We start from the raw sequence: 115,343 nt of genomic DNA on the forward strand, positions 1-115,343 counted from the left end.
ACCAGGATCAGCCGGTCACAGGCGGGTTCGGCCGCAAGTCGGCGTTCCACGGCAGGCAGCAGGCCGTCGGTGGCGACACCAGACAGGCCAGCCCGCTCCAGCGAAGCTGGGAGGTTGTGGCCTGGGCGGGTAGTCAGCGACAGCCAGCGGTCGCTGCCGGGGACAGCCGCACGGGCCAAGGCGGGCAGAACGCCGGCCTGGACCAGCGAAGATTTGCCCGCACCGGACGGTCCCAGCAGGAGCAGCAGCCGCCGCTGTCTGCTCAGTTCGTTCAGCACGCTCTGCACAGCCTCGTCGCGGCCGTGGAACCACCGAGTGTCTTCAGCAGTGAACGGCTCCAGGCCACGGTAGGGCCGCAGGCGGTGCACGGTGAGCTGGGACCGCACCTGTCGCAGAACCTCGGTGGGGGTGGCGTAGGCGATCTCCAAGCCTTTGAGGTGAGGATCCGGGGAAGTGATCGCGGTGACCATGCCGATGACCAGACCGGTCACCTCATCCCTGACCGGTCCGCCGCTGAAACCGGTCGTCAGGTCGTTGGCCCCGGACAACTGAAGCAGCACCCCCGCCTCGCTGTCGCCCGGCAGTAGGTCACCAGCAGTGCCGTAGCCGAAGTGCCCACCGAGCGGGCCCTGGGTGGGGAATCCGAACGACGACACCCGGTGCCCCCGGCACCCCGCCGCCGAGCCTACTGGCAGCGCTCTCGCCCCATGCGGCGTCCGCTCCAGTTGCAGGACAGCAACGTCTTCCGCCTCCGGTGCCCGCCACTGTCCGAGCATGATGTGAGCCCGTACCGATGGCGCGCCGGGCAGATGCGGGAAAACGATGTTCACCCAACCACCGGGAGCCTGACCTGCGGTGCGGACGACGTGCGCACACGTGACAGCGAATGCCGCCTCGATCAGGAAGCCGGCACCGGCCACAGTGCCATCAGGCGCGACAATCTGAACGACTGCGCCGGGCAGAGCAGACTGGCTCATACCACCAGAAGGGATGCCGCTCGCTGCCGGTTGCTCCGGGCCGGGGAAGCCATCCGCCACCATGGTGCGCTGCCCTCACCCGGTGCCATTCAGCGCAGGTGCGCTGTGCGCGCTGCTCTGCCACTGGAGTCGGACCACCAGATGCGTCTCCGCACCGCTCTTGGTGATCACGGCGCCTGCCTGCGCCGACAGTTTCACCCCGAACTCCACCTCCACCCCGTCCGGTCCCGCCCTCTGGACCGCCTCCAGCACCGCCCGCGCTGTCCTGCTCACCGGCTCGAGGTATTCCTGCAACGTGCTTGGCAGCTCACGGACCGCATCACCGATCCGTCCTGCCTTCACCGGCCCACTGGCCTCCGGCCCCGCCTCGAACCGCACAACTCCACCGCCTTCCAGCGGTAGCTCCACCAAACCCTCCATGTCCCGCACCCCCAAGTGCCAGCCTGCACCCCACTTGGCCTCGCACCCAGCCTCGCGGCATCCCGGATCTCCTCCGCCCCATGCGCCTGACATGCTGAGCAGATCGGACCATCCCAACTCAGTCGACCGATGGCCCCAGCCCTGCCGAGTGCCGTAGCCGGTCTACTGCGATGACACCTAGTTTCGCCACGTACGAGCTGGCATCGAGACGGAAGCCCGAGCACGTCCAGCGCGTCCGTCGGGCTGTCCGCAGCGCACGCGTTGCCACCTATAGCAGCGGATCCCCGGTTAGCGAAACCGGGGATCGACCGGATCATTGTCTTTCCACCGCCGCTCGTTCAGTCCATGAAAGGGCCGCCTCGCGCCCAAGTCGCCCGCCATACGCTCCCGCCCCCTCGCGCCCGACGGCGGAGGGCCGAAGACAATAGGCGTTACGCAGAGTGACTATCTATGGCAACCTGCTGGGACGTTCTGCTCATGATCCTCGCCCACGAGCAGCGCTCATCGCGTGCGGAATGCCCCATCCCCACAGGATCCAGTGCTCACGGGACTGTGCTCCCTACAGCCCGGCTGTCATACCCCCAGTCCACCATGGGCGTCATGACGGACTAGAACATTGCCCGAGCCTCCCGCCAGGTCCCCGCCTGGGCCCGCAGCGTCGGGCCGGGCTGGGCGGCTCTGCTCGACCGCAGCAAAGCAGCCGAGATCCTCAAGGCTGCCGACAAGTCCCAGGACCCCCCGGCGGCTGAACGCCTCACTCAACGTAATCACATTCAGCGCTTCCAAACCCACGATTGCTCACCAACCGCTGACAACTACACCAGCAAGCACTGCTCACGCCTCTCAATGCCGCTGGCCAACGACCCGGGAGTGCTCGCAGAATCGTGGGCCCTAGATGATGTCTAGGTTCCGCGGTTTCGCGAGCATATCCACGTGTTCATGAGCACCGGTCGAGCACTTCCGTGTGATCACGGGCAGCGGCTAGGTTCAGTGATTGGCTCCAGGCAAGAATCTGGAGCCACAGGAGTCCGCTGAGGAAATGATCATCGATCGGCGAGCAAAGCCCGCCGCCCTGTCCTCCGAAGCCCCCGCAGCCAGTCAATTGCACGGTGTACCGATGGCTTTGGTGTCATACAGCAGGTGTTCTTGCGCGATCAATGGTGTGCCGGTCCGCTGGCAAAGCCTCATTGCGGTGGCCTTGACGTCGGTGCTCCAGCGACGGAGCGCGAAGTCGCCGGTAGCGACCAAGAATCCGCGCATGTCCTTGGTAAAAGCGCCGACGCCGGTTGTCCCTTCGACGCTCGCGATCTGGCGCGGGGCACGCGGGTTGCGGAGGTCCCACACTCGGGTCGGCCCGGGGGAGACTCCGTTGGTCGACAGCAGGCGTTCCCCATCAGGGCTGAGGTCGACCTGCCAGACAGTGCCCTTGTGACCGTCGAGAGCGGGCAGGCGCTTGGGGGCAGCAGGATCCGCGACATCCCATAGGTAGATTCGCTGGTCGGCGGAGCCTGCGGCAAGGATGTGCCCGTTGCTGTCGACGGCCAGGCTTGCCGCGCCCGGAGCGCCCTTGAGCCCTTTGACGAAGCGGCATCTGCGTGAGGCGCTGACATCCCACAGTTGCACTCCTGTGTCTGCGGTGCCGACGGCAAGAGTGCCGCTCTTGCTGAGAAATACAGTCGAAGACACACCCGAGACGCGGCAGGCTGTGCGTGGCCTTGGGGCGTAGGGGTTGGAGATGTCCCACACGACGACCGCGCTGTTGCCGCTGGCTCCGGTGACCAGGGTCCGGCTGTCGGGGCTGAACCCTACGTCGTTGATGTGGTTCCCGCGGTGCCCGTGGCCCCTGCCGAGCGGCTTCGGGTGCTTGGGGTCAGAGACGTTCCACAAGCACACGGTGGCCCAGGTCGACTCATCGTGCGGGTCGAAAAGGTCAGGTGCGTCCGTGGTGAGGGCGACCGTGCGTCCGTCCGGGCTGAAGGCAGCGCGGTTGAGGGGCTGTCCTTCGCAGCCGAGGGGCTTGGCCAGTGGACGCGGCACCCTGGCGGCAGGCAGACGCCACAGTCGCGCGGTGCCGTCATCGCTACTGGTGAGTGCCAGGGTGCGGTCCGGGCTGGTCTCGAGTGCGGTGATGCTCCCACGGTGTCCGTCCAATGGGGGGAGCGGGTGCCAGCGGCGGCTGCCCCCGGTGTGTATGCCGACCGCGAGCGACCTGGCGCCGGGGCCGAATCCTACTCCGACAATCTGGTCGGGCTGGTCCAGTGTCAGATGCCAGGCTGTGTCCCAGCCGCCATCGCGCCACAGGCCGCGGACGTGCCAGACCCGGACCTGAGCGTCAACGTCGCCCACCGCCAGCGCGGTCCCATCCGCACTGAAGGCGAGATCAGTCACGGTGCTGGCGGAGTCGTAGAGGCGTCGCGGCTTTCCCGGCTTGCCGTCCGGTGTGACGCGGGCGAGCAGGACGGGGTGGATTGTGGCCATGGTGTTCACGAGGGCCAGAGTGCGGCCGTCGGGGCTGAGTGCCACGGTCTTGAACTCATGTCGTTCGGCTGGCTTCGGGATCAGATGAGGCTGAGGGTCTTTGGGGTCGGTGACGTTCCACACCGTGGCCTCGTGGTCGCCTTCCACCGTGGCCAGGCGTCTGCCGTCACGGCTCAGATCCAAGTCAAGGATATGGTCGCTGCCCCGCCGCCACCGCTTGATTGATCGCGGGTGCGTAGGATCCGAGGTGTTCCACAAGGCCAGCCGCCCCGAGGATTCGCCAACGGCGAGTCGGCTGCCGTCTGCGTTGAAGTCCAGCCCACAGTAATCCTTCTGATTCCCGGTCAGATCACGGATGTGCAGCGGCAGGTGTCCGTCGCGCAATTGCCACAGCTGCACCGGTCCACCGTTCGCAGCGACGGCGAGTACACCGTGGGCACTCACCGTGACCCGGAGGATCGCGGTGCCGCTCACCCTTTTCACCGTCACCGGCCGGTGCGAGCTCTTCCCTTTCGTGTCCCACACCCGGATGGCGCCTTCCGCGGTTCCCTCGACGAGAATCCGTGCGTCCGGGCTGCTGCCCCATGCGGTCACCTTGGTCAGACCGGGGGTGATGTAGCGGGTGGCGTACGGCGGGGCGGACAAGCCCGTCAGCGCGCCTTGCGCCTGCGGGCTGCGCGCCGTCCCGTACGCGGCTAGGGCCAGGTGCGCCGCGAGTGCGGGGTCCCTCGGTTGTACGGCGTTGGCTTCCGTGCTCAGCCGGGCGGCGACCGCGCCCCGCTGAGCGAGGTCCGCGTGGTCAGCCTGCCGGTCGGCCTCGCGCTTGCCGTCCACAGCGAATGCGGCCGCGGCCACAGCGGTCGCCGCGAGCGCCGCCATGGCGGCGATGAATCGCCGCACGCGCCGGACGCCGCGCTGCAGGTGGCGATGGCTTGCCGCGAGGAAGGCACGCTCCAGCGCTCCGGCCCGGCCGGGCTGGCCAGCATGCCACTCATCCGCTGCGGCGAGTCGGGCCCCGCGGTAGAGATGGCTGGCGTCTCGTCCCGCAGCCTTCCATGCTGTGGCGTCGTCCGTAAGCCGCTGGCTCACCAGCAGTCCGACGCGGTCGGCGTCGATCCATTCCCGCAGCCGGGGCCAAGCGCGCAGCAGTGCCTCATGACTGATCTCGACGTGCTCGGTGTCGGCAGTCAGCAGTCGGGAGCGGGTGAACTCTTCGATCACGGTCTCGGCGCAGGCGTCGGCTGCCAGCTCGCCGCGCTGGGTTCGGCGTCGGGTGTCGTCGGTACCCTCTCCGATGCGCACCAGATCCAGCAGCACCGCGCGTGCGGTCTGCTGTTCCTGGGGAGCCAGCCGGGCGTAAGCACGCTCGGCAGTGGCGGCGACGGCACCGTGCACCCCGCCGGTGCGCTCGTACCCCACGACAGTCAGCACTCCGTCCTGGCGGTGTTGCCAGGTCGCGCGCAGAGCGTGAGAGAGCAGCGGTAGGGCACCAGCCTCGCAGGTAGGGCTGCCCAGGTCCCGCAGCAGCACCTCCGCCAGGCCAGGTTCCATAGTCAGCCCAGCCGTTGCGACCGGCTTGGTGATCGCCTGCCGCAGCTCGTCGCGGTTCATCGGCCCCAGCGGCAGAGAGCGGACCCGCAGCGCCTTGCGCAGCCCGGAGTGGGTCAGACAGTGCCCGTAGAAGTCGGCGCGCATTCCGATGACCACCGGCAGGCCGTCCGCCGCGAGACGGCACAGCTCGTCAGCGAAGGCATCGCGCTCTTCATCCGGAGCGAGCGTGAACAACTCCTCAAACTGGTCCACGACGAGCAGCGCATGGCTGTCCAGCGGTCGGTCGGATTCATGAGCGCGCAATTGCCGCGACGGCGCGGCAGTGGGAGTCAGGCACAGGACAGATGGTTCACCGGGTACACGACCGGGTAGCACGCCCTGAGCCACGGTGGGGGCGAGTCCGGCTTGCAGAAGGGATGACTTGCCTACCCCGGACGGACCGATCACCATCACCGGGTGCCCCTCAGAGCCCACGTCCCCCAACAGACACACCAGGTCCGCCAGTGCCCGCTCCCGGCCGAAAAACCACCGCGCGTCCTCGGCCCGGAACGGGGCGAGTCCTGGGTAGGGACAGGGCTCAGGGGCACGGGCGACCAGTGCCAGCAGCGCGCCGTTTGCCTTCAGTACCGCGTCACAGCGGCGAGCGAAGTCCTCATCCGGGCGCCGCAGCCCGTTCTCCAAGCGGCTGATAGTCCCCTTGTCTGTGTATAGCATTTTCGCCAGGCTCGCCTGCGACAGGCCCCTTGTCCGGCGCAGGCAGCGCAGTTCCGAGCCGAAGGACACCGCCCCCTTGGGTGCTCCGGAGTCCTCCGCTCCAGATGGTGAGGCACTGTTCTCCGTCATGACAGCTTCCCCCTTTGTCCCTGCTGCCTTCGTGGCCGACCGCCGTATCCAACGAGCGGCCATCAGCACGGGTGACGGCCACCGACTCACGAGGAGTCGATGACCGTCTTGTCCTACGGTGAACACCGGCTGGGATGTCGGGGGCCTACCGTTCGTCGCTGCTCAGCAGAAGAAGCCGAGCGACGCAGACCCGAGTGAGTAGAAGGAGATGGTGGTGACGCCCTTGACACCGCGATCAACCTTGGCGTCGTCACCGCCGCCGTTGGTTCCGCTGTAGATGCACCAGGTGCTCTGGGTGCGGTTCCAGGCCCAGACAGCCGGGCCCTCCAGTCCCTGGCCGCGGACGTCGTCGGATCCCTTGCGGTAGTACGCATAGCGGCCGGCCGTGTCGCGCACGCAGAAGGTGTTGGAGGGGCAGGGCTCGGCAGATGCCGTAACCCGGATCGGTGCCTCAGCGGCAGCGGTGGGAGCCACGGCAGGGACGACTGTCAGAAACACCGTGGCAGCGAGGCCGGTGAGGAGGGGGCGGACGGACATGGGAATCTCCTTGCGGGAAGTGGTGAGCGGCTTGCTCGGGCTGGTCGACGGACTGGTCAGTTGCTGTCCCCGGCCTTCCAGCCGAGGTAGTTGCTGAAGCGCGACAGCGACGTGAAGTGGTCGATGGCACCGTTGACGCCGGTCGACCAGTAGCCGCCCCGGCCGTCGGCCAGGCCCACGTGGCCGTGCCTGCTGCGGGTCTTCCAGAAGACGAAGGCGCCCTTGGGAGGATTGGTGTCTCCTGCGTGCTGAGCACCGTCGCTGCTGTACCAGTGGTCCAGCGCGTCCGGGTGGCGCGTGGACCGGTCCCAGGCCAGTCGCACCGCGCGCTCGCACAGCCCTTCGTACGCCGTGCTGCCGCGACGGTCCATAAACCAGCGCAGGGCGTCGTCGGCCGTCCGGTCTGCGGCCAACCGCACCTGCGAGACAACAGTCGCAGTAGCGGGGCCGGCCTGGACGATGCCCACAGACGCGGTCGACGCCAGCAGCGCGCAGCAGACCGCGGCACGCAGGCGGTTCCTTCTGATCACAGTGGTCACCTTTCGGCGAAGTGCTGAACCCGGCGTGATCTCGCCGGTGACAACACCATCGCCCTCCACCCACCGCCGCTGAGCCGGTTGCCCGTTGGCCCCTGAGACCGCAACCCGCAACCGCCAGTGACCAGCAATAACGCCAACTTCGAGAACTGGCCGACTGCCCGTGCCAACAGCAATGAAGAGGGGTGGGCCAAGACGCCGTCGTCGACCGTGCCGTCCGGGCCGCTCTCCCACCCCTCCGCGCCTTCCGACCCGACTGGCGCGAGACCCGGACAGCGAGTGGAACGCGGCGCCCCACGAGCTGTCCACAGCACACGCGCTGCCACCTATAGCAGCGGGTCCCCGGTTAGCGAAACCGGGGATCGCCGGATTGTTGTCCTTCCACCGCCCTCCCTTCAGTCCGTGGAAGGACCCTCTCGTGCCCCAAGCCGCCCGCCACACGATCCTGCTGCCGACACCCTCACGCCCGACCGGAGGTGAGTACAGAACCATCGCTACGCAGAGCGACCCCGATGGCTCCCCACTCAGGCGTTCTGCTCATGATCCGCTCCCTCGCGCAGTGCTCATCTCATGCGGAAACCGCCATCGCTGCAGGACCCAGTGCTCACGAAGCTGCGGTCCCTAGGCCCTGCTGTCCGAGCAGCGCGCGACCCGCGGATCGGCCCGCGGGCGGCCTGCGCCGCTGCCGCGCGGGTCCTAGACTCCGCCCGCCTGCGGCGCGACGCCATCCCACCCTGGACACCTCACCCCCGAGCCGCCCCGCAGGACAATGACCGGCCCACACCCCAGGACCCGAACACACCCCCGCCGCCGCGCACCGGGCCCGGACTTCACTGACCGGCCGGGGCCGATGGCCTTGACTCCCTGCCTGTCCCGGCCACGCGAGATGCCCGGTGTGCACCTGGCCCTTCCGCGCTACGCGAGACCGCTGCCCGCCGCAGGTCAGTCCTCCCGCCTCACGCCATGCTCGCTCAGTTCCGCCAGCAGCGACGGGTTGATGATGCGGACGATCACCGCGATGTCGTGCGGGTGCGCCACCGGCCACAGTTGGGCTCGGGCCGCACGGTACTTCATGGCGAGCGAGTCCCGTTTGTTCGGCGGCAGCAGGGCGGCTCGGTGCGGGCAGGAGTTGTGCGCGTTGTCAGCGATCTTCACCAGCACCGCCTGCGGGTCGGTGGTGATGCGTGCGATCTTCTCCTCGTACGGCATGCCGGGCACGTTCGTCACCGCCTCGACGATCTCGACCACCCGGGCCGGGACCCCGGCCTCCCGCAGTCGCTGGGCGGTCCAGTCGGTGTCCTCCACGATGTCGTGGAGCAAGCCCGCCATGACCAGTTCCTGCCCGAGCGGGGCGAGCCCCGCGGCCACGGCCCGCACGTGCGCGATGTAGGGCGCGCCACCCTTGTCGGTCTGCCCGGCATGGGCACGTACGGCCAGGAGGTCGACCTCGCTGACAGACAACATTCCCGCTCCCTTCCCCGCGGCCCGCGGGCCGCCCGTCTTGGTCGCACTGGCTTCTTGCCGGTGCGGAGCCCTTCAAGCATCGGTGTCTGCGCGGGGCATCTGGTCCCGCACCGCTGCCTGGGCGCTCGTGTGCCAGCGGCTGTGGTGTCGATCAGGTGTCCGTGCTCCCAGCCCGCGAGCACGCGTGTGCGGCCGCCGCTCGCCCTGGTGGCCTGGACGACGTCGGGGGCGCTGCCGTAAAGCCCGATCCGGGAGGTGAAGGCATCGCGGGCGGTATGAACCGTGACACGCTAGTTGGAGCCTGGTCGCGAGCGTTGGAACCAGTGCGCCTTGCGCCGACTAGGCGCACCCGCGTGTGCGGGACGTTCCCTGCCGGGCCTCGCCCCAGGGGGCGGCAGCCTGTGGGCCGAGGGCGTCTGTCAGGGGCCCGTGCCCGGATCACGGCGAGCGTTGTCGTGATGGCGTCGGCACAGTGCCTGGGCGCGGGCGTCGATCACCATGAAGCTCCCCAGGACGAGCTGGGTGAGGCTGCGGGTGACGTTCTGCCAGTCGTCACGGATCCGCATGAGGGCCAGCGCGGTGATGGGGCGTCGTGAGGACGGAGTGCGGGGCCTGAGGAGGCACGGGGCCCGGTTGGGCAGGGAACGGGTGTGGCCGGCGGAGGAGTACAGCGTGTAGCGCTCCAGGATCTCGGCTGCGACCGTGCGCAGGAACACCCTCGCCAGGTGACGGGCCGGGCACGGCCGGTTCCCTGGTACGCCGAAAGGGATGAAGGTGGCGTCCTTGGGCGCGAGGGTGAGCCAGCGGTCCGGGTCGAAGCGGTCAGGGTCGGTGAAGCCGGAACGGTGATAGGCCTCGTAGTGGAAGCACAGCACGGATCCGGTGGGCAGCGTGCCGTCCGCGACGTCGATCGGTCCGGTGGTGATCCGTTGCGCGATGCCGAACAAGGAGTACATGCGCAAGGTCTCGTTGATGGCGCGGTCGTAGAGAGCCGTGTCCGTGGGATCGGCGGCCAGGCGGTGCTGGATCTGCGGATGACGGGCGAGGGCGAGCAGGAGATGGCTCAGGGCCTCGGACAGCTGCCCCACCCCCGTGCCGAAGATGTTGCTCTGCAGGTACAGCGCTCGGCCCTGGCCGGTGAGGGACGGGGGCAGGTCGCAGCAGGCGGCTCCTTGCTGGATCTGCTCGTGCAGATAGGCCGTGAGCGCCGCACGCTTGCCCATATGGCGCAGCGCGGTGCACTTGAGGGCGTTGAGGAAATCGTCGGTGTGGCCGGTGACGAGGGGGAGGACACCGGGCGGGCAGGGTGTGTGGAAGGTCAGCTCGTGGAAGAACTCGGCGGCGATGGGCATCACCAGGTCCCTCAGCCGTACGGAACCACGGGGTGCCGGTCCCACCCTGTCCAGGACCCGGCGGGCACAGTGGCGCGCGAGGGCGTCGACGTCGCGTCCGGGGGCCGTGAGAATGCTCCAGGTGCAGCGGGAGATCTCCTCGTACAGCGGGCCCGTTTCGACCTGCTCCTGATGGACATGGGCGCCGGGTGAGACCCAGTACCAGATCAGGTCGGCCAGGCGGGAGCCCTGACCTCGTCCGGCCGCGTGCGGGTGTCCGTACACCGCGCGCAGGTGCGCGGCGTCGACGAGGGGACCGGGAACGGCGATCCCACTACGACCGTTGACGGCCGTGAACACATGCTGCCGCGCCGTGGTGACCAGGCGGGGAAGCCAGGCGGGGAAGCCAGGCGGGAAGCGTGGCCGCGGCGGCCGTGCCCAGCAGGGCGAGGGTGGCTCGTCTCCTCGTCAGCTCGCTGAGAGCGCGAGGCAGCGGATCCCGGCCGCCCGCCGTGCGGGGTGTTCGGGTGGCGGGCGGGAGCAGGGTGTGGCGCCCTCTTTGAGGGCTCGCTCTGGGGCTGGGGGCGGGGGAGGGCATGGGACGGTCGCACCGATTTCAACGAGAGGGCGGGGAACGGGGGCTGCTGCCCGCTCTACCCGCTGCCAGTGATCTTGGTGTGTGATGTCGTGGGCGTACCCGGTGATCACCATCCGCACGGCGGAGCGCACGACCGCCGATCGCGTGAGGCCACAACGGCCGCACTGTGCGCCGTCCGGGAGACCGGCGGGGGCTTTTCGGGCGATCCCACCCGGCAGAAGCGTACGGAGGCGCGCTTCGGGGGACGGTGGGTGCGTCATGTTTCCCTGGACGTGAGGGAGTCCGTGCGTGCAGTCCTTGCTCGACAGCGCCGCACTCGCCCCGGGCGACAGCGCCCGCGAGAGGTTCCGCGCGGAGGGCTATCTGCCGCTGCCAGGTCTGCTCGCGGAAGGCGGCCTGGCCGTGCTGCGGCAGGAAGCGCGACGGCTGGAGGCCAGCGCGCGGCGCCGCGACTTCACCATGGCGTGCATGGACGGCTCACCGCGCCACATGACGACACTCGGCGGACACGTCATCGCCCGCGAGTCCGAGCTGATTCCCCGCCTGTACGCCGACGCAGAGACGACGTCGCTGGTGAGCCGGATCACCAGCGCCGAGACGGTGGCCGTTCCCGACCTTCTGGAACGGCATGTGCTGAACGTCCTGCACTGCGAGGGTGACACCCACGGCGCGCACACGGACGACTACCCCTACGCGCTCGTGCTCTTCCTGGAGGCCCCGGACGACCCGGCCGCCGGCGGCCTGCTGCACTACGCCTCCGGGGCCGCGTCGCTGCGCGCACTGGACGACGACCGTGCCCGCACCGCCCACCACACGGCGGGTGACGGCTACCTCCTGCGCAGCGACACCACCGCACACCGCGTCACTCCGCTCACCCGTCCAGACCTGCGCCGCACCGTGCTGAACTTCGCCTACACGACCCCCGCAGCCCGGCCCCGCGCCACCGCGTCCGCCACCGAACTGTACGGATAGCGCGCCGAACCGCACGCTGACGAGGGCGCGGCGCGCGGGGTGAGCCTCGAGGCGGACACCGCCCGGAGTTGGTGAAGCACCGGCGTGCACGAGCCTGTGCGAGCCCTGGGGTGACGACACAGGGACCGTCGCACCGAGTGTGTTCGTGCCGCAGGGCGTCGCGTCATCCGTCGGCGGGACGCGCACCAAGGCCTTGGCAGACGGGCCCACAGGCGCCCCTCAAGTGGGTGAACCCACGGCGAGTACCTGCGCGGCGGCCGCTGTGCTGCACCAGCCTGGTCGCCATGGCGCAGCAGTATGACCGGATCGGAGTCCGGTTCGAGGAGTCGAAGTCCACGGCGGCGTTCTCAGCGGCCGACACGCACAGCCTGCTGCGCGAGATCGGGGACGTCGCCCAACGGCCGGTACTGGATGTGGCCTGCGGGTACGGCTTCAACACGCGGCTGCTGGCTGAACGTGGGGCTCGCCCGGTGATGGGCGTCGATATCTCACCCGAGATGATCCGCCTCGCCCGCCACCACGAACAGCTGCATCCGATGGATATCGAGTACGAGGTGGCAGACGCAGCCAGCATGCCCGCGTTCGGTGCCTTCGACCTGGTCACCGCGGTCTACCTGTTCAACTACGCGCCGAGCCGCGCTGCGCTGCAGGCCATGTTCGGCCGCATCCGCGCCAATCTGGGCTCCGGTGGGCGTCTGGTGGCCATCGTCCCGAATCCCTCCCCGTTCCCCGACGCCAACTGGGACGCCTTCGACGTCACCGTGCGTGAGCGGGTCCTGGGCGGTGACGCCCCGCTCCTCAAAGCGGCGTTCCTCACCGACCCGCCGACCCTGTTCGAGTTCTACGAGTGGCGGCGCGCCGATCTGGAAGAAGCGGCCGACACCGCCGGGTTCTCCTCGCTGGCCTGGCGCCCCGTGACCTCGCCGCCCGCCGACGACCACCACGACGAGTCGGTGTGGCGTGCCTACCGCGCCACCCCCGTCAGCTCGATCCTAATCTGCACGAGGTGACCGCCCAGGGGTCCCGGACCTGTCGTCACACCCCCGTCCGCATCCCGTTGTCGGCTCCGTCGGGGTGGTGGCCCGGTGTGGAGGGTTGGTGAGCGCCACCCGCTCGACCTCAACAGCCGCATCGGGGCAGAGAAGATGAGCGACGCTCGCGACCCCCGTCCCTGCCGAACGAGCTCGTGCATGGTGGGCAGTGAGACGTCGGCTCTCGGCTGATTGCGGCCAGGAGTCGCTCGTATCGCTACGTGGGCTGGGGCTGGGCCAGGCGTCCCGGTGCGGCGGGGCGGCTACTGCCGGGTGGCGATGCGGGCCATCGCGTGGCGCAGCACGCTCCAGGACAGGTCGGAGTAGGTGGTGAAGCTCTTCGCGGTGTGGTCGTGCTCGTCGATGTATGTGAAGACGTCGCGGGAGAGGACGGCCGGGACGTGTACCTCGGCGGAGGTTTCGTTTTCGTTCAGGTAGACGTGGAAGCTGGCGGCGAAGTCACCGGTGTCGTTCAGCAGCGTGGCGGGCTGCGGGCCGCCGTCGAGGGGGCAGTGGACCTTGTGGACGGCGTAGTGCTCTTTGGACAGCCAGGCGCACATGCCCGGGGTGAGGGTGGCCAGACCGTGTTTGTCCGCCTCCCATGCCAGCCGGTCATAGGACATGACATCGAGGCGGCCGGTCAGGCACAGGATGATCCCGGTGGTGTCGCCGTGGGAGTGGATGGGCGAGTAGTGCTGGGCCGGCCAGATCTCCAGCACCGCGGGAGATCCGAAGTCCGCACTCCAGAAATCGGCGGGGGCATCGCCGCGGTCGATGGCGAGATCGTCGTAGGTGCCGCGGCCGGTGCAGGCCACCCGGATGTAGGGCGGGTGTGTGGAGTCGACGGCGGCCTTCTTGATGAGGATCTCCCGCAGCAGACCCGCGCCTCCCGGGGCAGGCTCCTTGTCCGGCTTCCCGGGCGGCCGGGCGGCAGGCTCAAGAAGGGCGCGGATGGCCTGCACCTCCCAGGCCGCCAGGCGCACATGGGCGGCCTTGCGCACCAGGTCCATCACGGTCGGCGGCACGAGCAGCTGGCGCACGTACTCATCGAAGGACGAGGGCTGTTCCACCGTCAGCGAAGGCACCAGCAGCTCCGCCTTGACCCGCAGTTCCTTCTCCTCGACGGGGGTGATGTAGAAGGGGGGCCTTGCGCGGTCGCCGCCAGCAGGCGGGGGCACGGCGTCGGAGAGCGGCATGTGGGAGTTTTCGGTCATGCCGGGCATGCTGTCCGGCTTGCGTCACCGCTACGTCACCGTCCCTGACCAGCCGCAACCGGTGCGGACCGGGTGTATATCCGTGCAGAAACGACACGACCACGCCGCTAGCCAGACCGACCCATAGTGGGTGGCGGTGTCGGCGTGCGACGGGGGCGGGGGAGTGGGTCGTGGCGATGGCCCGGGCCCGCGTGTCGGCCTGGTACGTGTTGTCGTCGACGGTGACTGTTGCGCTGCCGTACGGGCCGTTGGTTCACCCCCGCCTCCGGCGGGTCGGCGGCGCGGAGAGCGCTGTCGCCGGGCCCGGGCGTGTGGCCGGGCCCGGCACCGCGCGGGTGGGCTGTCAGCGGACGACCTTGACCCCGAAGTGGTTGCCCAGGCCGAGGGCGAGGCCGATGGCGCTGTGCACGGTCAGACGGGTCGACCCGTGTGCGGTGACGAGCTTGGTCCCGGGATCCGGCGCTCAAGCGGGCTGCCGTGGCAGTTGTGGGCCGCCCACGACCGGAGGGGGCGGCCGCCTGGTTCGTATCGCCGCGCGCAACGGCTTCACCAGCTCGGACAGCTCCCCCGTGTTGTGGCGGTGTTGCCGCGGTGTGGAGAAGCGCGATGGGCGTGTTCTCACCACTCTCGGTGTGCTCCGTCCTCGCCACGAAGGGCAGCGGGCGCGTGCGGCGGCGCTCGGCCGGTACGGCGGTGTACGCCATGGCCCTCTCGCGTCACTCGTGCCCAGCGCTTCCGCCGCACCAGAGGAGCCGGAGCCTGCCCAGGTGGATGTCCACACACAGCTGGGCGGATGGATCGTTGATGTGTCGGCCGACAGCGCACAGTGGGTCAAGCTGGACCTCGTGGGTGGGGGTGGCCGCGGTGCCACAGGCGGAGGGGCGTACGCCTCGGCATTCGGGTTGCCCGGTGGCGATGGGGGTACGTCACACGAACGCGGTGTGCCGTGGAGAGGATCGGTCGTGGCGCGGACGCGACGTCGGGCCAGCGGGGGAGCGGTCCTGACGGCAGGGCAGGCGGCGTTGGCGGGCGGCCCACCCGTCGGATCCCGCAGTGCGCCGCGGACGTGGGCCACGGCGGCGGCTCGCCCTGCTGGGAGGACTACGTACGGCACGTCAGCAACGGGCTCCGGTCCACCCTTGGGCCAGGAGATCGGCAGGCATCCGGAGAGTAGGCGCACACCGGCAGGCCACCGCCTCCTCAGGCGGCCCGAATAGGAACCAGCCGGGCGCAGCAGGACCCCGTTCTCGATGAACGCGAGCCGGACGGTACCGAATCTTGTTCCTTACTCCACTGCCTTACTCGACGCCCCCGGGCGGGCTGACCACACGAAGGGCTCACCCGGTCCCGCAGAACAACGCAGGGAAGCTTGATTCGTGACTCCGGCGCCCAGTCACCAATACCTGGACCGGTCGTTAGCCGGTCATGAAGAAGATCCATTCCATTGGCAGGACCGCCTGGGCTCTCGGCGGCGCCATCGCGCTCATCACCACGCTCACCGGCTCCGCAAACGCCGCGGCCAGCCCTGCCACCCTGCTCGCGACCGTCAACATGCACACGCTCACCTGCTACGAAACCGAAGACCAGGACACCGGGGACGAGCTCTACCTCCAGGTCAACGGCCAGACGGTCTGGAGTTCAGCAGACACCATCACCTGTGATCACAACGCCCCGACGACTCGTCCGGTCAACCGGCTCGCCCAGTCCGGCGACACGATCTCCCTGTATGACGAGGACTCCCCGGACACTGACGATCACCTCGGCAGCGACACGATCGAAGGCGACAGGGGAACCCTGACCTTCAACCTGGACGATGCCCTGTACACCCTGGACTACGGCCCCGCGTAGAAGGCCTTGAACAAGGCCCACACTGGGGGCCCAAACGCCTCTCAACCCTCCCGTGGGGGCTGGTGGGCGCTGCCCAGCGCCCACCAGCCCCCACACGGCCGGACCACAGCAGTGATCAAGCTCCGCTGAGCAGAACAGGCCGGTCGTCATTCCCCGCGTTGTTCTGCGGGACCGGGCGGGCCCTTCGTATGGTTCTCGCACCAGGGGCGCCGAGTTCCCGCCGCCACCGGCGGCGACATGACCGTCTTCGGCACCCCAGACCGCCTCGCCACCTCTGGCGACCTGGCACTGAAGGTAAGCGCGCCACACCCAAGCCGTCCTCGCCCTCGCGCGCCGCCGCGTCAACGTTCTCTGGGCCCTCCTCCGTGACAGAGGGTGCTACGAGCTCACGCCACCGACAGCCCTCGCGGCTTGACGGACCGCATGAGGAATCGCTGAGACCAGTCAGCCTCCGACGGGACAGGACAGCGAACGTACGCATCACTCGTGGGTCAGCGCAGTGACGCCGCAGTAAACGCGTACATCCCGCCCTGGAAGACGGAACGGTCCGCCGGAGGCCGCGACTATCACGGCCAGGGCTCCTTCGTAGTAACTCCGTTAGGCGTAGTAACTCCGTTAGGCACTGCGGCAGTTGTGCATACGCCTCCGTGGCAGCGCTGCTGTCCGAATGCGGGTCCCCTGTGAGGGCTTGAGGGGAGGAGACTGTCAGTGCGCGAAGCTCACCAGTCCTGACGTCAGCATGTTCGCCTGGGTCATCACACCAGGTCTTTCGTCACGGGCAGGCACTCGGTGAGCAGGTCGACGATGTCGCGCCAGGCTCGCTGGGCGTGCTGCGGGTGGTAGCCGACGCCGGGGACAGTGGGGTGGTCGACCGGCGGGTGGTGGAAGGCGTGCAAGGCGCCGCCGTAGACCGTGAGGCGCCAGTCGACGCCCGCGGCCCGCATCTCGGCGGTGAACGCGTCGCGTTGCGCGGGCGGCATGATCGGGTCTTCCGATCCGACCCCGGCCCACACCGGGCAGCGGATGCGCGCCGCCTCGCCCGGTCGGCCCGTGGTCGTCGCGTTGACTGTCCCGATCGCGCGCAGGTCGACGCCGTCGCGCCCGAGTTCCAGGCCGATGGCGCCTCCGGTGCCGTAGCCGATGGCGGCGATCCGGCCGGGGTCGGTCCGGGGCTCGGCGCGCAACACGTCGAGCGCCGCGTGGCCGATGTGCCGCATCCGGTCGGGATCAGCGAGCAGTGGCAGGCAACGGGCCAGCATCTCCTCGGGTTCACCCAAGTAGCGCCCGCCGTGAAGGTCGAAGGCCAGCGCCACATACCCCAGCTCAGCGAGAGCGTCGGCCCGGCGGCGCTCGACGTCGCTGAGCCCCATGCCCTCTGGTCCGAGCAGCACCGCGGGCCGGCGGCCGACACCGGCCGGGAGCGCGAGGTGCCCGATCATCGTCAAACCGTCGGCCGGGTACTCGACCGTACGCGTCGTCATCGTCGTCATGAGACGGGACTGTAGTGATCGTCGAGCCCGGTCCGGGCGGTGCTCTGCCCCTGGCAGAACAGCACGGGTGTCCCTCTGACATACGGGACGGGCTCGGCGCTCAGGGCTTCACGATCATCTCCTTGCCCCTCTGGCGCGTATCTCGGTCGCACCCCATGCGTCCTCGCGATCCAGCAAGATCCACTGGCGAAAGCTCTCCTCGTCTCCGAACGATGGCACCCGTGGGTCACGGTCACTTCGCCACTCAAGATTCCTCGTCGCAGGTCAGAGCGACCACGTCAGGGACGACTCGGTGACACAGGACATGTGTTTCGTCGCCTGGGCCGGCCCATCTCGTCGGTAACCCCAGGCTGCTGGCCTCTCACGCCCCTGTTTGCCACACCTCAGTGGCAGAGTGGCGGCACAGCGAAGCTCCGGTGATGAGGATCTGTGAAATCGGCCAGTGTTGCTCTTCGTTCCCCAGCCGGTTGCTGCCGACAACGATGGCCGGGGCCGCCCGTGCTGTGTCCGCTTCCTCGGGAGTCGTGTGGCGGCCGACCTCGTGAACGAAGCCTGCGCTGCCTCGGGTGCGCGTATCGGCCTTCGCTCGGAACCGGCGTCATGAAATCATCAGGCGATGACCGAACCGAGCAGCGAAGATGGCCGCACCTTCCGGCGCGAGACCGAGCTGGTCGTCAACGAGATCGCCCAGGGGCTGCGCCCGTTGGACGCTGGTGTGAGCTGGTTCTCCCGCCTCGCCCCGCCACGCCAGCAGATGGTTCTGCGGGAAGTCGCTGGCTACGCGATGCAGACGCACATAACAGCTGCGGACGGCCGTGTGGGGGTGGCGCGGTCCGGTGTGAAGCCCACCGCTAACCCCTCGGTGATGATCTGCATGGACCCGCCCCGCTACGGGTTCGCGAACCTGCCCTCCGCCGAACACGTCAACGCGTTCCGCGTCCTCGTTTCGGTGTTCGCCGTTGCTGACAGTCGCCGCCGCGAGACGTACTGCAAAGGCGCCTGCGGACATGCATGGCACAACCTGCCGGCGGCAACCGAGCAGCCGTAGCATCGGCCATTCCGGCTCTGGCTGGGCTGGCGATCGGGCGGCACTCCCCGGGTGACACCCGTCCGCGGGTTAGCGTGCTGCGGGCGGGGAGAAACGTGAGCCGGTCTGGAGAACCCCTGAGCACCGGGTGGGGAAATTCAACGAGCCTCATCACCAAGGCCAGGGCGGTACGGCGGGGTCTCCCGCCGAGCGCCACTGCTCGGGGGCGGCTGGTGGTTCCCAGCAGGGAATGACCCATCCGGACCTGATGTCGCGCGCGGTCGCGGCACGCAGACATGCTGCCGGGATGGAGTACGCGGTTCTGCTGTCCGCGAAGGAGCGACCGCTGGCACTGGTCGAATACTGGCCTCACGACCGTCTCGGCCGACGGGCAGGTCGAGGTGAGGTCCGAGTTCGCCGGGCCGAGGGGAGCGACGACGGAGCCATTGCGCCACGGCCCAGATAGACGTGTCGCCGCACGCCTGGCCAGCACGCCCAGCCTGCAAGGAGCGCGTCATGCCACACCGTGTCATCGCGGCTGTTCCCCTCGCCTGCCTGCTCACTCTGGTTCCCGCCACAGCACACGCGCGAACCGCCCCCGAACCCCCCGGCATCGGCCTGCCTTATCGGCAAGTACGTACCGCAGCTCCCTTCCCTGCTGCTGCAGCTTGACGGTGTGTGCAAGCGCCTCTCCGATTCGCTTGCCTTCGACAAGTACGGCGTGGGAGTTACGGGAGGACCTGCTGAAGGCGGGTTCTGAGTCATGCGCCCAACTCGCTGCCGGACTGGGCCGCGGCAAGGTGCGGCACGGACTGTCACGGTGCCCGCTGTCTGGTCTCGCACGCTGCCCGCCCGTTCGGCGGCGGCTGTGGTCAGCGGCTCCACTGGCTGAGGGGCTGCACATGCCGATCGTCGCCGTGTCCAAGCTGAACCGCGGTCCCGAGCAGCGAACGACAAGAAGCCTCAGATCAGCGACCTGAGAGACTCCGACGCCCTGGAGGACAATGCCGACCTCGTGATCCTCCTCCACCGGGAAGGCGCCTACGAGACGGAGTCGCCCCGTGCAGGTGAGGCCGACCTGATCGTCGCCAAGAACCGCAATGGCCCCACGGCCACCATCACCCTCGCCTTCCGGGTCCACTACTCCCGGTTCGTCGACATGGCGCAGACCTATGCGGGTACCAGCTCCACCGCGATTGTTGAGAAGGGGAGCACAGATTACCGAGCACGTTTTCGGGGCGTGGCCCAGTGTCGCCGTAGCGGGTGATCCGGACTTCCAGCCGGTGCCAATGTCGGCGAACCATCAGGCTCCAGCGCTTCGCTCCGAGGCGGTTGGCTTCCTTGGCCATGCGACGCATGGCCAAGTTCGAGGTCGCGGCGGGTGCGGCCGGAATTTGGCGACGTCGGCGGATTCGTTCATGCCCGGGCGGAACCCGGTCCGGGAGGCGAGGCGTCCGGCGGTGCGAGAACCCCTGATCTTGAGGATCTTGAGGTCGTGCTCACCCTTGTGGGGGATGGCGGTCAAGGGGTGGCAGTGGGACGCTCGGGAGGACGTTGAAACCACCACACGTGTCACTGGAGAGCGTCACTGGAGAGCCCGGTTCGCGTAGCGCGGCCGGGCTTGCGCCGTGAGGCGGCGTCGATACTTCGAAGGCAACTGCACAGCCTTGGTCCATATTTCGCAGGTTCTTGCGCGGGAGTGCTGAAGAGGCTCAAGGCACCGCGGGTGGCGTCGGCAGCGGGTCCGGTGCGGGAACGCTGGCCGACGTAGACGGCGGCGGCTTCGGGAGCTCCAGAACTTGTTGAGGGGTTCGGCGTCGGTGCAGTCTGGGAGGGGCAACGCTCCTCGACGGGGAGTTCTCGCATGTCGATGCAGTCCGATGATCTCGCCATGGCTGGCCTGGGCATAGTCGATGACCAGCCTCAGACGCCGCTTGCAGCCAAGCTCGGCGACGGCGTTCATTTGCGCTGGGCGTTCCGGTTTGAGCGCGGCTTCCCCTGGCATGGCTACTACCTTTTCCGGCGCGAGCACCGGCGCGGTGAGCCCGTGTGCCTGTTCGAGCGGGACTTCGAAGATCTGCTTACGGTGCCGGCCAAGGCCGTGGCGACGCCGCTCGGTGCGCTGCGCAGCGATGCGGAGCTGCGAGTCGAGAGCGCGGCGGGGCACGCCGGGGCCGACCTCAGCCAGGGGTCGTACGTGCGGCTGCGTCTCGCGCCCGCCGCCCGAGCGTACGCGGTGGAGGTCAGCGTCGGGTGCCGGGAACGGGCGACGGTGCGGTGCCGGGCGCTGGCACCGGAAGGCGTCGTGGTCGCCGAGGCGGAGCTCGAGGGCCCGCCGGGCGACACCGGCACGATCGAGTTGCGCGCCGACCGCATCGCCGTGATCGAGATCGGGCCCGCGCCCGCGGTGCTGTTCCAGCTGTGCGTGTATCCGGTCGGCAGTGCCGTGCAGGGCGGCTGGAAGGACCTGCCCAAGTTCTCGTACCCGATGTGCCTGCCCGTGGCGCACCCCGACTACCCCTGCCCGTCGAAGCCCACCGACCCCAATGCCGCCCTGGCGCTCGGGCTCGGGCGCGTCTCCTACGGTGAACCGGAGGTGTGGAAAGACGAGTTCCCTTCGGTGCACCGGACGCTCGAGGCTCTCGTCGCCGGCGGTCCGAGCCAGCCCATGCACCTGCGGCAGGAGCAGGTGCCGGTCGTCGATCCACCGGACGGCGCGCCGGAACACCAGGTGCAGCAGCCGCTGGCGATGGCGCTTCTGCCGACCGTCCACCCGGCGTTCGCCCAGCTGATCGGGCTGTACTTTCTGGACACGACGGCCGAGGACCTGGTCGCGTACGACTACTTGATCCTGGCCGATCACACCGGCGTGCTGGGCGGCAGCGCCGGCAGGGCGCTGGAATGGCTGGCCAGCACGCCGGATTTCACCGCGGTCGACGGGTGGATCTGCTTCGGCCTGGTCCGGAAGAAGTCGGATCCGCTGGCGCCGCCGGCCGATCCGCGTGCGTACTCGCTGCCGGACGCGTCGGGCGCGGCCGACGTGCGTACGGTCGCCGGGCTGACCTGGGATGTGGGCCGGGGCGCCGACGGGGCGCTGATGGCGGGCAGCCCCGTCATGTACCACCTTTGGCGGGTGCGTTTCGGGGCGGACGAACCGGGGCAGCCCGCGCCGGAAACCCAGTACGTTCCGCTCACCGAGAAGGCGCCGGTGCTGGTGACGATGCCCGGCGGGTCGCCGGGAGCGGAGCCGTCGCGCTCGTCGCCGTGGCCGCCGTTCCGCATCCATACCGTGGACCGGCGGCTCGAGGAGGGCTGGTACAACCACCGCGTCAGCGGCATCGACCTCTTCGGCCGGCACAGCGTGCCCAGCGAGCCGGCCCGGTGGTACCAGTGGGAGCCGGAACCGCAGCCGGTGCCCTGGTACTACCAGCAGCCGCCCGGCACCCGGGCCGTGCACGACTTCGCGATCCGCATCCTCGACAAGACGCCACCGCCCCCGCCGGCGGGCGTGGCGGCCACCCCGCTCGACCCGCTCGACCCCATGGTGGTCAGCGACGACGTGTACGACGCATGGCGGGCCGGCCTCAGCGACGCCGAACGCGAGACGCTGGTCGGCATCCGCGTGCGGTGGCGGTGGCCGCTCGCGCACCAGGCGCAGGCGCCGCGCACCCGCGAGTTCCGCATCTACCTCGACCTCGGCGCCGACCTGCCGACCGGATACCCGGCGCCGCGTGCCTGGCAGGTTCGCCGGTACGTCGTCGGCCGCGACGAGTTCGTCCGCGCCACCGCCGACGCGCTGGAGTACGAACTCGTCCTTCCGCGGGCCACGGACCCCGACCGTACCGGCTTCGAGGCCGTGCCCAGCCTCGCCGATCCGGTGCGCTACGGCCACCTCGCGGTCACCGCCGCCGACGACCGCGACCACACCGTGGACGATCCGAAGTGGTCCGGCACGCCGTTCGGCGACCGGCACGGCAACGAGAGCGTCATCGCGGCCCCGGCCACGCTGTTCCGCGTGCTGCGTACACCTCCTCCACCGCCGGAGCCCGTGCCCGCGCCGGCCCCGAAGGTCTTCGCCTCGCGGGCGGACTACCACGGCATCTCGTACTACACCTTCCGATTCCGCCCGACGGCGAACCTGACCGAACACGTCTACCGGGCCGTGGCCCAATCCGTCTTCGACGTGGACTGGGCGTCGCGCCCGCGGCCGCCCCTCGACACCCACGACACCGGCCTGTTTCCCGACGCGGCGGAGGACCCGCGCTGGGGCCAGCCGCTGCGCGACGCCGTGGCGGCCGAACTCGACGCGCTCAACGAGGCCGCCGACCGGACGGAGGCCGCGGAGATCTACCGCGGCCTGTCCGACGACGCGCTGCGCATCCTGGCCGGCCTGCCCGGCAACCACGCCGCCTTCACCCAGCGCACGCAGGAGCCGCTCGACCCGGCCGATCCGCGTCACCGCGACCGGCGCGGTCCGGACACGCCCGACGACTACGTGCCGAGCGTCGACCGCCGCGCGTATGTCGACGCCCTGGACGGCGTGAGCACGAGCCGGTACCTGTACCGCTCGGCGGCCGTCGACGGCGCGTACAACCGCAGCGCCCTGGCCATCGCAGGCCCGCCGGTCTACCTGCCCGATGTCATGCCGCCCGCGCCCCCGCGCGAACTGGTCGCCCAAGGGGGTGACCGGGCGATCGGGCTGCGCTGGCGGTCGAGCCTCGAAGACGACCTGGCCGAATACCGGGTCTACCGGCAGGCGCCCGGCGCTGCCGAGCCCGAGCTCGTGGCGACTCTCGGCGAGAGTCGGCCGCCCGCCGACCGGCCCGCCCGGGTCGACTGGACCGACGCCGACGTGGAGCCGCTGACCACCTTCTCCTACCGGGTCGTCGCCGTCGACGCGAGCGGCAACCGGTCGGCGGCGACCCGCCCGATCGCGTCGCGTGCCTTCGACGACGCGCGACCCGACCCACCGGTCTGGGGGCCCGCCGCCATCGACCCGAGCACCAACACCGCGACCCTGACCTGGAGCGGCCCGGACCCCGCGCTGCGCTCGCTGGTGCAGCGCTACGCCGACGCGATCGGCTGGGAGGCGCTGAGCCCCTGGCTGCCGCGCGGGGACACCGGCTTCGTCGACGACCGGCGCGAGCCCGGCCTGACGTACCGCTATCGCCTGCGCGTCCTGGACGCGCAGGGGCGAACCAACCGCGCCCACAACGAGTTGCTGGCCTGAGAGGCTCCTATGCCGACGACCGTGTACCTGCCCGTCAGCCGGCCTTCGGATCCGGCGGCGCTGACCGAGCGGTATCCGTTCGGCAACTCGGCGCTAGGGTTCCACACCGACCTGGGCATCGGCGTCGCCGCGTCGGCCGCCGACAGCCTGCCGCTGCTGGCCGTGGTCGACGGTCAAGTGCGGGTCCACCGCGAGACACCGACCGCCACCACCGTGACCGTGACGCTGATCGGCATGGCCAAGGTGCAGCGGGACCTGAGCGTGGTCGTCGGCGAGAACGTGGTGCTGTTCGTCTACCGCAATGTCGACGCGCAATCGGTGGCGCAGGCGCTCCAGCCGGACATCGCCAAGTGGCTGCAGAAGCAGACGGCGCGCGGTGTGCCGATGCCGCCGCTGGCGCAGGTGCTGGACGACTTCCTCTCCGGCCTCTTCTACGGGTTCGCGGCGGCGGGCGAACCGATCGGCAAGGTGGCGGCGGCCACGCCGACGTTCGGCTTCGAGGTGGTCTACCTGCCCAACGGCCTGATCAGCGACGAGGGCTTCCAGCGGGCAGTCCAGCTGATCGATCCGGCGCGGACGAGCACCCGTCGGCTCGACCCGACGATGCTGCTCAAGCGGGTGGCTGCCGGCCAGCACCCGGAGCTGGTGCTGGCGGCCCAGCACGCGGGTCATCCGTTGCTGGCCAAGCTCAGCGAGCACGTCCTGGTGGAGCTGCGCGACGAATACAACGAGCCGTTCAGCGGAGTCGTCGACGTGACCGTGAACGGCTTCCAGACCAGCATCAACATCCCGGCCGGCGACCGCGGCATGATGCGCTTCGCCGCCGGTGCGTCCATGCAAGTCACGCTGGCCAACCGCGTCTTCACGGATCTGCCCAACGGCCGCGCGGCACGGGCGCGGCCGAGCCGCGTCTTCGTCCGGCCGGAGCACTGGCAGCTGCAGTCGATCTACATGCGGGACCGGGACGACGCCGACAGCTGGTTCGTCGCCACACCCAGCGCCTTGCCCCGATACACCGAGGGGAACAAGGTCACGCCGCTGCTCGACGGACTGCCCACCTTCCGTGAAATCGTGCCGGTGATCCGGCAGGCGACCAACGGCACGCACGCGATCCGGATGGCCAACTGGCGCATGGACTCCGAGCTGCCGCTCATACCGGGCGACGCGAGCACGACCCTGCGCGCGCTGCTCACGGCGGCCGCGGCCAAGGGAGTGCAGAGCACGGCGCTGCTGTGGCAGGGCACCCTCCACGGCCACCTCACCAACGGCAAGGCGAGCTGGTTCATCAACCACAGCCTCGACGACCCCACCGGCAAACGCGTCGGGTTCTCCATCATGGACGATCAGTATCCGGCCCGCGGCTCGCACCACCAGAAGTTCCTGGTGGTCCACGGCGAGAAGGGCATGGTGGCGTTCTGCGGCGGCATCGACTACGGCGAGAACCGCCTCGACGACGACCGGCACCTGGCCCTCGAGGGCTACCACGACACGCACAGCAAGGTGGAGGGCCCGGCGGCGCGCGATCTCGACCGTACGTTCACCGAGCGCTGGAACAACCACCCCAAGGTGACCAAGCCCGGCTCCGCCTACCCGGTCCTGGCCAACCCGCCCACGCAGACACCCGCCGTCGGCAGCCAGTTCGTGCAGGTCACCCACACGTACGCGCCGCGCTTCAGGTACCCGTTCAGGCCGGCCGGTGAACTGGGCACGCTGAACGCGCTGCGCCGGGCGATCCAGAAGGCCAAACGGTTCATCTACTTCGAGGACCAGTACGTCACGCCGTACGCGAACGACAAGCTCGATGGCTCGGGCGACCCCCTGGGCATCCTGACCGACCTGCTGGCCGCGCTCGACCGCATCGAGTTCCTGATGATCGTGCTGCCCAACCACGCCGACGCGCCGTTCAACCGGCGCTACCGCTACCAGTTCATCCGGGCGCTGCGTCACAAGGGCGGCGACAAGGTCCGCATCTTCTACCTGGCCCGCGACGACTTCACGCCGGTCGGCCCGGAACCGCCCGACCCCGATCCGAACGAGACCGACTTCGCGGTGGTGACGCAGGGCACCAATCTCCAGCCCCTGGGCGGGTCGGGCGGCAAGAAGTACCGCAAGGAGATCTTCGTACACAGCAAGCTCTGGATCGTCGACGACGTCTACGCGAAGATCGGCACCGCGAACGTGAACCGCCGCAGCACCACGTTCGACACCGAAGTGGACCTGCACATCATCGACGGCGCGCTGGACCGCGGCGCACGGTCGGCCGCACTGGGTCTGCGGGTGCGGTGCTGGGCCGAGCACCTGTGCCTCAGCGGCCCCGACCTCAGCCAGCTCGACGACCCGGTGTTCGCCCTCTCGCTCTGGGACAACCTCTTCGGCGGGCGCATCAAGCGGTACGACGAGGAGTCCGACGGCGGCAAGGGCGGCCTGTTCGGCAAACGCGGCACCTTCGACAACGTCGTCGACCCGGACGGGCGGTAGCCATGACCACGCCAGCCCCGGTCCGCTACGCCACCCCGATCCGCGTCCTGCTCGCCGAGGCGCCGTTCCCGACCGACTTCGTCACCGGCGCGGGCGGCCTGCTCGACCCGCTGCTCGACAACCTCTACTACACCGCGTTCTGGCCCAGCCTGGACGGCGACACCCTCAGCATGCTGATCGACCTGGTCGTGCTCGACGAGGTGGCCCTCGAACTGCCGGGCCTGGACGGCTTCCAGATCGTGCTCGGCGGCGACTCGTCCGGGTTCACCCGGGTGCGCCTGGGCGTCCAGGCCGGGCCGAAGGGGATCGTCGCGTCGCTGACCGACGTGCGCGCGGCGCTGCGCTTCCCCCGCGAGATCCTCAAGCCGGTCGACGACAACGGGACGGCCGCCGCCGGGTACGCCCAGATCGAGGTGCACGGGTCGTTCGTGCTCGACGAGAGCTTCGACCTGCACGTGACCGGATTCGACGCGCTGACGCTGAAGCCCAGCATGATCGGCGACTCCGGCATCGTCATCGACGCCGAGAACGTCAAGCTCGATCTGTCCCGCACCGGCACGCTGCCCGAGATCGTCGAGGCCGGCTTCGACGAGAGCTTCCTCGGCGTGTTCATCGGCGCGGCCAAGGTCACGCTCCCGCCGGGCCTGCCCGAACTCGCCCCGGAAGACCTGGTCTTGAAGGCGTGCGCGATCGGCTCCGGCGGGGTGAGCGGCACGCTGACCGCCCAGTACGCCGACCCCGCCTTCGACCCGGTGAGCCGCACCTATCAAGGGGGCGGGGCGGGCGACCTGTTCGGCGTCCCGTTCGCGGTCAAGCGGGCCTCGATCGAGGTGAAGCAGAACGCGCTCGTCGAGTCGAGGATCGAGGGGCAGATGCTGCTGCCGTTCTTCGACAAGCGCGTCAACGTGAACGTCGGGCTCGACCTCGGCGGCGGCCTCTCGGTCGAGCTGGCCGGTGCCCCCGAGCCCGGCGACGCCTACGACGAGACCAGCGGCCTGCTCACCCTGGAACGCCCCGGCGTCCTGCGGATCGACGTGCACTCGCTGCGCTTCGAAGTGGCCGACGGCGACTTCCGCACCAAGCTGGGCGGAGTGATCACACCGCTGATGGGCGACGTCGAATGGCCCACCCTGCAGGTGACCGAGCTCGTCATCGACTCACACGGCAACGTCGCGATGGACGGCGGCTGGCTGAACCTGCCGGAGCACCCCAGCTTCAGCTTCCACGGCTTCCGGATGGAGGTCACCAAGGTGGGCTTCGGCAACAGCGCCGACGGCGGCCGCTGGCTGGGCCTCTCCGGCGGCATCAAGCTGGTCGACGAGATCACCGCCGGCGCGTCCGTGGACGGGCTGCGGCTGACCTGGTACCCGGACGGCCACACCAGCGTGAGCTTCGACGGCGTGGGCGTCGAGCTCACCATCCCCAAGGTGCTGCACTTCGCGGGCAAGGTCGCCTACAAGGAGGGACGAGGCTTCGAGGGCGCCCTGCAGGTTCAGCTGATCGCGCTCGACCTGGAGATCTCGGGATCGCTGCGCTTCGGCCGCCACCCCGACGGCACGTACCTGGCCCTCTATCTGAGCACCGACCTGCCCGAGGGAATCCCGCTCTGGGCGACCGGGCTCGGCCTCTACGGCTTCGCCGCGCTCTTCGGCAAGGACATGGAGCCCGACCGGCAGCCCGACGAGCAGTGGTACGACGGCTGGTACAAGCGGCCCGTCGAGGGCGTCACCGATCTGGCGACGAAGTGGCGCCCCGCGGCGGGCAGCGTGGCGCTGGGCGCGGGCGCGAGCATCGGCACGCTGGCCGACAACGGCTACGCCTTCTGCACCCGGGCGCTGTTCGCGATCATCTTCCCCGGGCCGATCATCATGGTCGAGGGCCGGGCGAACCTGTTCACCGAGCGGGCCAAGCTCTCCGACAGCGAGCCGGTCTTCCGGGCCCTCGGGGTCATCGATCTGCGCGCCGACACCGTCACGCTCGCCCTCGACGCACGCTACACATACGACTCCGACGGCAAGCTCATCGACCTGTCCGGCTCGGCCGAGGCGTACTTCGACCGCGGCGACGCCACGGCCTGGCACGTCTACCTCGGTGTCGACGAGCCGCGCACCAAGCGGATTCGGGCGCAGCTGTTCAAGCTGTTCACCGGCGAGTCCTACTTCATGGCCGACGACCATTCCTTCCGTACGGGCATCTGGGCGGGCATCGACGAGCAGTGGAAGTTCCCGCCGTTCACCCTGAAAGTGGAGGCCTGGATCGAGGCCGCCGCGGCCATCAGCGCCAAGCCCACGCAGTTCAGCGGCACACTGTGGACGCATGGCGCGATCGGGGTCTCGATCTGGCGCTTCGGCATCGACCTCGAGGTCGACACGCACCTCGAAGCGGAAGTCTTCACGCCGTACCACATCCTCGGCCAGCTGAAGGTCCATATCGGCCTGCCGTGGCCGCTGCCGGACATCGACAAGACCGTCGGTCTGGAATGGGGACCCGACCCCGTCCTGCCGCCGCTGCCGCTTCCACTGCAGGCCGTCACCGTCGAACACCTCAAGGTCACCACCGCCTGGCCGCTGGAACGCGGGCGGCTGCTGCGGCCGGACTACGGGCCCGACGGGTTCCGCACCGACCCCGACGTGCCACCGGCCCAGGTCGCGGCCGCGCCGCCGCCGAACGACGCGCCGGTGGTGCCGCTCGACTGCCGGCCACGGCTCGCCTTCGGCCGGCCGGTCAACGACGACGCGCTCGTGGCGATCAATCCGCTGCCGCTGCCGGCCGAGTACGAGCGCGTCGGCGACCCGGAGCAGGGCGAGGGGCCGCTGCGGGTGCGCTACGGGCTGCGGGAGCTCGCGCTGGACGCCTTCGACGGCGCGGCCTGGCGGCCGGTGGCCCGCAAGGTCGGTCCCAGCCACCCCACGCAGAACCCGCCGGGCCTGCCCAAGCTCTACGGGTCGTGGGCGCCGGAAGCCGGCCACACAAAGCTGTGGCTGTGGTCGAAGACGCCGTTCGACTTCATCGCGCACGGCGGCGGCCAGTACGCGGACTGGTTCACCGGCGACCAGCCGGACTACCCCTGCCCGTCGCTGCCCCCGGACCGCGAGTTCTGCGTGGACTTCGAGAAGATCCCGCTCGCCGCCTCCTTCACCACTCCCTGGGTACGGCCGATGCCGCCGCACCTCGTCATGGGCTGGATCGACCCGTCCCCGCAACACCTCGTGGAGCTCGACGACGTCATCGACGGCCGCGGCAAGGCGCTGGAGATCCTGCCGTCGGCCCTCGGCGACCACGTCACCCAGATCCGCGTCACGCTGCCCGGGCCCGCCAAGAAGATCACGCTCACCGCGTTCGCCGAGTCCGGCCTCAGCGCGCAAGCCCGGCAGGAGAACGGCGCGATCGTGGGCCCGGTCTCCGGCGGCACGCCCGACGCACCCCGCATCACGCTGGAGGGCGAGCGCCTGGTCGAGGCCGCGCTCATGGCGCGCACCGCGATCCGCGTCGTCGCCGTCTGCTACGTCGTCGGCCCCGGCCAGCAGGAACAGGCCGATCTCCAGGTGATCCTCAACCACCTCCACCAGCAGATGGCCCGTTGGTCCGAGGCCGGCGACATCCTCACGCCGCACACGCGGTACCGGCTCAAGAGCGTCACCACCATCGACGCCGTGCCCGAGGGAGATCTGTCCGGCGAACCGCCGATCACCTTGGAGCAGACCGAGTACGCGTACTTCCGCACCGAAGGGCCGCCGGGCCTGAGCGCACTGTCGGTGCCCGACGGCGACCCGCAGCCAGCCACCTTCGCCAGCGGCCTCGACACCCTGGTCCCGTACGTGCGGCAGACGCTGCCCGAGGCCGTTCCGGGCGAGGGACAGAGCCCCAACGTGCCCGTCCGGCCCGTCTACCGCGGCTACGACATCGGGGTCTTCTTCAACGAGAACTACGTCGACCTCATGTACCGGGCCGAGGGCCGCGACCTCGGCATCTACCTCTTCGATCACAACGACCAGCGGGTCGAGCACTTCGCCGGCCGGCTGCTGTCCGCAGCGCACTCCTGGCGGCGCACCACCCACGCGGTGCTGACCGCGGCCGAGACGGTGTGGGCGCAGGCCGTCGCCGACAGCCCCTGCGTGACCCTGGACCCGGACACCAAACCGGGCGACTCCACGCTGCGGGACACGACCGCCAGCCGCCTGCTCGACCCCGACAGCGTGTACGAAGTCCGGCTGATCCCGCTGCTCGTGCGCGACGAGTTCGCCGGGCTGCCCGAGGGCACCGAGGCCACCGGCCCGGCCGGAACCCTGGGCCAGTGGCGCGTCGTCGACACCGGCACGGAACAGGCGCCCTCCCGCTGGCGCGTCGAGCAGCAGACCACGGGCCGGTACGTGAACCAGGTGAGCAACGTCTGGGGCGGCACCCTCGACGGCACCGACCCGGTCAAGCCCGGCACGGTGTTGCTGCGCGGCGACGCGACCTGGTCCGACTACCGCTTCGAGGCGCATGTGCAGAGCTTCGACGACGATGCCGTCGGCGTGGTGTTCCGCTACCTCGACGCGGGCACCCACTACCGCTTCAGCATGGACCGTGAGCGCCGCTACCGGCGGCTGGTGCGCGTCGTCTCGGGCGTGCACACGATCCTGGCCGAGGACGATTTCGTGTACGAGACCGGCCGCGACTACGCGCTGTCGGTGGAGGCCGTCGGCCCGGCGCTGCGGATCCGCCAGGACGGCCGCACGGTCTTCGAGGCCGCCGACGCCACCATCGACCGCGGCGCGATCGGCCTGTACTGCTGGGCCAATCAGGGCACCCGGTTCCACAGCGTGCGGGTGACCGACCTGCGCCCGGACGCGCCTGTACCGTACCGGTTCCCGTTCACCACCTCGCGGTACGCGAACTTCGCCGACCAAGTGCACAGCTTCGCCGACCGGGCCGCGCTGGTTTCCGCGCCCATGGGCATGCCCGCCGGGGTGGATCCCGCGACGCCGCCCACCGAGGAGGAGGCCAGGGAGTACGAACGGCTGGCGACTGGCCTCGGTGGAGACGGCCCGCCGCCGGTCGCGCTCGAGGTACGCGTCGTGGACAGGGCATTGTGGATACGCCAGCCGGAGCCGCTGCGCTGGGACCGGCTCGCGCTCGCCCTTGCCACCACCACCCGCTGGAGCCCGACGCCCGCGCCGCCCGGCACGCTCAAGCTCGTCGGATGCGAGCCTGGCGGGCTGACACCCGCCGGTGAACACGTGGACATCCTCTGCCGCGACACCGTCGACCCCACGGGGTATGCCGTCGAAGCGTGGCACTGGCCGGGCCCGCTCCGGCCCCAGCCCGCCGCGGAGGCGCTGCTGGCCGACGAGTTCGACCGCGACGACACCGGGGTGGTCTTCGCCGAGTCCGGCGGCCCGAACGCGCTCGACAAGTACTCGATCGTCGACGAGGGCGATCAGCTCGGGCCCTCGCGCTGGACGGCCGTCGGCGAGCGGATCACCCAGACCAGCCCGATCTTCGGCGGCACGGTCACCGCGGGCGACGCGGCGAAGCCGGGCACCCTCGCGATGCTGGGCGGCGGCTTCGGCAACGTCCGGGCGACGTGCTCGCTGGTCCTGGACAGGCCGGGCGCGATGGGCGTGGTGTTCCGGCGCGCGGCGCCCGATCGCTGGTACCGCCTCTCGTTCGACGCCGATCTCGGCTACCGGCGCCTGGTCAAGCGGGGCGCCGCCGGGGTGTCGGTGCTGTGGGAGGAGCGGCAGGCGGTGCCAGCCGGGCAGGTCCTGTCGGTGCGCGTGGACGCTTTCGGCGACCTGCTGCTCGGCTACCTCGACGGGAGCCTGCTCTTCGCCGTACGCGATGACGAGATCGCCGTCGGCGGCATCGGGTTGTACGCGTGGCGCTGTCCGACCGCGGAGTTCAGCGCGCTGCGCGTCGAGACGCTGGCGGCGAGCCCGATCGCGTGGCGGAAGGGCTTCGGGGCGCTCGGCGAGGTACGCGTCGTCGACGCGCCCGACGCGGTGGACGACCCCTCCGACTGGGAAGTGATGGCGGGCGGCGCGCTGGAGCAGCACGCGAACCTGCACGACGACGCGGACGGTGTGCACCGGGGAACGATCGCGCTCGTCACGGGCGAGAGCGTCGGCGACGGCGACCTCGGGGTGCTGCTGCGCAGCGACAGCGACGGCGCGATCGGTGTGGTCTTCCGCTATCGAGGCGAGGACGACTACTACCGCTTCTCGATGCGGCGGGACGTGCCCGGACGCGCGCTCGTTCGGATCGTCGACGGCACAGCCACAGCGCTGTGGCAGGACGGCGTGGGCTACGAGCCCGGTCGCGCCTACCGCATCACGCTGCGCCTGGCCGGGCCGGTGTTGAGCGGATACGTCGACGGCGTCCAGGTGTTCAGCGTCGCCGACGCGACCTTCGCCGAGGGGCAGGTCGGCCTCTACTGCTGGGCGAACCCGACCGCGCGCTTCGACTGGGTGCTCGCGACGGCGGCCGACCGGGCCAGCGGCGGCTGGGCCATCGTGGACGGCGGCGACCTCGGCGGGCCGTCGCGGTGGCGAGCCTCCGACGGCGTGCTCCGGCAGACCTCGGCGATCCTCGGCGGCAGCCCGCCGCTGCTGCTCGGCACCCATGCGATCGCGGGCGACGACGGCTGGACGGATTACCGCTGCGCGGTCGGCCTGCGCGCGGACGCGCCTGGGGCGATCGGCGTGCTGTTCCGCTACCGCGACGAGCGGAACTACTACCGCTTCTCGGTGGACGGCGCCCAGTCGTACCGCCGCCTGATCAAGCGGGTCGGCGGCGTCACCACCGTTCTGTGGCAGGACAGTGTGGCCGCGCCGCTGGGCCGGTCGATGCGGTTCGTGGCCGACGCCATCGGCGACCGGATCGCCGTGTACGTGGACGGCGAACGGCTTGTGGAGCTGACCGACGATTCCCATCCCGAAGGCCGGATCGGCCTGTACGCGGCGCAGAACCCGGGCGCACGCTTCGAGTCGGTTCTGGTGACCCCGCCGCCCCGGTCAGCGCGCGCGCTGTTCGCCGACCGGTTCGGCGCGGGGTCGCTGGCTGGCTTCACGGTGGTCGACTCGGGCGACCAGACGGCGCCCTCGGCCTGGCAGGCGGCCGACGGTGCCGTGCGGCAGACGTCCGAGATCTTCGACCAGCCCATCGACCGTGACACGCTCGCCAAGCGTGGCACCGAACTGATGGTCGCGGGCCGTGATTGGGCCGACGTCGTACTCAGCGTCCGGCTGCAGTCCTTCGACGACGACGCCATCGGGGTGAGCTTCCGCTACCTGGACGCCGGTAACTGCTATCGCTTCTCGATGGACAGCGAACGGTCGTACCGGCGCTTGGTCAAGTTCGTCAACGGCACCGCCTCGCTGCTGTGGGAGAGCACGGACGGGTACGTCGTCGGCCGCGCGTACCAGCTCGTGATCGTCGCCGTCAGCGATCAGCTCCGGGTGTACCTGGACGACATCGCGGTGTGCGCGGTCACCGACCCGGACCTGCGGCACGGCAGCGTGGCGCTGTACTGCTGGGGAAACCGCGACGCCCGGTTCGCCGGTCTGCGCGTGCTCGATTCCGGCAGCCTGTTCACGGCCTGGACCCTTAACGAGACGTTCACGCAGGCGATCCCGGGCCGCTGGGACCTCAGCTCACGCTGGCAGCTCAGCGCTGGCGTGCTCGACCACACCGCCGGGGGCAGCGGGACCGACTTCGCGCTGCTCACCGCGCCGATGGCCGGAGACCATCGGGTAACAGCGCGGGTGCGCCCGAGTGGCCCCGGGACGGTGGGTGTCGTGGCGCGGTTCCGGGACCCGGAAAACTACATCGCTTTGCTCGTCGGGCCGGCCGATGTGCGATTGGTCCGGCGCCGCGCTGGCGAGGAGACCGACCTGGCCCACGTCACGACCGTACGGCCGGACCGCGAGCTGATCCTCACCCTCACCTGCGACGGCCGAAGGCTACGGGGCCACGTCGACGGCCGGCTCGTGGCGGACGTCGACGAGCCGGAGACACCGGCGGGGCGGTCCGGCCTGCTCTGCGATGCGACCACCTCAGCCACGGCGTACGCCGTCACGCTGGCCGAGCCCGACTGGGTGCCCCACTACCGTTTCGGCCCAGACCGCCCCCAACCGAGCGGCACGCTGATCGAGCTCCGCTCCGGCGCCGTGGCCGCGCCGCCCGACCCGGGCGAGGTACGGCTGCCAGACCACCCCCGCCTGCGGATGGTGAGTCCCTTCGGCGAGCCGGAGCACGACCGGGAGTTCCCGCCGAACGAGACGTACGAGGCCACACCGGCCACGGTCGTCCGCAACCGCGACGGCACGTCATGCTTCGTCATCCCCGCTGGCGCCCCGGCGCCACCCAAGCTGTACCGGCTGCGGCTCACGTTCCGCCGGGACAACCGAGCCCACGACGAGGCTTCCCCGGTCCTGAGCCAGGGCGGCGACACCACCGACGAGCAGGCGACGCTCACGGTAGTGCGGCCCGACAGTTAGCGCCTGGTCTGGCCGGGCTGTGAAGGGACCCTGACGGACTTTGGCTGGTCAGTGGACCAGCCGCTGGACGGTTGGCCCCGGCCTGAGTCACCGTCATGTCCGCATCGTTCACGCACGCCTCGTGTGAAAGGGCAGACGCATGCGCGGTCGGCCGTAAGGGTCGCGGCTCTCTCCCTCTCCTCGTCCCGGGCGGCGACGACTCCGGGGCCGGGCTCAGGCCGCGCGGGTGTAGCGGTCGGCCTGGCGGGCGGTGGCTTCGGTGCGGCCCGCGGCCAGGCGGGCTTCGGCCGCTTCCCGGCCGAGCAGTGTCCAGCGCGTCGTGGTGGTCTTGCGCGCTTCTCGTACGAGGCGGTGGTGGGCGGCCTGGGCGGCGAGCTCGGTGGTGCGGAACTGGTGGAGTTCGTAGTCGAACATGTCTCTGTCCCCCTGGGTTTCGGTGTGTGGCTGTCTGCGATGACTCCACTTTCGTTTCCCAGGGGGGTCCGGCACATCGGGCAGGTTCCGCATCTTCCAGCGGGCGGGGGCCTTAGGAGTGCGGAAGGGGCCTTAAGCACCGGCAGCAGCCGCACCAGCTCAGGTCGGGGCGCTGGTTCCGTGGTCGGGTGGGGACTCGCCGGGCCGTTCGGGGAGGCCGACGACACCGTCGTGCTGGGAGGCGACGAGCCGGGCATAGACGCCACCCAGGGCGAGCAGGTGGTGATGGGTTCCCGATTCGGCGACCCGGCCGCGCGCGAGGACCACGATCCGGTCGGCGGAGCGGATCGTCGACAGGCGATGGGCGACCAGCAGCGTCGTACGCTCGCGCTGGAGGCGTGTCATCGCGGCCTGCAGCAGCGCCGTGTTCTCGGCGTCGAGGTTGGAGACCGCCTCGTCCATCACCAGAACGGGCGCGTCCCGCAGGAACGCCCGGGCGATGGCGATGCGCTGGCGCTGGCCGCCGGAGAGCTGGGCCCCCCGCTCACCGATGACCGTGTCGTAGCCGTGCGGGAGTTCGCGCACGAAGTCATCGGCGATGGCCCGCCGGGCCGCCGCCACGACCTGGGCACGGGTGGCGCCGGGGCGGCCGATGCGGATGTTCTCGGCCACGGACGTGTTGAACAGGTACACCTCCTGGGGCACCAGCGTGACGAGCTCGCGCAGGGCGGCCTGAGGAAACGCGCGGACGTCGTGGCCGCCGACGGAGACCGAGCCGAGCCGGGTGTCCCAGAACCGCATCAGCAAGTGAGCGCAGGTGGACTTGCCCGCGCCCGAGTGGCCGACCAAGGCCACGGTCTCGCCCGGTGCCACGGCGAAGCTCACGTCGTGCAGGACGTCGGGGCCGCCCGTGCCGTAGCCGAAGGACACATGGCGGAACCGCACGTGGGGTTCGATGGGCGCGGGGGGCGGCCGCGAGGCCAGGTCGGTGACGGTCGGCGGGGCGTCGAGGACGGTGAAGACGCGCTCCGCAGCGGCCCGTACCGCCCCGAAGTTGCGGGCCGTGGAGAGGATGTCGTTGAGCGGGGCGAAGCAGTAGACGGCGAGGATCACCGCGACCGGCAGGGTCGTCGCGGGCAGCCGGTGGTCGGTGACCAGCAGCGAGCCGGTGACCAGGACGGTAGCCATACCCAGGGTGACCAGGGCGTCCGCGGCGGAGTGCTCGGCGCCGGACCTGCGGCCGTGAGCGAGCTGGGCGCGGTAGAGGGCGGCCCCGCCCCGGCCGATGCGCTCCAGCCAGGCCGCCTGGCGTCCGAACGCCACCAGTTCCCGCAGCCCCTGCACGCCGTCCACGACATCGGCGTTGACCTCACCGAGCCGCGCGCGCAGCTCTCTGCCCTGGGCACCGGCCCTGGCGGCCAGCCAGACCGGGACGGTGGCGACTGCCGCCAGGAACGGAAGAACGGCCACCAAGAACAGGGGATGCAGAGTGGCGAGCACGGCGAGCGCGCCGAACGGGACGACGACGGCGACCAGGAAGCTGATCACGGTGTGGGCGAAGAACTCCTCCGTCAGCTCGACATCGGCCATCACCGTCGAGGCGAGATCCCCGGTGCGCCGGCCAAGGAGATAGGCCGGCGTGAGCCGCTCCAGCGCCTCGAAGACCCGCACCCGCAGATCGGCCAGGATGAGGTACGCGATGTCGTGGACCATCCACATCTCGGCCCATGCCGCGGCGGCCCGCGCGACCACGAGAGCGCCGAGCAGGACGACGCCGAGGCCGACGGCTCGCGCCGAGTGGCCGGTGGCGGCAAGGCCGACGAGCCACACCGCGGTGACCGCCGCGGCGATCCCGAACGCCTGGTCGGCGATCCCGACGAGCAGCGCGAACACCAGCCTGCGCCGGAACCCCTTCGTGAAGGGCAGCAGCCCGGCCAGCCCCCGGCCGTGCGGAGCGCACCGCGCGGCGGGGATCACGGCGCCGCCTGCGCGGCGACCATGCGGGCGTAGTCGCCGCGGCACAGCAGCAGACTGCGGTGGTCGCCGACTTCGGTGACCCGCCCGTGCGTCAGGACGGCGATGCGGTCGGCGTCGCGGACCGTGCACAGGCGGTGGGCGACCACCAGGGTCGTGCGCCCGCGGCTCAGCCTCCCCAGAGCCCGCTGGATGTCGGCCTCCACCGCGGCGTCGACGCTGGAGGTGGCCTCGTCCAGGACCAGTACGGGCGCGTCCTTGAGCAGGGCCCGGGCGATCGCGATGCGCTGCCGCTCGCCGCCGGAGAGTGTCAGCCCCCGTTCGCCGACCGGCGTGTCGTATCCGGCCGGGAGGGCCTCGACGAAGGCGTGGGCGCCCGCCGCGCGGGCCGCCTCGCGCATCTGCGCCCCGGTGGCGCCGGGCCGGGCGAGCCGGAGATTGTCCGCGATGGTGCCGTGGAAGAGATACGTGTCCTGACAGACCACGGCGACCAGCTCCCGGAGCGCGGCCAGGGGCAGCCCGCGGATGTCCGAACCGTCGACCAGGACCCGCCCGCCGACAGGGTCGAAGAAGCGCAGCAGCAGCGAGACCAGCGTGGACTTCCCCGCCCCCGAAGGCCCCACGACGGCGAGCGTCTGACCTGCCTCGAGCCGCAGGCTCACCCGGTCCAGGGCCGGGGCCAGACGGCCGGCGTAGGTGAAGGTGACGCGCTCGAACTCCACGACGGGAGGCCGCCCGGTCCGCCCGCGCCGCACCGGAGCGGACGGCTCGGGAGTCTGCGGAACCGCGTCGAGCAGGGCATGGATGCCCGCGGCGGCCGAGACGGCGGTATGACCGGCATGCCAGAACCGGGACAGCTCGATGAACGGGCGGAAGCACTCGAACACCAGGAACACCACGACGTAGAGGCCAGCGAGGTCCAGCGCCCCCTGGGCCAGGCGCAGCGCGCCCACGCCCACGCTGAGCGAGGTGCCCGCCGCGACGCCGAAGGCGGTGAGACCGGTGTCGACCAGGGAGACGCGCATCTGGGCCATCGTGGAGCGGTACAACACCTCGGCCCGGTCGCCGAGTTCGCGGCGGCGGCGCTCGCCCGCGTTGAACGCCTTGAGCGTCGCGAGGCCCTGCATGGTGTCGAGGTAGGCGGCGTCCAGCGCGGCGTAGGCGTCCCAGTGGGCCTGTCCGCGCTCTCCGAGCAGCCGGTCCCACCAGCGCGGCGCCAGCGGCACGAACACCACGAGGGCCGCCACCAGCACCCCCACGACCCAGTCGATCGACGTCAGATAGGCGACGAGACCGGCTGGCGCGAGCAGGCACACGGCCAGCTGCGGCAGATAGCGCGCGTAGTAGCTCTCCACCGCCTCCACGCCGTCGACCAGCACCGACTGCACCGTGCCCGTCCGGGTCCTGGTGAGATGGCCAGGCCCCAGGGCCAGCAGATGCGCGTACAGGCGGCGGCGCAGGCGCAGTTTGGTCGCGGCCGCCGTCCGGCTGACACACAGCTCGCGCAGCTGCAGCAGAGCGGCCCGTACGGCGACGAGCGCGAGCACCCCGGCGACCGGGCCGAGGCTGGCGCTCCACGGCTGGTGGCCGCTCACCTGGTGCAGAACGGCGGCGACCAGCAGCCCCTGGCCGACGTACGTGGCGGTCACGCCGAGCCCCACAGCCACCGCCGCGGCGATATGCCAGCGCACAGCGGTGGCCAGTTCCAGGAGTCGGCGGTGCAGCAGCATCAGGCGTGCGGCAGGGGGAAGTAGTTGAGTTCCTCCTCCGTCAGCGGCCGCTGACGCCAGCCGAGGGTGACGGCCATGTCCTGGATGCGCCTCCTGCCGACGAAGGGGAACGCCGCCGGGAAGTTGGGGACAAGGCCGGGGATGAGCACCCGCACCACACGAAAACCCGTCTTGGCGACGTCGTGGGTGGTCACGTCCACATAGATGATCTCGTAACCGCGCTTCTCGACCACGTCCCGGTACGTCGCCAGGGCGCGGTCGGGCAGCCGCGGCAGGCCGTCGACCGGGCGGCTCGTGGGGGTGTCCACCCAGGGCCGCACCACCTCGGTGGCGCGCGGGTCCAAGAACAGCTGCTGCTGGCACAGCAGGTCGTTGACGTCGTGGAAGTCCTTCGCGTAGTCGTCGAGGTAGGCGCGGTCCTTGCGCCAGGGCTTGACCATGGCGTTGGTCCAGCCAGCTGCGACCGCCTGCCGGAACAGCCCGTCGGGGTCGTCGAAGTCCCGGGTGCCGTCCTGCAGGGTCAACGCCTCGCCCCAGGCCTTGCGGGCGGCGTCCACCGGGTCGGGACGGGCGCCGAAGCCGATGGTGAACAGCTTCTCGACGCGGTTCTCGACCACTCCCGCCAGGACCGGCACGTCGAACTCGTTGTCCAGGTGGATGAGCCAGGCGCGCTGGCCGAGTTCGGCGGGCCGCCCGGCCCACAGCGCGGCGAGTTCGGCGGGCAGATCCACCTTGGGCAGCGGCTGCCGGTTCAGCCACCAGATCATGGTCGCGTCCCGCTCGATGACCTCCTCGATCCCCGAGACCAGCGCGGCATCCAGCGTGTGCCCCGCGGCGAGCCCCGGATAGTAGAGGAAGTTGGTCGGCGGGACGTCCGCGTACTGGTCCATGTACCAGTTGACGTACACCAGACTGGCCGGGACCCACATCGGCCGGTCGGTGGTGAGCGAGCGGCCCCGCACCCAGTGGGTGGTCCGGTCATGGGTGAACCGGACGAACGGGAAGCCGGGGCTGTCGTACAGCCGGTCCGAGTACAGCACGAGACGGTTCGGGTCGAGCGCGGATTCGCCCGCCCGCTCCAGCTCCTGGTACGAGGCCTCGCGGACATCGACGGTCTCGGTGACGCAGTTGCCGCAGTAGCGCTCGACGGCTTCGCCGATCGCGGCGCTGCGGGCCGCCCGGAAGTCGCGGAACGCGGTCCCGCCGCAGACCACGTTGTTGGCCCAGGTGTACAGGCGGCGCATGTCGGCGACGTTGGTCTGCACTGTGACCAGCCGGTCGGGGACGGACGCGTCGTGCTGGAAGATCTGGTGGGAGGCGATCAGGCCGGTACGGTCGTCAAGGAGCAGCCGCTCGTTGAAGGGCGGCGTGTCGTCGTCCAGCGGCCTGTCGGGCAGCGGAAGCACCGGGTGGCGCGCGATCGTCAGCTCCACCGGGTCGAGCTCGATCTCGGCCCACAGCGACCACGCGGTGACCCCGGCGACCCAGCGCTCGACGTCGATCAGCAGGTAGGACAGCATCCACAGCAGTTCGGACGGCGTCGGCCCGCACCCCGCGCCGAAGACGGCGTCGCCGGTCAGCGCGGCGTGCACATCGGGTCGTTCGGCCGCTGTCAGGCGTCGGCCCAGCAGGTCCCGGTAGTCGGGGGTGCGGCCCGGCGCGACCGTAGGCCCGGCCCAGCCGCGGCCCGCACTGAGGTGGAACGACGACCACAGCACCCGGTGCTCGGCACAGAAGTCGTTCAGGGACTCCAGATAGCCCAGGTCGAAGCGGTCACGCAGAGCCAGCACCACGGGCCTTCCGGCCGGGTGCGCCGCCAGGGCAGCCGCCAGGCCCGCCCTCGAAGCCACCTCCACCGAAGCGAAGTTGGCGGTCGCCGGGCAGACGCGGGCGACGTCGGTCAGCTCCGCGTCGCCCGTGAGGATCAGGGGAGTGGCGCTCACCCGCCCTGGATCGGCCTCCGCCCCCTGCTCGAACCGGAGCCAGTGGGCCGCGCCCGCCGAAGGCTCCTCCGTGCTGAGCCCACCGAGCTCCGTGAGCTTGCCGAGGACTTCGCGGTAGCCCGCAGGGTCGTCGGTGCCGCGGACGATCTCCTCGAGGGGGGTCGCACCGTCGCAACGGGCCAGGACCGCCGCGACGTCCTCAGGCGCCGCCTTGATCTCGAAAAGACCGCCCCTCGGGGCGATGGCGAGCGTGTGCCGTACCGCGCCCGGGCGGGGCCAGACAAGTGCCCGCAACTCGACGCACACCATCCGGGGACAGCCGGCTCCGAGGGATTCATTGACTGTCAACGATTCCTCCATCCCATGAGGTTCCGGGAACCGCAGACCGGCGATTCCCGGAATCTGGCACTTATCCCTTATCCCTCAGTCGTTCCAGGTGAACACCGGGGCGATACTCGAGTGGTTGTGACTCGGGGCCAGCATCCTCCGAGCACGGTGGAAGTCGATGTGCACGATCATTTCGGTCCTCCTCACAGACATGCGGCTCCCCTCACGGATGTCGCCGCATAGTGGAGAGCGTGGTTGGCTGATCAGACGCCGCACATACGCATTTGAGCGTAGGGACCCGGAGGGCGGCCCATTCCCGACGCCTGCACGAAGTTCGCTCCTGCATGTCTTCCGCAACAGCGAAATGAGTGCCGAAATGCGACGTCAATGGACGTGCCAGAATCCATGACCCCCGACATGGGAATACACGGATCGGCCTCACGCGCTCTCATCAGGCTTCGGTCATTCCGGCTGAATCGCGTCGGCGCGGCCCAAGTGCCGCCACGTGAGGGAAAAACGAGTGTGCATCGGCAGGCTGGTGGGTTCACTTCTTCCCCGCGGATAGTTGGCCGATTCACGGCAGCACGGGACGACCGCGTCCGCGCCGACGCCTGGTCGGGGGGCGCCCCGCTGGCCCTACGGGGGTTCCCCAGATCGGCCTGTCCTTCGTGGCCGTCCGGGTCAGAGAGCGATCTCGTCCGCGTACACCAGGCGCTCCTCCCAGACCGGGCGGATCAGGGTGGCCGGGCCGGACATGTCGGCGGGGGCAGGGGGGTCGCCGGGGAGCAGTTCCCACTCCTCGACGACCACGCGCCAGTCGGAGGGTTCCCCGGGGCGTCGCAGCGGGACCGTGGTACCGGCGTCGAGTTCGGCGAGCCAGGCGTACTCGGACGAGTCGACGCCGAAGCCTTGGCCGGTCAGGGTCTTCGTGGTCACCGTGGCCCATCCGAGGTCGGAGTCGATCCCCGCCACCCTGCGCTGGAGCCGGGCGATCAGCGTGCGGTTCGTCCCGATCGCCTCTGCCAGGCTCTCCGGGGTCGCCTCACCGCCGAGCGGTTCTCGGGTGCCCACCGGGCCGCTGACCACCACCCGGACGTGCCGGTCGTCCGTTCGCCCGACCCGCAGGGTGCGCTCGGGAGGCAGTTGGACGAAGTCGCAGAGCACCGGCGGCGACAAGTGGCAGCCGGGGATGCTGTCCGGCTGGTACCGGGCCACAGCCAGGCGCACGAACGCCCAGGAGACGGGGCCGGGATCGAGGGCCACGTCGACGTACCAGAGCTGTCGCTCGGCGTTGTACTGAGGCCGGTAGCCCACGACGATCACGGACTGGGGGCGAGAAGAGGGGTCCGGGAGCGGTAGCTGCTGAGGGGAAGTAACGGGGCGGCCGGGCTGGCCTCGGTCGTCGAAGCGGGCATACCGCACGAGGCTGTCGAGGCGCAGCGGTTCGAGGGCGCGGCGGGCGATCGTGCCACCCGTCCAGGCCGGATCCGTGCCCCACCGCGAGACGAAGGGGAACTCGTCCTCCGGGCTCGCGCTGGACAGGAGCACTCCCAGCAGCTCTCCCTCACCACTGCTCCACCAGGGGCGCTCCAGATAGATGCGTACCCCGGCCCGGCGGCCGTGGCGCCGGGCCATGGGCTGTTCCGTGTCGGTCGCGTCCGACCAGCGGAACAGCGGGATGACCGAGTGCACCATCGGGGCCGCGGGCGGCGCACTGGAGTTCACGGACACCACGACCGGCGGGCCGACGACGCTGAGCCCGTCGTCGTGGGCACGGGAGCTGTCGACCGGCGGGAACTCGGGGTCCGCGGCGAGCAGATCCTGGTGGAAGTACTCACGGAACCGGGTGGTGGCACGGAACCGGTAGGTGACGTTGCGGTGGCGGGTGTCGCCGAACTCGTGGACGGCGCGGTGGGCGCGCAGTAGGGCCGGGGGTAGCTGACTGGGGGGTCCGTCGGCGGGGGCCAGGAGGGCGAGGTCCTCGTCGGGGGCGATGTGGGTCGTGAACGCCACTGCCGTGGCCTGCCGTTCTTCGTCCCGGGGCAGTGACAGGTCGTCGATCCGGTCGGTCCAGCGGGCCTCTGCGGTGAGGCTGTCGGTGCTCGGCCCGTGGACGTCCACGGCGCCGATCAGCGTCACCGACGTCTCTCCCACGTGGCGGTAGGGCAGGACCTTGGTGGGCCGGGGCACTTCGAGGGGCCGCGGTACGGCATGGACGAGGAGGACGTCTTCGAACGGGGTCAGGCCCCAGAGGCAGCCGTCCGCCGCCGCCTCGGCGACGGCCGGGTTGTCGCGGACGTCCTCCGGCAGGCTGCCCCAGGGCCCGAGCAGCTTCAGCTGGTCGGCCGCCACCGAGCTGGACAGCCGGAAGCGCTGTACGTCGCCCGCGGGCAGCCGGAAGTCCAGCACCCGGCCGGTGACCGAGGCGGAGAGCTCGGCTCCGCCACCGAGGACCAGCCGGAAGGGCTGGAGGGCGGGCCACGCACCGCCATAGGCGGCGGTGAATCCCTCGCTCCGGATCGGAGAGCCGATCCCTGTGCCCCCGCCCGCGTCGGGGAAGACGACCGCGATGCCGTGGGCCAGCGGATCGGGCAGGTACGGCAGGACCAGGTCATCGACGTCGTGCACCACGTAGTACCCGGACGGCAGCGGGTCGCCGGGGGCGGCCAAGGGCAGCGTCACGTTCCCGCCGGGGGTGCCCGGCTGGTGCTCAAGGCGGACGGCGGGCTGGGGCAGGCGCCGCGAGGGGTCGTCGAGGTCGGCCACGTGGAGGTCGAGGAAGGAGCCGTTCTCGCGAAGGGCCCAGCCCAGCATCGCGCGGAGGTCGGCGGGGTCGCTGGACCCGATCGCCCGGTCGAACATCCCGTGCAGTTCGGCCTGCGTCTGGCTGGTCTTGGGCGGGGCGAGGTGGCGTTGGGAGGTGTCGTGGTAGCGCAGGTCCAGCGCGGGGTGGGCGGCCTGTACGGACGAGGCGTACGCGGCGGGGCCGGTGACCGTGAGGGCGAGCGTGTCGGGGTCCTGGGTCACGCCGGAGCGCACGACGAGCACGCGCAACGACTCGCCCTCGGTGTAGCGGTCGCGCGGGACGGGAACGGGGGCGGTCACGGGGTCCCACCGCAGGAACGGGTACTGGGCGGTGATCGTCTCGTAGGCTGTCGTCGCCGCCTGCTCGGCCGTCGTGGCCTGGCCCTCGCCGGGCGGCGTAGCCAGCTCGGCGGCCATCATGTCGGCCATCTGGGTGGCGGAGCGGGAGCCAGCGCTGAACAGAAAGGGCCGGCCTCGGTCCCGTAGCGCTGCGGCGATCGCTGCCTCGATCACTGAGTGGCGCACGGTATGGGTCGCGGGGGCGGGCGGGTCGCCGAGGGGACGGCGCTCGCGGAGCCGGGCGAGGACGGCTTCGGTGAGCCCCAGGTCCGCCAGTGCTGTGTGGGCCGGCCCGGCTTCCGGGAAATCGGCCTCTGGAAGGACCACCTGCGCGAGACCCGGCTCGGCCGACCCCGGCTCGGGCGCGGGCTCCCCGGACCTCGGGCCGTCCAGTGCCCGCAGCGTCGCTTCCCGGAGCAACTCGGCCAGGCCCTCGCGCTCCTCGTCCGCGTCGTCGGAGCGGGCGGGTTGGGCGGATCCGGCCAGAAGCCGCTCCAGGACGCGCATCAGTTCCTCCCGCGACGGCCCGTCGCTTGGCCCGTCACGCTGCCCGCTGGCGTGTGCCGCGGACGGCCGTGGAGGCCGGGAGTTCCCGGCGAGGTCCACGGCCCAGGCGCGGAAGGCATACCTCCGGCCGTATCGGAGCCGGGGCAGGGTGCCCGGCGCGACCCTGGTGGTGATCAGTAGCGGGTGGGTGAGTTCCGCGGTCGGAGGGTGGGGGTGCGGGTCCCGGACCACCTCCTGCCCGTTCTCGCGGACCAGTAGCCGTCCGGGTCTGGGGGCGGACAGGCTCCACCCCTCCCAGCCGAACACCGCCTCGTGGACGTGGATCGGTGAATCGGTGACGCCCGGGGTCTCATCGGCGGCGGTCCCCTGGATGAACGCCGTCTCCTCCCAGGCGGTGAGGAGGGCCCCGTGGCCCGGCACCTCGGCGTCGACGACCCTGCGGTGCAGCGAGGCCCACTGACGGGTCGTGGCGTCCCACACCTCGACCCGCACGCCCCGCACCACGTCCTCGGTGTACAGGACGGTGGGGATCGGGGTGCCCAACAGTTCTTCGAGGGTGCGTTGGCGCTTCAGCCGTGCCTGCGTGGTGCGGGCCCGACCGGTCCGCACGACCGTGAAGCCGCCCGCCCTGAGCGCGGGCGCCGCCGCGTTCACCGCGTCCGCCTCGCCCTCGACGCGCAAGAGCCGGGGCAGCGTCCACAGGAAGCGGTCCGTCTTGAGCGCACTGCCGTCGGTGTCGACGTCCAGTACGGAGAACAGGTCCGGGTTCCCCACCCGCAGGCCACCGGCGAGCCAGTCGGATGCGCCGTCCTGAGGGACGGTGAGCAGGGCGCCGTGGTCGCCGAGGGCGCACCTCACGCGGGTCGGATGGCAGCGCCTGGCGTCCCCGGTGGACTCGACCAGAGCCGTCAGGTACGTCGCCTGGCGGAGCCGGGGCAGGTCGGCTTCGGCGACCTTGAGGTCGATGACGAGGCCGAGCGCGCGCAGCAGGGCAGGGTGGTCGCCGACCATGGCGCAGCGTTCGTGGAACTCCGGCTCCGGTGTGTCGATCTTCGGGGTGTGAGCTTTCGGGTCCGGTCGGCGGCGGTACGGGTACTGGCCCTCGGGGCGCTCGTAGTAGCGGCGACAGCGGTGGAGTTCGGCGGTGAGGCGGTGCCATCCGCTCAGCCGTGCGACGTGCTCTTCGAGCTCCTTCAGGTCCCGCTGGTGCTCGGTGTCCTCGTCCAGCGCGGCCGTCACGCGCCGTTCGTCGTACGTCCCGCGGGCGCCGTCCTCACCTGCGTCGACCGCCTCGAACCTCCTGGCCAGGCGCATGACGCCGGCTGTCGCCGGGTGCCCGGTAGGGGTCGGCGGGTCGGTGGGGGACGCGAACATGGCGGCCAAGTGGAGGCCCTTGGCCGCGTCGTGGACGTATCGGGCGTCGAAGGTCCGCCACCGACGCCCGGTCCAGTCGGGCCGCGCGGGCCGCCGTACGGGGGTGTCGGGCGGGAAGAGGGCACGCCAGGCCGCCGGATCGACGGGGTCGCGGAGCGGGGTGCAGGCGAGGGGGCCGCTCTGGTCCATGAGCTGGATGTCCAGGGTGGTCTTGGCCGTCTGCGCCCAGTCGGGAAAGACGGCGAACTCGGACAGGACCGCGTCCTCGTGCCCGGGATCGAGAAGCGGGGTGAGGTAGAGCGAGACGTGGAACGTACTGGTGGCGGCCGCCGAGTACGGCAGGGCGAAGGCGATCCAGCGTTCGGAGGGCATCGCTCATTCCTTCCGGTAGGCGCCGCAGTACTCCGTCCACGCCGGTGAGGCCCCGCTCGTGACGGCCATCATCTCCGCGAACGAGGGGTCCTTGCGATGGCCGGAGAACTCGCGGCGGGCCCGGATCCGGACCCGGCCGGTGTAGAGGGCGACGTCGACCTCGATCGTGACCATGGCCTCGCCCGTCATCGTGCCGGTGGCGAAGTTATAGGTGAGCGACATGTACAGCTCGACCGACGCCGAGACAAGGCCGAGGACGTCCAGCTCGCCGCGCAGGCGGAAGTAGCCAGTCAGCGAACCGGAGTCGCCTTCGAGGCGGAGGTAGATGCCGAGCATGGCGGACACCGACCCGGAGGCCACACCGAGGTCGACCGCGAGCACCGCGCCCGCCTCCAGGCCGAGCTCAAGAACGTCCAGGCCTTCGGGGGACAGGCGCAGCCCGAGCCAGCCACCGCCGCCGATGAAGGCGACGGCGAGCGTGAAGGGGCGCTCCCTGGTGCAGAAGTTGAAGCCGTACGTGACGCTCTTGCCGAAGAACGGGACCTGGAGGTCGGCGCCCAGGGACAGGTTGCTCAGGGTGAAGACGCCGAGGGCGATGTTCGGCAGGGCGAGGGTGTATCCGGCGGACAGCCCTTCGGCCGTCACGTTCAGGGTCGGCGGGTCGGCGAAACCGTCCAGCGGGATCAGGCTCGTGACGTCCTCGACGAAGGAGAGGGCTCCGAGGAACTCGACCTTGCCGAAGACGACGTCGATCTCCGCCTTGCCGCCGCTTCCGGCGGCGAAGCAGGCATGGTCGAATCCGGCCCGGACCAGCGGTTCGCCGGGGGGTAGCTCGAGGCTGAAGTCGCGGAGCTCGGCCAGCGCGCGGATCCCCATGCGGCCCTTGCCGCTGGCCCGGCCCTCGACCGCGAACTGCAGGCTGTCCGGTGCGAGCCGCAGCACGGGGTTGCTGGCAGGCCACTGCGTGTTCAGCAGCGGGGCCCAGGAGTAGCGGAACCGCACCTCCGCGCTGCTCTGCGCGAGGTCATTGGCGAACCGTCCGATGTCCTCGGCGAGGTCCTTGAAGCCACGCAGGTCCGCCAGCAGGTCGGCGAGGGCCTCCAGGATCCTCCGGATGAACGGCGGCAGCTTGGCAGCGAGGGCGCGGAGGCGCGCGATCTCGTTCTCGAGGCCCAGGGTGACCATCTCGGCGGCGATCTCGTCGGGCTTCTTGTCCTTGAGGGAGGTGAGGAGCGCGGGGACCTCCTTCAGTTTCGAGACGACGGTGCTCCGCGCGTCCTTGGCTTCCCGCAGGGTCTTCTGAGCCTCCAGCAGGACCTCGGACTTCCCCTCCGGTACCCGGTCGACGAGCTTGCGCGCCTCGGTCACGGCCTGGTCGACGGCCTCCCTCAGCCGGTCCAGATCGGCCAGGAACGCCTCGACCCGGTCCATCGTGCGCGAGATGAGGGCGGGAGCCCCGGCCGCACCCGGGGCCAGCGCCTTGACCACCTCCGACAGCTTGACGAGGCCGAAGAGCGTGGGGTCCGCCCCGCTCAGGAAGTCCTTGGGCGAGGCCCCGGCCGTCGTCAGCGCATGCGTCTCGCCCACCGCGCCCGTGCGGCGCGAGAGCCCGCGGAGGGGAAGTTCCGGGTTGACGACGCCTCCGGCCCGCGCCGTTCCGGGCGGCCGCCCGGCACCGGAGCTCGGGGGCGCGGAGCCGTCCGGCAGGAAGCGCAGCACCGGAACGGCCGGGGCCACGGGGTCGGTGGAGTGCTCGCCGGGGGCCTCTCCCTGGATCAGCACCCGGGCCCACAGCTCCGCGGTGTCGGCCTCGGTGAACCCGACGGCGCGGTAGCGGTCGTGGTACGCGATGGGCACCGGTCCGCTGAGCGGCGACAGGTGGGTGACGGCGGGCAGGGTCACTTCGGCCGCGCTCATGTGCGGGGTCGAGTCGCACAGCCTGGCCTTGCCGCGCAGCCACACCGCCGTGGTGGGCAGCGCGGTGTCACCGCCAGCCCGTACGGGGCCGTAGGCGATCTGCTGTCCGAGCGCCGCGACCCGGCGTCCGCTGAGGGGGTCGTTGTCGTACGCGTCATCGATGTCCGGGTAGCGGTGGTGGTCTCCCGCCACCCACATCATCGGCATGTGCAGCCTGACCGGCTGGTTGTCCTGGTCCAGCGCATCGACGACGAACCGGAAGCGCGCACCGTCGGTGGAGGGCCAGAAGAGCGTGTCCTGGGATTCGCGGGGTGACCTGCTGGGCTCGTCCAGGGGCGGTGTGACCGAAGGACGGATCTCCACCCGCCAGAAGGGGAAGTCGTGTGTGTCGGCATAGGTGCGTACGCGTTCATCGAGCACCAGGAACGTGCGCTGGTGGAGCTCCGCCACGGAGGTCGGCCCGGGCTTCATGCGCCGTTCGGTCACTTTGACCAGCGCCGCCCGGTGGCCGAACGGGTACAGATAGCCGGGGTAGACCACGCGTACGTACTGATCGCGGCCCAGAGGGGCTTCGTGGTCCCAGCCCAGGACCGCCTCCACACCGGCGCTGTTGTACGGACCGACGTCCCACTCGCCGTGCAGGTCGAGCCACGCTCCGAGCGCCGACAACCACAGGGCGTCCACGGCGATCGGCTGCGGACCGACCACCGCGGACGCCCCGATGGCCGCGTTCCTGAGCAACCAGGTCTCGGCGCTCTGGCGGACCAGCATGTGGCGGTCCGCACGGTCGAGTGACATGGGGAACGGATCGTTCGTAGCGTGCCCCGGCAGGTACGACTGCTGCTTCCACTGGTCGGCCATCCAGTCCCGGTCCCGCGCCCACACGGCACGGACGATCCGGCGCAGGCGGTTGTGCTCGTCGGGCGCGACGGTTCCGTCAGGCCGCGCCGCGCCGACGGCCAGTCTGCTGTGCCAGAGCTCGATGTGGCCCGGCGCGTCGAGGGCTGCGACGGGGCGGACGGCGTGGGCCCATGACGCCTCGTCGCTGGGGGAGAGGACGAGCCGGAACGGGGCCTCGAGGGCCGTTTCGTCGGCTGCCGGGCGGCGGCTCAGGTGCGTCAGCGAGGGCAGGAAGCCGGTGATCTCCTGGCTGACGAGAGGCGGGATCTCCTCGCTCCTGCCCTCGATGGTCACGGACGTCGGCCGGGTCACGGTGTCGGGGAGCGGCAGGTCCTCGGGGTTGGACGGGGTGCGCAGCGCGAACTCGGTCCGTGCTGCGCGCAGTTCACGGGCCCGCGCCGCCACGTCGGCCAGGCTCGCGGCCTCGGGCGCCTGCGTGGGCGCGTCTCCCGAAGCCGCACGCACCACGGCGCCCATCGGGGTGAGGTCGGCGACGACTCCGTCGTGCAGGCGCAGGACCGGGCCGGAGGGCCGCTCGAGCGCCCCGGAACGGGCGCCGCCACCGGCTGGTACGTCTCCGGGGCGGGCGAGGGGCGGGACACGCATGCGCAGTCGGCTCATCGCGGCCAGGATGCCCGCACTCGAGAACTCGACCGACTCACCCTGCGGGATGTCGAACACGAGTCGGCTGGCGCGCGCGGGGCAGACCGCGACCGGCGGGCTGACCCGCGCCTGGGGGCCCTCACCCGGCCCCGCGGGCGGTGTGACGATGTGCTCCCCGAGGTGCTGGAAGGCGAAGCGGACGACCAGCCTTGCCGTGTGGCCGGGGAGGGGTTCCAGTCTCGGCGGGCTGCCCCCGCCCCCGCTCACCAACCGGCATCGGGCCGCGAAGACTGACAGAGCGACCAAGTCGCCGGGCCGGACCAGGTCCACGTGGACGCCCGGTCCGGTGTCGGGCACGCCGGGGTGGCCCCACAGCGTGTGCAGTCCGTTGACGAACGTGAGCGGGTCGGCCGCGAGGGGGCCGCGCTCTGGTTCCGGGGTGCCTTGGGCCGCCATGATGCCCCCTGGATGGAACATCGGTCACGCCCCCTGACCGAACTCCGTCGGCTCCTTCCATGCTGGCACGAGGGCCGACCGGGCGCCTCTCGGCCGCTCGGGCGGGCCCGCCAGGAGCAGCGTCGCCTGCCCGGTCAACTCGCGGGCCCCGGGCACGGACAGCGATCCCTCGTGATCGGCCGCACGCGGACACGGAGTGGACCGTCGAGCGCGCGATGCGCTCTTCGGGCCGGGAGTCAGAAGGCGGGCGCCCTCGGTACACAGGGAGCCGCCGGGGCTGTGGGGTCCAGGGCCCGTTTGACCAGTCCGATCGCACGCGGGCTGTACGACATGCTCAGATGGGCGGAGAAGTCGACGAAGCAGCCCTTCTGCAAGGTGATGTTCCGCACCGTCGCTCCGGGGCCCGCGGTCATGAACGTGTTTTGCCAGGGTGTGCTGATCTCGTCGTACTTCGTGGCGATCACGGTGTAGTCGACCCCGGGAACGGTGTCGCCGTCGGCGTTGAGTTCCTTGATGAAGTCGGATTTCTCGTACTGCTGGATGCTCGCCTTCCCGAAGACCTTCTCCCCGAATCCCAGTATGCGCAGCTTGTCGGCGAGGGTCTCGATGCCGCTGAGGGTGGTGCCGTGGTTGGTCGCGGCGAGCTGGACGACCTTCTTGACCTTGTTCTTCGAGGGGTCGGTCGTGTCCGCGCCTCCGTCGGCCTTGAGGTACCAGCGGGCCAGGATCCCGCCCTGGGAGTGGCCGACAAGGTCCACCTGGCCGGAGCCGCTGGCAGCGAGCACCTTGTCCACGAAGGCGGCCAGTTCCTTGGCGGACTTCTTGATGTCTCCGTAACCCTTGACGGCGGGAGCGACACCCACTGCGGCGTCGTCGGTGTCGCCGTAGTCGAGGGCGTAGACGCAGTAGCCCTGGGCCTTCAACTCGGAGGACATCCGGGCCCAGTTGTTGTAGCGGTTCTCGTAGGTCCCGTGGACCAGGACGACCGGACGCGGGTGGGCGGCGCTGGGACGGCAGTTCCAGTCGTTGGCGCCCGGCGGATCGATGTCGAGGCGGAGGATGGAATAGCCGAGGGCGGGAAGGAAATTGTCCTGCACAGGGCCGGTCTCCGCGGCCGCGGACGTGGAGGTGGCCAAGACCGCCGCCGCGGCGGCGGCACAGACGGCGGTGACGTTCTTGAGTATGGGCAAGTCGGCTCCTGAGAAGTGCGGAACTCGGGCCACAGGGGATGTTTCGCATGCGTGCCGATCGAGGAGGGAACCACGGGTGACCTCCTCCGGCGTCCCCGCCGGATGACGTTCCGTCAGGCTCCGACCCTGGTAACGCCCGAGGAGGAACACGGCCCGTCAGCCGCGTGTCCCCGGGTGTGCTTGCGGGCCCACAGTATGCACGCCGAGGCGGGAGGGTCTGAAGGGAGGGAAACGCAAACTTCGAAGGGGGCAGGTGGGTTGGCTGAAAGGCCCTCTCCGGCGTCGTGTGGCCGCGAGTGGCCTCAACGCCCCTGGTGTGCACCGGAGTTGAGGTTCACGCGGCGAGTTCCCGACTGAAGTGCCTGGCGATGGGGCTGGTGAGCGGGGAGTGGGGGCGCGTCGCCGGTCGAGGCCTGGCCGAGGCTTCGTACCAGCGGCGTCACTGTGCCGCGTGCTCCCGTCGCCGAAGCCCGTGAGCTTCGCGCGCCCTTCTTCGGCGGAACGCTCCAGCAAGGTCAAGGTGTCGGAGACATCTGCTGCGAGCTTCTCGTCCACGGCCACCGGTGGGGCCGCCTTGCGGCAGCCACGTGGGCGCCCACCAGTTGGCTCGGCCCGCCAGGGTGAGGAAGGCGGGTACGAGCATCCCTCGTACCAGCGTGGCATCAAGGAGCACGGCGACCGCGAGCCCGGTGCCGAGGAGTTTCAGGACCGTCAGCCCGGAGGTGGCGAGCACTCCCGTGACCAGGGCCACCGCGAGGGCGGCTGTGGTGACGAGCCGCCCGGTGCGGGCCACGCCCTCCACCACGGCGTCCCGGGTGTTCAGGCCTCGCAGCCACTGCTCGCGGACCCGGGAGAGCAGGAAGATCTCGTAGTCGATCGCGAGTCCGAAGGCGACGGCCGCCATCAGCAGCGGCAGCGTCAGGTCCAGCGCGCCCGTGACGGTGAACTCTCCGAGGACGCCCCGCAGATGGCCGTCCTGGAAGATGTGCACCACCAGGCCGAAGCTCGCCGTCAGGCTCAACGCGCCCACGAGCAGCGCCTTGAAGGGCAGCAGCACGCTGCGGGTCAGCAGGAAGAGCATCGCCCATGTAGTGGCCGCCAGTATTCCGCCAGCCAGGGGCAGCCGCTCGGCCACTGCCGCCTTGGTGTCGGCGAGCATCGCCGCGCGGCCCGCCACCTGGGCGCCCTTGGGGGATACCGAACGGAGGTCGGCCACCAGCCGCTGAGCGGCGGCCGACTGGGGTGGTGCGGTGCCGACGACGGTCAGCACCGGGCCGAGCCCGGGCAAGGTCGCGGACCGGGCCCCGGCCACGTTGTCCAGGGCCGCCACGCGCTGGCGGTACGGCTCGGCGTCCGCGGTGTTGGGCAGTACGACCGTGAGGGTGCGCTCGGCGGGCGCGGCGAAGCGCCCCCGGATCTCCTCGCCCGTCGCATGGGCCTCGGCGCTCGCCGGTAGCATCCGCTCGTCGACGAGCCCGAACCGGACGTGCCCGAACGGCACCGCGCAGAGCGTCAGGGCCACGGCGCAGCCGATCCCGTACCGCGCGGGCCGTCGAGTGACCACCCTGGCGGCCCGCCGCCACAGCGGGCTGTCGGGGCGTCCGGTACGGCCGATGGGCTCGCCGAGCACCAGCAGCAACGCCGGTACGGCGGCCATGGCCGCGGCCGCGGCGAGGAGTGCCACCGCCATGCCCGCGCACGCCATGGAGCGCAGGAACGGCAGCGGCAGCAGGAGCAGCGCCGCCATCGCGAGGGCCACCGTGCAGGCCGAGACCACGACCGTGCGTCCGGCGGTGCGCACCGTGCGCGCCACCGCATCGGGCACCTCTAGACCGTGGCCCCGTTCCTCGCGGAAGCGGGTGACGAGCAGGAGGCCGTAGTCCACGGCGAGGCCGAAGCCGAGCGCCGTCGTGAGGTTCATCGCGAAGACCGACACCGGCATGGCGTACGTCAATGCCCACAGCAGCGCCGTCGTGCCCGCGACGGCGAGCGCGCCGATCACGACGGGTACCAGCGCGGCGAGCAGCGAGCGCAACGCCACGACAAGGAGGAGCAGAGTGAGGGGCGCCGCGATCAACTCGGCGGTGACAAGGTCCCGTTGGCTCGTCTGCGCGGCTTGCACGCTCACCCAGGAGGGGCCGGTCGCGGAGACGTCCAGAGGCCCGCGGTGGCCTGTGAGTGCCGGGACCAGCTCGCGGGCTGTGGCGGCCGCGTCCCGGTCCGCGCCGGCGAGGTCGGCGGTGACCAGGGCGGCCCGTCCGTCCATGGAGCGCAGCAGCGGGTCGGGCGTGACCCAGTACGAGCGTGTCGAGACCACCCCGTCGGCCGCGGCCAGTTCCCGCGTGAGGCCAAGGCCCGCCCGCCGGGCGGCCGCCCGGTCCACCCCGGTGGAGGACTGGGCGAGCAGCACCACATCGGGCGGGGCCGCGCCCGCGCGGGCGAGTATCGCGGCCGCCCGGTCGGCCTCCGTGCCCTTCGCGGTGTAGCCCCCGTTGGCCAGCCGCTCGTGCGTGCCCGCGCCCGCGATCGCGCACAGGGCGGCCACCAGGGCGGCCAGCAGCAGCACGAGCCGGGGACGGGCGGTCACGTGCCTCATGCGGCCCGGAAGAAGAGCACCGCGTTCTGGCCGCCGAACCCGAAGGCATTGCTGAGGGCGCCCGTCATCCGGTGGGCCCGGGGCGTCTTGGTGACGACGTCGATGGCCAGGCCGTCGTCGAGCTGGTTGAGGTTGGCGGTGGGCGGGACGAGTTGCCGTTCCAGGGACAACACCGTCACCGCGGCCTCCACCGCCCCAGCCGCGCCCAGCGTGTGACCGATGGTGCCCTTGACGGAGGTCACCGAGGGTGCGCCCGACCCGAAGAGGCTGCCGAGCAGGTTCGCCTCGATGCGGTCGCCCTGCGGGGTGGAGGTGCCGTGGGCGTTGACGTGGTGGACGTCCGCCGGTTCGGAACCGGCGTCGGCGAGGGCCGCTGCGATGGCCCGTCGCGCGCCGTCGCCGTCAGGCCGGGGGCTGGTGGTGTGGAAGCCGTCGGCGGAGGCCCCGTAACCGGCGAGGTAGCCGCGGATCCGGGCGCCGCGGGCGCGGGCGTGCTCGGGGCGCTCCAGGACGAGGATCCCGGCGCCCTCGCTGAGCACGAAACCGTCCCGGTCCACGTCGAAGGGGCGGGACGCGGCGGCCGGATCGTCGCGGCGCTGGGAGAGGGCGCCGAGCCGGTAGAAGGCGGCCGACCCCATCGGCACCCGGGCGCAGTCGGTGCCGCCCGCGATCGCGATGTCACAGGATCCAGAGCGCAGCAGATCGCGGGCGATACCAAGGGCCGTGGCCCCGGAAGCGCACGCCGTCGATGTGGTGAGGCACGGTCCGGTCGCGTGCAGGTCCATCGAGATCTCGCCAGCGGCCATGTTGGGCAGCGAACGGGTCAGCGCGGTGGGCGAGATGGAGTTGACCCGGCCCTCGGCGAGACTGCCGAAGGCGTCCGGCCAGGTGTCGCCCCCGGCAGTGGCCACGCCAAGGACGACGGCGACCCGCGGCCCGTCCCACGCCTCCGGGTCCAGTGCCGCGTCCGCCACCGCCTGGCGGGCGGCCACCAGGGCGAGCTGAATGAACCGGTCGATGCGCCAGGTGAGCCGGGGGCCGAGCAGCGCGGCGGCGTCGAAGTCCGGCACTCGGCAGGAGAAGTCGACGGGGAGACCGGCAAGGGCCTCATCCCGCGCCGCAAGACCACTGCCAGCGCAGATCCCCGTCCACGACTCCTCGACTCCCACCCCTGCCGGGGTGACGAGGCCGAGCCCCGTGACGGCCATGTCCCGTGCCGTCACCGGACCGCACTCCGCAGGGACTCGGCGGCTCCCGCCGCGCCGACGGCCACGGTCAGGTGCTCGGCCACCTCGGCGAGCGTCATGTCCGCCCGGTCCTCGGGCAGGCTCACGCCGAGGGCGTCCGTGAGCACCATGGCCAGCTCCACCCGGGCGAGCGAGTCGAACTCCAGCGCCTCCAAGGTGGCGTCCGGGCGGATGAGATCCTTCGGCACGCCGAAATGCTCATGGAGCAGGCGAGCCATCACGTCGTAGACGGGCTCCATCGTTGTTCTCCTTCGCGTCAATGGGGGAGAGGGGCTGAGGTGTGAGGTATGCCAGGTCGCTGCCGCCGACGTGCACGGTGTCCCCGCGCGCCCGCCGTACGGGAACAGTGAGAACAAGGCAGGGAATGCCATGCCCGGCCACGGGGGGTGACCTTGCTCGGCGCGACCGCTGCCTTCGAATGCGCGGCGCCTCTTTCCCTCAGGCCCCCGATGACCAGGAGGCCACCTGCGAAAATCGGCTTCGAACCCTCCGCCCTCGTCGCGGTCGTGCGCGCCGGGACAGCGGCCAGCGAAGAGCGGCCGCAGAAAGGCGACCTGGCCGGGCAGCCCCCAAGAGAAGCCAGTCGCCGAACGCCGATGAGGAGGAACCGGGGCTTACAGCCGCGCTACCGGACACCAGATACACCGCATGACCCGTGAGCGGGAACCGGACGGACAGGAAAGCATGTTGAGTTCCCATCATTTCATGCCGAAACTGAATTCCCCGCCCAGTGTGACCATGCCGGGAGCGAAAGTTGCGCTACCGGCACGCCGATTCCTCCAATGGGAGGACGCGCGAAACGCGCAAGCACACGCGAATCCGAAGCCTGGGAACTGTGAGGTCTCGCGATGGCGGTGGATTGGCGGCCGAGGGGCGGGCTCGCTGTGAACAAGTGAGGTTTGCTGCCACGTCGTCCGCGGGGTCGGCCACGACGCCGAGGTCATGGGTGATCAGGATGAACCCGGCGTCGGTCGCCCGGTGCGCGAGGCGCCGAGGATCTGGGCCTGCATGGTGATGTCAAGCGAGGTAGTGGGTTCGTCGGCCACATGGACGCTCGGCCGGTTGCCTGTCCTTGAGCGCGCGACTCCGGTGAGGTGCGGGTGCGCGAGGAGGCGGGTTCAGGGCCCGCCCCGTCCCGATGAGCGGGCCGCCCGTCCTGGAGGCCGTCCAGCGGCCGGAGGCGCTGCCCGGTTACGGCAGCGGTGTCCGACGGACGAAGGACATGCCGTAGCGGCCGCTCTGCCAGATGTTCGTGCCGCTCACGTACATGGGGTTCCAGGAGTGCCAGTACAGGGACTCGATGTACTTCGGTTCGACGCCAGGGGTGATCGGCTTCATCGTGACCCCGGCGAGGGGGTTGCGTTGGCGGTCCATGCTCCAGCCGCCGAAGTCCACGTCCAGGAACGTGGCCGCGTACGCGGTGTCACGGTCGAGATCGGTCAACGTGAACTGGGTCTGGGTCTGGCCGCCGACGAAGTACTTCAGGACTTCCAGTTTGGCCCGTCGGCCGTCGTTGTTGCCCTCGTACACGGAGTGGTTGTTGGGCGGTGAGTACCAGTCCCCGTAGCCCCGGAACGGCCGGCTCGCCACGAAGGGCGGCGCGATGGTGGAACGGGTGAAGGACATGGGGAAGCCGGTGCCGTTCCAGCTGCTGATGCCGGAGAGGTAGTCGGTGTTCCAGGTGTGCTGGAGCAGGTTCGGCCAGCTGAGGGTGCTGGGGCCGGTGAGCGTGATGTTCCGGACCTCGTGTGCGTCCAGGGGAACGTTCTGGACGTGCCCCGAGTAGGTCTCGTTGCGTTCCAGCTCGATGAACTTGAGGAAGAGCGTGTAGTTGGTGCTGGGCGACTGCTGCTGGGTCACGATCTCCAGCCTCGCGCTGCGCCCGTCGTACGACCCCAGCCAGGTGCCGTGGAACGCCCGTGCGTCCCGGGCGCGGCGCGGGCCCGCGGCCGCGGCGGGGGTGACGGCCCCGCCGATGACCGACAGGGCTCCGGCGGTGAGCGCGGTGCCGACGGTTCTCTTGAGCACGCTGCGACGTGATAACGAATGATCTGCTGCCATGGCCACCCTCGCGGTAGGAAGGACAGGACTCGTCGTGGGGGAATCGGGCCGCGTGTGCCGTCCCTCCCCAACGCGGCAAGTGTGAGGTGTGCCTGTGGTGCGGGGGAGGAGATTGATGAAAGTTTTACGACGCTGGCTGTCCCGCTCACCCACGCCTTGGCGGAGCACCGGCATGAACGGCCTCACTCCGCCGCCCCCGCCCAGCCCGGCGCGGCTCCGCTGATCAGGTCGGCGGCGCGCAGTCCCGAGACCAGCGCGCTACCGGCGTGTTCGCAGGTGGGCTGGACGGTGTTGCCGACGTAGTGGAGGTCGCGTCCGGGGTCGTAGCCGTCGGGCCTATGGAGGCCCGGCGGGATCACCACAGGCGTGAGGTCGCTGCTCAGCCGGTGGATCTCTCGGAACTCGCGCGGCGCGACGAAGCGGTGGTAGCGGATCTTCGAGGCGAAGCCGGGCAGCATGGCCTCGATGTGCTCGAGAAGGTAATGCTCCAGCCGCGTGCGCTCGGCGGGATCGACCTGGTCGACACCGCGTGGGTGAGGACGTCGGAGACGAAGACGGTCCGTCGGCTCCTGTGCCCGGTCACCCTCAGCGGCGGATCGATCAGATGCGAGGTGAGGACGGCCGGAGCGCCGTCATGGTCCTCGTTTGTCGCCTCGATGGTCAATCCGTACGGGCGGTACCACTCCGGATCGGTGGCGAAGCCGGGGTTGAGGGCGGCCGCCACGAAGCGGCCGCCGGGTCGCAGGGCCCGCGCCGCGCCCTGGCACATGTCGCCGAGGTCTCGCGGCGACTCGGCGTATGGCAGCACGTACACCACGGTGACCAGGTCGACCGGGCCGAGGCGGCCCGCTGGGGACAGGGAGGCCTTGGCGAAGGTGATGTCGAGTGATGCGCAGCCCCGAGGGAGTGACCGCGCAGATGCCCGTCCCGGCCGGGTCGGCTGCCGCCAGTGCCTCCTCGATCCGTTCGGCGACCGCGGCCACGTGCGGCGGCTCCTCGATGGTGAGGTGGTTGCCCGTCACCGTGCGGACCGTGGCCTCGCCCTGGCACGGTCCGGTCCAGAACGCTTCGGGGTTCGGCCCGAAGACGTCGTCGCGGTCCTGGGCCCGGATGAACAGCAGGTCGTGGCGATGCGCTCCGGTTCGAACTCCCGGATCGCGTGGTTGGTGGCGATCACGACGTCCCGGACCTGCGGGTCGTCGCGGAGGGCGGTGCGCAGTGTCTGCCATGAGGGCGGCGCGCCATCGCCCAGGACGTCGAACAGGGCCAGGACGTCGTCCGTGCCGCGCAGGTCGAGGCGGCGTGAGTCGGTGACCGTCCCGGTCGTACCGAGCACGCCGCGCCTGGGCGCCGCCTCCGGCATCGCACTCGTCGCCAAGTCCGCCGCCATCGCGGCCCTTTGGAGGGAACGTACCGGCCGTGGCCAGGACATCCACATGGACCCGTGCGTCGGCCCCCACCGCCTGTGTCCCTTCTACGAGCAGAAGTGGGAACTCCTCAACGGCTACACCCCGTCCCTCATCAACCACGCCTTCGGCAGCGCCTTCCACCGGACCGCCGACGACCGCTGGATGATGCCGTTCACCATCTACCCGACCATCAAGGTCGCCGCACAGGAGCCGCTCGGCGTGGGCGAAGTCCCCGAAGACGTCGCGGCCGCGATCTTGAAGTGGAACGCCCGGGAACTGGAGCAGGCCGACGCGGCGGTGGGATGTGTCATGCCGCTGGTCCGCACGCCCAGCGAGATCCTGACCGAGCTCCAGCAGGGCGAGGTCGGTGCCGGGCTAGATGTGCAGGAAGAGGTCAGCCTTGTCGGCGGTGGAGGCGGGCGTCGCCGCCGAGCACCGTCACGCGGTCAAGCCGAACAGGGCAATCGGATTGCCGTCGACCTGACCGTCATCCCGGCAGGGGTAGCCCCTTCGTCAGAGACCACCGGTCCCTGAGACCTGTGCCGCCACGAGGGCCTGGCCTGCCCCAGTGCGGAGGTAGAGGACCGAACGGCCTGCGCGCCGCCGCTGGATCAGGTGGGCCTCCCGGAGGACTCGCAGATGCCGGCCCACCGAACCCAGGGGCAGGCCGGTGAGAGCCACCAGCTGGGTGGTGGTCTTCGGAGTGTCGAGCAGGGCGAGCAATTCGGCCCGGCCACGGCCGAGCAGCGCGGCCAAGGCCTTCGGCGCTCGGCGGCGCTCGTCGTCGGTGAGAACTCCTGAACAGGGATAGGCGACCGCGTACCGCAGGACGGGATACGAGTTCCGGCCGTCAGCAGGAGGGACGTCCCAACACACCCAGGTCTGGCTCAAGGTGACTGGGACGAACGTCAGCCGCACGCCGGAGAGTTCAAGCGGAGGGCTGTCGCAGACGGTGATCTGAAGGCGGTCGTCTCCGAGCCAGCGCATCCCCGGGCGCATCTCGTTCAGCGCTGTGGCCCAGCCGTGCAGGGCGGCTCGGGCGGTGCGGGCGACGATATCGGCCTCGATGATCCGTCTGCGGCGGGGCCAGGAGGGCTGGATGGTCTCCGTCCACACCCACTCCAGCAGGTCTGCGGCCCGCTGGGCGAGGTCGTCGCGGCGCAGCACGGCCGGCAGCGAGCCGTTCAGTGACTCCGCCAGGTCGGCGCGGACGGCGGCGGGCGGAGTACCGCGGATCTGCTCCAACTCGTCACCGAATGTGGGATCGCTTCCGCCCAGAGGCGTGGGAGTGAGGAAGGTCGCGTTCCACTGGCGTCTCAGCCCCGCCTCGACCAACGCTGCTGTGACAGGGTCAGCAGAGAGGCGGTCCCGGTAAGCGGAAAGGTGGGTGTCGAGCCACTGGTGCTCACCGACGTGCGCTGCGCGGCCGCAGTGCAGCGTCTTCAGGCCGGCCAGCGCCTCAGCCAGGGGGGACGCGGCGAACCGGCTCCCGGCGAGAGTGTCCGCGTCGACCCGCCACCAGCTCATTGGTTTCGCCTCCCCGCGAAAGTCTAACGATCCGTCGATCATGCCGGAGAGACTCTCCGTCATGCGTACCTATCGGGAACTCTTCCTGGCCAAGGAGTTCACCCCGCTCTTCCTCGTCTCGGCCGGGCAGACCGCGGCTCAGACGATGAGCGGACTGGCCCTCGGCATCCTGGTGTTCCAGCGGACGGACTCGGCGCTACTGTCTTCCCTGGCCATGTTCGGCCCCGCACTCACGCAGATGGTGGGGGCGGTCACCGTGCTCTCGGGGGCGGACAGGCTACCGCCACGCGCGGCCATGACGGGCATGAGCCTGCTCTTCGGCGCGGGTACGGCCCTGCAGGCGATTCCCGCGCTGCCGGTATGGGCGACGTTCGTGGTGCTGCTGGGGCTTGGCGTCGTTGGGTCGGTCAGCGGCGGGGTGCGGTACGGGTTGCTCAACGAGATCCTGACCCGGGACGGCTACTTGATCGGGCGATCTGTCCTCAACATGTCGGTCGGCATCATTCAGATCTGCGGATTCGCCCTCGGCGGCGCACTGGTCATGGTGCTTTCGGCGCGCGGCACGCTGCTCCTGTCCGCCGGCCTGTATGTGCTGGCCGCCGTGGTGGCGCGCTGTGGGCTCAGCAGTCGGCCGGCTCGAGGCACCGGGAGGACGTCCATTGCCGAGACCTGGCGGACCAACGCACGGCTCTGGTCTTCGGTACCCCGGCGGTATGTCTATCTAGCGCTGTGGGTGCCCAACGGCCTGATCGTTGGCGTGGAGTCGCTCTATGTCCCGTACTCGCCCGACGATGCCGGCCTGCTCTTCGCCCTCGGCGCTGTCGGAATGCTAGTCGGGGACGTCGTCGCAGGCCGCTTCCTGCCAGCACGGTGGCGGGACCGGCTGGCCGTCCCGCTCTGCATCCTGCTCGCCGCCCCCTACCTGCTGTTCGCGATGCACCCGGGCCTGCCGGTCGCCCTGGTGTTGGTCACGGTTGCCACGGTCGGGTACGCGGCGGGGCTGCTGCTCCAGGACCGGCTGATGGCGCTGACGCCCGATGAACTGAGCGGGCAGGCTCTGGGCCTGCACAGCTCAGGGATGCTCACCATGCAGGGGATCGGGGCTGTGGTGGCCGGCTCGGTGGCCGAACTGACGTCGCCAGCCACCGGGATCGTGGCAACGGCGGCGGCATCGCTCGCGACTACCCTGTTGCTGGCCCCGGGACTACGCAAGAGCATGGCGGCGGTCAAGGGGAGGGCCCCGGAGCAGGACGCCGTCCCGGCCCGGCAGTAGTGCTCCAGCCGCGCCCGGCGAGCCGATGCGCCTTGGTGGAGGGGCCCGAGGCCGGTCGCGAGGTGTATGCGGCTTCAACAATGCTTCCATCCAGCTTCCATCGGGGTCGCGCAGCCTGGGCAGGTGCTGAATTCGAGCGATGATCTCTCCCGGTTCTGTGCCTTCCTGTTCGCCTCGATGCCCCGTGCCGACCAGCGCCGTTGGGGCGAGGTGTACGTGCGCGGCCTGGTGGAGGTGCCCGGCCGGAAGTCGGTGCGCCGGATCTCCGAGCGGCTGCTCGGGCGGCGCGCCGACCAAAGTCTCCAGCAGTTCGTCAACCAGAGTTCCTGGGACTGGCGGCCGGTGCGTGAGCGCATCGCCCAAGCGGTCGGTGGGGCGCTGGCGCCCCGGGCGTGGGTGGTGGAGGAGACCGTGCTGCCCAAGAGCGGCCGCAGCTCGGTCGGGGTGGACCAGCAGTTCTCCCAGACGCTCGGGCGCGTACTCAACTGTCAGTTGGGGCTGGCAGTGATGGCTGTCGGGTCGGCCGGCACGGCACCGGTCAACTGGCGGTTGATGCTGCCGCGTTCCTGGGACACCGACCACGAGCGCCGGACCCGCAGCCGGGTGCCCGATGCGGAGCGCTACCGCTCACGGTGGCAGCACCTGCTTGACGCGTTGGACGAAATGACCGTCGGTTGGCGGGGGCAGCCGATGCCCGTCGTCGTGGACGCGAGACGCAGCCCGTCGGTGGACGCGCTGATCTACGGCCTGGAGAAGCGCGGGCTGCCGTACGTGATCCGGGTGGACCATGCCACGCCGCTGGCGCGGCAGGCCTCGGGCGAGGTGGTCACGGTGGGGAATCGGCTGGCCTGGGCGGGGAGCGCCCGGGGACCGGCCCAGCATTGGCGGAGCGGCGCGGGCCGCGGCTCCCGCTACAGCAGCGTACTGATGCCCGATCCCGTGGGGACAGGCGCCGCGCGAAGCGTCGGCCTGGCGCATCGCACCCGGAAGGTCGTCGTGGGCTGGGGCGCGGAGCCGGTTTGCATGGAGTCGGCGTGGGTCACCAACGTCGAGGGCGCCCGGTCCTCCGACTTGGTGATGCTCATGGCCCTGTGCTCCCGGGCCGGCCGGGACCTCCAGTTTCTGAGTGAGCTGTCGGGCCTGCGCCACTTCGAGGGACGGTCGTTCCGGGGCTGGCACCACCACGTGACGCTGGTCTCGGCGGCGCACGCGTACCGCCTGCTCGGGCGGGCGTCCGGCCCCGACGGCTGGCAAGCGCCGCTATACCGGGAGGCTGCCGACTAGATCGAGAGTCTGCCGCAGCCCGGCCGAAGGGGTGCGGGGTGGGTCGAGAGCGGGGTTCGCCAGCAGAATGGCCTGGTGCAACTGGCTGAGGCGCCGGGACGGTGCTATGCCGAGTTCCTCGGCGAGTACGACGGACAGCTGCCGGTAGACCATGAGCGCCTGGGCCTGCCGTCCCGACCTGAACAGGGCGAGCATCAGCTGCGCGTGCACGCTCTCATAGGTGGGGAACTCGGCGGCCAGGCCGGTCAGTTCGCTGATCAGTTCATGATGCAGGCCGAGCCGGAGCTCGGCCTCGACGCGCAGTTCCAGGCAGGTGAGTCGGCTTTCCTGGAGCCGGGCCCGGTGAGCCGTGATGAGCGGGCCCGCCTGTACGTCGATGAGGGGCGAGTCCTTCCACAGGGCGAGGGCGGCGCGGAGCGTGTCGGCTCCCCGGTGGTGGTCTCCGCGCAGCAGCGCGCGTTTGCCTTCGTCCATGTGGTCGGAGAAGCGGAACAGGTCGAGATTGGTCCGCCCGACTAACAGCTGGTACCCGTACTGCCGGGTGCGCAGGACGTCGTCCGACGGCCGCTCGGCCACCTCAGTCACGCGTAAGGCGCGGCGGATCCGCATGACGTAGGTGCGCAGCGTGGTGACGGCGCTTCGGGGAGGATTCGCGCCCCACAGCTCGTCGATGCAGGTGGCGGTGGTGACGAACTGGTTGGCGTTCAGTGCAAGCAGCGCAAGCAGTTGGCGAGGCTTCGGTGCGCTGGGCGCGCAGTCTGGACCGTGCTCGGCTTTGCCGACGAAAAGCGGGCCTAGAACCTTCGCGTGCATGGATCGCGCCTCCCGAGCCGTACTGTCACCTGGTGGGCCGACAACTCTGCTGCAAGACGGTTCGCAACTGTGTGGTTGCTGCAACTGGTGCGTACCGTAGGCAGTTCTTCAGGTGCAGATCAAGAGGTTTGAACGCGATAGTTATGTTCAGGCAATGGGGTGGCGGGTTTTGGATGCGTGTGAACGGTGCACAGTTGCAGGGGGTTGCAGCAGGTGGCCGCGTCGAGTGGGCGACTCCGAGGGAACGTGTCCGGATGGCGAACCGGTGGTCTTCTTGGCGCCTTGCTCTCGTGGGTGAAGACGCTCAGGACTTAAAGGCACTCATGGCAGCGGAAACGGCGTGGGAGAAAATCGGTCGGCTTCCGCTGAAAATACCTTCAGGGCGCGGGTGGTTCACCACTACGTCGGTGAATCCGATTTCCTGGCACCTCCCGACGAGGTCCACGAAACGCTCGGGAGATGAGTACGGCGAACCCACAATTCGGCTGACATTCACCAGGCGTCCGATTTCTGAGAAGTCCCGCCCCGACTTCTCACAGGCCTCCGCGAGCCGGTCCACCTGCCGGGACAACAGGTGCCAGGCCTCTTTCTCCGGTCGCTCGCCGGGGCGGCCTGCGTCGCCGATGGTTACCCACCATTGGCCATGGCGCGCCGCGAGCCGTATGCCGCGCGGCCCCGAGGCCGCGATGGCGAACGGCACCCGCGGCCGCTGGACGCAGCCGGGTACCATCAGGGCCTCTACCGCGCTGAAGTACTCGCCGTGATAGGTGGTTGCCCGGTTCCGCAGCAGTTCGTCGGAGAGGTCGACGAACTCGGCGAAGCGGTCGGCACGCCGTGCTGGCGTCAGGGCCTCGCCGCCGAGCAGGTGGGCGTCGCCGCCCGGCGCGCCAGCGCCGATGCCGAACACGAAGCGGCCGCCGGAGAGTTGGTCGATGGTCATCACTTGTTTGGCGACTACGGCCGGGTGCCGGAAGTTCGGGGTGGAAACCATCGTTCCCAGCTGGATCCGCTCGGTCACGACGGCCGCCGCCGAGAGCATCGTCAGCGAGTCGTACCAGGGCTCGTCGCGCAGCGTGCGCCAGGAGTGGTGGTCGAAGGACCACGCGTGATGCAGGCCCAGCTGCTCCAGTTCCAGCCAGATATCTCGGGCCTGCGGCCAGGGGTGCTCCGGAAGCACGACGGCGCCGATCCGCACCGCGCCCGGCTGCGGGGTTGTCACCGTCCCCCCAGGTGGGCGGTGACCAGCTCGCGGCAGAGGTAGTTGGGCGGACCCATCAGGGTGACGGCCCGGGCGTCCTGCGAGAGCCGGTTGAGCGCGTGGCCGCGTGAGAACGCGGCGCTGCCGGCCAGCTCCTGAGCGCCCCGGCAGATCGCCTCGGCCGTCTCCGAGGCGAATACCTTGGCCGTCAGCGCGGGGCCCCTGCGGTCTCCGGGTTCTCTGGTGGCCGCCTCCACCACTCCCCGGACGGCCGCGATGCGCGAGCCCAGCTCGAAGACGTGGTGCCGGTAGAGCGGGCTGCCCAGCAGGGAACGCTGCCGTCCGACCTGGAGCGCGATGTCGCGGGCCTCCTCGGCGATGCCCAGTGCGACCGCGCCGAGGGTCAGCCCCAGGGTGTGCGGATGGTTGATGACCGCGGGGGTGTCGCCGGAGCGGATCAGCACGTCGGCGTCCTCGGCCAGGTACCCGTTCAGCCGGATCAGGCCAGTCGCCGAACGGCGCATGCCGGACAGGTCCAGCACTCCATCGACGGTGAAGCCAGGCCGGGTGCTGTCGACCACGAAGATGCCCTGGTCGGACCGGCCGTAGCTGCCGGACGACGCGTCCTGCTCACCGGTGCGGGCGAGGACCAGATAGAGATCGGCCACCCCCGCACCCGTGGTGAAGGTCTTCGCGCCGTTGAGCTCCCAGCTGCCGTCCCCGCGCCGCTCGGCGCTGGTAGCGATGCGCTGCTTGGCGGCGTCGGCGCCCGGCTCGCTCCAGGATGAGGCGAAGATCCGGCCGTCGTGGGAGACCGCCGTCAGCAGCCGCTTACGCTGCTCCGCGGAGCCGTAGGCCATGATCCTGCTCACGGCCGTGTAGTGCAGGAAGACGATGATCGCGACCGAGGCATCGGCCTGGGCCAGGGAAGTGATCGCGGTGTTGGCACGGCGCCAGTCCGCTCCGGTACCGGCGTACTCGACCGGGACGGGCAGGCTCAGCACACTGCTCCCGCGCAGCGCGTCCAGCGCTGTGTCGCTGGGGCGGCCACTGGCGTCGTCGTGGGCCTCCGCCCGGAGAACCGCCAACAGCTCGGCGAGTTCCGGCGAGCCGGGTTGGTTCGGCTGGTGAGTCATGGCTTCTCCCTCCTTAAAAAGACCTCAGCGGACCTGAAAGACCTCAGCGGACGAGCACGTAACCGTCATCGGTGCGGTACGACCGGGAGCGGCGCAGGTCGGCCATCGCGAAGGTGCGCTGAACCCAACGGTCCCGGCCGTCGTATCGCGGGCGGAACGCGGTACGGCCGTGCAGGCAGACCCGGTTGTCGACGATCGCGAGGTCCCCGGCGCGTAGCCGGACGGTCCGGGCCACGCCCACCAGCGCGTCCGACAGCTCAGCCAGCGCCTCCCGGGCGGCCGGGGTCAGACCGGAGGTGGCCGCGAAGTCCACCTGGATGTCAGGGTCGTTCGGCATCCCAGTCAGCACGGCGTGCCGGACCGCCCCGCCGTCGGGCGAGCCGAAGGACGGCGGTGGCTGGGTGCTGAACTCGGGCTGCCGGAGGCACTCGCGGGCCCGGTCCGAGAGATTCGGCAGTGCCTCCCGAATCGAGGTGGTGGACAGCCCCGCGACCTCCTCGTGGTCCGGCCGCACGCAGAGGAGCAGCACGAAGTCCGGGCGGTGCTCATGGAAGGCGTTCTCGTTGTGCACCATCAGGTCCACGGAGCCAGCGTTGCCCTGGAAGTACTCCTGGCCCGGTACCGGCACGACGTCCTGAACCAGCGCACCGGACTTCTCGGCCAGGAAGGCGGCCGGATCGCCGAGCCCGCATGCCGTCATCACCAGCAGCGCGGCCGGGACGGTGGCCGTCCGCTGGACCGAGCCGCTCACCATGGGGGTGGCCGGTAGGTCCTGCTCGTCCACGGGGAGCCCACGCAGGACAATGGCGCCCGCTGGCCCCGAGTCCCGGCGGAAGGCGCTGATCTCACGCCGGTAGAGGGACGGCAACTCCGCCCACGCGGACCGGGCCGCGGCCACCCACTTGACGTCATCGATCTGGTCGGCCGCCGACGCCAGCTGGCGGCTGACACCGGCCATTTCCGTGGCCGCTGCCCCGGGTATCGCGCGGACGGTCTCCACGGGCGTGGCCTGTGCTGTCTTGGACATGCTTCCTCTCCTCCGTCATAGCCGGAAAGCGAGTACGAATGGCCGTCAGGTCCGCGGGCGGCGCAGCCTGCCCGCGATGACCGCGCCGATTCGATCCGCCGAGCCTCGGTGCATCATCGCGCCGTGCACGCAGTCGACCGGGTGGACCTCCAATTCCCCGGACTGGAAGCGGCGCCAGGCCTGCGGGTCCCCCGAACTGGGGTCGGCCGCCGCGTGGAAGAACACCGCGCCGCCTCGGAACACGCCCGGCCGGTGGGTTTGTCGCAGGGCCGCGTGGTGAAGGAACGTACGGGCCATGGCGGAGATGGTCTCTTCGTCCAGGCCGGTGAGCGGGCCGTCCTCCTGGCTGGTCAACCGGATGAAGTCGGCCACCGTCAACCGCTCGCCGGGGGCGCCGTCTGTCGACTGCCCCAGTGAGTGCAGGAGTTCGGCGAGTGGATCGGGCTCGTCGGCCGTCTCGGGCGCCGCGCCGTCCTGCTCGGGCGGGTAGCCGTCGAGCATCGCGAGCAGCTCGACCTCCTCGCCCTGTTCCTGGAGCCCGACCGCCATGGCGTGAGCGACGAGCGCGCCAAACGACCAGCCCAGCAGCCGGTACGGACCGGACGGCTGGGCTTGCCGGATCAGCAGGAGATAGTCGGCGGCCAGCTCGGCGACGCTCGCTGCCGCCGCCCCGTCCGGCCGCAGCGTGGGTGCCTGCACCGCGTACACCGGCTGGTCCGGGTCGAGCCGGTCGAGGAGCGCCGCGTACACCGTGCCGATACCGGCCCCCGGGTGGACACAGAACAGCGGGGGCCGCTGTCGGGAGCGGTCGGCACGCAGCGTCAGCAGGGTCGCCAGGGAGTCCTGGTGGCCGCCCGCTTCGATGCGGGTGGCCAGCGCCGCCACCGAGGGCGCGGTGAACAGGTCCTGGATGCCGACGCGCAGGCCGAGAGAGGAGCGGATCAGGGCGACCAGCCGGGCGGCGAGAAGGGAGTGCCCGCCTAGCGCGAAGAAGCCGTCCTCGACGCCAACCCGCGCCAGCCCGAGCACCTCGGCGAACAGGGCGCAGAGCGTCTTCTCCAACTCCGTGTCCGGGGCCCGGCTGGCGTCGGCTGAGGGCAGCTCCGGGGCGGGCAGCCGCTGGCGGTCCAGCTTCCCGTTCGTGGTGAGCGGCAGACGGTCGATCAGGACGTAGGCCGAGGGCATCATGTACGCGGGCAGAAGGCTGGCGGCGGCCGCACGCACGGACTCGTCGTCGAGGCCCTCCGGCGCGGCCGGCACCACGTAGGCCACCAGCCGGTCGCCGCCGAGCACGGTCGCGGCGGCGGCCGCCACCCCGGGCAGCGTCGAGAGCACTGCCTCGACCTCGCCCAGCTCCACCCGGAAGCCGCGCACCTTGACCTGGTCATCCACCCGCCCGACGAACTCCGCCTGCCCATCGTGGCGCCAGCGCACTAGGTCCCCGGTGCGATACATCCGGGCGCCCGGTGGGCCGTACGGGTCTGGCAGGAACCGGGCCGCCGTCAGATCGGGCTGGTCCAGGTAGCCGCGGGCCAGTAGCCCGCCGCTGATGTGGAGTTCGCCGACCACGCCGACGGGGACGGGAGACAGCGCGTCGTCCAGCACGTACCACTGGGTGTTCCAGATCGGGTGGCCGATGGTGACGCCGCCAGCCGGTACAGAGTCGCCCGGCTCGATGCGGTACTCGGCGCAGCCCACCGTGGTCTCGGTCGGACCGTACTCGTTGACCACGGTCACTCCGGGGTGGTGGGTGCGCCACTCGTCCAGCGCCGCGCCTAGCAGCAGTTCGCCGCCGAGCACGAGCTGCCCGGTGGGGGCGTACGTCTCGGGCAGGACCTGGAACAGGCCGAGGTGCGAGGGGGTGGCCTTGACGAAGGTCGGCTGCTCCACCACGGCTGGTTCGTCATGGAGCGTCACGAGTTCGAGCGAGCCGCCACAGGTCAGCGGTCCCCAGAGTCCGGTTACGGTGAGGTCGAAGGCGATGGGGGAGTGGACCAGTGCCCGCCCGGCTATCGCCGGGTAGGCGTGGCGGGCCCAGGCCAGGTACAGGTTGAGCGACCGGTGCTCGATCACCACACCCTTGGGCTCGCCGGTCGAGCCGGAGGTGTAGATGACGTAGGCGGTGGTCGCTGGAGTGAGCTCAGCGATGCGCTCAACTTGGTCCAGGTCGCCCGCCGGGTGCTGGTCCACGGCGCCCCTGGTGTCCGGCTCGTCGAGGAGCAGCCGGGGCGGCATTCGGGGGAGACGGTCCGCGAGCGCGGTGGTGGTCACCGTCAGCGCGGGCGCCGCCGAGGTGAGGATGCGAGCCAGCCGCTCGGGCGGCTGCTCGGGATCGAGCGGCAGGTAGCCTGCCCCGGCCTTGAGCACGCCCAGCAGCACCGCGACGAGCTCCGGGCCGCGCGGCAGGGCTACCGCGACGAGCCTCTCGGACCCGATGCCCAGGCTCGCCAGGTGGCGGGCGAAGCGGTTGGCCCGCTCGTTCAGCTCGGCATAGCTGAGGACGGCGGTGCCGCAACGCACGGAGGGGGCGTCCGGGGTCTCACGCGCGAACTCCTCGAACAGCTCCGGCACCGTCCGCTCCGGCAGGTCCACGGCGGTGTCGTTCCAGTCGATGAGGATGCGCCGGCGCTCCTCCGCCGTCAGCAGGTCGACGGCGCCGATCCGGCGGTCCGGATCGGCCGCCAGCTGCTCGAGCATCCGGTACAGCCGGTCGGCCAAGGCCTCGGCGGTGCCCCGGTCGAACAGCGCCTCGGCGTACTCCAGGACGCCGTGCAACCCGCCCCGTGCCCCGGCGGCGTCGCTGCGGTCGGTCAGGGCGATGCGCAAGTCGAATTTGGACACCTCGAAGCGGACCGGCTCCTCAGCGACCTCCAGACCGGCCAGCGCCAGTCCGTCGGTCACGCTCGCGTCCAGCTGGAGAACGACCTGGAACAGAGGATGGCGGGCCAGCGAACGGTCCGGGTTGACCGCCTCGACCACCCGCTCGAACGGCAGGTCGGCGTGCTCGTACGCAGCCAGGTCGGCATCCCGCACCCGGGCCAGCAGCTCGGCGAAGGTCGGGTTCCCGGAGAGGTCGGTGCGCAGCACGAGGGTGTTGACGAAGACGCCGACCAGGTCGTCCAGTGCCTCGTCGCCGCGGCCCGCCGCGGGCACCCCGATCGGGATGTCAGTGCCGGCCCCGAGACGTGACAGGAGCGCGGCCAGGGCCGCGTGCAGCACCATCAGGAGCGTGCAGCCGTGGGCGCCAGCCAGTCGCAGCAGCCGGGCGTGCAGTGCGCCGTCCAGCGCCAGTGGCACCATGCCGCCGGAGTTCTCCGCTGTCTCGGGCCGGGGCCGGTCGTACGGCAGCTCCAGCTCGGTCGGCAGGCCGGCCAGCCGCTCCTGCCAGAAGGACAGCTGCCGGGCGGCGGAGGAGTCCGGGTCCTGCTCATCGGCCAGCAGGCCGAGCTGCCACAGCGCGAAGTCTGCGTACTGCACGGGCAGTGCCGACAGCCGTGGCGCCGCACCCGTGACGCGCGCGGTGTACGCGGTGGAGAGGTCCCGCAGGAGCACGCCCAGGGACCAGCCATCGGTGGCGATGTGGTGCACCACCAGCGCCAGGACGTGCTCTTCGGGGCCCGCCCGGTAGAGGGCCGCGCGCAGTGGAGGCTCCGCGGCCAGGTCGAACTCCCGTTCCGCGAAGGCGGCGAGGAGCCGGTCGATCTCGCCGGGCGGGCACGCGGCGCGCTCCAGCAGCCACGGCACGGAGTCGGCCGGGAGGATGTGTTGGCGCGGGTCGCCGTCGTGGTCGGGGAAGACCGTCCGCAGCGCCTCGTGCCGGGCGACCACGTCTGCGAGGGCCGCCGCCAGGGCGTCGGCGTCGAGCCGGCCACGCAGCCGCAGCGCGAACGGCGAGTTGTAGTCGGCGCTCTGGCCGGTCCGGCCCAGGAACCAGATCCGCCGCTGTGCGGGAGACAGCGGCAGTACGGCGGGCCGTGCGGCCGGGACGAGCGTCGGCCGGGAGGGCCGGGACGCCTCCAGCAGGTGCACCAGGCCGGCCACGGTTGGCGTCCGGAACAGGTCGCGGAGCGGAAGCTCGGCCCCGAAGGTGGAACGGATCCGCGCGATCAGCCGGGTCGCCAGCAGCGAGTGCCCGCCGAGGGCGAAGAAGTCGTCCTCGGCACCGACCTTCGGCAGCCCCAGGACCTCGGCGAACAGGCCCGCGAGGATCTCCTCCCGGGGATCGCGCGGCCCCCGGGAGCCGGCCTCCGTGCCCTGCTCCGGGCCGGGCATCTCCCTGCGCAGCAGGGCATGGCGGTCGAGCTTGCCGGTCGCCGTGAGGGGCAGCCGGGCGACGGTCACGAAGTGGGAGGGGATCAGGTAGTCCGGGAGGGATGCTGCGAGCAGGGCCCGCAGCCGGGCCGGCCGGAGCCCGGAGCCGCCGTCCGTGGTGAGGTAGGCGACCAGCCGACGGTCGCCGGGGGCCACCTCGACCGGGAGCACCGCGACCTCGCCGACCTCGGGGAGGTCGCGCAACCGGGCCTCCACCTCGGCCGGCTCGACCCGGTAGCCGCGGATCTTCACCTGGTCGTCCACCCGGCCCAGGAACTCCACCGTGCCGTCCGGGCGCCACCGGACCAGGTCACCGGTCCGGTACATCAGCTGCCCAGGTGCGGTCGCGTAGGGGGAGGGCAGGAACCGTTCGGCGGTGAGGTCCGGTCGGCCGACGTAGCCTCGGGCGAGCCAGGGCCGGGTGACGTACAGCTCGCCAGACACCCCCACTGGCACCGGCCTCATGCGCTCGTCCAGCACATGGATCCGGGTGTTGGCGATCGGCCGGCCGATCGGCGGATTCGTCGGCCAGTCCTCCGGCGGCCCGGTCAGCAGGTGAGCGACGACCGCGTGCGTCTCGGTGGGGCCGCACTGGTTCTCCAGGACGACACCGGGCATCCGGGCCAGGAACGCGCGGATCTCCTTGCCGAGGGTGAGCCGCTCGCCCGCCGTGACGATCTCCTGGAGCGGAAGTGGCGCCGCCGCTTCCGCGGCGTCCTGGACGGCGAGTTGCTCCAGCACCATCGGTGGGCAGAACAGCCGCCGGACACCGTGCGCCCGGATGGCGGCCAGCACCTGGCGGGGGTCACGGCGCTGCTCCTCGCTGATCAGTACGAGCGAGCCGCCGGTGAGGAAGGTGGTGAACAGCTCCTGGAAGGAAGCGTCGAAGTACAGGGAGGAGAACTGGAGGGTGGGTCCGGTGACGGTGGTCCGGTCGACCTGCCACTGGATCAGGTTGCGCAGCGGCGCGTGGGCCATGGCGACGCCCTTCGGACGGCCGGTGGAGCCCGAGGTGTAGATCACGTAGCAGAGGCCGCCGTCGGTGGTGAGCGGCGCCGGGTCGGTCGCTGGGTGCTGCCTGAAGCCCTCCGGCTCCATCAGCACGGCCCGGATTCCGGCCGGCAGCAGGTCGGCGAGTCGCTGATCGGTGACGACCGTCCCGGCCGAGGCGTCGTGCAGCAGGGAGGCGATCCGGTCCGCCGGGTACGCCGGGTCGAGCGGCAGGTAGCCGCTCCCCGCCTTGAGCACGGCGAGTAGCGTCACCACGAAGTCCGTGCCGCGGGGCAGCAGCAGACCGACCGTGTGCTCCGGGCCGACGCCGTGGGCGCGCAGTTCGTGGGCGAGCCGGTTGGCCCTGGCGTTGAGCTGGCGATACGTCAGCCGATGGTTCCCCTCGACCAGGGCGATGGCCTCAGGAGTGCGGCGGACCTGGTGCTCGAAGGCGTCAGTGACGGTGCCCTCGGGGACAGGCCGCGCGGTGTCGTTCCAGACGTCGAGCAGTTCGGCCAGCCGGTCGGCATCAACCAGCGGCAGGTCCGCCGCTGGGCGGTCCGGGTGCCGGGCGGCCTGCTCCAGCAGGTAGACGTACTGCGCGGCGAGCGAGCGGCCGGTGGCCTCGTCGAACAGGTCGGTGGCGTAGACGAGTTCACCGGTGAACGGGCCCGACCCGGACTCCGTCAGGTGCAGTGCGAGGTCGAAGTTGGTCGAGGGGTGGCGAGGCCGGACACGCTCCACCTCGGCGCCGTCGAGCAGGAGCCCGGCACCCGGGGCGGACACGTCGAACCAGACTTGGACCAAGGGGTTGTGGCTGATCTCCCGCGGCGGGGCGAGCTCCTCGATGATGCGCTGGAACGGCAGGTCCTGGTGCGCGAACGCGTCCAGAGCGGCCGCGCGCGCCCGGTCGACCAGCTGGCGGAGGGTCGGGTCACCGGTCAGATCCGCCCGGATGGGCAGGGTGTTCACGAAGAAGCCGACCAGCTCCTCGGCCTCGGGCCGAGTGCGGCCCGCGGACGAGCAGCCGACGAGGAAGTCGGTGCTGTGCGTGTGACGGGACAACAGGGCCTGGTACGCGGCCAGCGTGGTCATGAACGGCGTCGCGCCCTGCGCGCGGGAGAGGGCCCGTAGGCGGTCGGCCGTCTCCTCCCTCACCGTGAAGGCGACCACGGAGCCCCGGTACCCGGGGGCCGCCGGGCGCGGACGGTCGGTGGGCAGTTGGAGAGTGGTGGGCGCACCCCGCAGGGCCCGCCGCCAATACTCCAGCTGACGATCGATCAGACGGTCCGTCAGCATCTCGTGCTGCCAGGCCGCGTAGTCGGTGTAGTCCACGGGCAGCGGGGACCAGCCTGGTGCCTCACCCGTGCGGGCGGCCCGGTACGCCGTGGCCAGGTCACGTTCGAAGATCCCGATCGACGGTCCGTCGAAGGCGACGTGGTGCACGACGGCGGCCAGGATGTGGTCGTCCTCGCCGAGACGCAGCAGGGTGGCGCGCAGCAACGGTCCGGTGGCCAGGTCGAAGGGGGTGCCCTGCTCGTCCGCGAGATGCGCCTCGGCGGCGGCCGCCGGGTCGGCGCGGCCGGTGAGGTCGACCACCCGTAGGGTGATGCGGCCCGCCGCGCCGACCACCACGTAGGGCTGCCCGGCGTCATCGGCGAAGCACGAGCGGAGCGTGACGTGGCGCTCGGCCACCGACCGCAGCGCCTGACGCAGGGCGGGCACGTCCAGCGGTCCCCGGACGCGGTAGACCGTGTCGGCCGTGATGTAGGCGATCGAGCCCGGGTGCATCTGCTCCAGGAACCACAGCCGCTGCTGCGCGAACGACAGCACGGGGCGCTCGTGGCGGGCTCGCCGGGTGAGGGCGGTCGGTTCGCTCGCGCCACCCTCGACCGCGCCGCGCAGGCGGCGGGCCAGCAGCTCGGCCTGGGCGGCGGAGAGCCGCGGTGGGTGCTCGACGGTCATTGCCTCTCCGAACGTACGACCGGGACACGGTCCCTGTGGACTGGATGCGGCGGCTTGGGCCTGTTCTCGCCGGAGGTGCTCCGGGGCCCGTTGGTCAGGACCCCGCGAGGGCCCGACGCACGCTCAGCGGGGTGATGTCGGTCCAGGCGCCGCGGATGTACTCCAGGCACTCCTCCTTGCCGCCGGCCACCCCGACCTCGGTCCAGCCGGCCGGGGTCTGCTGGTCCTGGGGCCAAAGGGAGTGCTGCTCCTCGTGATTGACCACGACCTTGAACATGGAGTCCTCCTACGACCGGTGGTGTCGGCAGTCCGCCGGGCGGGCCGGCGGCCGCTGCCTCTGAAAGATCATCAACAGCCGTCCGCCATACGGGCAAGGGCCTTCCCGCAAGCCCGGGCACACTTCGTGCAGTCCGGCTTCCACCACCTGTGACGGCCGCGGCGGGCAGCCGCTCATCGCGGAAAGTGCCGCTGACTTCGTTCAGTTGGCGTTGCCTGCGACACCCCCGGGTGCTGATGCTGAAAACGATCAACCCCGCCCTGCGAGCGGTGGAGGCGATCGAGTGGGACGCGATCGCGAGGCCCCGGGGATATCGCCGCATCCGCGACAAGGAGCCGCCTTGGACATCATCGAGCGTTTCGAAGAACGGGCCCGGATCAGACCCGGCGACCTCGCGATCGTGGCCGGCGAAGACCGTGTCAGCTACGGCGCGCTGGACGCCCGGGCCAACCGGCTCGCTCACTGCTTGCGGCGCCGGGGCGCGGGGCCGGAGACGGTGGTCGGCATCTGCATGAGTCGTCGCCCGGAAGCGTTCGTCGCCATGCTCGCGGCCCTGAAGACCGGCGCCGCCTTCCAGCCGATGGACCCGGGCCACCCGGCCCAGCGGCTGATGGAGAACCTGACCGCCTCCGGTGCTCTCCTGCTGCTGACCGAGCGCGCGCTGGCCCGGGCGTTCCGCGACGCCCGGCTCCCCGTGCTCCCGTACGAGCAGCTGGCCGCCGAGCTGGCCGCGTGCCCGAAGACCCGGCTCGACCGGCGCCTGCCCGCACAGGGCCTGCGCTGCGTCATCTTCACCTCCGGATCCACCGGCCGTCCCAAGGGCATCGGCCTGACCTCGGCATCGATTGCGAACGTCGCCGACTGGGCGGTCACGCGGCTGCCCGGCCCTCAGGTGTTCTTGCAGTTCACCTCGCTGGGATTCGACGTCTCGCTCCAGGAGATCTTCGGCGCGCTGCTCAGTGGCGGCTCGCTGGTCCTCGTCCAGGAGAAGCACCGGCAGGACCCGGTGGCGCTGCTCGACCTGATGACCCGTGAGCATGTCCAACGGATCTATCTGTCACCGGCGTTCTTGCGGCAGCTCGCGCGGGCCGCCCTCCAGGAACCCGGCCTTACCGACCGGCTGGAGCTGACCGAGATCGTCGCGGCGGGCGAGCCGCTGCGGCTGACCCCGGACGTGCGAGGGTTCCTCGGTGCACTGGACGGCACGGTTCTGGAGAACCAGTACGGCCCCTCCGAGACGCACCAGGCCACCGCCTGCACCCTGACCGGAGGCCTCGCCGACTGGCCCGACAGCCCGCCGCTCGGGCGGCCCATCCCCGGCGTGCGCGGTCATGTCCTGGACGAACACCTCGCGTGTGTCCCGGACGGTGAACCGGGCGAGTTCTACATCGCGGGCACCGGAGTCAACCGGGGCTACCTCGGACGGCCCGACCTGACAGCGGAACGGTTCCTGCCGGACCCCTACGGCCCGCCGGGCAGCCGGATGTACCGCACCGGCGACCTGGTCCGGCGCGACGCCGCGACCGGCCGACTGGGCTTCATCGGGCGCATCGACGGCCAGGTGAAGATCCGTGGGCACCGGGTCGAACCGGCCGAGGTGGACGCCGTCCTCACCCTTCACGCGGACGTACAGGACGCGGTGACCGTCGCCCGACAGTCCGCCGAGGGCACCTGGCAGCTGACGGCCTACCTGGTCCCGGCGCCGGGCCGCGCGCTGCCCCACCGCGCCGCCCTGCGTGAGTTCGCCGGACAGCGGCTCCCGTCGTACATGGTGCCCGGCACGATGGTCCCGATCGCCGCGCTGCCGCTCAACAAGAACGGCAAGGTGGACCGCGGCGCCCTGCCCCTGCCGGACGGCCTGCTCGACCCGCGTGCCGAGCCCGTCCCCCCACAGAACCCTCAGCAGGAGATCATCCACGGCATCTGGGCAGAGGCCCTGGAGCGTGAGCGGCTCGGCATCGACGACACGTTCTTCGACCTCGGCGGCGACTCCCTGCGGGCCATGCGGATCATCTCCCGCGTTCGGCAGGCCTTCGGCGTGGACCTGGAGGTCCGTGCCCTGTTCGACGCGCCCACCGTGCGCGGACTCGCGCAGGCGGTCGAGGAGGCTGTCGTCGCGGAGATCACAGCGCAGTCGACCGCCGACCTCTGATCCTTTGCCGCGAACCCAGAGACCAGGCGCCTGAGCGACCCAGCGACACACGTACCCGACAGCTTCTTCCGAAGGAGTGGATCCGCCTTGTCTTCCGCCATGTCCGCAACGGGCCGCACGGCCGGCGCCGGCCAGGTCGTGCACAACGCGCTCAACCGGTACTTCCAGGAGATCCGTGCCGCCGCCCGCAAGGTGGACGCCGAGCGCACCACCGCGGCCGAGATCCCCCTGGAACTCACCGCGAAGGACGCCTCCTTCGCGGCGTTCACCGAGGTCACCGACATTGGGCTGACGCAGGTGGAGCCGCGGACCCACATTCTCGACCTGATGCGCAACCCGGGCGCCAGGACCACCAAGACCATGGCGTCGCTGCTCATGATCGCGCGTGCCGCCGCCCACATCCGCCGCACCGGCGAGCGCGTGCTGCTGTTCACCCCGACCTCCGGAAACAAGGGGACGGCCCTGCGCGACGCGGTGGCCCGGGCCTACGCGACCGGGCTAGCCACTCCGGACGAGTTGCGCATCGTGATGCTCGCCCCCGAGGCTTCGCGCAGCAAGCTGCGCGACTGCGCGCTGACCGGAGGCCAGGCGCTGCGCACGGCCAACCCGGTGGCCTTGGCCCGGGTCGAGCAGCCGGCCGACGTCAAGCGGCTCAGCGGCGAGGTGGTGCGGCGGCATGCCGCCGACATCCTGGACACCACCGGTTTCCGCGTCTGGTACACCCTCGACCTCGACAACTATCGAGTGGCCGACGCCGCGCGCGCCTTCGCCGAGGCGGAGTTGCTGCCCATCACCGCCGACGCCGCGCCACGGGTGCATGTGCACGCCGTGTCCAGTGCCTTCGGGCTGCTCGGCTACCACCTCGGGCACCAACTGCTCACCGAGGGACTGCCCGGGCACACCGCCCCCGCCTGGCACCCCGGCTTCTACCTGGTCCAACAGCTCGCGACAGCGGACATGGTGACCAGCCTGCTGGGCACCAAGCTCCCGGAATACACGTACGACGAGGCGGTCAGCGCGTGGCGCCAGGACGTGGCCGCGGAGTTCCCGGCCGTCACCGACGATCCCCAGGAGGTGATCGACCCGACCTTCTACACCAAGGAGCCGCCCACCCGCGCGCAGGTCAACGAGATCATCGCCCGCCACGGTGGCGGCGGGATCGTCGTCTCCCGGCGTGAGTGCCTGGAGCACTTCGACCGTGTGCGGGCGCTGGCCGCCGCCGCGGGCATCGCGATCGCCGCCGACCCAGCCCTGATCCGCGAATGGTCGCTGGTCAAGGCACTCACCGGGGTGCTGCTCTCCAGGGAACGGGGCCTGCTGAAGCCGGACATCGAGGTGGTGGTCCACGCCTCCGGCTACTACAGCGACGAGCTCCTGCCCGCGCTGCGCGAGGAGCACCTCACGCGTGTCGGATCCGTCGACGAACTCGCCCAGGCCGTCCTCGCGGCCGCGCACGCGTAGCGCCGGATCCGGAGCCGACAGCGATGCCCACCGTCACGTCGCGGCCCTTCGTCCGCCCACCCCAGCCGACCTCGCCCACCCACCGACTGCTCCACGGGGCGGGGTGAGGCAGGGGTGATTCCGCCGAACTGGCGCTACGCCTGGAACAACAGCGCTGATCCGCTCGTCGTCCGTGCGCACGGCCTGGCCGCCGTGACAGCCCGTCCGTCGGTCACCGTGTCCCGGCCGACCGGCCAGGGCCCGGTCCTCGCCTACGGCGGACTGGCGCACGGCCTCACCCACGTGCTGCCCTTCCTCGAACAGCGCCGCGGAACCGGTTCGGAGCAGAACCGCCACCGCACCACCTGGGCCGACCTCGCCAGTGGCCGAGCCGCGCCCGACGCGGACCTGCTCGCGGTCGGCGTGCTGCGTCGCGATGCCCCCACAGGGCAGCCGCGCCACTGCCTGCTGCTGCCCTTCCGGATCGACCTGTCGGTCCCGGTGGGCCCCGATCAGCAGGACATCCTCAAGCGACTCTCGCGCAAGGCCCGCCAGCAGCACGCCCGGGAGCTCCGCTCCCGCTCCCGCACCCTCGAAGTCGCCACTTCGGAAGCCGACTTCCACTCCTTCTACGACGGCATGCACCGGCCGACCATGCGTAACCGGCACCGCGACGCCGCTCGCTCCGAGGAGCGGCAGAGCGCGCTTGTGTGCCTCTTCCGGCGCGGTGTGCTGTTCTTCCTGTGCGAGTCGGGCCGACGGGTGGCGGGGATGCTCTGCCGCCGGGAGGGCAGCACCCTGGTCATCCGGCTGGCCGGCGTCGAGGCCGGCGGCGAGGAGCCCTACCGCTCGGGCACGTACATGGCGATGTATGTGCTGGTCCTCCAGTGGGCCGCCGAAAACGGCCTGACCCGCGTCGACCTCTCCGGGTGCGAACCCTTTCTGAGCAAGGGCATCTTCCAGTTCAAACGCAAGATGCACCCCCAAGTCGCCCTGCCCGACAATCACTTCAGGGAGAAGCGGCTGGTGCTGAGGGTCCTGCGCGACACCCCGCAGATCCGGGACCTCCTCACCGCCAACCCGGTGCTGACGTTCGGCGCCGAGCGGGGCCTGGAGGCCGTCTACTTCCACGACCCGGACCGTTCGGCCCGGACCGACCTGCGCTGGGAATGCCCCGGCGTGAGCGGCCACCGGACCGTTGACCTCGACGAGTTCCTCGCCGGCCTGCCAGGGTCCCCCCGCCGCAGCCTCACCGGACGGCCGACCCTCTCCTGACCCCCCACGCCCCACCCGACCCGCCAACAAGGAGGCCACGATGTGCGGCATCGCCGGCTGGATCGACTTCACCCGCGATCTCACCACCGAACGTCCGACGGTGGAAGCCATGACCGCGACCCTGCACCGGCGCGGGCCCGACGCCGACGGCGTCTGGCTCTCGGCGCACGCGGCCCTCGGCCACCGGCGCCTCTCCATCGTCGACCTGGAGGGCGGCGTCCAGCCCATGACCGCGCGGCGGCGCGGCAGCGAGGCCCCGGTGGTGCTGACCTACAGCGGCGAGCTCTACAACTTCCGCGAGCTACGGGACCAGCTGCGGTCCCGCGGCCACCACTTCAGCACCGCCTCCGACACCGAGGTCGTCCTGCGCGCTTACCTGGAGTGGGGGACAGGCTTCGTCGACCGGCTCACCGGCATGTTCGCCTTCGCGATCTGGGACGCTGCCCGCGAGGAGCTGCTCCTGATCCGCGATCGGCTGGGCGTCAAACCGCTCTACTACCACGCCTACCGGGGCGGCGTTCTGTTCGCCTCCGAGCCGAAGGCGGTCCTGGCCAACCCGCTGTTCACGGCGCGTACCAGCGAGGACAGACTTCCCATCCTGTTCAACCCCAGGCTCTCCATGCCCTGGGAGACCCCCTACACCGACCTGCGCCAGGTACAGCCCGGGCACCTGGTCAGGGTGGACCGCTCGGGGGCGCACGAGGCGCCGTACTGGCGCCTGGTCAGCCAGGAGCACCATGACGACGAGGACACCACCGTGCGCCGCGTCCGAGAAATCCTGGAGGACACCGTCGCCCACCAACTGGTGGCGGACGTGCCACTGTGCACCCTGCTCTCCGGTGGCCTGGACTCCTCGGCCGTCACGGCCCTGGCGGCCCGGCACCACGCGCCGGGACTGCGCTCCTTCTCGGTGGACTTCCAGGGTGCCGCCGACGACTTCCGCGCCACGGCGCTGCGCCCGGAGCAGGACACCCCGTTCGCGCTGGCCGCCGCCGCGCATATCGGCGTCGACCACACGTCGATCGACCTGGACCCCGAGGCGCTGGCCGACGTGGTTCCGGCCGCACTGGCCGCCCGCGACCTGCCCAGCCTCGGGCAGTTCGACGCCTCCATGTACCTGCTGTTCCAGGCGGTCCGCGAGCACTCCACGGTCGCGCTCTCCGGCGAGGCGGCCGACGAGGTCTTCGGGGGCTACCCCTGGTTCTTCGACCAGGCCACCGTGTGGGGCGACACCTTCCCGTGGCTCGGTAACGCTCCCCGGCTGACCGACTGCCTGGCCCCAGACGTCCGGGCCCGGATCCGCCCCGACGAGGACGAGCGGGACCGCTACGCCACGCTGCGCACCAGGGTGCCGCGGCTGACCGGCGAGTCTGGCCTCCAAGCTCGGATGCGCGAGGTCCTCTTCCTCAGCCTGCAAGGCCCGCTGCTGTACCTGCTGGACCGCAAGGACCGTATGAGCATGGCTCTCGGGTTGGAGGTACGGGTGCCGTTCTGCGACCACACGCTGCTGGAGTACGTCTGGAACGTGCCGTGGAAGATGAAGGTGGCGGACGGGCGGGAGAAGAGCCTGCTGCGCGCCGCAGTCGCCGATGTGCTCCCACCGGAGGTGCTGCGGCGCCGCAAGAGTGCCTACCCCGCCACCTTCTCACCGGCCCACGCCAAGGCCGTACGCGCCGCGCTCGACCGGGTCCTCGACGGCGGCTCCTCGCCGCTGGCCGGCCTGCTGGACCTGCCGAAGGTGCGCGAACTCGTCTCCGGCCGGACGGAGATGATGACGATGGCGGACAACCTGCATTTGCTGCTGCCGCTCATCGAGGTCGACCGCTGGATGCGCGCCTACCGCGTGACGCTGACGTCGTGACCGCCACCCGAGGAGACCACTGATGAGCAGCGCGGCGGCCGCTCTGCGCGAGCTGGCCGAGGAGTTCTGGGCGTGGCGCGCGGTCACCCAGCCCGACTGTTACGACGACCTCAACCGGGTCGAGCGCCCGGACGGCTGGCTGCCCGACTGGTCGCCGGAGGCGGTTGCCGAGCGGAGCCGGGCGCTGGCCGGGTTCGCCCGCCGCCATCGTGCCCTCGACCTGTCGGCGGAGACCGTACCGGTGCGGGTGGACGGCCAGCTGATCGGCTCGGCACTGGCCCGCGTCCACTGGGAGCTGCACCTTCTGCGGGACTGGCAGCGCAACCCCGGGTTCTACCTCGATCAGGCCTTGCTGCCGGTCTACCACCACCTGCTGCGGCCGGACGCCAGCGAGGAACCGCAGGCGCGCGTGGTGGCGGCCCGGCTGGCCCGGGTGCCCGAGATTCTCGCTCAGGGGCAGCTCAACCTGGCCGGGCGCGCCGCCGCGCCGCTCGCCGAGTTCGCGCTGCGGCTGCTCGGTTCCACCGACGAGGCGTTGGGGACAGCGATCGCCGCGCTCGCCGGGCCGCAGCCGACGCACCTGGCAGCCGAGCTGGACGCCGCGTCGGGGGCCGCGCGGCGAGCCCTGGCCCACTACCGGCAGTGGCTACGGGAGACCCTGCCCACCTGCACCGAGGCGCTCAGTCCGGGGCCCGAGGCGTTCCGCTTCTTCCTCCATCGGGTCGCGCTGCTGCCGTGGTCGGTGGAGCAACTGCGCGACCTGGGCCGCAGGGAGTACGCCCGTGCGGCGGCGGCTGAGCACGTACTTCACCGCCACGGCGAGCTGGCCGCCCCACCGTTGCTCGCCGACACGGCGGCGCAGATCCACCGGCAGCGGCAGGACGAGCTCGGCGTTCGGGCGTTCCTGCGGAAGGAACGCATCGTGAACCTGCCCGAAGATCTCCGGCACTACCGCAATCTGCCGTTGCCGGCCCACCTGGAGTCGCTGACCTGGCTTGGCGTCCAGCACCACACGGCGGCGTGGGCAGGGTGGGACGAGGACGCGGTGCGCTACATCCCCGAGCCCCGGCCTGACCTGCCGTACTTCCAGCTCGCGGAGGCCCGGGACCCGCGCGTGGGCATCGTCCACGAGGGCGTCCACGCCTGGCAGCTCGCGCTGGCCACGCGGCACGAGAACCCGGTGCGGCGTCACTACTACGACTCGGCCGCGAACGAAGGCGTCGCCTTCCACACCGAGGAACTCACCATGCTTGCTGGTCTCTTCGACGACGCCCCAGCTAGCCGGCGGTTCGTAGTGAACGCGATGCGGCTGCGCGCGCTGCGGGTGGAGATCGACCTGGGACTCGGACTGGGGGAGCTGACGCTCGACCAGGCTGCCGGGCGGCTCGCCGACCTGGTCCCGATGGATCGCCGTACGGCATGGGAGGAAACCGCCGTCTACGCGGGTCGGCCGGGGTTGGGCCTGAGCTATCTGGCGGGCAAGGCCCAGGTGCTTGACCTGCTGACCGCCTGCGCCCGGCGCGAGGGGGCGGCCTTCGACCTCGCTGCCTTCCACGACCGGCTGTGGCGGGAGGGGAACGTGCCGCTGGCGCTGCAACGCTGGGAGCTCCTCGGTTTCAGCGACCACGTGGACGAGGCGTGGAGGCTGGGTGGTCAGGCGGCCGACCGGCTCGGCACGACAGTGACGTGACTAGCTTCAAGGAGACGCACATGGCAACGGAAACACTCCAGGCTCAGCGCTCGGCCGGTGCGGAGGCCGCGGTGTACGAGGCACTGACCACGCACGGCTTCGGCCCCTACTTCGGCACGCCGTGCGGCATCCTGGCCCCCCTGCTCTCGCTGCTGGAGGCGGGCGCCGACTACCACGTCGTGGCGCGTGAGGACAACGCCGTCGGGGTCGCCGCCGGGGCGAGCCTGGCGGGCGACCTCCCGGTCGTGCTGATGCAGAACTCCGGATTCGGGCAGTCGGTCAACGCGCTCGCCTCGCTGGTCGTGCCGTACCGGATCCCCATGCTGTTGGTGGTCAGCATGCGCGGGACGGCGCCGGACACGACCACCGAGAACCTCCCGATGGGGCGGCTCACAGAACCCATCCTGGAGGGCCTCGGCATCGACTACGCGTACGTGACGGGTGAGGGCGCTGCCCGGCAGGTGGAACAGGCCGCGGCCGTGGTGCGGGAGAAACGCCTGCCCTTCGCGCTCTTGGTCCGACCCGACGAATTCGCCTGGAAGGTGTAGCCCATGACTCTCACCAAGACCGAGGCCGTCACGGTCGCGCTGGCCACCGCTCCTGATCTGCCGACGGTGTTCACCACCGGGTACATCTCCCGCATCGGGGCCGCAGCCACTCGCCGCAACCACTTCTACATGACGGGCTCGATGGGCCTTGCCCTGTCACTCGGCACCGGTATCGCCATGTCCTCCCGCCGAACCACGCTGGTGGTGGACGGGGACGGGAGTCTCCTGATGAACCCCGTCGGGCTGGTGATGGCGGGCGCGGAGCCGGACCTGCCGCTCATCCAGCTGGTGCTGGACGACGGTGTCTACGCCTCGACCGGCGGCCAGCGCTCGCCCGGCCGCCGCGTGGACCTGCCCGGGTGGGCGCGCGCATGCGGATTCACCCGAATCCACACCGTGGACTCCAAGGAGGGCCTGGCGAGAACCCTCCGTGAGGAATTGCCGAACCCGCCCGCGCCTGTCTTCATCCACTGCGCGGTATCGGCCGACGCCACGCAGCCTCCGCCTCGGGTCACTGACCAGCTGGAGGAGGTCAGCGTCCGCTTCTCCGAGTTCCTCCAGCCACAGCCATGACCCGCTCAGTGAACAGCGGTGGGGCACCGCCGCCTGCGGGCGCGTAGGCGCCGGTGCCCTCACCGCCACCGTATGGTCCGCACCAGCTGTCAACCATGTCGAAGGGCGTCGCGTGCGACACGAAATCAGGATCGTGGGAATCGGCGGCTCGTCCGGTGCCCGGTCAACGGTGGAACGGGCCCTTCACGCTTGCCTGGACGCGGCGAAGGGGATGGGTGCGCACGTTCGTCTGATGAATGGCTCGGAGCTCGCCATGCCGCTGTACCAGCCAAGCGCGGATGTCAAGCACCAGCGTGCTGGTGCGCTGATCCGCGCGGTGGCGGAGTCGGACGCTGTGGTGATCGCCAGCCCCGCGTACCACGGGACCGTCTCCGGGCTGGTGAAGAACGCCCTCGACCATTTGGAGGAGCTGCGCGACGACAGCCGCCCGTACCTCAGCGGGCGGGCCGTGGGCTGCATCGCGGTAGGCCAGGGGTGGCAGGGCGCCGTAGGCACCTTGGCAGCACTGCGCGACATCACGCACGCCCTGCGCGGCTGGCCGACGCCGATCGGCGTGGCGGTCAACAGTACGGCGACGCCATTCGGCCCCGACGGGCGGTGTGAGGACCCGCGCGTGCAGGACCAGCTGACTCTGATGGCCAGCCAGCTGCTTGAGTTCGCTCGGATGCGCCAGGCACTCCTCACGTCGGCCACAGCTTGAGCGAGCGGGCCGAACCTCGCACGCGGGTCCTGGCCGAGACGGCTCTGGATCAGTCACCCGTTTCCGCCGTGGGCGCAGCTCGGGCGGGTAGCCCTTGGCACGATCCCTGCACACGACTTCGGCTCCGGGGTGGTCGCACAGCCAGGCGGTAAGCGTCAGCGCGGTGCGGTCGGGCAGCACGTCCACGTTCGCCGGACTCCAAATGGTGCTGTGACGGAGGGTGCCGTCACCTCACGCCCCAGCACGCGCGGTGCTCGCCTTCGCCCTTCGGCGGCCACCCTGGGCCGGAAGGCCGACCGGCCCTAGCCGGATGGCCCACCCGCGCTAGCCCGAAGACGGACGCCCCGGCCCCGCCCGGATTCCTAGCGTCGGGGCATGACGGTCGACAGCGAGAACCAGACGAGTCGGAGCGGAGCGGGCGGGCCCCGGCCCGCGGGGGTCACGGCGGCCGGGCGGGCGCTCGCGCCCGACCTGGCGCGCGGCCTCATGCTGCTGCTCATCGTGGCGTCCAACACCGCCTTCCACCTGTGGAAGTCCAGCTACGGCCCCTCAGGGTGGCAGCCCGTGAACGGCGGCCCGCTCGACCACGCGGCGCAGTTCGCCATGATCGTCGGGCTTGACCTGCGGGTGTACCCGCTCTTCGCGTTCCTCTTCGGCTACGGCATGACGCAGCTCTTCCTGCGCCACACCGCCGCGGGCACCTCCCAGCGCGCCGCGGTGCGGCTGCTGCGCCGCCGCAGCCTGCTGCTCATCCCCCTCGGGCTCGCCCACTCCACGCTCCTGATGGCGGGCGACATCGTCGGGTACTACGGCGTGCTGAGCCTCGCCCTCGGCTGGCTGTTCCTGCGCCGGAGCGGGCGCGTTCTGGCCTGGGGGATCGCGGTGAGCGCCCTGTTGGTCGTGGTCTCGGTGTGGCCGCTGATCGGCGCCCTGCTCCAAGGTGACATCGGCTCGCTCGGCGACGCGGGGGCCGAGGAGCCGGGCAGCGCGGCGTACGCGGCCGCCGAGGAGAGCTGGGCCGCCGCCGTGGGCACCCGCGTCGAGACAGGTCTGTTCGTGACCTTCGCGGCATCGGCGCTGTCCCTCGTCGGGGGCGGGGCACTGGTGTTCCTGCTCGGCTACTGGGCCGCGCGGCGCCGCGTCCTGGAGGAGCCGGGCCGTCATCTGCGGCTGCTGCGCGGCACCGCCGTCGTGGGCGTCGCCGTGGGCTGGCTGGGCGCGCTGCCCGCCGCGCTCGCGCACGTCGGGGCGCTCGACGTGCCGGACGACGCGCAGAGTGAGTCGGGGGCGCTCACCCTGCTGCGGGACGCCACCGGCACCGCCGCCGGGCTCGGCTACGTCGCCGCGATCGCCCTGTTCGTCCACTGGTGGACCAAGCGCCCCCAGCGGCGCGGCGCGCGGGCCGTCACGGCCGTGTCGGCGGTCGGCAAGCGCTCCCTGTCGTGCTACCTCACCCACTCCCTGATCTTCGCCCCGCTCCTCGCCGCGTGGGGGCTCGGCCTCGGGGCGCATCTGACCAGCGCGAGCATGGTCCTCTTCGCGGTGGGCGTGTGGCTGGTGACGGTCGTCGGCGCGTACGCCCTGGAACGGCGCGGCCTGCGCGGCCCGGCGGAGGCGACACTCCGCCGGCTCATGTACCGCCGAGAAGCGGCCCACCCGGCGTTGAAGGGCGAGGCGCGGAGCACCGGTTGAAGCGGCGCCCTAGTAAGACGTGGTTTCTTTGGGTGCTTGTGGGTCGTTGAGTGACTCGTGACGGACTTGGTGGAGCGGTTGGTTCCGGAGGAGTTGTGGGTGCTGTTCCGGCGGGTGGTGCCGCGCACGGAGATCAAGCGTCCGCAGGGCGGCGGCCGACGCCGGGCAGGTGACCGCGAGACGCTGGCGGCAGTCATCTTCGTGGCCACCTCGGGCTGCACCTGGCGGCAGTTGCCGCCGGTCTTCGGCCCGGCCTGGCCCACCGTCTGCCGACGCTTCGCCCAGTGGAGCCAGGCCCGGGTCTGGGCCCGGCTCCACCGCGTACTGCCCGACGAACCCGGCGCCCGCGGTGGGCTGGACTGGTCGCGGTGCGCGATCGACCTCGAACCCGGCTCCAAAGTTACGGGGGGGCACTCGACGCCATCGAGCTGCAACGCCTCAAGGCGGACTTCGACGGCGATGGCAAGGCGGATGTCGCCATCTACCGTCCGTCCAATGGTGAGTGGCAGGTTCAGCGCCCCTGGATGAAACTCAAGCAGACTGACACCGCGACCTCAGTCCGAACGTGACTGCCCCAGTGACCGCGAAATGCCCCCGCGTTGAGGCACCCCCGACGACGGCGAACACTGTGCTCGTGCAGTCTGGTCTTCGGCCGGGTGTTGGGGGGTGGGGGCGAACGGGCGAGGCCCCCAAGGGTGTTGAGACAGATGTCTGACGTCTGAACTTGTCACCCGTGGGGCCTTTGGTTACGTATCCAGCCGCGCTGGAGCTGTCACATGCCCTCGTGGAGGCGGTGACGACGCGGATCGTCCTTCGGGAGGGTGCCCGCAGGTGCAAGCCGCGTCCGCGCCAGCGTGAGCTGGTCGCGCTGGTGTACCTGCGTGAGCACACCAGACGATCGCGGCCGGTTTCCGGCTCAGTGACGGCACCGCGCACGCGTCCGCTCCGTCGTCGTACTGCTGGCCCGCCGGGCACCAGGACTCACCGCGACCCTGCGCGTGGCGACGGCGCGAGCGGAGATGGAGGGCTTGCACGGCCAGGAGGTAGAGCGGGTCCGGCAGGTCGGCTACAGGCGCCGGTTCAGGGCATCGGTGGCGCTCTTCCGTCGGCGCCTGGCCGGTGGTCCTTCGTCCACCGGGCGACCATCTGCCGGCAGGTCAGCACGTGCGGTGGGAGGGGCGGTGAGCAGGCAGGTTCCGCCCCGGACACCCATGATCAGCGTGCCCGGGGCGAGGTGCCCTCAGCAGATGTCGAGGCGATTGAAGTCGTACGTCGCGTGGTCCGGGACCGTGTGGATCCTGTCGTCCGCAGGGATGTAGACCTCGTACCTGGGCCCCCAGAAATGCACTTGGGCTCCGCCAGTCTGGTTGTTGAGAACAGCGAGCGCGTCGATGAAGTTCGAGAGCGACCGCGTATCGCACTTGAACAGGTGGAAGACGCTGTGTTTGCCGTCGCCTTGGCCAACCGACACGCAGGCGATTCCATCTGCCCAGGCGCACGCGACCAGCGCCGCGTTCCGATCGGAGCTCGACACATTCCGCTGTACCCACTCACCTGAGAACAGCGGGTAGATCTGCGGTGTCCATGCGGACGTTCCGGCCGCGACGTTCGCTGCTGCCGGTGCTGCTGCCTGTGCTGGTGCCTGCGCCGCCAGCGGGACAAGGGCCATCGCGGCGATCATCGTGACGACCGTCGAAGCCGCCCGTCTGCTGAGTCTTCTCCGTCTCATGTGATCTCCTTTGCAGTCGTAACCGATGTGGCGATACCTGGTTGATGGCGCCCCTGGTAGTGGTGTAGCCGATCAGGGTGAGGCAGCGCGCCGGGCGCGCGTACCGATGGGACGTCCGCTTCCGGCCCGCGAGGTGCACCACCGTGCGATTCCCCGTGCACATTCCCTTCAGCTCTGGTCTGCTCTGCAGCGCGCATCAGACGTGGACGTGGACCTATCGACTCTGATGTGCGGGAGGCAGGAGGGCTTCTGGCATGAGGAGTCAGCGTTCACGCGCCCGTACTGACAGCGCCTCTCCCGCTCCATTTCCAGCTTTGGTCCCGCGAGGTTGATGCGCAGCCCCATGTCGTGCTGCGTATCAATCCCGCGGGGCCTGGTGGCTGGCCGAGGTTCGATGGTGGGCCGCACGGGGTTGCCACGGTTCTGCTGAAATGCCGTGTGAAGCGGGATGCTCGGTGCCGAGCCGGCTGAGGGGGATGCATGGGGCGCCGTGAGAAGCCGTTGGATCCGGCAGCCGGGCCGGTCGCGCGATTCGCCCTGGCGCTGCGGGTGCTGCGGAGGCAGGCCGGTGGCCCTACGTACCGGGAGATGGCCCAGCGGGCGCGCTATTCCGCCACGGTGTTCTCCCGGGCCGCCTCAGGTGACAAGCTGCCCTCGTTGGAGGTCACGCTGGCCTACGCCGCGGCATGCGGTGCGGACCAGGAGGAGTGGGAGCGCCGCTGGCATCAGGCCAGGAGCGAGGTCGCCCAAGTAACGGCGGCGCCTGTCGATGCATCGGCGGCACCGTACCGCGGGCTGGCGCGTTTCGAACCCGGGGACCAGGCGCAGTTCTTCGGCCGCGGTCGGCTGACGGACGACCTCGTCGAGCTGGCCGGTGAACAGCGGATCACGGTGGTGTTCGGCGCGTCGGGCAGCGGCAAGTCCTCCCTATTGCGCGCTGGTCTCATCCCGCGGCTGCGGCAACCGGACGGAGCGGAGCCGCGCCCGTCGGCGATCCGGATCCTCACCCCGGGTGCTCACCCCTTCGTGGATCATCGCGAGCGGTGTGTCCCGGCTGCGGGCGAAGGGGACACGTGGCTGGTGGTGGATCAGTTCGAGGAGGTCTTCACCCTCTGCCAGGACCCGGCGCAGCGAGCCCAGTTCATCGACCTGTTGCTGCGGGCCCAGGAGGCCGACAGCAGAATGCGGGTAGTGCTGGGCGTGCGCGCGGATTTCTCCGCGCACTGCCTCGAACACCAGGAGCTGGCCACGGCCTTCGCCAAGGCGAGCCTGATCGTCGGTCCGATGACCCGCGACGAACTGCGGGAGGTCATCGTCAAGCCCGCTGCCGCCTCGGGCCTGCTCGTGGAACGGGCCCTGACCGCACGCCTGATCGAGGAAGCAGCCGGGCAGCCCGGCAGCCTGCCGCTGGTCTCGCACGCCCTGCTGGAAACCTGCCTCCGACGGCGGGGACGGATTTTGACGATGGAAGCCTATGAAGCGGTCGGCGGCCTGCACGGCGCGATCGCCCAGAGCGCCGAGACCCTCTACGCCCAGCTCACCGACTCCCAGGCCGAACTCGCCCGACTCCTGCTGCTCCGCCTCATCACTCCAGGAGCAGGCGCCCCGGACACCCGACGCCCCGCCGACCGCGGTGAACTCGACTTGATTGACGGCCCCGGCGACGTCGAGTACGTCCTGGAGCGGCTGGCCCGTGCCCGCCTGGTCACCCTCGACGAGCACACCGTCGATCTCGCGCACGAGGCACTCATCGCCGCGTGGCCCCGCCTGCACGCGTGGGTCGAGCAGAGCCGCGAACGCCTGCGCTGCCACCGCCAGCTGACCGAAGCCGCTCACCGGTGGCAGGAACTCGACCACGACGCCGGTGCTCTGTACCGCGGCATCCTGCTGGCCACCGCGGAGGAACACTTCCGTCTCGCTCGCAGCCGCCGAGAACTCACCGACGTGGAAGGCTCCTTCCTCACCGCCAGTGCCACCGCCCGGGACCAGGAACAGCGGGCAGCCGCCCGCACCGCCCGCCGCCTGCGCCACTTCACCGCAGCCCTGTCCGTACTCCTGGCCCTGGCCCTGGCCGCCGGACTCCTCGCCTGGCAGCAGAGCCTCCGCAGCGACCGGGAACGCGACCGCGCACGGGAGGCACAGCGGGTGGCCCAGTCCCGGCAGCTCGCCGCGCAGTCCGCGGCCCTCCTCGACGAGGATCCCGACCTGGCCTCGCTGCTGGCCGTTCAAGCGCACCGCACGGCCCCCACACGGGAAGCCGCCAGCAGCCTCTACTCCGCCTACGGCCTTCCTCTGCGGCACCGCCTCATCGGTCACACCGGCCGGATCCGTGCCCTGGCGTTCAGCCGCGACGGGCGCACCCTGGTCTCCACCGCCGAGGACCGGGACGCGTACCTGTGGGACACGGCCACCGGCAGGAAACGCCGCGTCGTCCCCAACGACGGCGACGATACGTACCAGATGACACTGAGTCCTGATGCCCGCACCCTGGCCGTCGCGCCTCTCAACGACGACACGGTACGGCTCACACAGGTGGCGACGGGAGAGGCCGGGCACATCCTCCACGCACGGACCGGCGAGCTGGCGTTCAGCCCGGACGGGCGCACACTCGCTACAGGCACCGACGGGGGAGTACGGCTGTGGGACGTCGCCGAAGGCAAAGCCCGCATCACGCTCACTGGCCGCACCGACGACGTCTCCGAACTCGTCTTCAGCCCCAACGGACAGACACTGGCCGCCGGTACCGAGGGCGGGGTGGGGCTGTGGGACGTGGCTACAGGCAACCTACGCACCCTGCTCACCGGCCGTTACAAGTCGGCCGACGCGCTGGCCTTCAGCCCTGACGGGCGCACCTTGGCGACCAACGGCAGCGACGGGAAGGTGCGGTTATGGAACGTCGCTTCCGGACAGGCACGCACTGCCCTTCCGGGCGGAGCGGATGTGCTCGCGTTCAGCTCGGACGGGCGGACGCTGGCCACCGCGGGCAGCGGCGCGGTGCAGTTGTGGGACGCGACAACCGGCAAGAGGCAGGCCAAGCTCGCCGGACACACCGACAGGGTCAACGTGATGCGGTTCAGTCCGGATGGGCGGATGCTGGCCACCGGCAGTGACGACAAGACGGTACGGCTGTGGGACGCGGCAGCAGGCACGACACGGCCCGCGCTCACCCATCGCACCGGCCCCACCTCCGCGGTGGCACTGAGCCCGGACCGGCGGACCCTGGCCACCGCCGGCCCGGACAGCACCGTGCACCTGAGGCACGTAACCCATGGCACATCAAGCCTGAGCCTCACGGGACACACCGATACCGTCACCACGATGGAGTTCAGTCCGGACGGGCGGACGCTGGCCACCGGCAGTAGAGACCAGACGGTACGCCTATGGGACGTAAGAACAGGCGACGCCTTGCGTGTGCTCACCGCCCCATACATCCTGGCCGCAGCGTTCAGCCCGGACGGAGAAACCCCCGCAGTAATCAGCGACGAGAAAGTGCGGCTATGGGACACCACCACGGGCACGACACGCACCCTCGTGAGAGAGCCGACCATGGCGCTCGCATTCAGCCCGGACGGGAACACGCTGGCCACCGGCAACAAGGACTACGAGGTGAGGCTGCGCAACGCGACCACCGGCAAAACGCGCACCACACTTCAGGGCCACACCTCGACACTGGAAAGCATGGTGTTCAGCCCCGACGGACGCACCCTGGCTACCAGCAGCTACGACAACACAGTCCGGTTGTGGGACGTGGCGACCGGCAAGGCACGTAAGGCCGTCGCCCGCCACTCGTACCCGATCACCGTGCTGGCATTCGGCCCGGGGGAGCAGGTTCTGGCGGCCGCCACCGGCACCGATACCTCGGTGCGGCTATGGGATGTGGAAACCGGCAGAACACGCGCCACTTTCACCGGCCACACCGGCGACGTGAACACCGTCGTGCTCAGCCCCGACGCCAGTACTCTGATCACCAGCAGCGACGACAAAACGGTCCGACTGTGGAAAACGGATTTACCCACCCCCACCACGTCCATCCGCAAAATATGCCGCCTCATCCACCGAGACCTCACTCCACTGGAACGCTCCATATACCTGCCCGGTCAACGGGTCCGCCCCGTCTGCTCCGAGGCGAAGAGGAAGTGACTGGTTAAGACGTTGTCCTATGTGGTGAGGCGGAGTAGTCGCTTGTAGCGGCACAGGGCGGCTGCGAAGTCGAGGAAGGCCCGGTAGTTGGGGGGTGGCGTGCGTAGCGGGAGCTGAGACGGTGGTGGCCGGTCAGCCGGGACCAAGGTCCGCTCGATCACCCGCCTACGACGTCCCAGGCGTTCGCTGGATTCGGTGCCCTTGCGTGCGATGCGTATGCCGATGTGTCTGCCCCAGAGCCAACGCCGCAGGTGGGGAACGTCGTATGCCTTGTTGGTGTGGAGGCGTTGGGGTTTGAAGTTGCGGCCGTGGTGCGGGTCGTGTGGTGTTTGGAGTCCTGCCGGCATCGGTTTCAGTCCATGGCTGTCGTGGGCGTTCGCCGCGGAGATTCCGATGACCAGGGGAAGTCCGTTCGCGTCCGACAGGATGTGCATCTTGGTACCCGGTTCGCGCCGGTCCACGCGACTCGGGCCGGTGTGTTCGCCCCTCTTTTTGGCGCGGACGTGGGTGGTGTCGACGACGACCAGGCGCTGGTCCTCGAGAACCTCGCCGGTGAGCAGGTCCGCGACTGGCGGGTGCGGCCGATGAAGAAGCACCAGGTGGTGCTCGACCACATCGACCGCTACGGCGAGCCGCCAGCCAGGCGCCTGTCCAGCAACCAGTTGGTCGACCAGGCACAGTGCCTTCCGGGCTCGGGAGACAGTGGCCAAGATCTTTTCCCCGTGTATGGCCAGCAACTCCTCGGCAGCGGCTCCCATCGGCGGCCAGTTCAGCTCCCCACCTACGGCCCCGCAGGCACGGAGCGTCACCGGGGTTGTTCGTCCTCAGCGGCGTGGCAGCGCTTCATCAGCCACGCTCCGGTGGCCGTTCGTCTATGGGGCTCTTGCCCGTGACCGGATCAAACTCCCGGAATGGGTCGGAGCCCGTACACCATGTCCGTGGGCTCAACCGCCGTGTGCCAGAGTGGTCGCTCTCTTTTCCCCGCCGGAAGGATTCCCCATGCGCCAGGAACGCCATCAGCGGACACCGCGCCGAGACGGTCGGCCGACCTTCGTCCTTGTCCACGGCGCGCACAGCAATTCCTACTCCTGGTCGCCGGTCCTCCAGCAGCTCGCGCTGCTCGGCCATCGGGCGCTGGCCGTTGACCTGCCGGGCCATGGCATGGACGCCTCCTTCCCCCTCTCCTACCAGGCGCCCCAGGACCTGGAGGCGTTCTCGGCACAGCCCTCGCCGCTGGCCGACGTGACCTTGGACGACAACGTCAACCACGTCGTGGACGCGGTCCGCCAACTCGCGGAGTACGGGCCAGTCGTCCTGGTGGGGACCAGCGGAGGCGGGGCAACCATCACCGGTGTGGGCAACGCGGTACCCGGTCTGGTCAGCCGGATCGTGTACGCCTCGGCGTGGTGCTGCGTCGAGCTGCCGAGCGTCGCCGACTACCTGGAGACCCTGGGGATCAAGGATGTCGCCTCGGCCCTGGTCAACTGGCGCTCGGCCGACCCCCAGTTCCTGCACGCGGCCAAGGAGAACCTGATGGCCGACGCGACCGACGAACAGTTCCGGGCCGTGCTGAATCTCCTCGAACCCGCCGACTCCGCACAGGTCCTCACCGCGGACGCCCGCGGCCGGGCGGACACCTGGGGACGGATCCCCCGCACCTACATACGCTTCTCCCAGGACCGGGCGATCCCACTCGCCGTGCAGGACCGAATGATCGCCGAGGCAGACGCGCTGACCCCAAAGAACCCCTTCCAAGTCCACACCGTGGACACCGGCCACATGGGCATCCAGGTCCGTCCCCGTGAGGTGGCCGGGATCCTCGACACTCTTGTGTCACCACGAGCTGGAGTCAGCAGGTCCGCGCCCGCACCGGGCGGTATGGCGGTGACTGGGACGCCCTGACCAGCCAGGCTGTGCAGCGGAAGGTAAGCGAGGCGTTCATTGCCGGTCCCCAGCCTGCCGCGCCGGGCGCGGAGAGCTTGCGCAAGGTGTCCGGAGGACGACGCGGTGACGCGGGCCCGCGCGGACGCCCGGCAGCGGCTGATGGCGGGGGACACTTCGCCGATCCCGGGCGGCCGTGAGATGGGGTCACCGCAGACCGTCGTCGAACGCCCGCCGGTGCCAGCGATGACCAATTTGGGTGGGCCGATCTCCGGCGTTGCAGCAACTGCGACGCATCCGGGTATATCCGATGCTAAGGACTGACAGGCGCGCTGAGGAAGGGAAACCATACAGATGGCCATTCAGCCTTTCTCTTCAGCGAAGGAACAAGACAACAGAGACAACCCACATACTGGTATCTCCCTCAGCCTGGATGTCGTACCTGCGGGCAAGCTTTTCGTCGTCGAGCACCTCTCGGGGTTCTTCGTCGTTGGCGAGAACGACGTCGTCGACCAGATCGCAGCCGGCGCAGGGGACACACAGCAGGTGCTCTTGCCAACCCATTTCGCTGCCCGGCCCCTCAACTGGGGAGGCCAACTCGGCGTAGCGCGCATGCACCAGTACGGCTCACCCGTACGACTGTACGTAGCCGGTCGCCAGCAGATCACCGTCAGCGCCCAGGCGAACACCTCGGGAATCCTCTACGCGGCGGCGGTGGGCTACCTCGTTGATCAATGAGCCCTCATCGCCCAACCTGGCTGCCCGACCCTAAGCAGCACGCTCGACGTGCGTCCAGCGGCAGCTCGTCCTCAGCCGACAGCGACCCTCGTAGAGGCTGCCTCGCAGCTGTGTGAGATACCGGCCGCCGCCCTCTCGAGCCCACTGCCAATCCGTTACGGAAGAAGGAACACCCCCATGGACATCTACCGCTCCGGCGGAAGCTTCGACAACACCAGCGGCAGCATCGGCCGGGTCGTCCTGCCCGATCAGATCCCCGCTGGGAAACGCCTCGTCATCGAAACCGTGACCGGCTTCTACGCAATGGACAACGGCGGCGTCCTCGGCTCTGCCGTTCTGACCAGCAGCGGCTCCGGACTCCAGTACGCCTTCCCGTGGGTGCCCTGTGGCCCACCCCCTTCCGGACCACCCGACCGCAGGTTCTACGGCTTCAACTACTCAGCTCGCCTCTACATCGACGGGCCCGCAACCCTGCAATTCGATGCGGCCGGGGCCTCCGGCGGCCCCCTCCTGAGCGGCACCTACACGGTTACCGGGCACTTCGAGCCGCTGCCGTAGCCAGCTACGTGGCGCCGCGGGGAGTCTCCCGCCGGAACCGCGTCCGGCCCAGGCAAAGGAGCTGTGCGCCGTTCCGCGTTCACACCTCGTCGGTCACCATGGCGGTCGACGCCATGGGCCGAGAGAGCGCGGAGCGGCTCTACGGCCCCGACCTGGTGCGCCGGGCTCTGCGGCTGGAGAGCGGCGCCTGCGGCTTGCGGTACGGGAGCCGGTAAGAGGCCGATGAGCGAGACGACCACCCCCCGTCGTACGAACGGCCGTTGACGGACCGCAGCTGTCCGGTGTCGGCCTTGCCCGGGTCGCGGTGCACCAGGCCCGCGTGGCCGCCAAGAAGCGCGGCGAGAGCGAGGCCTGCGCTCCGCGGCGCCGCCGGGCCCAGATCGTGCAGCGCGACGGCCGCGAGCCGTCCGGGTTCGCCGCCGTGCTTCAGGGCTTGATTGGCGATCGGGCCTGGGATCTCCCGGCCGTCGGCGGCAGAGTCCGGGACCGCTGGCCGGACATCGCGGCCGCCGTCTCCCCGACGTCTCAGCCCCGACGTCTCAGCCCCGGCGTCTCAGCCCCGACGGCCGGAATGCCCCGCCGCAGGTCGTGGTGATCACGGTAGGGGCCCTGCCGCGGTAAATCCGGTACTTTCCGCGGTTGTTGACCGTTGCGGCTTGGCTGGTGGCGCCCCGGGCGTGCGCTGCCTGTGGGTGTGCGGTGGGGGGTGCCGGTGTGTGAGCGGCGTGCACGGGTGTGTTGGGTGCGTTCCAGCTGGCTGGCTGTACACCCTGGCGGCTGTTGAGCAGGTCTCTAGCATGCGGAGCATGGTTGGTTTCCAGCCAGGTTCCCGGGCGTGGTGCCCAGGTTCCCGGGCGTGGTGCCGAGTGTGCCGCTGTGCCCTGTGAGGAGGCGTCGTCATGGCTGTCCATCAAGTGGGGGACACGGAGCGGCTGGTCGTACTGTCGGGTGGGCCGTCAGGCCTGCCGCATCTGTATCAGCTGCCGGAGGCTACGGCCGACACATCGCGCCTGGTGGTGGCCTTCTACGGGCGGCATCAGCATTTCGAGGCCGCGGGCGAGAGCGAGTGGGTGGAGGGCCGACTGCTGCCGGTGTTCCGGTTCACCTACAGCACGGCGATCGCCGAGTGAGCGGGGGTGGGGAACATGTCGGCATCAAGTGCGGAGCCCATCGCGGTGATCGGGATGGGCTGCCGCTTCCCGGGTGGAGTGGACAGCGCGGGCGGGCTGTGGAAACTGGCGGCCGAGGGACGTTCCACAGTGGGCCCGGTGCCGGCCGGCCGGTGGGATGCGGCCCGGCTGGCAGCCGTGCACGATCCAGAATTGGCCGCGCGGGCGGGCCGGGGCTGTTTCCTCGAAGGTGATGTGTGGGCGTGGGACCCCGCGGCGTTCTCGGTGGCTCCGAACGAGCAGCGGTGGGTGGATCCGCAGTTTCGGCTGCTGGCGGAGGTGGCCTGGGAGGCCGTGGAGCATGCGGGTGTTCCCGTACACCGGATGCGTGGCTCGCGCACCGGCGTGTACGTGGGTACCTACGCTCCGGACAACCTGTTCCGCGAGGCCCGTCCGGTGCAGGACGCGCCCAACAGCCCGTATCTGTTCGGGAACTTCACCGCCGGGGCCGCGGGGCGGGTGGCGTTCGCGCTGGACCTGCGCGGGCCGGTGATGGTGATCAGTACGCACTGTTCCTCCGGTCTTGTGGCCGTGGACGCCGCGTGCGGGGCGCTGACCCTGGGCGAGTGCGATGCCGCACTGGCGGGCGGTGTGCTGCTGATGCTCACCCCCGAGACCCAGTACTACGAGGCGCCCCTGCTGCTGTCGGCGCGCGGGGCCTGCCATGCCTTCGACGCCCGCGCGGACGGCTATGTGCGCGGCGAGGGAGCCGGGGTGCTGCTGCTGAAACGGCTGGCGGACGCGCGCCGGGACGGGGACCGGGTGCTGGCGGTGATCCGTGGGAGTGCGGTCAACAACGACGGGCAGGCCAGTCGGCTGACCGCGCCCTCGAGTGAGCTGCAGCAGCAGCTGTTCCGGACGGCGGCCAGCAAGGCGGGGATCGATGCGGGGGAGGTCGGGCTGGTGGAGGCGCACGGCCCGGGCACCGCGGTCGGCGACCCCATCGAGTACACCTCCATCGACGCCGTCTACGGCCGCGGCCGCGGCCGGTGCGCGCTCGGTTCGCTGAAGACCAATATCGGGCACACCGAGCCGGTCTCCGGTGTGGCCGGAGCCATCAAGGCCATCGAATGCCTGCGGCGCGGCCGGATCCCGCCCAATCTCCACTTCGACCAGTGGAATCCTTCCATCGAGCGTGCCGCGGACTCCCGGCTGTTCGTCCCCGTCGAGGTGACCGACTGGCCGGTGCCCGAGGCGGTGCGGCTGGCCGCGGTGTGCTCCTACGGTGTCACCGGCACCAACGCCCATGTGATTCTGGAGGCGGCCCCGGCCGCACCCCGCCGCCGCTCTGTCCCGGGCCCGGCAGCCCCCGCGGCGGCCGCCCGGCTCTTCCCGGTGTCCGGCAGTTCGCCGCAGTCCCTTGGCCTGGCGGCTGCGGCCCTGGCGGACTGGGCCGAAGGCGAGGGTGCCGCGTGTGCGCTCGGTGATGTCGCGCACACCCTCACCCTGCGCCGCTCCCACGCCGACCACCGCCTCGCCCTCGTGGCCGGTGACCACGGCGAACTGGCCGTCCGGGCCCGGGCATTCGCCCATGGGGAGGAGACACCCGGCATGGCTTCCGGCACCCCGGTGCTGCCGCCGGAGCACCTGGGGCCGGTGTTCGTCTTCACCGGGCAGGGCTCGCAGCGTCCCGGCATGTGCCAGGGGCTGCTGGCCGGTGAGCCGGTCTTTCAGCGGGCGATCGACGAGATCGAGCCCCTCATCCGCGAGGAGGCCGGATTCTCCGTACGCGAGATGATCCAGCACCCGCAGCGGCTGGTGGGACTGGAGCACATCCAGCCCACTCTGTTCGCGGTGCAGGTGGCGCTCGCGCGCCTGTGGCAGTCCTGGGGCGTGGAACCGGTCGCGGTGATCGGCCAGTCGCTCGGTGAGGTCGCCGCCATCGTCGTGGCCGGCGGGCTCACACCGGCCGACGGGGCGAAGGTGATCTGCCGCCGCTCCGCGCTGTTGGCCACCATCTCCGGCGGCGCGATGGCCTCGGTCATGCTCGGCGCCGCCCCCGTACAGGAGGCGATCGACGCGGCCGGCGCGGACGGGGTGTCGCTGGGCGTACTGACCTCCCCGGGCATCACCGTCATCTCCGGAAACGCCGCCCAGATCGCGGGCCTGGTCGCCGCCTGGGAGGACGACGGCATCGCGGCCAAGATGATCGATGTGGATGTCGCCTCGCACTCGCCCGAGGTCGACCCCATCCTGGACCCGCTGCGCAAGGCCCTGGCCGCGCTGCCGACTGCCGCGCCGGACATCGCCTTCTACTCCACCGTCACCGACAACCCCCGCGCCCCCGGCGGGATCGACGGCACGTACTGGGTGCGCAACCAGCGCGACACGGTCCGCTTCGCTGCCGCCGTGGCCGCCGCGCTGGCCGACGGCCACCGCCTGTTCATCGAATGCACCGCCCACCCGCTCGCGGTACGGCCCGTCCTGGACACCGCCCGCCACCACGGTATCCACGATGCGGTGGCGCTCGGCAGCCTGCGTGAGGGAGTCGAGGACCAGACCGCTTTCCTCACCCACCTCGGCCAGCTCCATGCGGCCGGTTACGACCGGATCGACTGGTCCAGCCGCTACGGCGACGGCCGGCTGGCCGACGTGCCCGGCACCACCTGGCACCGCACCCGGCACGGCGGCGACCAGCCCCCTTACCAACTCGTCGCCCCCCATCTGGTCGGCGCCCAGCAGCATCCCCTGCTCGGCGGCCAGGTCCAAGACCCCGAGCAGCCCGGCCGCTTCTGGTGGCAGACACCGATCAGCCCGGAACGCCTGCCCTGGCTGACCGACCACCAGGTGGCCGGCGTGCCGGTGCTGCCCGGCACCGGCCTGCTGGAGATGATGCTGGCCGCCGCCGCCCGCGCCTTCGGCCAACCCCAGGTCGCCGCCCGCGGGGTGGAAGCACTCAGCCCGCTGGTCCTGGACCCAGAGCCGCAGGTCACCACGCGCCTGGTCCGCGACGGCGACGAAGCCGGTGTGGAGATCCTCAGCCACGGCCCGGACGGCATCACCGTGCACGCCCGCGGCACCGTACGCCCCCTGCCCGACCAGCAGGTTCCTAGGACGGTGGACCGCCCGGACACCGCCGACTGGCAGGACAGCGCCCCGGCCGATCTGCACCGAACCTTCAGAGAGCGGCACAACGTCCAGCACGGCCCGGCCTTCACCGCCGTGGACCACATCAAAATCCACCCCTCCGAAGACCGCGCGGTCAGCGCGGTGCGCATCCACGACACGGCCCGCCTCTCCGCCTGGACGATGTCCCTGCACCCGGCGCTGGCCGACGAGCTGATCCAGACCGTCGTCGCGGTGTGGCTGGCCCACCGCGCCACCAGCCCCGGCCCGGTCGTGGTCGCCGGTTTCGACGAGGTCCTCGTGCACCGCCCAGCCGCCCACGCCCGCACCGCCCACGTCACCCTCCACCACGCCGACGATCTGACCTGCACCGCCTCGGGACTGCTGACCAGCGCGGACGGCACGGTGGTGGCCGAGATCCGCAGCCTGCACCTGGCCAACATCACCTCTCCGGAACAGCGCTATTCCACCCGCCTGTTCCACCTGGCTCACCTCCCCGCACCCGCACCCCGCGTCCCAGTGGCCGACGGCCAGCACTGGCTGACGCTCGGACCCGAGGACTGCCGGTGGACCCAGCGCCTGTCCGGCATGCTCGCCGCCCGGGCCGCCAGCAGCCGCTACCTGCCTCACCCCGCGGACCACTCGGCAGCACCTCTGCTCGCCGCGGCCCTCGGCGAGCAGGCCAAGGGCGCGCCCGAGGCCACCGCGGTGCTGCTCGCTCTCGCCGACCCCACCGCCCCTGCGGACACGGCGGACGCGGCGCGCGCGGCACTGTGGCATGCCGTGACCGTGCTGCGGTGCCTGGCGGACCGTCCGCGCCCACCGCGGCTGTGGGTGATGTGGCGCGGCGATCGCCTGACCGCCGCGGGCCTGCTCGGGCTGCTGCGCGCGGCGGCCTACGAGTACCCGCGGCTACGGCCCAGCAGCCTGCAGGTCAGCGACTCCACCCCGCTGGAGACGGTGCTGGACGATCTGCTGGCCGCTGACCAGCCGGTCACCGAAGTCGTCTGGCAGGGCAGCACACGCACCCTCGCCCAGGTACGCCCCGGGCCCGAACCCACCGTGCGCGCGCCCCTGTCCAAACCGGTACGCCCCGACGGCAGCTATCTGATCACCGGCGGGCTGGGTGGCCTGGGACTGCTCACCGCGGGCCGCCTCGCCGAACGCGGCGCCCGCCGCATCGTGCTCTGCGGCCGCCGAGCCCCGTCCGACACCACCCAGCGTCAGCTGGAGGACCTGCACACCGCGCTCGGCACCGACCTTCCCGTACTGCTGGGGGACATCGGCGATGCCGAGACCGTCCAGCGGGCGCTTGCGACCGCCACGGACGGCGGCGCGCCGCTGCGCGGCATCGTGCACGCCGCAGGCGTCGTAGAGGACGCCACCCTGACCGCCCTCGGCCCCGAGCTGCTGGAGCGGGTATGGCGTGGCAAGGCCGAGGGCGCCTGGCTGCTGCACCGGGCCACTCTGGACCGGGACGTGGACTTCTTCGCCGTCTACTCCTCCCTCGCGTCCCTGATCGGCTCTCCCGGGCAAGGCGCGTATGCCGCCGCCAACGCCTTCCTCGATGCCCTGGTCACCCACCGCCTGGCCGAGGGTCTGCCCGCCACCGGGATCCACTGGGGTGCCTGGAGCGGTGCCGGCCGCGGTCAGCACCTCGCCGAGCGCGGCTTCGTCATGATCAACCCCGAGGACGGCATGGACGCCTTCGAGCGCATCCTCGCCGAAGGGCATCACCGCATCGCGTACTCGCCGATCGAGGCCGCCCAGTGGATCGCGCCCTACCCGCACCTGCGCGAGGCCACGCTCCTGGCCCCGCTGCTGGCCGGCTCTCCTCCCGCGGCGGACGGAGCGTCGCCCGTCCGCGACGAACTGCTCGCCGCGGAGTCGCCCGCGCGGCGTCACCGGATCCTGACGGAATTCATCACCGGCCAGGTACGCGAACTCCTCGGCAACACCACCCGTCATATCGGCCCGCACACCAGCCTGGTCACGCTCGGCCTGGACTCCCTGGCCGCCGTCCAGCTGCAGCAGCGCCTCCACCACGCCCTCCACACCGACATCGCCCCCGGGGTGATCTGGACCAAACCCAGCGCCGCCAGCCTCACCGACTGGCTTGTCGAGCACATGGGACTGGCCACCGCGGCAGAGGCGACCGCCGAGACGGCCCCCACGGACCACCGCGTGTCCGAGACCACCAAGAACGCCGCCAAGGGGTGACGCCACATGCCGCACGACAGCTCCCTGGCCCCCTCACCGGCCCAGGCATCCGAACCGCCCGCTCCCGGGCGCTGGAAGTGTCCGTCCGTTGCCTGGGCCGCCATCGGCGCGGCGGCATTCCTCACCCAGCTGTACGTGTTCGCCCGCTGGGCGGCCGACGGGAACCTCCACGCCTACCCCGCCGGCGGCTACGAGATCCCCACCCCGATGAAGATCGCCACCCGGGCGACGGAGGTGGTGCTCCTCACCGGCTGGGCCGCAGGCGTCTGGTGGTGCTGGCGCACCTCCCGCGCCGCGGGGCGGGTGACCCTGCCCGCCGCGCTGCTCGCGGGCTGCTCGCTGTCCTTCTGGCTGGACGGCTACCTCAACGCCACGCACCACACCATCGGGCACAACCGCTACGGCCTGAACGTGCTCAGCTGGGGCCCCTCTCTGCCCGGCTGGTCCGGCCCGCCGCCCGGGGTGAAGACCGAGATCATGAGCCTGCTCGTCATCGGCGCCTACATCGCGCTCATCTTGTGGATCTTCATGGGCGTGGCCATCGCCACCCGGCTGCGGCGCTGGCGGCCCCAGTGGAGCCGTGCCCGGGTGGCCACTCTCACGGCTGCGGCGTGCCTGGTCCTGGACATCCCCATGGAGCAGGCGTACCAGCGGGTCGGCGGCTACGGCTACGTCTACGCCCTGCCCCGCCTCACCTTGTTCGAGGGCCACTACTACCAGCTGCCGCTCTCCTCCCCCCTCTCCATGATCTTCCTCGTGGTGATGCCCGTGGTGCTGATGACCCTCTACGCCAGGCCCGGCCGGGAAGTGTGGATCCTCGACGGCTCGCTGAACCTGCCACGCCGGGCCCAGCCGTGGGTGCGTCTGTTCGCGGGGGTCGGGTACATGAGCGTCGCAGTCGCGGCAGCGCTGGTGTTCATCACCGTGGCGGCCCTCGCCATCGGTCACCCGGTCGACTTCCCTTCCTGGTTTAGCCCGCCCACCCCCTGACCTGGAACACCCCGTCAGCAGATTCCCCCGGGCCACTGCGGCCCGGTCCCTCCGGAAGGGAAGCAGCGTGGATCGCCGTCATGAGCAGCCCCATCACCCGCGGCGCAGGTGCGGGCAGGCCGTCGTCATTGGCGCGGGCATCGCCGGGCTGCTCGCCGCCCGCGTCCTCAGCGACGCCTTCGACCAGGTCACGATCCTGGAACGCGACCACCTCCGCCCGGAGCCGCAGCCCCGCAAAGGGGTCCCGCAAGGCCGCCACGCCCACGCGCTCCAGGCCCGCGGCCTGCAGCTCTTCGAAGAGCTCCTCCCCGGCATCCAGGACCAACTCCAGGCCGCCGGGGCGCCCTTGGTGGACTTCTGCCAGCACGCCCGCCTGCAGCTGCCCCAGGGGTCCCCGCCGCCGGTGGCCTCGCACATCCTCATCCAGCCGGTCAGCCGTCCCCTGCTGGAAACCACCCTCCGCGCCCGTGTCGCCGCACTGCCGGGTGTGGCCATCCGCGACGGCTGCACCGTCACCGCACTGCACACCGCCCCCGGCGACCGGCGCATCACCGGTGTCCATCTCGTACGCCGGGCATCCGGAGGCGGCGAGCGGACACCGCAGACGCTGCGGGCGGATCTGACCGTCGACGCCAGCGGCCGCGCCTCCCACCTGCCAGACTGGCTGACCGCCCTCGGACTCCCGCGCGTGGCCGAGACCACCGTGGACGCCCGCGTCGGCTACGCCACCCGCGCCTACCGCACCGGACCGCGGCCCCCGGCCCCCTGGTACGCGCTCTTCGAGCCCCCGCACGCCCCCGACCGCCCGCACGGCTGCTTCGCCCTGCGCCTCGAGGACAACCGGCTCCTGGTCACTCTGCAAGGAGCCGCCGGCGACTACCCGCCCACCGATGAGGACGGCTTCACCGCCTTCGCCAAGTCCCTCCACAGCGACTTGGCCGCCACCCTCGTCCCCCTCGATCCGATCTCCCCGGTCTACCGGTACGCGTACACGGCCAACCGGCGCCGCCGCTATGACCGCCTCACTCCCTGGCCCGAGGGGCTCCTCGCGCTCGGCGACGCCGCCTGCGTCTTCAACCCCGTCTACGCCCAGGGCATGACAGTCGCCGCGCTCGAAGTCCGCCTCCTGCACACCATGCTGGCCCGCCGCACTCATAGTGAAAGGCGCGGGTTCGCCCGGACGTTCCAGCGCCGTCTAGCCCGGGTCACCGCCTGGCCCTGGGCCATGGCCACACTCGCCGACTACGGCTGGTCCAGCGGCGGGCCGCTTCCCCCGGCCGTCCGGGCCGGGCAGTGGTACCTCAACCAATGGCAGGAAGTCATCCCGGGCAACCCGCGGATGTTCCAGGACTTCGCCCGCGTGGCCAACATGCTCTCCGGCCCGGCCACCCTCCTTCGCCCCCGGCACCTCGGCCGCGTCATCGCCACCTCATCCGCCCGCCATCGCAAGCCGACGCACCGGCCCAGCCGCCCCGCAACGAAAGACAGCACACCATGACCACCGGGGGCACCGGCCGGGCCACGCCTGACTCCACCGCCGTGCCCGCCCCAGGCCCGGACACCGGCATCCCCGCGCCCGCTCACCACAGCGCGGCCACCGCGGCGTGCGGGCCACCAGGCGCACCAGCGACGGCGAGCACCACCGCACCCACAGCCGCACCTGCCTGCGCGGCTTCCCCGACCATCGACCGGGCCGTCCTCACCACCGAGCCGCAAGGATCGCCATGAACACTTCGTCACCCTTGTCACCTGAACAGGCCCGCGACATCCGGCGTGCGGGCGGGGCGGGAATCCTGGGCGTGCTGGTGATGCTCGTCTCGCTCGCCTCGGTCCCGCAACGGTTTCCCGAGCTCTTCCCGAACTGGGGCCAGTCCGGCGCGCACATGACCGCCTGGTTCGCCGAGAACCGCGCCGCCGTCATCTCCCAGTCCTTCACCGCGGGCATCGGCCTCATCCTGCTGATCTGGCTCATCGCCGGGCTCACGGCCTACCTCGAAGGCGGCGGGCACCGGACCATCGCCACCCGCGTCATGACACCGGCCGCCGTCGCCGCCTCGCTGTCCGTGCAGATCACCTCCCCCCTGTGGATACTGCTGGGCCTCGGCGGCACCACTGGCCACCCCACCAACGCCATGCTGGCCCACTACACCTTCGAAGCCGGTTTCGTGAGCTACCAGTTCTTCCAGCTCTACGAGGCGTTCCTGCTGACCGCCACCGCGATCGCCTTCCTCCAGACGCGCCTGTTCCCCACCTGGGTCACGGCATCGACCTTCGCCGCCGGCACCGTGTGCGCCCTCGGATCCCTGCAAGTCCTGGCAGGCCAGGGATGGCTGGCCCCCGGCGGCTGGGCGTCCATGGTGCCCTGGGCCCTGCTCGCCGCCTGGATGCTCACCGTCAGCATCGCACTGCGGCGCATCCCCATCACCGCCCCCAGCACGGCCCCCACCACCCGCGCGCATCACCCCGCGGAGTCACCCGCCCCCCACAGCCGGGATGCCAGCGTCCCGACCGGCCAGCGCCAGGAGGAGACATGACCCCACGCCAGGAGACCCGCTGGGCCGCACTCGCCGGCATCGTCGCCCTGCCCAGCCTTGCCCTGATCGGATTCTTCTCCCCGGACTTCCCGCACGTCTTCCCCAACTGGGGCGACTCGACGGCCCAGATCGTGGACTACTTCGCACGGTACTCCGACTTCTACATCGCCCAGTGCTTCCTGGGCTTCGTCTTCTACGCGGTGACCCTGCTGTTCAGCGCCGGGCTGACCGAGATGCTGCGCAGGTCCGGTCGCCACACCATGTTCATCTCCCTCATCACCCCCGCCATGGCCCTGACCATGGCCTTCTTCCAGCTAGCGGCCGTCCTGTGGATGACGGCATCCGCCGCGGCCGGGTACCACCCCACCCTGAGTGACGACTTCATCCGCTTCGCCTTCGAAGCCTCCCTGTTCGTCTGGCTGCCCACCCAGTTCTTCACCAGCCTCCTGACCTTGTCCGCAGGCATAGCCATCCGCCACACCCAGGCCCTGCCGCGCTGGACCGCGACCTACAGCTTCGCCACCGCGGCACTGGGCCTGCCCCACCCGTTCCTCCTCTTCGCCAACCACGGATGGCTCGCCCCCGGCGAACCCCTCAGCATGTTCTTCTTCTCCCTGCTCTTCGTATGGACCACCGTCCTTGGCACCGTCATGCTCCGGCTTCCGACTGACCAACTCCACCGGCCAGAACCACAGATGCGGCCCTCTCCGCTGACGGGCATGAGCCCGGACACGACCTCCAGCCAATACGAAGAAGGGACAACGCCCCCATGAGCGAGCTCGGGGGCTTTTCCCAGGATGCGGGAGGGGCCGGTGGACCGACGTGGCTTCCTTATCACGTCGCCCGGCACGCTCGCCGTCACCGGCACCCACTGGGCCACCACCACACCGGCCACCGTCCGGCAGGCCGGTGCTCTTTCCTGGGGAGATGCTTCCGGCCGGTTCGCAAGGTGTGCCGTGTGCCTCAGGGCGTTGACCTGTCCTTCCGGCCCACAAGTACGGTGGCTGTTCCCAGGCTTACAGCCCAGGTCAGGAACGCCGAGGCCCACCCGGCCCAGCCAGGAACGGCCGTATAGCGGTTCAGCAGAGTTCCGACCGTCAGGCTGGTGAGCAGGATCGGGAGCCAGACCTTGACCGGAATGGTCGTGTAGGGGGCTGCGCCGCCGCCCATGCCGAGCAGTTCTGTGAGCTTCATGGCGGTCACCGTGGTCAGAGGTTGGTGATGCAGCTGTAGGCGGCGGCGCTGAGGTAGGCGTATCCGCCGCCGGGCAGCATCATCGCCGTTCGGCCGGCGACCTTCTTGAGCACGATGTTGGTGCTGGCTGTACCTGCCCCCAGCCCGAGCGCGTTCTTGAGACCGCCAGTCCGCAGCGCTTCAGCCCGCGAGTGGTGACGCCCCAGATCTTCTTCCACTTCCACGAGAAGGGGTTCCACCAGGGGTCGGCAACGACAGGGAAGGCGGTGTCCTGGCCGAAGGCGAGGGTCTGGACGAGGGCGCCGCCCTCGACTCGATATGACGTGGCAACAGCTTTGCCGTCGGCGTCTTGGGCCCAGGGGGCCTCGAACACCCCGATGACCGCGGCGTCTTCCGCGGGCCCGGCCAGCACCCGGACGCTGCCGTCCTGCTGCTGCTCGGTGACGGCGTCCTGGGGGAGGTCGAGATCGAACCGGTACTCCTTGGCCGCGTCGGCGTCGCTGATGATGATCAGGGAGCGCACGCCCCCGCCTTCGGTGGGCTGGACGGCCAAGTCGGTGTTCTTGGCCGCGCCCGGGTAGACGATGGTGCCGTTCTTCGTCGCGATGCCCTTGGCCCGCAAGGTGTTCGGCAGACCGATCCCGATGCCGCCGGATTCTGTGGTGGCGTTGACGGTGCCGTCGGCAGTAGCCGGTGCCGTCACGGTCGCGGTGCCCTCTTCCGTGTCCGCGTCCGCTCGGGTAGTGCCGTCGGCCCGATGTGTACTGGGGACGATGTCGTCTGTCCCAGTGATCTTCTCGACGGCCTCGGCTGCCCGATCCGTACTCGATGACCTGTCGGTTGCCAGGGCGATGGGCGCGATGCCTGCCAGTATCGCGGCGGCAGTGACGGCGGCAACGGTGCCGGTGGCTCTTCGGTGACGGACGTCCATAAGGGCGCTCCTCGTGCATCAGTTGGCGCGGCGGCCTCCGGGTGCTGACGTGGTCATGCCCCAGAGGCGATCTTGAGGAGACAGTCCTACGCCGGGCACGCGTCGTGAAGGGGTCTCTGCGCTATGGGCCGATAGCTGAGGGCGATGCCCTGACGTCCCGCCAAGGCCGCGGTCCGCGCCGCGTCCAGCATCGATCGCCTCCGGAGCTGGCCGTCGTCGGCGACGTCCAGGAGCTGGTCCTTGAGTAGCTGACACGCGAGCAGGTGCGCGCCTGGCAGGCGCGGGGATGACGGACCGCAGGCCTTGCCGCCGCACCGTGGGGGAGGGGCCATGGTCCTCGGCCCGGCCCCCGAACGGTCCTGAACACAGCCCTCGCCCGATTCCCGCCTTGCGGATTCACCGGCGCTACGGGCACGAGCTGCCTCTGACTGAGCGGCTCGCCGAGCTCGATGACGAGTACGGCATGCTCGAAGACGGCGACGAAGCAATAGCGCAGGTCGATGCAGAGGTCACGGCTGAAGCCCGCCGCCTCGCGAACCACCTCACGGTTCCCGCCGAACCCACGGATACGCCCAGCTGATGCACACGGATCGACCCGCGAGTTCCCGCTGAACAGGCTGCGGTTTCCCTGAACCCACGGGGGTCTCGGGGTGTGGCCCAGATACGCGTCAATGGGGCAATGAGTTGATTTTGAAGCCCTGAAGGTGTCCGGGCTCATTCGGTGCTGTCGGCGTCCTCGGCGAGGATGCCGTAGACGGTGGCGACCGAGGGCCGCTTGCCCTGATTCTCGCCCGAGAGGTGATGACCAGCTGGCGGGCGACCTCGGGGACGAAGGCCCCGTTTGCCCGCAGGCTGCGGGCGTACGCGGCCATGTCGTCGTCGACAACCTTGGGACGCCCGCCATGCCGGCCGCGCACGCGGGCGGATGCCTGGCCCTCCAGGGACTTCTCCCGGATGTACTCGCGTTCGGACTCCGCCATGCTGGCGAAGAACGCACACAGGGCGGCGCCGTGCCCGGACGGGTCGTACACCCCCTGAAGGGGGCCGGTGAGGAGTGGTCGGGCAGTCGAACTGCTCGACGACGGCCGCCGGTTCGGCGAGCTCTGGCATGTCGCGAAACACATCGCGAGTGGCATTGTGCGAAGGCTATTTTGCGAGAGGTTGTGAGAACGAAGATCAAGGGCAAACCGGAGATGGTCCGGCGGGGGCCACGGCCTCTCGGGACTACTCACTTCTGCGAGTACGAAGCGTGACGGCCGCTACGTTCTGCTCCTAGTCATGTTGTCGCACCGGATGGCCGGGGCTGTGGACTATGCTGTGGGGATGATTACCGGGATGGCATTGCGCCGCACACGGATTGGTGACCCGGTGCTCTTCTGAGCGTCGTACGGGCCAGTGCGGGCCCGCTGTTCGATCGAGGTTCTTGCGCCGCTGCGCGGGCTCCGCCTCCGTCGTGTTGATCACAGGCTCGGCACGTCAACCACGACAGGAGGTTTCATGCCCATCAAGACGCTGCAGATTCCCACCGCGGACGGCCAGGCCGACGCGTTCGCCGCCTTCCCAGATGGTGGCGGGCGGTGCCCGGGGGTGCTGATGTACGCGGACGGGTTCGGTATCCGACCCGTGCTGCGGGAGATGGCCCGCGAACTGGCCCGGCACGGGTACTACGTGCTCGTCCCCAACCTCTTCTACCGGCACGGCCCGGCTCCGGTGATCGAGCTTCCCGAGCACATTGGAGATGAGATCCGGCCCACGGTCTTCGACCAGCTGATGCCGATGATCGAGGCGCACACCACAGAACGTGTCCTGATCGACGCCGACGCCTATCTCACGTTCCTCACCGCTCAGCCCGAGGTCAGCGCCGGACCGGTCGCGGTGACTGGCTACTGCATCGGCGGCCTCATTGCGACGCGCACCGCCGCGGCCCACCCCGGCCAGGTGTCCGCCCTCGCCGCATTCCACGGCCCAGTGGGAGTCGACGGACCTGACAGCCTCGCGAAGCTCACCGCCGAGGTCCACTTCGGCCACGCCGAGAGCGACTTGACGCCCGAGGCCCTCGCCGAGCTCAACCAGGCCCTGGATGCCGCAGGTGTCAGCTACACCTCCGAGATCTACCCCGGCACCGTCCATGGCTTCACCATGTCCGACACCGACGCATTCAGCGCCTCCGGGCTGAAGCGACACTGGGACCGCCTGCTCCCTCTTTTGGGCCGCGCCCTGAGTAACAGCTGAGGCGCCGACTCGGAGAACGAACCTGAAGTACACGGCTCTGCGCCTGCTGGCCGATGCCGTCTGGGGCCGCACCCGCAGTGTGAACGACCGGTGATCCACCGTGGTCGCAGGGCCGCCCCCGCTAGCGCGGGGGCGGCTGCGTTTCAGGCGGCAGTGCCGAAGGCGGCTGCGGCTAGGCGGTTTCGTTCGGATCATGAAGAATTGGCTGCGGGGTTGACCTGATCGGACGGGGCGAGGCAGGAACAAGGAGGGGGTGGGGTGACTCTCGTCATCGAGTTTCGGCGCGGCGTCTCGTCCTCCCGGACGGGACGGAAGCCGGGGCCGCGTCCCGCAGCGGGGACGCTGGAGCGGATAGTCGTCGGTGACGAATTCTGAACGGTCCTCGACAGGCTGGGCCTCCATCGGACGCCCACTCTGGCTGACGTCGATCCCTAGGGGGGACACGACGCTGCGTGGTGAGGTGGTGGACCGGATGATGCGGGAACTGGAAGGCGCGGACCCCGCTCGGCTGAGGGGTGCTGAGCGCGAAGCCATCACGACGCTGCTGGCCTGGGGCCTGCGCTGCCGCGCGGACAGACAGGGAGGCCAGGCGCGCGTTCGACAAGTTCGCAGCCAAGATCCTCGCCCACGCGGGCTTCATCTTCCGCCCGCCTCTGCGCGGCGTGTGGATCCGGCTGCACTTCGACACCGGCCAGGAGCGCGAGAACCAGAAAGTCACCCACGCCGCCCGCCGCACCTCTGGTTGTTCGTCGCTCTGATGCCGCGACGGCGCGGATAGGCGGTTGTTTGTGGGCGATGAGCAGTCGTCCGGTCACCTCCCGGGCGACCTCACGACGCCCAGCAGGCGCACTAGGGGGAAGTAGCCGAACTCCCTTGAGTCGAAACTCGACGAGGGGTTGTCGCCAAGCAGCACCGCCATGCCAGTCGGCACCCGCTCGTCAGTTAGGTTCGCGAGCCCCAGCCCGCGCGGGATCGGGTCTCCGGGGAGTGCCACGGCCCGCTTGATCATCCAGCGGCGCGCCGCTATCAGGTGGGGGGCGGCCCTGGCCAGCAGCGGCGGGTCCCGCCAGCTCTGCTTGCCGAAGGGAGACTCGACGACGACGACCTGGCCCGGTCTGGGCCTTCGCCGCCGTATCACCAGCACTTGGTCACGATCCTGGAAAGCTGGCTCCATGCTCACCCCTTCGACGGTGACGCACACCAGTCGGCGAGTGAGAGCGGCGGCAGCGATCCCTGCCTTCTCCGCGATCACGACGTGGCCACCGATGCTACCGGGCCGCCCGCCGCGTCAGTGTCCTGGTAACCGTCGGCTTGGAGAGCGAAGAGCCGCGCGTACTCACCGCCGGCGCGCAGCAGTTCGTCGTGCGCGCCCTGTTCCACCACCCGTCCGCCGTCGAGTGCGGCGATTCGGTGGGCGTCGCGGACTGCACTGAGCCGATGCGAGATCAACAGGCTGGTGCGGCCCGCACGGTGTCGGCCGATGGTCAGGTGGATCTCGTGCTCTGCCTCCGCGTCGAGTCCTGCCGAGGGCTCGTCGAGGTTCATCAGGTCGCGCCCCTCGCGCAGGAAGGCGCGAGCCAGGGCCAGCCGCTGGTGCTGCCCCCCGGACAGCAGGGTGCCAGGGCCGGAGGTGCCGTCCGGGATGAAGGAGCGCGAGAGCATGGTGTCGTAGCCTTCCGGCAGCGAGGCGAGCTTGGGGTGCAGGCCCGCCTCGCCTGCCGCTGTCTCAATCCGGTCGCGCCGGTCGAACAGCCGCAGATCGCCCAGACCGATGTTCTCGGCTGCCGTCATGTCGTAGTGCTGGAAGTCCTGGAACAGGGTGGAGATGCGTTCGCGCAGCTCTGCGGGATCGACATCGCGTACGTCGACGCCGTCCCAGAGGATCGCTCCGCGCTTGGGGTCGTAGAACCGGCAGAGCAGCTTCACTAACGTGGACTTGCCCGCGCCGTTCAGTCCCACCAGGGCCAGTGACTGTCCGCAGGGGATGAACAGGTCCAGTCCGCGCAACACCCACTCCTGATCCTCGGCATAGCGGAACCAGACGTCGCGCAGCTCGATCCCGCGCTCGAGCCGCGGCAGCGGCACCGGGTCGGCGGCCACCGGGAGGTCGGGCTTGGTCTCCACCACCTCCAGGTAGTGGTCGAACATCAGCAGCGTCCGCTGCGTGGCCGCGATCTGCAGCAGCAGCGCGCCGAGTGAGGTTTGCACTCCGTCCACCGCGGCCACGAACATCGTCACCCCGCCGACGGAGAGCTCTCCCCGGGTGGCCGCGAACACCGCCCACATCAGCCCCGCCCCCGAGACCAGCGAGGTCAGCAGCTCCAGCGCGCCCTGCACCTTGGTCTGCCGCGCCTCGACCGCTTGTGTCACGGCGTTGGCCGCCCGGCGCTCCGCCAGTACCCGCCCGCGCAGGAAGTCGCCGATGCCGAAGAGCCGGATCTCCTTGGCCGCAGTCGCGGAGGCGATCAGATCCGCGTAGAAGTCCTCACGCCGCTCGATCCGTCCCACGGCGAAAACGGCGCGGGCGTAGTGCCGGGAGAGTGAGAGCTGGGCTATCAGCGACGGCACTCCCGTGGCCAGCACCAGCAGCGCCATCAGCGGGCTGATCGCGACCAGCGAGACGAGGAACCCGCCCACCGTCAGCACCGACTTGCCCGCCGTCAGTACCCCGTCGGCGAGCTGACCCGCGACGGTGCGGCCGACGTCCTGGGCCACCCGCAGCCGGTCCAGGAACGCGGCGTCCTCCAGCCGGCCCAGGCCCGGATGCCGGCCCACTGCCGTCAGCAGCCGGTCCTGTGTCAGCAGCCCCACCTTGCGGTCCACGACGCCTCGGAGGTACCGGCCGATCAGCGGGCCGAGGCCGACCACCGTCGCGATGAGGACGTAACCGAGCGCCGGGACCATCAAGTCCCCGGCATCCGCCCCCCGGGTGAGGCCGTCGAGCATCAGCTTGGTCATCCATGCCACCGCCACCGGCGTCAGGCCGGACGACAGCGTGATCACCGCATAGCCGGCCGACGCCGCCGGAGCCGCCCTGGCGCACAGGACGACCGCCGTGGCGATGCGTCGGTACGCGGAGTGGGCGGTCTCCTTCCGCTCGCCGCGTCCACGTGGTCGGAGGCGGCGAAGGCTCACGGGGCGGGCACCGGCAGGTCGTGGTCGAGATTGTCAGCGGTGACGATGGGCCGCCCGTGCTCGTTGCTGGGGGAGACGACGAGGATGGCCGGGAACGCCTGCAGGGCGAAGGCCGTACTGACCGCGCCCTCGTTGCTGTCCTCCCGTACCACCCTGGCCACCGGACGCAGCCGCTCCACCATGTCGGCTGTGTCCGCGGCGTCCCCAACGACCGTCGCCAGTACCTTTTCCCGACCGCCAGGGAAGGTGGCGGCGAATTCCACGAAATTCGGCAGCTTCTCCCAACAGGGGCCGCAGGTTGGAGAGAAGAAGGCGACCAGAGTGTCGCCCTGGTAAAGGCTTTCATGGCCGACCAGTTCGCCGTCCTCCGCGATCGCGGAAAACTCCCCAACCTCTTCGTTCATGCCGAGGGTTGCGGCCCGGCTAGAATTGCCGTTGCGGTTGAGAATTTCAGCCTGGTCGCGCAGGCGTTTGATGATTCCGACGCTCAGGACGAGATTCAGCAGGCACAGCGCCCCGACGAAGACGAGAGCTGTGATCACGACGGGCATAGGGTGTCTCCTGTCGGAAGCCGACGGCCTTTGCGGTGGCCGGACGGAAGAGATCTACGATGTCGTCGAGCGCGATGACCACCGCCCCACAGGTCAGTCCCATCACCGCGGCCAGCGCGAGCCCGGTGGCGGCGCCCTGCGAGCCGGGGCCGAGCGTCGCCGCCAGAGCGGCTGGTACGGCCAGGGTCAGATTGCGTACCGCCTGCCAGCCCTTGACCTGCGTCGTGGAGCGGCCGAAGCAGCGGCAGGCCGTCTCGGCCCCCCGGCGTACGGCGAGCGCCACACCGAGAGCGAAGGTGAGCAGCAGGGCGGTGGCGAGCCACGCGCCGACCCGGAAGGCGACGGGAGCGGGCAGCGTCAGGAGCACCGCTACCGCGAACTCCAGCGCCACCACAGCGGGAGCCAGCAGTCGGCGGGCTCCGGGCACAGGGGCGAGGACTGCGACAGCCTCGGCGAACTCGGCGAAGGACCGGCGCCCGGAGACCTTGCTCACCGCGGAGACCAGGAAGGCCAGGCCGATCAGGCACCTGACCCATATCGCGAGATACTGCTCCATCTCGGCCTCCTCATCCGGTCATATGGGACAGCGCGCACGGGGCGGCGTTCGGTCGCCACGCAGAAGGGCCCGGCGCGACAGCCCCGGGCCCACGCCTGCGTCAGCAGTAACAGCGGTAGCAACGGGGAGCCGTCTCGCAGCACCCGGCGTTGTAGCTGCACCACTGGTCGACGCAGCCGTATGAGTAGCGCCGGTTGCACTGCCAGCACTGGGGCCAGCAGGCCATCGGCTCGGCCTGGGCAGAGGCCGTAATCTTGGGCACGAAGCGCTCGAGCAGGGCCTGTCCCGCAGATTCCAGGGCGCGCAACATGTCACTCTCCTCTCGTCGGCGGAGCGTCCCGACCAATGTCGGGCGAGGAATTCTCCCATTACCCCGAACAGCCCGTATTGCAAAAAATCGACATTGGATTTTTTCGACGCGCCATCCTTGGTGCGCGGTTGCATAACCGGCCGCCTGAGTTATGGCAAGGCGCCGGGTTCCATGAATCCCCGTTACCCGTTGAGCAAGATACTGGTGATGCGGCCAGACGCCCGGTTGACATCCGCTCCGCCTGCCCGGTGTTCGGCGACAAAACGCAACGGTGGCCGGCCCGTCATCGAGGTGAACTCCCGAGCTAGATGTGCCTGGTCGTAGAAGCCGCAGCGGGAGGCCACCCCCGCGGGCCTGATGCCCGATGCGAGCAGGGCGGCGGCGTGCTGCAGCCGCAGAACCCGGGCCAGCTGTTTGGGGCGCAGGCCGAGCTGCTCCCCGCAGCAGCGCTCGAGCTGCCGCTGGCTGCAGTCCAGGCGCTCCGCCAGCACTGTCGGCCCCCTAACATCCCGCGTGCGGCTTCGAGTTGGCGCCACGCGGAGACCACCCGGTCCGACGCGGTGCGGCCCATCGACCGACAGCGCAGCAGGAACTGATCGACAAGCGCGAAGCGTTCGGTCCAGCAGGGCGTTCGGCCCAGGTCCTGCGCCAGGTCGTCGATCCGGGCGCCCACGATCTCGGCGGGGTCCAGGCAGAGACCCAGTTCGTCCAAGGCCACGCCGAAGAGTTCGAACGCCGCCCACGGGGTGAGCATCACCTCCACGCCCCGGAGCCCGCCGGTGTGCTCGCCCGTCGCCGAGCGGGTGCCGGGCGGGCTGAGTAGGGAGACCACCGAGCGGGATCGGTCGGGTGAGCCGTGGGGGACTATCCGCAGCGACTTACCGAATCCGATGACCAGTGTTGCCAAGCCGCAGGGAATCTCCAGGCGACGGCGCAGCGGACCCTGAGCGAAGCGGAATCCCCGATAGCTAAGCACCCCCGGCCCCAGAGACAGATGCGGATGCG

General features: G+C 70.6%; 69 protein-coding genes and 5 pseudogenes (1 of these 74 only partly in view). 35 read left to right on the forward strand and 39 right to left on the reverse strand.

The features are described 5' to 3' along the window. The 7 genes from AC07A4_RS18635 to AC07A4_RS18665 all read right to left on the reverse strand — a co-directional run. Positions 1-977: the start of an nSTAND1 domain-containing NTPase gene (locus tag AC07A4_RS18635; protein ID WP_478599655.1), read on the reverse strand. Its footprint begins 3,247 nt before the window's first position; 977 of the gene's 4,224 nt are visible here — the first part of the coding sequence; the start codon lies at positions 975-977; the stop codon falls past the left edge of the window. 75 nt (positions 978-1,052) lie between these two features. Beyond that, entirely contained in the window at positions 1,053-1,397 is a 345-nt protein-coding gene (locus AC07A4_RS18640; RefSeq protein ID WP_478599657.1) for a CU044_2847 family protein, read from the reverse strand. 1,098 nt (positions 1,398-2,495) lie between these two features. Further along, positions 2,496-6,269 (reverse strand): nSTAND1 domain-containing NTPase, encoded by a 3,774-nt coding sequence (locus AC07A4_RS18645; RefSeq protein ID WP_478599659.1) that lies wholly within the window; start codon positions 6,267-6,269, stop codon positions 2,496-2,498. A gap of 162 nt (positions 6,270-6,431) precedes the next feature. Beyond that, entirely contained in the window at positions 6,432-6,806 is a 375-nt protein-coding gene (locus tag AC07A4_RS18650) for a peptidase inhibitor family I36 protein (RefSeq protein WP_478599662.1), read from the reverse strand. Positions 6,807-6,862: 56 nt separating this feature from the next. Next, entirely contained in the window at positions 6,863-7,336 is a 474-nt protein-coding gene (locus AC07A4_RS18655; protein ID WP_478599664.1) for a hypothetical protein, read from the reverse strand. A 948-nt stretch (positions 7,337-8,284) separates the two neighbouring features. After that, positions 8,285-8,806, reverse strand: a complete 522-nt coding sequence (locus AC07A4_RS18660; RefSeq protein WP_478599667.1) for an HD domain-containing protein — start codon at positions 8,804-8,806, stop codon at positions 8,285-8,287. A gap of 419 nt (positions 8,807-9,225) precedes the next feature. Then, entirely contained in the window at positions 9,226-10,497 is a 1,272-nt protein-coding gene (locus AC07A4_RS18665; protein WP_478599669.1) for a cytochrome P450, read from the reverse strand. Positions 10,498-11,023: 526 nt separating this feature from the next. Between AC07A4_RS18665 and AC07A4_RS18670 the strand changes: the two genes are divergently transcribed. Then, complete coding sequence (locus tag AC07A4_RS18670; RefSeq protein WP_478599672.1) at positions 11,024-11,707, forward strand: HalD/BesD family halogenase; 684 nt, start codon at positions 11,024-11,026, stop codon at positions 11,705-11,707. 284 nt (positions 11,708-11,991) lie between these two features. Then, on the forward strand, positions 11,992-12,717 hold the full coding sequence (locus tag AC07A4_RS18675; protein WP_478599674.1) for a class I SAM-dependent methyltransferase: 726 nt from the start codon (positions 11,992-11,994) through the stop codon (positions 12,715-12,717). Between the two features lie 284 nt (positions 12,718-13,001). On the opposite strand, the gene AC07A4_RS18680 is transcribed toward AC07A4_RS18675, so the two are convergent. Beyond that, the gene (locus tag AC07A4_RS18680) at positions 13,002-13,952 is read right to left on the reverse strand and encodes a cupin domain-containing protein (RefSeq protein ID WP_478599677.1); all 951 of its coding nucleotides are present in this window, start codon (positions 13,950-13,952) and stop codon (positions 13,002-13,004) included. 1,425 nt (positions 13,953-15,377) lie between these two features. Between AC07A4_RS18680 and AC07A4_RS18685 the strand changes: the two genes are divergently transcribed. After that, the gene (locus AC07A4_RS18685) at positions 15,378-15,800 is read left to right on the forward strand and encodes a hypothetical protein (RefSeq protein WP_478599679.1); all 423 of its coding nucleotides are present in this window, start codon (positions 15,378-15,380) and stop codon (positions 15,798-15,800) included. Between the two features lie 755 nt (positions 15,801-16,555). Here AC07A4_RS18685 and AC07A4_RS18690 read toward each other — a convergent pair. After that, positions 16,556-17,290, reverse strand: a complete 735-nt coding sequence (locus AC07A4_RS18690) for a dienelactone hydrolase family protein (RefSeq protein WP_478599681.1) — start codon at positions 17,288-17,290, stop codon at positions 16,556-16,558. Between the two features lie 616 nt (positions 17,291-17,906). On the opposite strand from AC07A4_RS18690, the gene AC07A4_RS18695 reads away from it, so the two are divergent. The 5 genes and pseudogenes from AC07A4_RS18695 (at position 17,907) to AC07A4_RS18715 (ending at position 34,508) form a co-directional block, all read left to right on the forward strand. Beyond that, the gene (locus tag AC07A4_RS18695) at positions 17,907-18,338 is read left to right on the forward strand and encodes a DUF5958 family protein (RefSeq protein ID WP_478599684.1); all 432 of its coding nucleotides are present in this window, start codon (positions 17,907-17,909) and stop codon (positions 18,336-18,338) included. 890 nt (positions 18,339-19,228) lie between these two features. After that, a pseudogene (locus tag AC07A4_RS18700) lies at positions 19,229-19,488 on the forward strand (DnaB-like helicase C-terminal domain-containing protein); the annotation flags it as partial. Between the two features lie 693 nt (positions 19,489-20,181). Further along, positions 20,182-23,547: a hypothetical protein gene (locus AC07A4_RS18705; RefSeq protein ID WP_478599686.1), complete on the forward strand. Its 3,366-nt coding sequence runs from the start codon at positions 20,182-20,184 to the stop codon at positions 23,545-23,547. A gap of 9 nt (positions 23,548-23,556) precedes the next feature. Then, positions 23,557-26,025 (forward strand): hypothetical protein, encoded by a 2,469-nt coding sequence (locus tag AC07A4_RS18710; RefSeq protein ID WP_478599688.1) that lies wholly within the window; start codon positions 23,557-23,559, stop codon positions 26,023-26,025. A gap of 2 nt (positions 26,026-26,027) precedes the next feature. Then, positions 26,028-34,508, forward strand: coding sequence for a hypothetical protein (locus AC07A4_RS18715; protein ID WP_478599690.1), 8,481 nt, complete (start codon positions 26,028-26,030; stop codon positions 34,506-34,508). A 213-nt stretch (positions 34,509-34,721) separates the two neighbouring features. Here the strand turns inward: AC07A4_RS18715 and AC07A4_RS18720 are convergent, their stop codons facing one another. From AC07A4_RS18720 to AC07A4_RS18785, 14 genes and pseudogenes are all read right to left on the reverse strand, one after another. Then, positions 34,722-34,922, reverse strand: a complete 201-nt coding sequence (locus AC07A4_RS18720) for a hypothetical protein (RefSeq protein WP_478599692.1) — start codon at positions 34,920-34,922, stop codon at positions 34,722-34,724. A 159-nt stretch (positions 34,923-35,081) separates the two neighbouring features. Continuing rightward, positions 35,082-36,899 (reverse strand): ABC transporter ATP-binding protein, encoded by a 1,818-nt coding sequence (locus AC07A4_RS18725; protein ID WP_478599694.1) that lies wholly within the window; start codon positions 36,897-36,899, stop codon positions 35,082-35,084. After that, positions 36,896-38,626 carry an ABC transporter ATP-binding protein/permease gene (locus tag AC07A4_RS18730; RefSeq protein WP_478599697.1) on the reverse strand — a complete coding sequence of 577 codons (1,731 nt, stop codon included), beginning with the start codon at positions 38,624-38,626 and terminating at the stop codon, positions 36,896-36,898. The genes AC07A4_RS18725 and AC07A4_RS18730 overlap by 4 nt, the downstream gene beginning before the upstream one ends. Then, the gene (locus AC07A4_RS18735) at positions 38,626-40,917 is read right to left on the reverse strand and encodes a YcaO-like family protein (protein WP_478599699.1); all 2,292 of its coding nucleotides are present in this window, start codon (positions 40,915-40,917) and stop codon (positions 38,626-38,628) included. Before AC07A4_RS18735 ends, AC07A4_RS18730 begins: the two co-directional genes overlap by 1 nt. A gap of 660 nt (positions 40,918-41,577) precedes the next feature. Beyond that, positions 41,578-46,293 carry a hypothetical protein gene (locus tag AC07A4_RS18740; protein ID WP_478599701.1) on the reverse strand — a complete coding sequence of 1,572 codons (4,716 nt, stop codon included), beginning with the start codon at positions 46,291-46,293 and terminating at the stop codon, positions 41,578-41,580. Between the two features lie 3 nt (positions 46,294-46,296). Next, positions 46,297-50,190, reverse strand: coding sequence for a hypothetical protein (locus tag AC07A4_RS18745; protein ID WP_478599703.1), 3,894 nt, complete (start codon positions 50,188-50,190; stop codon positions 46,297-46,299). 215 nt (positions 50,191-50,405) lie between these two features. Beyond that, entirely contained in the window at positions 50,406-51,359 is a 954-nt protein-coding gene (locus AC07A4_RS18750) for an esterase/lipase family protein (RefSeq protein WP_478599706.1), read from the reverse strand. A 439-nt stretch (positions 51,360-51,798) separates the two neighbouring features. Continuing rightward, on the reverse strand, positions 51,799-53,946 hold the full coding sequence (locus tag AC07A4_RS18755; protein WP_478599709.1) for an MMPL family transporter: 2,148 nt from the start codon (positions 53,944-53,946) through the stop codon (positions 51,799-51,801). A 5-nt stretch (positions 53,947-53,951) separates the two neighbouring features. Continuing rightward, on the reverse strand, positions 53,952-55,178 hold the full coding sequence (locus AC07A4_RS18760) for a beta-ketoacyl-[acyl-carrier-protein] synthase family protein (RefSeq protein WP_478599711.1): 1,227 nt from the start codon (positions 55,176-55,178) through the stop codon (positions 53,952-53,954). After that, positions 55,175-55,441 (reverse strand): acyl carrier protein, encoded by a 267-nt coding sequence (locus AC07A4_RS18765; protein ID WP_478599714.1) that lies wholly within the window; start codon positions 55,439-55,441, stop codon positions 55,175-55,177. Before AC07A4_RS18765 ends, AC07A4_RS18760 begins: the two co-directional genes overlap by 4 nt. 667 nt (positions 55,442-56,108) lie before the next feature. After that, positions 56,109-56,251 (reverse strand): annotated as a pseudogene (locus AC07A4_RS18770) (methionine ABC transporter ATP-binding protein); the annotation flags it as partial. 142 nt (positions 56,252-56,393) lie between these two features. Continuing rightward, a complete protein-coding gene (locus AC07A4_RS18775; RefSeq protein WP_478599716.1) occupies positions 56,394-57,230 on the reverse strand; it encodes a hypothetical protein in 837 nt (278 codons plus the stop codon). A gap of 215 nt (positions 57,231-57,445) precedes the next feature. Then, a complete protein-coding gene (locus AC07A4_RS18780; protein ID WP_478599719.1) occupies positions 57,446-57,721 on the reverse strand; it encodes a hypothetical protein in 276 nt (91 codons plus the stop codon). 560 nt (positions 57,722-58,281) lie between these two features. Continuing rightward, a complete protein-coding gene (locus AC07A4_RS18785; protein WP_478599722.1) occupies positions 58,282-58,653 on the reverse strand; it encodes a hypothetical protein in 372 nt (123 codons plus the stop codon). A 46-nt stretch (positions 58,654-58,699) separates the two neighbouring features. Here AC07A4_RS18785 and AC07A4_RS18790 point away from each other — a divergent pair, with 46 nt between their 5' ends. Next, positions 58,700-59,206, forward strand: coding sequence for a hypothetical protein (locus tag AC07A4_RS18790; protein ID WP_478599725.1), 507 nt, complete (start codon positions 58,700-58,702; stop codon positions 59,204-59,206). Here the strand turns inward: AC07A4_RS18790 and AC07A4_RS18795 are convergent. After that, positions 59,186-60,199, reverse strand: a complete 1,014-nt coding sequence (locus AC07A4_RS18795; RefSeq protein ID WP_478599945.1) for an ArsR/SmtB family transcription factor — start codon at positions 60,197-60,199, stop codon at positions 59,186-59,188. The genes AC07A4_RS18790 and AC07A4_RS18795 overlap by 21 nt on opposite strands. A 61-nt stretch (positions 60,200-60,260) precedes the next feature. On the opposite strand from AC07A4_RS18795, the gene AC07A4_RS18800 reads away from it, so the two are divergent. Together AC07A4_RS18800 and AC07A4_RS18805 are read left to right on the forward strand one after the other, a co-directional pair. Beyond that, entirely contained in the window at positions 60,261-61,472 is a 1,212-nt protein-coding gene (locus AC07A4_RS18800) for an MFS transporter (RefSeq protein WP_478599727.1), read from the forward strand. A 123-nt stretch (positions 61,473-61,595) separates the two neighbouring features. Beyond that, positions 61,596-62,756, forward strand: a complete 1,161-nt coding sequence (locus AC07A4_RS18805) for an IS701 family transposase (RefSeq protein ID WP_478599728.1) — start codon at positions 61,596-61,598, stop codon at positions 62,754-62,756. On the opposite strand, the gene AC07A4_RS18810 is transcribed toward AC07A4_RS18805, so the two are convergent. The 6 genes from AC07A4_RS18810 to AC07A4_RS18835 all read right to left on the reverse strand — a co-directional run bounded on the left by AC07A4_RS18810 (position 62,733) and on the right by AC07A4_RS18835 (position 74,473). Next, positions 62,733-63,569 carry an AfsR/SARP family transcriptional regulator gene (locus AC07A4_RS18810; protein WP_478599730.1) on the reverse strand — a complete coding sequence of 279 codons (837 nt, stop codon included), beginning with the start codon at positions 63,567-63,569 and terminating at the stop codon, positions 62,733-62,735. The genes AC07A4_RS18805 and AC07A4_RS18810 overlap by 24 nt on opposite strands. Positions 63,570-63,873: 304 nt before the next feature. Then, on the reverse strand, positions 63,874-64,788 hold the full coding sequence (locus AC07A4_RS18815; protein WP_478599733.1) for an LLM class flavin-dependent oxidoreductase: 915 nt from the start codon (positions 64,786-64,788) through the stop codon (positions 63,874-63,876). After that, the gene (locus tag AC07A4_RS18820; RefSeq protein WP_478599736.1) at positions 64,785-65,903 is read right to left on the reverse strand and encodes an acyl-CoA dehydrogenase family protein; all 1,119 of its coding nucleotides are present in this window, start codon (positions 65,901-65,903) and stop codon (positions 64,785-64,787) included. The genes AC07A4_RS18815 and AC07A4_RS18820 overlap by 4 nt, the downstream gene beginning before the upstream one ends. 43 nt (positions 65,904-65,946) lie before the next feature. Then, on the reverse strand, positions 65,947-66,930 hold the full coding sequence (locus AC07A4_RS18825; protein ID WP_478599738.1) for a TauD/TfdA family dioxygenase: 984 nt from the start codon (positions 66,928-66,930) through the stop codon (positions 65,947-65,949). A 45-nt stretch (positions 66,931-66,975) separates the two neighbouring features. After that, positions 66,976-74,196, reverse strand: coding sequence for an amino acid adenylation domain-containing protein (locus tag AC07A4_RS18830; RefSeq protein ID WP_478599740.1), 7,221 nt, complete (start codon positions 74,194-74,196; stop codon positions 66,976-66,978). Positions 74,197-74,290: 94 nt separating this feature from the next. Then, complete coding sequence (locus AC07A4_RS18835; RefSeq protein ID WP_478599742.1) at positions 74,291-74,473, reverse strand: MbtH family protein; 183 nt, start codon at positions 74,471-74,473, stop codon at positions 74,291-74,293. Positions 74,474-74,813: 340 nt separating this feature from the next. Between AC07A4_RS18835 and AC07A4_RS18840 the strand changes: the two genes are divergently transcribed. The 11 genes and pseudogenes from AC07A4_RS18840 to AC07A4_RS18890 all read left to right on the forward strand — a co-directional run. After that, complete coding sequence (locus tag AC07A4_RS18840) at positions 74,814-76,625, forward strand: non-ribosomal peptide synthetase (protein WP_478599744.1); 1,812 nt, start codon at positions 74,814-74,816, stop codon at positions 76,623-76,625. 99 nt (positions 76,626-76,724) lie between these two features. After that, entirely contained in the window at positions 76,725-78,086 is a 1,362-nt protein-coding gene (locus tag AC07A4_RS18845; protein ID WP_478599746.1) for a DUF6002 family protein, read from the forward strand. 114 nt (positions 78,087-78,200) lie between these two features. Further along, positions 78,201-79,340, forward strand: coding sequence for a GNAT family N-acetyltransferase (locus tag AC07A4_RS18850; RefSeq protein WP_478599749.1), 1,140 nt, complete (start codon positions 78,201-78,203; stop codon positions 79,338-79,340). Positions 79,341-79,380: 40 nt separating this feature from the next. Next, positions 79,381-81,201, forward strand: coding sequence for an asparagine synthase (glutamine-hydrolyzing) (gene asnB, locus AC07A4_RS18855; protein ID WP_478599751.1), 1,821 nt, complete (start codon positions 79,381-79,383; stop codon positions 81,199-81,201). 22 nt (positions 81,202-81,223) lie between these two features. Then, positions 81,224-82,891, forward strand: a complete 1,668-nt coding sequence (locus AC07A4_RS18860) for a DUF885 family protein (RefSeq protein WP_478599753.1) — start codon at positions 81,224-81,226, stop codon at positions 82,889-82,891. Between the two features lie 20 nt (positions 82,892-82,911). Then, the gene (locus AC07A4_RS18865) at positions 82,912-83,439 is read left to right on the forward strand and encodes a thiamine pyrophosphate-binding protein (RefSeq protein WP_478599756.1); all 528 of its coding nucleotides are present in this window, start codon (positions 82,912-82,914) and stop codon (positions 83,437-83,439) included. Positions 83,440-83,442: 3 nt separating this feature from the next. Then, complete coding sequence (locus AC07A4_RS18870) at positions 83,443-84,012, forward strand: thiamine pyrophosphate-dependent enzyme (protein ID WP_478599759.1); 570 nt, start codon at positions 83,443-83,445, stop codon at positions 84,010-84,012. 112 nt (positions 84,013-84,124) lie between these two features. After that, the gene (locus tag AC07A4_RS18875; RefSeq protein WP_478599762.1) at positions 84,125-84,712 is read left to right on the forward strand and encodes an NADPH-dependent FMN reductase; all 588 of its coding nucleotides are present in this window, start codon (positions 84,125-84,127) and stop codon (positions 84,710-84,712) included. 375 nt (positions 84,713-85,087) lie between these two features. After that, complete coding sequence (locus AC07A4_RS18880; protein WP_478599764.1) at positions 85,088-86,404, forward strand: DUF418 domain-containing protein; 1,317 nt, start codon at positions 85,088-85,090, stop codon at positions 86,402-86,404. Positions 86,405-86,461: 57 nt separating this feature from the next. After that, a pseudogene (locus AC07A4_RS18885) lies at positions 86,462-86,789 on the forward strand (transposase); the annotation flags it as partial. A gap of 357 nt (positions 86,790-87,146) precedes the next feature. Beyond that, a pseudogene (locus tag AC07A4_RS18890) lies at positions 87,147-87,402 on the forward strand (helix-turn-helix domain-containing protein); the annotation flags it as partial. Between the two features lie 242 nt (positions 87,403-87,644). Here the strand turns inward: AC07A4_RS18890 and AC07A4_RS18895 are convergent. Beyond that, on the reverse strand, positions 87,645-88,085 hold the full coding sequence (locus tag AC07A4_RS18895) for a hypothetical protein (protein ID WP_478599765.1): 441 nt from the start codon (positions 88,083-88,085) through the stop codon (positions 87,645-87,647). 528 nt (positions 88,086-88,613) lie between these two features. Here AC07A4_RS18895 and AC07A4_RS18900 point away from each other — a divergent pair. After that, entirely contained in the window at positions 88,614-92,273 is a 3,660-nt protein-coding gene (locus AC07A4_RS18900) for an nSTAND1 domain-containing NTPase (RefSeq protein ID WP_478599767.1), read from the forward strand. A gap of 17 nt (positions 92,274-92,290) precedes the next feature. Here AC07A4_RS18900 and AC07A4_RS18905 read toward each other — a convergent pair. After that, positions 92,291-92,797, reverse strand: a pseudogene (locus AC07A4_RS18905) (transposase); the annotation flags it as partial. 475 nt (positions 92,798-93,272) lie between these two features. Between AC07A4_RS18905 and AC07A4_RS18910 the strand changes: the two are divergent. The 9 genes from AC07A4_RS18910 (at position 93,273) to AC07A4_RS18950 (ending at position 106,202) form a co-directional block, all read left to right on the forward strand. Then, complete coding sequence (locus tag AC07A4_RS18910; protein ID WP_478599770.1) at positions 93,273-94,175, forward strand: alpha/beta fold hydrolase; 903 nt, start codon at positions 93,273-93,275, stop codon at positions 94,173-94,175. A gap of 333 nt (positions 94,176-94,508) precedes the next feature. Then, the gene (locus AC07A4_RS18915) at positions 94,509-94,892 is read left to right on the forward strand and encodes a hypothetical protein (protein ID WP_478599772.1); all 384 of its coding nucleotides are present in this window, start codon (positions 94,509-94,511) and stop codon (positions 94,890-94,892) included. A gap of 177 nt (positions 94,893-95,069) precedes the next feature. Further along, entirely contained in the window at positions 95,070-95,450 is a 381-nt protein-coding gene (locus tag AC07A4_RS18920) for a hypothetical protein (RefSeq protein ID WP_478599775.1), read from the forward strand. Positions 95,451-96,349: 899 nt separating this feature from the next. Beyond that, the gene (locus AC07A4_RS18925; protein ID WP_478599777.1) at positions 96,350-96,580 is read left to right on the forward strand and encodes a DUF5988 family protein; all 231 of its coding nucleotides are present in this window, start codon (positions 96,350-96,352) and stop codon (positions 96,578-96,580) included. 15 nt (positions 96,581-96,595) lie between these two features. Continuing rightward, entirely contained in the window at positions 96,596-101,905 is a 5,310-nt protein-coding gene (locus AC07A4_RS18930) for a type I polyketide synthase (RefSeq protein ID WP_478599780.1), read from the forward strand. 6 nt (positions 101,906-101,911) lie between these two features. Then, on the forward strand, positions 101,912-102,895 hold the full coding sequence (locus AC07A4_RS18935; RefSeq protein WP_478599781.1) for a spirocyclase AveC family protein: 984 nt from the start codon (positions 101,912-101,914) through the stop codon (positions 102,893-102,895). Positions 102,896-102,962: 67 nt separating this feature from the next. Then, positions 102,963-104,393, forward strand: a complete 1,431-nt coding sequence (locus tag AC07A4_RS18940) for an FAD-dependent oxidoreductase (protein ID WP_478599783.1) — start codon at positions 102,963-102,965, stop codon at positions 104,391-104,393. Between the two features lie 226 nt (positions 104,394-104,619). After that, positions 104,620-105,429: a hypothetical protein gene (locus AC07A4_RS18945; protein ID WP_478599785.1), complete on the forward strand. Its 810-nt coding sequence runs from the start codon at positions 104,620-104,622 to the stop codon at positions 105,427-105,429. Next, a complete protein-coding gene (locus tag AC07A4_RS18950) occupies positions 105,426-106,202 on the forward strand; it encodes a hypothetical protein (RefSeq protein ID WP_478599787.1) in 777 nt (258 codons plus the stop codon). Before AC07A4_RS18945 ends, AC07A4_RS18950 begins: the two co-directional genes overlap by 4 nt. Positions 106,203-106,392: 190 nt before the next feature. On the opposite strand, the gene AC07A4_RS18955 is transcribed toward AC07A4_RS18950, so the two are convergent. Beyond that, positions 106,393-106,623 (reverse strand): hypothetical protein, encoded by a 231-nt coding sequence (locus AC07A4_RS18955; protein WP_478599789.1) that lies wholly within the window; start codon positions 106,621-106,623, stop codon positions 106,393-106,395. A gap of 79 nt (positions 106,624-106,702) precedes the next feature. After that, positions 106,703-107,554, reverse strand: a complete 852-nt coding sequence (locus AC07A4_RS18960) for a hypothetical protein (protein ID WP_478599791.1) — start codon at positions 107,552-107,554, stop codon at positions 106,703-106,705. A gap of 388 nt (positions 107,555-107,942) precedes the next feature. Here AC07A4_RS18960 and AC07A4_RS18965 point away from each other — a divergent pair, with 388 nt between their 5' ends. The 3 genes from AC07A4_RS18965 to AC07A4_RS18975 all read left to right on the forward strand — a co-directional run bounded on the left by AC07A4_RS18965 (position 107,943) and on the right by AC07A4_RS18975 (position 110,544). After that, positions 107,943-108,134, forward strand: coding sequence for a hypothetical protein (locus AC07A4_RS18965; protein ID WP_478599793.1), 192 nt, complete (start codon positions 107,943-107,945; stop codon positions 108,132-108,134). A 917-nt stretch (positions 108,135-109,051) separates the two neighbouring features. Next, positions 109,052-109,786 (forward strand): dienelactone hydrolase family protein, encoded by a 735-nt coding sequence (locus tag AC07A4_RS18970; protein WP_478599795.1) that lies wholly within the window; start codon positions 109,052-109,054, stop codon positions 109,784-109,786. A 515-nt stretch (positions 109,787-110,301) separates the two neighbouring features. Continuing rightward, entirely contained in the window at positions 110,302-110,544 is a 243-nt protein-coding gene (locus AC07A4_RS18975; RefSeq protein ID WP_478599798.1) for a hypothetical protein, read from the forward strand. Positions 110,545-110,597: 53 nt separating this feature from the next. On the opposite strand, the gene AC07A4_RS18980 is transcribed toward AC07A4_RS18975, so the two are convergent. The 5 genes from AC07A4_RS18980 to AC07A4_RS19000 all read right to left on the reverse strand — a co-directional run bounded on the left by AC07A4_RS18980 (position 110,598) and on the right by AC07A4_RS19000 (position 114,829). Next, positions 110,598-111,038: a S26 family signal peptidase gene (locus AC07A4_RS18980; protein ID WP_478599800.1), complete on the reverse strand. Its 441-nt coding sequence runs from the start codon at positions 111,036-111,038 to the stop codon at positions 110,598-110,600. Continuing rightward, complete coding sequence (locus AC07A4_RS18985) at positions 111,035-112,744, reverse strand: ABC transporter ATP-binding protein (RefSeq protein WP_478599803.1); 1,710 nt, start codon at positions 112,742-112,744, stop codon at positions 111,035-111,037. The genes AC07A4_RS18980 and AC07A4_RS18985 overlap by 4 nt, the downstream gene beginning before the upstream one ends. Before the next feature lie 173 nt (positions 112,745-112,917). Beyond that, the gene (locus AC07A4_RS18990) at positions 112,918-113,472 is read right to left on the reverse strand and encodes a thioredoxin domain-containing protein (RefSeq protein ID WP_478599805.1); all 555 of its coding nucleotides are present in this window, start codon (positions 113,470-113,472) and stop codon (positions 112,918-112,920) included. Next, complete coding sequence (locus AC07A4_RS18995) at positions 113,372-114,028, reverse strand: MauE/DoxX family redox-associated membrane protein (protein ID WP_478599807.1); 657 nt, start codon at positions 114,026-114,028, stop codon at positions 113,372-113,374. The genes AC07A4_RS18990 and AC07A4_RS18995 overlap by 101 nt, the downstream gene beginning before the upstream one ends. Before the next feature lie 492 nt (positions 114,029-114,520). Then, entirely contained in the window at positions 114,521-114,829 is a 309-nt protein-coding gene (locus tag AC07A4_RS19000; RefSeq protein WP_478599808.1) for a helix-turn-helix transcriptional regulator, read from the reverse strand. Positions 114,830-115,343 lie beyond the last annotated feature (514 nt).

Source organism: Streptomyces sp. NPDC043996, from assembly GCF_056435225.1.

What these genes read in the sequence shown, in the direction of transcription:
- AC07A4_RS18640 (WP_478599657.1), bottom strand. Translation starts at nt 1,397, where the DNA reads ATGGAGGGTTTGGTGGAGCTACCGCTGGAAGGCGGTGGAGTTGTGCGG.
- AC07A4_RS18645 (WP_478599659.1), bottom strand. Translation starts at nt 6,269, where the DNA reads ATGACGGAGAACAGTGCCTCACCATCTGGAGCGGAGGACTCCGGAGCA.
- AC07A4_RS18650 (WP_478599662.1), bottom strand. Translation starts at nt 6,806, where the DNA reads ATGTCCGTCCGCCCCCTCCTCACCGGCCTCGCTGCCACGGTGTTTCTG.
- AC07A4_RS18660 (WP_478599667.1), bottom strand. Translation starts at nt 8,806, where the DNA reads ATGTTGTCTGTCAGCGAGGTCGACCTCCTGGCCGTACGTGCCCATGCC.
- AC07A4_RS18675 (WP_478599674.1), top strand. Translation starts at nt 11,992, where the DNA reads ATGGCGCAGCAGTATGACCGGATCGGAGTCCGGTTCGAGGAGTCGAAG.
- AC07A4_RS18680 (WP_478599677.1), bottom strand. Translation starts at nt 13,952, where the DNA reads ATGACCGAAAACTCCCACATGCCGCTCTCCGACGCCGTGCCCCCGCCT.
- AC07A4_RS18685 (WP_478599679.1), top strand. Translation starts at nt 15,378, where the DNA reads ATGAAGAAGATCCATTCCATTGGCAGGACCGCCTGGGCTCTCGGCGGC.
- AC07A4_RS18690 (WP_478599681.1), bottom strand. Translation starts at nt 17,290, where the DNA reads ATGACGACGATGACGACGCGTACGGTCGAGTACCCGGCCGACGGTTTG.
- AC07A4_RS18695 (WP_478599684.1), top strand. Translation starts at nt 17,907, where the DNA reads ATGACCGAACCGAGCAGCGAAGATGGCCGCACCTTCCGGCGCGAGACC.
- AC07A4_RS18705 (WP_478599686.1), top strand. Translation starts at nt 20,182, where the DNA reads ATGTCGATGCAGTCCGATGATCTCGCCATGGCTGGCCTGGGCATAGTC.
- AC07A4_RS18710 (WP_478599688.1), top strand. Translation starts at nt 23,557, where the DNA reads ATGCCGACGACCGTGTACCTGCCCGTCAGCCGGCCTTCGGATCCGGCG.
- AC07A4_RS18715 (WP_478599690.1), top strand. Translation starts at nt 26,028, where the DNA reads ATGACCACGCCAGCCCCGGTCCGCTACGCCACCCCGATCCGCGTCCTG.
- AC07A4_RS18720 (WP_478599692.1), bottom strand. Translation starts at nt 34,922, where the DNA reads ATGTTCGACTACGAACTCCACCAGTTCCGCACCACCGAGCTCGCCGCC.
- AC07A4_RS18730 (WP_478599697.1), bottom strand. Translation starts at nt 38,626, where the DNA reads ATGCTGCTGCACCGCCGACTCCTGGAACTGGCCACCGCTGTGCGCTGG.
- AC07A4_RS18740 (WP_478599701.1), bottom strand. Translation starts at nt 46,293, where the DNA reads ATGCCCTCCGAACGCTGGATCGCCTTCGCCCTGCCGTACTCGGCGGCC.
- AC07A4_RS18745 (WP_478599703.1), bottom strand. Translation starts at nt 50,190, where the DNA reads ATGTTCCATCCAGGGGGCATCATGGCGGCCCAAGGCACCCCGGAACCA.
- AC07A4_RS18765 (WP_478599714.1), bottom strand. Translation starts at nt 55,441, where the DNA reads ATGGAGCCCGTCTACGACGTGATGGCTCGCCTGCTCCATGAGCATTTC.
- AC07A4_RS18780 (WP_478599719.1), bottom strand. Translation starts at nt 57,721, where the DNA reads ATGCTGCCCGGCTTCGCCTCGAAGATCCGCTACCACCGCTTCGTCGCG.
- AC07A4_RS18785 (WP_478599722.1), bottom strand. Translation starts at nt 58,653, where the DNA reads ATGGCGGCGGACTTGGCGACGAGTGCGATGCCGGAGGCGGCGCCCAGG.
- AC07A4_RS18790 (WP_478599725.1), top strand. Translation starts at nt 58,700, where the DNA reads ATGGACCCGTGCGTCGGCCCCCACCGCCTGTGTCCCTTCTACGAGCAG.
- AC07A4_RS18795 (WP_478599945.1), bottom strand. Translation starts at nt 60,199, where the DNA reads ATGAGCTGGTGGCGGGTCGACGCGGACACTCTCGCCGGGAGCCGGTTC.
- AC07A4_RS18800 (WP_478599727.1), top strand. Translation starts at nt 60,261, where the DNA reads ATGCGTACCTATCGGGAACTCTTCCTGGCCAAGGAGTTCACCCCGCTC.
- AC07A4_RS18810 (WP_478599730.1), bottom strand. Translation starts at nt 63,569, where the DNA reads ATGCACGCGAAGGTTCTAGGCCCGCTTTTCGTCGGCAAAGCCGAGCAC.
- AC07A4_RS18820 (WP_478599736.1), bottom strand. Translation starts at nt 65,903, where the DNA reads ATGACTCACCAGCCGAACCAACCCGGCTCGCCGGAACTCGCCGAGCTG.
- AC07A4_RS18825 (WP_478599738.1), bottom strand. Translation starts at nt 66,930, where the DNA reads ATGTCCAAGACAGCACAGGCCACGCCCGTGGAGACCGTCCGCGCGATA.
- AC07A4_RS18830 (WP_478599740.1), bottom strand. Translation starts at nt 74,196, where the DNA reads ATGACCGTCGAGCACCCACCGCGGCTCTCCGCCGCCCAGGCCGAGCTG.
- AC07A4_RS18835 (WP_478599742.1), bottom strand. Translation starts at nt 74,473, where the DNA reads ATGTTCAAGGTCGTGGTCAATCACGAGGAGCAGCACTCCCTTTGGCCC.
- AC07A4_RS18845 (WP_478599746.1), top strand. Translation starts at nt 76,725, where the DNA reads ATGTCCGCAACGGGCCGCACGGCCGGCGCCGGCCAGGTCGTGCACAAC.
- asnB (WP_478599751.1), top strand. Translation starts at nt 79,381, where the DNA reads ATGTGCGGCATCGCCGGCTGGATCGACTTCACCCGCGATCTCACCACC.
- AC07A4_RS18860 (WP_478599753.1), top strand. Translation starts at nt 81,224, where the DNA reads ATGAGCAGCGCGGCGGCCGCTCTGCGCGAGCTGGCCGAGGAGTTCTGG.
- AC07A4_RS18865 (WP_478599756.1), top strand. Translation starts at nt 82,912, where the DNA reads ATGGCAACGGAAACACTCCAGGCTCAGCGCTCGGCCGGTGCGGAGGCC.
- AC07A4_RS18870 (WP_478599759.1), top strand. Translation starts at nt 83,443, where the DNA reads ATGACTCTCACCAAGACCGAGGCCGTCACGGTCGCGCTGGCCACCGCT.
- AC07A4_RS18880 (WP_478599764.1), top strand. Translation starts at nt 85,088, where the DNA reads ATGACGGTCGACAGCGAGAACCAGACGAGTCGGAGCGGAGCGGGCGGG.
- AC07A4_RS18895 (WP_478599765.1), bottom strand. Translation starts at nt 88,085, where the DNA reads ATGATCGCCGCGATGGCCCTTGTCCCGCTGGCGGCGCAGGCACCAGCA.
- AC07A4_RS18900 (WP_478599767.1), top strand. Translation starts at nt 88,614, where the DNA reads ATGGGGCGCCGTGAGAAGCCGTTGGATCCGGCAGCCGGGCCGGTCGCG.
- AC07A4_RS18910 (WP_478599770.1), top strand. Translation starts at nt 93,273, where the DNA reads ATGCGCCAGGAACGCCATCAGCGGACACCGCGCCGAGACGGTCGGCCG.
- AC07A4_RS18915 (WP_478599772.1), top strand. Translation starts at nt 94,509, where the DNA reads ATGGCCATTCAGCCTTTCTCTTCAGCGAAGGAACAAGACAACAGAGAC.
- AC07A4_RS18920 (WP_478599775.1), top strand. Translation starts at nt 95,070, where the DNA reads ATGGACATCTACCGCTCCGGCGGAAGCTTCGACAACACCAGCGGCAGC.
- AC07A4_RS18925 (WP_478599777.1), top strand. Translation starts at nt 96,350, where the DNA reads ATGGCTGTCCATCAAGTGGGGGACACGGAGCGGCTGGTCGTACTGTCG.
- AC07A4_RS18930 (WP_478599780.1), top strand. Translation starts at nt 96,596, where the DNA reads ATGTCGGCATCAAGTGCGGAGCCCATCGCGGTGATCGGGATGGGCTGC.
- AC07A4_RS18935 (WP_478599781.1), top strand. Translation starts at nt 101,912, where the DNA reads ATGCCGCACGACAGCTCCCTGGCCCCCTCACCGGCCCAGGCATCCGAA.
- AC07A4_RS18945 (WP_478599785.1), top strand. Translation starts at nt 104,620, where the DNA reads ATGAACACTTCGTCACCCTTGTCACCTGAACAGGCCCGCGACATCCGG.
- AC07A4_RS18950 (WP_478599787.1), top strand. Translation starts at nt 105,426, where the DNA reads ATGACCCCACGCCAGGAGACCCGCTGGGCCGCACTCGCCGGCATCGTC.
- AC07A4_RS18955 (WP_478599789.1), bottom strand. Translation starts at nt 106,623, where the DNA reads ATGAAGCTCACAGAACTGCTCGGCATGGGCGGCGGCGCAGCCCCCTAC.
- AC07A4_RS18960 (WP_478599791.1), bottom strand. Translation starts at nt 107,554, where the DNA reads ATGGACGTCCGTCACCGAAGAGCCACCGGCACCGTTGCCGCCGTCACT.
- AC07A4_RS18970 (WP_478599795.1), top strand. Translation starts at nt 109,052, where the DNA reads ATGCCCATCAAGACGCTGCAGATTCCCACCGCGGACGGCCAGGCCGAC.
- AC07A4_RS18985 (WP_478599803.1), bottom strand. Translation starts at nt 112,744, where the DNA reads ATGACCAAGCTGATGCTCGACGGCCTCACCCGGGGGGCGGATGCCGGG.
- AC07A4_RS18990 (WP_478599805.1), bottom strand. Translation starts at nt 113,472, where the DNA reads ATGCCCGTCGTGATCACAGCTCTCGTCTTCGTCGGGGCGCTGTGCCTG.
- AC07A4_RS18995 (WP_478599807.1), bottom strand. Translation starts at nt 114,028, where the DNA reads ATGGAGCAGTATCTCGCGATATGGGTCAGGTGCCTGATCGGCCTGGCC.